Source organism: Vibrio jasicida CAIM 1864 = LMG 25398 (assembly GCF_000400365.1).
Classification (GTDB): domain Bacteria; phylum Pseudomonadota; class Gammaproteobacteria; order Enterobacterales; family Vibrionaceae; genus Vibrio; species Vibrio jasicida.
In genome coordinates this window covers 57,672-173,014 of record NZ_BAOG01000039.1, presented here as the reverse complement: position 1 = coordinate 173,014, position 115,343 = coordinate 57,672, and the positions used below count along the sequence as shown (strand labels likewise).

Below are 115,343 nucleotides of genomic sequence, written 5' to 3'. Positions count from 1 at the left end.
AGGTTTGTTATTTAGCCGAAGAATGATCCTCGAAATTAGCTTGCTCGATATGAGTAAATTCTTAGCGTAAGAGACAAGCGAATAAAGCTCCAGAGACAGCACAGTATGGCTCTGGAGCTTTTTACTATTTGGAAGGATTCACTTTCAGCTCGGTATAGCCAGTCGAGTCGTCCATCGTTCTGGTAAACTCAAGTTCTGAGTAAGAATGGATGATCAATTCTGCGGTGGTATCAATAACCGTGCCTTCCATTAAATGCCCGCCCCAGACTCGTCCTTCACGATCAGACACCGAGATATGAACGTGTTGATGTTCAGGCGTTAGGGTTCCCATCACAGAGACGATTTCAAATGGCTCTTGCTTGGTTAACGTACTCTCTGCACTTGCCAAACGAAGGTTGAGGTCAGAGACACAGCCAACGCATGAGGCAATCGAGCCAGCTTTGATACCATGCTGCTCGACCAATTTCGCAAGGCTGAGCTTTAAGTCCATGCCTTTGGTAAGACGTACCGCTATCACTTCAATCGACATGTCACTTCCTAATCAAAACCAGCAAGCAGGAAAGCGCCGTATCCAAGTCGGCATAACGTTTGGCTTTGCCAAGTACGCGCATGCCTTGCATGTTGTTGAGAACAAAACGAGCAAGCTCTTCTGGTTTCAGCGTTTTCGGCACTAAGGTTTCTTTTTGTGCATTGGTCAGCGCATCCGCAATGATGTCGATAAGATGGTCAAACAAAAAATGCCCTTTGCGCAGTACATCATCGTCTTCCCCAGCGTGCTCAATCAACGCATTTTGGATAAAACACCCACAGTTGCGTTTGCGCTGCAGCTCAGCAAAAGATTTAAGGAACGATTCCAACTCAGGTAAAGACGCGTCGTCTTTTTCCAAATCATTCAGTGATGGTAGCGAGACCTTTTTCAAGTAGGTATCGAGCGCTTCGTAGTAGAGCTGTTGCTTGTCACCATAGGTGTTGTAAAGACTGAAGCGGTTGATGTTCAACTCGTCTGTGAGATCCGAGATAGACGTGTTCGCAAAGCCCTTGCGCCAAAACACATCCATAGCCACGAGAAGCTTTTCATCTCGGTCGAAGTTGGCTTTTCTTGCCATAAATTACCTGCCTGGGTCTGCTTATCGGGTAATTAAATTGCTTTGGAGGGATGGTACAGAGAACCTCTAGCGTTCGAACTGAACCAATATGATGAATACCCATCTATTCTTGGGTATCAGCCCCCAAATTCATGTGAACTCACAAACGGCATCAAAAATCTCGCTCAGCAAACAGACCCACAGCTGTTTGAAAATTTTTGATAGTGAAGTTCTTGACTGATCGTTTATAAACTGGCTACAGTATATCCTAACCAATCGGTTAGAAAAAGATAAAAGGATGTGAAATGAAGCTCTATGAAACCGCAATGACTCCAAGTTGTAAGCGAGTTAGCATTTTTCTAAAGGAAATCGGTGGCGAGGTTGAGCGAATTGCGCTGAACGTTCGTGAGGGTGATAACCTATCTGAACCGTTTAAATCGAAAAGCGTGAACGGCAAAGTGCCTCTGCTGGAACTGGATGATGGCACGACGATCTGTGAAAGCGTGGCAATTTGTCGCTACCTAGATGAAGCGTTTGAAAATGATCTGGCGCTGTTTGGTGCTAACCAGCTCGAACGTGCTCAGGTGGAAATGTGGCATCGCGTTGTCGAATTCCAAGGTTTGTACACGGCTTTTCAGGCGTTTCGCAATATCACAGCAATTTACCAAGATCGTGAAAACTGTGTGGCTGCGTGGGGTGACGAGTCGAAATCTCGCGTATTAGAATTCCTACCAATTCTCGACAAGCGCCTATCAGAAAGCGAGCATATCGCCACGGACAACTTCACCATCGTAGACATTACCGGCTACATTTTTGTTGGTTTTGCCGTAAATGGTTTGAGTATTGAAGTGTTCGAAACCTACCCAAATATTGCTCGTTGGTTTGAACAAGTGTCGGTGCGTGAAGCGTTTCAAGGTTAACTTCTAGCGTGATTTTTCTGAGCAGCAAGGCTTTTGTAGACTTGCTGCTTTTTGTCGTTTTAAGCGCAAAGATCTTCAATTTTATCGGGTTTTCTCTTCTTTTTCTGCCTTTCTCCTATAATTAACTCAATTAATGAAACAACATCAATTGGCTCTCACGGCGTTTTGGAACCTTGAGTTCTTAGTTTGTAGACGTCCCAATCATTATTGGACTTCACCAAGTAATGAAGGACACCAAGCGACAAGGAGAGGTTATGCGTGTTCGAAGTAAAACCATCAATGGCGTGTTGTGTACGCTGCTCGTAGCGTCTGTGTGTGGATTAGTTGCGATGTATCAAAACCACACTCAACAACATCAACAAATTGAATTGCTGCGCGGGCAACTGGTGGAAAAAGAAAACCAAATCGTTGTCTCGAATGAGGCGTTGTCTTATACCCGTTACCAACACCAACTATTATCAGAAGATTACACTCGATTTAGAGACGAACAGTCCACTAACGCCATCCTTCGTTAGGCACTGCGTCATAAGCAGGGAGCATTATGAAATCAATTTTGTTGGTCGATGACAGTAAAACGGTGTTGCTCTATATGACCAGCGCATTGCAAAAGCAAGGGTACGAGGTCATTGCCGTTGAAGATGGTGAGTCTGCGTTAGAAGTGCTGACTCACCGAACTGACATTCAGTTTGTCCTCAGTGATTTGATGATGCCGGGCATCAGTGGTATTGAGCTTTGCCGTGAGCTTAAATCGTCGGCGTTTTCTCGTTATATCTTCTTTGTGCTTCTCTCTTCCCGTAACGATCAAGAATCCATCATCAAAGGCATGGATGCAGGCGCCGATGACTTTGTCGACAAGAAGACATCTGTAGAGGAACTACAAGCGCGCATCCGAGCGGGTTTTCGTACCTTAGAACTGCACAATACGCTCACGACAAAAAACCAAGAGCTCGATTTAGCCTATCAAACTATTCAACAAGATCTCGACGCTGCGAGTGATTTGATGACTCAGTTATTACCAGTGGAAGAACAAATTCACACGGCAAAATTCAGCTTTACTTATGTGCCTTGTTCCAAGATCGGTGGCGACATGTTTGGTTATGTCGAGCTTGATGAGCAACATGTTGCTTTCTACGTATTTGATGTATCGGGCCATGGTATTTCTTCAGCACTGATGGCATTTTCAGTCCAGCAAACTTTGTCACAACGTCACCAATCGGAGTCCATAACGTTAGACTGGAGCGACAATGAATACCGCATCAGTGAGCCTGCCGCTGTGATTGAAAGGCTTAATCGGCGCTACCAACAAGCGCAAAACAGCAAGCTTTACTTCACTATCGAATACGCCGTGTTGAACACCGAAACCGGTGAGCTGAATTATTGCACTGCAGGACACCCTAAATTCGTTTGGCAACAGACGGAACAAAACCGCTTGGAACTTGTTGGCGACAACAACTTCATTGTTGGGGCATTAGAGCCGATGATGTACCAAGGTGGAAGTATCCAACTTAAGCCTAATGACGCCCTTTGGTTTTTCTCCGATGGCCTAACAGAGGCCAAGCAAGGTGAGGAGCTTTACGGCATTGACCGACTGCTATCCAACATTGAAGGGAGTCAAGCGATGCCAGAAAAGGCACAAACCAATGCCGTTTTGGAGCAAGTGCAAAACTGGCAAGGAAAACCGGAACTCGACGATGATGTGAGCGTGTTGAAAGTGCAATGGTTGGGTTCTAGGCAGTCGCAAGCCGTCAATTCGCCGAGTGCGGTATTCCAGAAATCCTATCAAGCGTCTTTAGAAGTTTCACGCCAAGCGAGTCTCGAATTGGTTGAGTTCCTTCAACAACATTCGGTTTCTTCTCATGCCATGCAAACCCTAGAGTTGTGTGTGGTTGAGTTGATGAACAATGCTTTCATCCATGCCTATCAAGAACAAACCGGAAAAACGGTCGAGTTAGAATGCGAACTAATACAAGGCAAGCAGCACAACATAGAAGTGCGTGTATTTGATTATGGTAATCGCATTACTGATGAAACCTTCCAAAGCTACACCTCAAAGCAAATAGAGGCGCCAAATCTATTTGATGAACAGAGTTGGATGCCTTCAGGACGAGGCTTGATGCTCATTGCCCAAATGACGGATGCGTTTTCTGTATCACATCAAGTGGAGCGTAATTGTTTTACGGTGGCAATAGTGTCTAAATCGTAACTTTTGCTTTGTGATGTTGCTAAGATCTTCCTCTTACACGCATTAACACGCATCAGTTTTGTCCGCGCTAATCGATTGCCTAAACTTTATTTTTTCTGCCCGTTTTGAGTTAACCCTGCGTTAACTTTCCCCGTCGTATATTCTCCGTCAGCCGATGGAGAGTCAGGGCTTCTGCCTCTTGTCATCGTGATTTTTCTCTCGTTTGTAGTTGGGAAATAAAAAATGAAGGCGAAAGGTTTTACCTTAATTGAATTGGTCGTGGTCATTGTCATCTTAGGTATTTTATCTGTGACAGCAGCGCCTCGATTCTTGAATTTGCAAGATGATGCAAGAAACGCGGCAATTGCTGGGTTTAGAGGGGCGATGAACGGTGCGATGGGCATTGTTTACGGCAAAGCGGCGTTGATGGGTGTCGAACGCGCAGAAGAGGCTAACTTGGATACTGATGGTACAGGTACGCTTGATTTGGCTATCGCTTACGGGTACCCAAAAGCAACCTTGAATGACCTATCTATTGTGGTGCAAGGCTTGAGAGAAGACTGGGCACACAAAGAAATCCCTGGTGGCGATTCAATCTACTTCGGCATTGCGGGTTATGACAAAACTTGTATCAAATACACACAAGCCGGTGCGACTAGTGCAGCCGCAACCGTGGTCGTCAAAGACCCTGTAGAGTGTAGTGGGCTAACAAAATGATTCTTAGAGCCACTTTTTAAAGTGGCTTTTTTTGTGCTCAAAAGCTGTGCGTATTCCCTTAAAAAGTTCCCTTAAAAGTCGCTTAAAACATACCGTTATGGTGACGATAAAAACAAATCATCAAAACAAGTTCGGGCGTTAACTTAGCGTTAACCATGAGAAATTTAAGATATGACTCATATCACACACTATGCCTCTTAAAGCGTTGGCTTTGAGATGGAATTTAACCTTGTTAATGATTAACAGGAAGTAGAGGCGAGTGTCATTAAACGTGTTGGTCAGCGAACTACGTGAATACCAACTCAATAAAAACACTTATAAAGGTCTCTTAATGTCAGATTTCAACTTGTTGTACCAACCAAAACTAAAAGATGGCGTGATCGTTGGTCTTGAAGCTTTGCTACGACCAGTCGACGTTGAAAAAACACTGCCTGAATTTTTCGCCGAAGTGAAAGACAACATGGCGCTTGATCTATCAGTGATGAAGCGTTGTTTGGAAGACATCGCGAAGTTTGACATTCAAATTCCGGTATCCATCAACATCTACCCAACCAGTGTTTTGAATGATTACTTTGTCTTCAGTGCGATCAAGCAGCTAAAAGGAAAGAACGTTTCTTTAGAGTTGGTTGAGCATCAAGGTGTTGAGCTCAACGACGAATTTCTTAATCATGTTGCGCTGCTAAAAGACAACGGCATCAAGCTGTCTATTGATGATTTCGGTAAAGATTTCGCGAGAGCGGATTTGGCGCTCACTATCGGCGCGGATGAAGTCAAATTTGACCGTTCGTTGGTTCATGACATTGAGAAAAACTACAGCAAATTTAAGCATCTGTCGTTTTTGTACTCAAAGATCAAAACGCTATGTACACACAAAGTTGTTTTTGAAGGTGTTGAGAACAAGCGTCAAAAAGAACTGATCGAATTGTTTGCCGAAAAGCCAACGATTCAAGGTTTCTATTTCTATCCAGCAATGCCGTTAGAGGAGATTGTTGAGCTAGATTGCTTTTCCAACCTTGAGCAAGATGCACCTGTAGAAGCACTGCTACGAATGAGCTTGGATTTAGATTACAAGCTTTATAACTTTCTGATTGAAAACAATATTGAAGATGTACAGAGCGAAGAAGTGAATCGCTTTATTGAAGACCATGACATCTTGGGCGTTGTGCACAACGAAGACGTAAATACGACTCTGAGCAACCTAAGAGACATCTATTTCAATAATACATCGATTATTGCGAATGGCGTTGTGTCGATGCTCGATTCAGCTGAAAAGCTGGTCATCATGAGAAACGAGCAAGGTGTGGTGATTTTTGATAACGCGGCACACCGAGAGTTGGTCGGAACCAGTATTGTTGGTGTGAAACCGCAAGAGATCATTCACGAAAACGAAAGCTACCGTTTGTGCTTAGAGAAAGATAGGAACTTGCTGCAAGACGAACATCTTATGTTCCACAAAGACAAAGAGTTTTTCGAGGGTATTGAGTACGACACGATTCGCGAAAAAATGGTCTACAACGGCAAGAAATTCATCATTGCGACCGTTTGCCCCTCAAACGTTGGTTTGGTGGATGTGAGTAAAGATGAGCTAACCAAGTGTTATACCCGCTCGTTTTTGAAGTACCACTTAGGAGCGTATGAAAACCGGATCGTTGCCTTTTTGGATATGAATGGCTTTAAAGCCATTAACGACGCGTTTGGTCATAGAGTCGGAGACAGCTGCCTTGTCGATTTTGCGTGTTTATTGAAATCATCACTTCGAGATAAAGACGTGGTGATTCGTTATGGCGGTGATGAGTTTGTAATCATTTTTGATACCTCTACTTACGACGATATCGAAAACAGACTCAATTCGTTAAACGTGAAAATGACGCGTTACTTTTCAGAAAAAGGGTACGACTTGTCCTTTGCGTACGGCCTATCAAAAGTGAACAACCACGATGTCAATACTGCCATCGAAATTGCCGACAGAAACATGTACACAGCCAAACGTCATATTAAACGTCAGCGCAGCGTTGACTACGTTATTTAAATCTATAGACAAGGATGTCTCAACGGTTTGGAGATTTTATGAAGAATAAAGGTTTTACTCTGATCGAACTGGTCGTTGTCATCGTTATTTTAGGTATCTTGGCCGTTATTGCTGCGCCTAAATTCTTGGGAATACAATCAGAGGCGAGAGTTGCCACTCTAAAGGCTACTCAAGGGGCGATCGAGTCTGCATTTGCGTTGGCATCTGCCAAATCACAACTTCCTTCGGCTAATATCCAACCTTGTGATTACCACAAGCAAATGCGTTGTTTGGTGCTAAATGGGCAACAAATTCGTTTAACCAATGAAGACAACTATCCTTGGTTTGATGTCTTCCAGCGCCAAGCATACGAACAATTTAATGAGTTGGTTGATGCCGATGTCTCACCTCTTAATCAAGATTATCATGGTGAAGATACGCTGAATTTTGAAACTGATTACGATGGCGGATTTTGGATTTTTCCCCAGTTTTATGGTGATTGGGACGACTTAACCTCGTTTCGTTGCCGCATTCATTACGTGCCAGCGACGGCAAGCCGCACTGGGAAAAGCATGACAACGTTAGAGACCGAAGATTGTTAGTGATGGAATGTAGGTAAATGGATGTAATGCACAAGCACCTTTTGTTGGTCGACGACAATATTGAATTAGCAAAGACCATCATGGAATACTTAGAGATGAATGGGATTCATTGTGACCATGCATCCAATGGTATGATGGCGTTAAAGTTAGCTCGTTCAGATGACTATGATCTGGTCATTCTGGACGTTAACTTACCCCAATTGTCAGGTTTAAAAGTCTGTGAAGAGTTGCGTTTAGATGGTATTGACTTACCTATTTTGATTCTGAGCGCGAGAAGCGATCTGAGCGATAAATTAGCAGGCTTTCAGGTTGGTGCTGATGACTACATGGTCAAGCCTTTTGCCCTTGAAGAACTGCTCGCTCGTGTACAGGTGTTGTTAAAACGTAGAAGTGGCGCGCCAGAGCGGCTCGTTGTGGGTGACTTGGTACTCGATATCAGCAGTAGGGAGGTCTTTCGAGGGGAAGATTCTCTCAATTTATCACCGACTTGCTACAATATTTTGAAAGTGATGATGAGCGCTAGTCCTTCACCAGTAAGTCGAAGTAAGATAATGCGATTGGTCTGGGGCGATGCGTCACCAGAAAGTAACAGCTTGAAAGTTCACATGTTTAAGCTGCGTCAGGCGGTGGATAAGGGACAAAACATCAAGCTTATTCATACGCTTCCTAACTTTGGCTATGTGCTCAAGTCCAAGTCACGGCATCAATAGGAAACTCATCAGTGAAGATCAAAGACAGCCTTAGAGTGTACGTAATCACCGTATCTGCGGTGTTAGGGTTAATCCTTGCCGTTGTTGCGGGCTCTTATAGCACCTATAACCTCTATACTGGTATCGATCTTATGACCAAAGGTGTCATGCTGGTGAAAGCGGAAACGGAAGAGCCGCAAGTAGGCAAACCCATCATTAACCCGCCATTTATCATTACCGCCAATTGGGATGACTTACCTTTGGCATTTCAACTCAAGTTTGTTGAAAAGGATCTCGCGGTAGGGAAGTTATTTAAAGCGACAGAGACTGAGTATCGCGCAGGGAGAAACGCCAACCGCTTCATCTATTTGTTGATAAAAAGCGAAGTGGATGCTCAAACCAAATTTGTCGCAGTCAAAATCAACAAAAACGCATTCGATGATTTCACCGATACACTTAACATAAATTTGTTACCGCAACTCAATTATATCGTGTTGTTTGTCGCGGTATTGTTAACCCTGTTTTTAATCGGTGTGTTCTTTATTCTTCGCAAAATCACAAAACCAGTCGAAGAACTAAAAACATGGGCGATGAATATTCGTGAAAAAGATGATCGTTCCAACATACCTGACTTTAAGTTTTCTGAATTGAACATGATGGCCCGAGTGATCAATTCGTCTTTATCTGCAGTTCAAAGAAGTGTGAAGAAAGAGCAAGAGTTCATACGTTATGCGAGCCACGAGTTACGGACGCCAATTGCAGTAATTCGTTCCAATTCTGAGTTAATGAAAAAAATGATCGCCAGCGATATGCCAAAAGAGCGATTACTTAAAAATATTCAGAGAATCGAAAATAACAGCCTGGCGATGTCTGACCTATGTGAAAGCTTGTTATGGCTCAATCATGAAAACTCAACCGAGCTTAAAGAAACGATGACAAGCCTAGGCGTATTGGCGGAGCTGGTGGTGAATGAACAACGCTACTTATTAGATGGGAAGGCCGTTGAAGTTGAGGTCAACGTCGACAGTTTCGAATGCTTGCACTTATCAGGCATGTGCAAAATCGTCATTACTAACCTAATTCGTAATGCGTTTCAGCACACCATAGAAGGTAAAGTGATAATTAAGCAAACTGGTTTAGAGGTCGAAGTCATCAACACTGATGCAAAAACAAACCTGACCCACGAAACAACCGGTTTTGGTTTGGGTCTATTACTGATTAAAAAGATTTGTGACAAGTACTACTGGCAATATGATGAACAAGTATTAGCCAACGGTAGAGTCGTGAAAGTGACATTTGCATAAGAGAATTAAGACGATAGCAAAGGGTTTACCTTAAACGAGTTTGTTGTCGCGATTGTGATTCTTCATATTTTTCGGTGGCTGTTACCCTCGATTTTTGAATTCACAGAAAGACGCCATAGAGTTGAATAATGGAAACCGATGTGGTTTCTGTGACGACGTTTCAGAAAGATCGACACGCAGCCGATCTGTTTACTGACAAAGCACGCCAAACAACCAAATCTATATTTTCTTCACTTCTGATTTGGATAAGAAAAGCATCAACTTCCAATGCCAAGTGATGTACCAAAACATCAGTACTCCGGAAGTAAGATTACTGACTGATGCTTGCTAAGTGTCTGAGAGGTTACTTTAAGACGAACCCAAAGTTTTTGATGGTTTGGAGTAGCTTCTCTTCGTAATTATCATCGAGTGCATGCCTTAATTTGAACATGTGCACTTTTAAGCTGTTGGTGTCCGGTTGTTCATCTCCCCATACCTTCTGGATTAAGTCTTCACGACTGATTGGATTGGGTGTCGCTCTAAGGAGTACTTCCAAAATACGATAACCCGTAGGTGAGAGTTTAATTTCATCATTGGCACGCTTTACGTTGCGCTCTTTGACGTTCATTTGTAGATCTTTTAGCTGGAGCAGATTTACCTCGCCACTGCGTCGACGAGACAGTACCTTGACGCGCATAAACAATTCTTCGAATGCGAACGGTTTAGTTAAATAATCGTCTGCGCCAGTCTCAAAACCGATGATTTTATCGTTCAGCGTATCTCTTGCTGTCAGCATAATAACGGGGACATCGTTACCTTGTTCCCGTAACTTTTGACATACCTCCAAACCAGAGAGTCGAGGCAAGTTGAGGTCAAGAATCACCACGTGGTAATGTGTTTTAGCAATCAAATCGAGAGCAGCAATACCGTTAGGTACGTGATCACATTCAACACCTTCTAGTTCAAAGTGTTCAACGGTTGTTTCTGCTAGCTCTAGATTGTCTTCGACTAATAGCAGTTGAAGCGTATTTGGTGGCGTCACGATTCTTTCCAATCCAATTCTGTAAGGCATAATTGATTATTGAGCCTGAGTGGATGAAAAACAAATACTTAATTTCAAATCTTTATTGACGACTTGAACCACTTCCTATCATTAAAAGTTCACTCCGTGCGGCATAAGAAAGATAACGTTTCGACGAGCTATACTTCATTCAGCCACGTTGATTGGAGCTGGGGACATGCCCAAGATTTGAGATAAAAAAGAGCCTCCACGTGTTGAATTACTGTTAAGCACTGACCTCTTTTTGCATGATCTGCTGATTAAAGGCGAGGGGATCTTTCAATATGGCACGACCGACGGCAGCCAAATCGAGCCAACCGTTGTTGACCGCTTGGTCGAGGTATTCGGCACTCTCGATACCACCCACACCAATGATTGGGATACCCAAGTCAGCTTGTTTTAGAAAAGCGGATTCTGAGACTAAAAAGCCTTCGCCGCGGCGGTCTTTAGGACGGTTCCAACCACCAATACCCGATGAGACGTTAATCAAATCCAAGCCAGCGTTAATGAATAACTTACACACTTTCGCCATGTCTTCTTGCGTTAATCCTTCTGGGTAAAGGTCCTGACCTGGAATGCGCACCATCATGCCAATATTGCTCTTGGCTTTGATTGCTTCGATGATCTCGACCACTAAACGAGAGCGGTTCTCTAATGAACCACCGTATAGGTCATCACGTTGGTTCGTGACTGGGGAGAGAACTTGGTTTAATCCATAGCCGTGTGCGCAGTGCAGTTCAACAAAATCAAAACCGGCTTTGTCGGCACGAAGCGCTGCATCGATGAACTGCTTACGCCAAAAAAGCATGTCTTCCAACGTCATCGCTTTCGGCTGCGGTAACACACGGTCGTAAGCGGGTACGGTTATTCCGGAAGGCCCCATTAAATTTGGACAGATTTCTAACGTTGCTTTGCCACCGCAATGCGTGATTTTAAAGCCTGCTTTTGCGCCGTGATCGTGGATAACTTGGGCGATCGCTTTCATTCCTTCCACGCAGTCATCACTGTGCGCGCCCAATTGGTTCGGTTCACTTCGTCCAGAAAAATCGACAAAACTGTATTCAACCATAACAAGACCTGCACCGGATTGTGCCAGTTTGCCGTAGTGTTTTATGGTGCTTGAAGTTGCGAGACCTTCGGTAGTGGAGGTTTGAGATGCCATTGGTGGCACAACAACGCGGTTTTTCAAGTGGTGGTGCGCAACTGTCAATGAAGAGAAGCGGGTCATACGGTCCCTCGTAATATCTGTAATTCCGTCGTCATTTTAAGCCAGAGAGTGTTATTCATTAAGTGAAACTTAAGAACTAAAGGCTTAGCGTTATTACCCAAGAATTTTGAGGTTACTTGAGTATAATCAAAAAGCAGCCAATATTGACTGCTTTTCAGAGGCTTGTTTACGTAATCAGCGTTTCATGAGATCACCAGTTAGTCGTTGAGCTATCAAAGATTGAAAGGGTGTTGTTAAAACGCCGCTAGATCAGCGGCGTGTCTATTATGGTCGTTATTTGTAGCTGAGCTCTGTCGCTTTGCCCTTGAAAATTCGGTACACCATGAAGGTGTAAAGCAATATCATCGGCATAACAATCATCACACCGTAACCCACAATGATTAGTGTCGCAGGCGATGACGCAGCTTCTTGTGCAGTCATCAACCCCGGCACAACTTCTGGGAAGAAGCTGTACGCAAGACCGAGAAAGCTCAAGGCGAAAATGACGGTGACACCAAAGAAAGGCCAGCGCACACCCAGATCATTCACCATTGGAACCTGACGCAAATAGCGATCAACGAGGAAGATGGTCGCCAGCACAATCAACGGAATGGGTGCAAGCAACAAGACTTCTGGGAAGCTGAACCAACGCAGGGCGACTTGTTGATTTACTATCGGGTTTACAACGCTCACGACTAAGATTCCCAAAGCTGCCAACCAACCAGCACGACGAGACCAACGTGCCGAGCGTATTTGCAAATCACCTTCCGTTTTTAGTACCAACCATGCGCCGCCAATGTAAACATACGCCGCCGTTACACAAAGTGCGCTTAACCATGCAAAGCCAAATGCTTCGGTTGATTGCTCAAATCCCATGATGTAACGGCCCACCATGTAACCTTGGGTTAGCGCGGTGACTAACGAGCCAATTCTGAAGCACCAATCCCAATGAGGTTTATGATCCGAGTTCGCTTTGGCGCGAAAGTCGAACGCTACGCCTCGCATGATCAGTGCGATAAGCATGATGGCGGTCGGCATATAAAGCTCCGTCAAAATCAAGCTATGAGCGGTAGGAAAGGCAATCAGCAGAATACCGACGGCTAACACCAACCACGTTTCATTTGCGTCCCAGAACGGGCCAATAGACGCTATCATTCGGTCACGCTGAGCTTCATTATCACTTGGCAATAGGATGCCGACGCCAAGGTCGTAGCCGTCGAGCACGGCATACATAAAGACCGAGAAGCCAAGCAGCAGAAGGTAAATTTCTGGTAGATAGTCGAGCATGATTAGGCCTCTTGTTGTGTCAGTGGGACTTCATGGGCTGCAACGTCTTTGCGCGCCAAATAGAACAGGGTATGGATGTACGCAACCAGCAATGCAGCGTAAATGGCTAAGTACATAATGAGCGAAGTCATCACACTGCTGCTCGCAACCGTGGTTACGGCTTCTGATGTACGCAATACACCGCTGACCAACCAAGGTTGTCGACCAATCTCAGTAACATACCAACCCGCCAGTGTGGCTATCCAACCAGAGAACGTCATGACTAATACTGTGTACAGGTAAGGTTTAGGTAGCGATTTTTTGCGTGCTAGCTTCACCGCGCCATACCAGCTAACCAGCAGCATAAGAACACCCACACCAACCATCACACGGAAACCAAAGAACAAGGGCTTCACTGGCGGGTGGTCAGGCGCAAACTCGTTAAGTCCTTGGATTTCTCCGTCTAAGTCATGAGTAAGAATCAAACTCGCTAACTTCGGGATGCCAACTTCAAAATCATTGCTGCGAGTTTCTTCATTTGGCATCGCAAACAGAAGAAGGGGCGCGCCTTGCTCGGTCTCCCACACGCCTTCCATTGCTGCTATTTTTGCAGGTTGATGTTCAAGCGTGTTTAACCCGTGCAGGTCACCGACAAAGATTTGTATCGGGATAAATCCAGCCGCCGCGAACAACGCGACTTTTAGGCCAAGTCTGGCTGAGCGGTGATCTGGCTTTTTCATTATTTGATAAGCCGAGATACCCGCAATCAAGAAGCTGGCAGTCAGCGCCGATGCTAATAGCGTGTGCAGAAGACGGTAAGGTAAAGAAGGATTGAAAATGACTTCCTTCCAACTGGTTACATGCACAATACCGTCAATCATTTCATATCCGCTTGGTGTGTGCATCCAGCTGTTAAGCACCAGAATCCAAAATGCGGACATACTTGTCCCAACAGCAACCAGAACAGTAGCGAGAGTATGAACCCATTCCGGTACTCGTCCTCGCCCAAAAAGCATCACGCCAAGGAAGGTGGCTTCCATAAAGAAGGCGGTCATCACTTCGTATCCGAGCAATGGTCCTGCTACGTTTCCGACTCGTTCCATAAAGCCTGGCCAGTTGGTACCAAACTGGAAACTCATCGTAATGCCGGATACCACACCCAAGGCGAAAGTGAGAGCGAATATCTTGACCCAAAAGTAATAAACATCGAGCCATACGGGGGCTTGTGTGCGGTTATATCGCCACTTGAAAAACACCAACATCCACGCCAACGCGATGGTGATGGTCGGGAAGAGAATATGAAAGCTGATATTGGTCGCGAACTGGATCCGCGACAGCATGAGGGTATCTAACATCTTGGTTCCTCAAAAACGTGCCGTGCTAAAAATCGTGTCTATCTGTAATTTAGTTACGAAAAATCGGGCAGTTTGGATTCATGTATCGAGAAATACAGGTGATTCTGTTTTCTTCTAACCATGATTTATATCAACTAAGACAAAGAAAGGAGTGTGGGAAATTGTCTCAAAATGCCGCTAATAGTCGCGAGAAGTGAGTAAAAGAAAGTAAATGTAACTGAAGTTGCATGAATTAAGATTAGTTCGAATTATCCTTATGATGGTTTCGATAATTCTGAAATAAAATTACAGAAACAGTGTTTTTAGTAAGGATATTTGCGCTTGTTGCTTTGGATGTCCGATTTTGGTTTATCAGAAAAAAACGGCGCGGACTTGGAGTCATCCGCGCGAGTCAATGACTGCTAGATACATAAGAGTGCTTGGCTAATCACTCGGAGATCTTGAAAAACACAACAATCGAGTAGAACGTTGGCGTTTTCGCCAACCATTCCATTCTTTTTTGACTGCGTTTAATTCTCCATTAATTAATGGCTAAATAATGCACATAAGTGCATATTTTAGTTCCAACGTGAAAGTGCTTAGTGATTGACCCCATTATTTGTCTTGCCCTAAAAAACAAGGGACAAGAAACAAGAGAGGACAAACAACAAAAAAGGACAAGCGTTAACTTGTCCTTAAAAACTATTAATCGAAATTGTCTAGAGCGTTTTCACTACAGCTTTTCGAGTTTTGGTAACTGGTAGTGTTTCATCTTCTCCACATCTGGCACGTAAGCTCGAAGCTGAGCACGCCATCCATCTAATGGTGTTTTCGCGTAGTTCACGCCTTTTTCGTCAGCGATGGCATGACATTGTTCCCCACCAAAAATGATCGTAAAGCTGCCGTCTTCGTTAATCTTAAAGTCTTTACGGTTTGTGCTCACAATATTGTGGTCGTTTGTCATCAAGTAGTTATCTGAGTTGTACATGGTTAGCGAGCTGAAGGCTTTCGCCGGAACATGATCAAACGTTGCGGTGTAACATTCATTCGCCTTGGTGTTTTCAGGCGCCCAAGAAGCATACATTGCCGTCGATTCTGGGCTCAAACCCCAAGAGCCAGCAATGGTGTAGGTCCATTTCTCCCAATTAGAAACATCATGAATATCGAATTGCACAGTGTCGTACATGTCAGGCAACTTACCCCATTCTTTAAGTAGGGCAGAACGCAACTCAGCGATGTCTTCCTCTTTGGTGTCAGTGGCGTATGGAACGGCTGAGTTTGACTCGATCTTCATCTTGGGTTGAATTTCGTTCTTGATGTACGCCAAGTCATCGGCTGTTGCGTCTGTTCCTACACGAACGCCAATAAACACGTAGTTGGTCTCAATATCACCCGCTTTGTATTCATACACACCCGGTGTCCAAGTGTACTGAACAAAAGTATGGTTTTGGTCTTGGATGTGAAGCGAGACAAAACGATCACCCATGTCTGGGATTTCAATCTTGAAGCCTTTACGCGCATCAATAACCGCAAGGGAATAGACGTTGTCGACATTCGGCGTGACTACCCAAGTATCACCCGCTTGAGATAGGCCAGGGAAGTGGATGAACTGGTTCAACTCACCACGACTTAGCATCTTTTGTGCGAACAAATCGGCTTCTTTGCGCTGGTACTCCATTGCTGTCATGCCGTAATCAAGCGGATTTACTGCCCAGTTAGAGGAATCGATGCTGTCGATCACTTGTTGTGTCGTTGGTAAATCAGCAGCAAAAGCAGCCGAAGAGATCAGAGCCATGGTCAGTGCTAATGACGTCTTTTTCATAATAGGACCTTTCAGGGTTAAGGAAGCGTTGACCCCATATTAGGCAGAACAAGATATGTTCAGAAGTGAAGCTGTTGAATGTTAGAAATTAACTGTATTAATATCTAATGCAATGAGTGATGAAAGAGATGGCGTATGTTTGATTACAACCTACTCAAAGTATTACGAGTGCTGCTCGAAACCAGAAATACTAAGCAAGCGGCAGAACGTTTGAACCTTAGTCAATCGGCGGTAAGCCACGCGCTTAGTCGATTAAGGGAAACCTTTGATGACGCATTGTTCGTGCGTGAGCGTTACGGATTAGTGCCGACAGAACGTTGTTACGAACTAGAGCGCCGTCTTCCTGAATTGGTAGAGCAGATTGATGGACTGTTAGCCTTTGAAGCAGCATTTGATCCTTCTAAATATCAAGGAAAAGTCTCCATCAGTTTGACCAATGCACTGACGAATGCAATTGGTGTGGATCTGTTCTCCACCTTGCGAGAGAAGGCTCCAAACGCAAGATTTGAGATTATGGATTGGCGTTCACAAGTAGAATCGGCTTTGTTGTCTCGAAAAATCCACGTCGCTTTGGATTATGGCCCAGAAGGGTATTCCAAACAGATCAAACAAGAGTTGATGCCCAAGAACCACTTTATGTTTTGTGTCAGGCAAGGGCATCCGCTCACTCAACTTGATGTTGTTACCATTCATGATTTAGCTAAGTATCCAATGGTGTTGATTCGTACCCCGGATTGGCAAACAAGACACGAAACAGCAGAGCAGACCATGTTAAAAGCTGGTCATGTTCCGGATATTTTGTTGAAATCGGATTCGCCGGAGGTTAACTTTAATGCCATCCGACATTCTGATGCCTTCTTCCCAGTCGCCAGTGTCATGACGACACTTCCAGACGATATCGTCGCTATTCATCCTAACGTTACTTCCAGCACAGGCTTACCCAAGCAAAATATGGATGTGTACGCCTATTACCTCTATCAAACTCAAGATACCCCATTGATTAACTGGCTTCTTTCAGAGATCAAACTTCTTCTACAACACCGATTCGAGAATAACCAACGACCGACATAAAAGGGCGGAAGGCGATCATTACGCTTCAACAATCGAGGTCTACATGAACAACCTAATCGTATTTACAGGTGGCCCAGGTGCGGGCAAAACCTCTGTAATAGAAAAGCTGATTGAGCTTGGTTACAATTGCGCGCCAGAAGTGGGGCGCAAAGTGATCAAACAGCAAGTTGCTCTGGATGGTGGTGCTTTACCGTGGAAAGACAAAATTTCTTTTCGTGATGAGATGGTACGTGAAGAGAAAAAACACCATCAAGCCTTCGAACAACTCAATGAGCTTGTCTTCTTTGACCGCTGTATTGTGGATTCATACGGTTATAGCCAATTAGAAAACTTACCCATTCCACACGCATTAATGGATGCGTGTCAGCATATACGCTACGCCAACTCTGTCTTTGTCTTTCCACCTTGGGAAGCCATTTTTGCTAATGATGAAGAACGAAAACAAGACTTTGCTGAAGCCGTAAGGACTTATCAAGCCATGGTAGCGGCATATCATCAATATGGTTATGAGTTGATAGAAGTGCCGACGATGAGTGTCGAACAACGTGTGGATTTTATTCTCGAACGCTTAAAAGATCGGCAGTTGCTATAGAATTTATAGAATTTATAGAAGTTGCGAGTAGTAGAGTGAACTAAACTGGGATCACGCAATCATAGAGAGGGTAAAAGGAATTTACCCTTTTTTACAGTAAGGTTTATTTAAGCAAAATAGGCGCTTAGCGAGACTAGAAAAGCTTAGAAACAAAGTTCTCAAATACGCAATGTTTAAATTTTGAGATTCAGATGTTATAACATAACAATTACTGTTTCCGATTATCCCAAGTACTATGAAGTTTGTTCGTTATTCACTCATTGCTGTCGCTGCTACCGCATTCTCTCTTGCAGCCTATCTCACCTATCAAGCAGAAACGAAACCAGAAGAAATCACCATTAAGGTCACGCCTTATTCCGAGCTAGAGAGCGCTCACGTACATGAGGCTCAGACAGACGACACGACACCAAACGCCGAACTGGCAACACAAGATCACGACAACATTGCACGTATTCACTACTTCGTTAAAGTAGGTGACACACTTAGCACGATTTTCTCCTCGTGGGGTGTCCCATACGAAACCACGCAAAAGCTTCTTGAAGCCGATTTAACCTCCTTGAAACTGGATACCATCAAACCAGGTGACCACCTTGAGTTTGTGGTAGATAGAGACACCAAGACGCTGCAACAAGTAATCTTCCACGAAAGCCTTGTCGAACGTTCGATTTACACGCAGAACGACGATGGCACATTCGCTTATGACTTTGTTGAAGAGCCGGGTGAATGGCGCGAGGAAATGTACTCCGGTGAAATCAACGGCAGTTTCTCATCTTCTGCGCACCGACAAGGATTAACTACTACCCAGATTGCCAACATTACGCGTGTACTTCGTGACAAAGTGAATTTTGCCCGCGAGTTGCGTGCTGGCGATAGCTTTCATGTGCTGGTGCGTCGTCAGTACGTTGATGACCACTTAACAGGCAATACAGAAGTGCAGGGCATTGCTATCAAGATGCGTGGTAAAGACGTAGAAGCGTTTTTGGCTGAAGATGGTCGCTTCTATGACCGTGATGGAAACAGCCTAGAGCAAGCCTTTAACCGCTATCCAATCGACAAACAATTCCGACGTATTACGTCTCCGTTTAACCCGAACCGAAGACACCCAGTAACAGGCCGCATTCAACCGCATAATGGTACCGATTTCGCGACGCCAGTGGGTTCGCCAGTTTACTCAACGGGTGATGGCAAAGTGATTGCTGTTCGTAACCACCCTTACGCAGGCAAATACTTGGTGATTGAGCACAACAGTGTGTACAAAACTCGTTATCTGCACTTGAGCCGTTTCTTAGTCAAGAAAGGCGATCATGTTAAGCGTGGACAAAAGATTGCGCTTTCGGGGGCGACAGGCCGTCTAACAGGCCCACACTTGCACTTCGAAGTACTGGTGCGCAACCGTGCAGTGGATTCGATGACCGCCGATTTGCCTTTGGCTAGCTCGATTCCAAACAAAGACAAACCTGCGTTCCTAGCACGAGTTTCTGAGTTTGATGACATGGTTGCTACCGAGCAAAACGCAAGCAACGCAAAAGCGAACGAGGGTAAAAAGACGTCTTAGACTCTTTGCATAGATCAATGAACAAAGGCAGGCTTCGGCTTGCCTTTGTGTTTTGAGAGCCATGTTTTTTATGGACCATGTTGTTTTATGAACTGGCTTATTTTAAGCAGCATGTTGGTTTAGGGAGATTAGACAGACATTCACCACCTCAAACGCTACCTTGGTTGCACGATGTGATACAGTTCGATTCGCATTCCTGCTGAAATTGACCAAAATACAAGTAGTAACGAGTGGAGGGTGAATGCAAATACCAACCGTAGGCTTTGACCATAAAAAATCGAATCAAGCAGAGATTGAAATCTTCGATCTAGAAAGCTTGTATGGCCAAGAGTACGAAAGCCATTCACCTCAAAAACCGCATCGCATTACCTTCTTCATGATGGTTTACATCGAAAAAGGCAGTGGCGTACACATGGTGGATTTTAAGCAGTATCCGTTTGAATCTGGCAGCATCCTCTTTGTTCGTCGCGAGCAGGTGCAAGCTTTCGATTTGTCCAACAAACCCTCCGGCAAAGTGATCATTTTCACCCAAGCGTTTTTAGACCAAGTGCATGCCAACATGCGTTTACCTAACTACACTCCAACGCATTTAAACCAAGCTCGTTCGCCACTATTGAGCTTAGACGAAGCCACCTGCCAGAGTGCCAAACTGCTTATTGGCGAGGTTATCAAGGAAATTGAAAGTCAGCATTCCGACCCATTGATCGTCATGTATCTTTTCTCTTCTTTCGCTCTAATGCTGCATCGTCTTCGACCTGAAGAAAGGCACGATAAGTTAACCAAAGAGCAGAGCTACAAACTTGCACGTTTCTTTGATTTGCTCCAGGCGAATTATGAACATATCCGTGATGCGAACTGGTATGCGGGGCAGATGGGGTCAACGTATAAAACGTTAAATGTTATCTGCAAGCTGGCAACGAACTTAACCGCGAAACAAATGATCGACGCGTTTGTCACAATAGAGATTAAGCGCCGCTTGGTGGTGAGTAACGTTACGACGCAACAGTTAGCTTTTGACTTTGGTTTTGAAGATGCGAGTAATTTTGTTCGATACTTTAAAAATCAAACCGATATGACACCAAGCCAATTCCAGAAGCAGTACGCCGAACCACAGTTATGATGTTGAGTATGAACGCCTTTTTGTGTTCATGTTCGATATTGACCATTTTCCGACGCACATCCACACAGACGAGTCTTTGATTCATTCCTATTATTGTTCTCAAGCCAACAAGAGGAAAATAATATGAACAAATTGACTCGCTTTTTCGCTAGCTCTGTTATCGCATCCACCGTTTTTGCTAGTGCTTCTTTCGCTGTAAATGCCGATGAATTGTCGAATCGTGATAAAGCCGTCGCGGTTATCTCAAGCATTGAAACGGGCGACCAAAACGCGATTTCATACATCAACCCAAACAAGTACATTCAGCATAATCTTGCGGTTGCAGATGGTTTAGCGGGCTTTGGCGAAGTAATGAAGATGCTGCCAGAAGGCAGTGCTAAAGCGAAAGTGATTCGTACCATTCAAGATGGCGAATACGTGGCATTGCACACGGAATACGACTTTTTCGGACCGAAAGCGGGCTTTGATATTTTCCGTTTTGAAGAGGGTTTGATCGTCGAGCACTGGGATAACTTACAAGACGTAGCGAAACCTAATCCAAGTGGTCGCACTCAATTTGACGGTGCAACAGAAATTACAGATGTAAACAAAACGGATGAGAACAAAGCGATCGTTTCTGATTTTGTACAAACCATACTGATGAAAGGGGATATGTCTCAGATCAGTAAGTTTATCGGTGATAAAGACAGTGACTACATCCAACACAACGTTGCGGTGGCCGACGGTTTGAGTGGTTTGGGTGTTGCACTTAAGCAATTAGCGGAAGCGGGCATGCCGATGGTATATAGCAAGAACCATTTGATTATCGGTGAAGGGAACTTCGTGTTATCAGTGAGCGAAGGTCAGTTCATGAACCAACACGTCGCGTTCTATGACTTATTCCGTGTCGACAATGGCAAAATTGTAGAGCATTGGGACACGATTGAAGCGATTCCATCGAAGTCAGAGTGGAAGAACGGCAATGGTAAGTTCGGCTTTAAATAGCATCTAAAGACAATATGCACGAAAAAGAGAGTCACATTGTGGGCTCTCTTTTTTCGTTTAAGCGAGTTACATACCCAATAATAGTTCGAAAATAAATCAATGTAATACAGATGTAAAATAAAAATAGCTTAACTTTGGTTTTTATTTGTACAGAAATTAACGACATTAAGTGATAACTGGATTATTAAGGCCTTTACGAAATATGAATAGAATTAAGGCTCTAATTTTTCTCTTTCGTATTTTTGTTTGTGGCGCATGAAAAATGTGTGACTTTAATTCCAAATAATATTCTTAAAATCGATTTATTTGATTTTCTTCACTTTTACACCCCTGTCATTTGTGCTGATTATTAAATTGATTTAATCATATTCCCTACTTATTTATTGTGCGAAAAATACTACAACAAAAACAGTTAAGTTAATGTTTTTACGGTTTTATTTAACTCGGCGTGAGTTCTTTGTGTTGAATGTGAAACGAGGCTTTTGTTGCTAACTTGCTGTTAGAACTATAAAAGTTGCTGTCTATTTTCTCAAAATAACGCCTTTCTTTTGATTGTGACAAAGCTACTATGAATTAAATTAAAATAAGCTAATTAAGTTTATTCTTTAACATGAATTTAAACCTGATTGATATAATAATTAGCTTTATAAAATGGGATGGTTATTCGCGATCAAAGATAAAGTTTGATATTTATCCCAGAAGTAAGAACGAATTTTTGCCTTGGTTATTTTTATTTATAAATTAAGTGTGCTTGCAAAAAATAATTGAACCGTTAATTGCAGGTCTTTTGTGCAGTACCTAAATAATTAATATAAGACTAAGGACTTAATTATGTATCTAAGAAAGAGCAGTGCTACGCAGACAAACTCCATTGGTTATCGCACGTTAGGGTTAACAATGCTTTGTTCTGGTTTATTGTTGAATCCGATCTCCCAAGCCATGGCGGCGGAATTCAGCACCGATGCGGTTGCACAATCAGAAAGCGAATACTGGAGCACCTATAAGTTAGACATCAAAAACACTGGCTCAGACAGCGCAGACATGCGTGAGGCGGTGATTGAGTTCGTACTGCCTGTCGCAATTAACGACATTGGTTGGGCATCAAATCACCTTTCATACCCATCATGGGAGATCGCTCATACAACACAAGCTGACGGCGTGTTTAACGCTGTAACACTCAAATTCCCAGCTGGCTCTTGGGTAGACAGTGAGTTGGCATCTGGTGAGTCGGCGGCGTTAACCATCTCTTTTGGCGGCGAACTGAAGGATCTCAATGCGTTTGAAGACTCCGTGGTGGTGAAAGTCGATGGTGAAGTCGTTCCTCCACCAGAGTTCTCATTGGATATCTTAGCACCGGCACAAAACTCTGTAGTTTACATTGGCTCGAATGTAGACATCATCACGAGCGTAGAGGGTGTAGGTGCAAGCAAGCTAGAGTTCTGGGTCAACAATACCAAGCTGGCAGAGCAACCTGTAGTAGACGGTACGACTGAGTATCAACAAGCTTGGCTACCAGCGGAAATTGGCGCCGCTTCAATTGCTGTCATGGCGTTCAACGAGAGTGGCGAAAAGCTGACTGAACAATCGGTACAAGTCACGGTTGAATCAGAATCTACCGCGCCGAATCCTCCTGTGATTGAGTTTATCTCGCCAGATGCAGGCTCTTCTCACCAAAAAGGTGACACGATTTCGATCTCAGCCAATGTCACCGATGTGGATGATGACTTAGCGACGGTAAAATTCTTTGCTAACGATGCTGAAGTATGTCAGTTAGACGCGAAAACGACACAAGGTTTCTCTTGTGATTGGACTGCACAAACAGCGGGTTCAGCAACGCTTCGCGCAGAAGCCCAAGATGACGAACAACATGTTACTCGCAAGAGCCTAACCATTACTGTGACAGACACGGGCACCAGCTGTGGCGATGTTCCTCAATACGAAGATGGCGTGCCATACAAGGTGGGTGATGAAGTTACCAATATCGGCAACATCTATTCATGTACCGTAGCAGGTTGGTGTGGAAACCCAGTTTGGACACCGGGGACAGGCCACCCAGATTATCCAGATGCGTGGAAAGACGCGTGGGACGAAGTAGGGCAATGTGATCCTAACCCAGTTCCAGTGGTGGATGTTCAATCTCCTCAAGATGGACAAAAAATTGCACCAAACCAAGCGTTCGATGTGATTGTCGATGCGACTGACGATACTGAAGTTGCTCGCGTTGACGTTCAGTTGAATGGTCAAGTGGTGGCAACATCAAGCACTCCATCACAAGGCGATACCTACACCATTACAGTTCCTGCACAAGACGAAGGTCAATACACGCTAACCGTCGTCGCTTACGATGACCAAGGGGCAAGTGCAGAAGCCGCACCAATTTCTCTAGCGATCACCGATAAAGACTTGGTGGTTTCGCTATCCTCTCCTGTTGATGGTTCGAGCTACTTTGAAGGCCGTGCAATTTCAATCAAAGCAGACGCGAAGAGCTACGAAGGTGATATTACTTCAGTAAGCTTTATTGCAAATGGTAATGAGCTATTCAAAGACACTGAAGCGCCATACGAATACGAATGGCTAGGTGCACAGAAGGGCGCTTACGCGATCACAGCCAAAGCAGTAAACACAGCAAGCCAAGAACAAACTTCGGCAACGTCTAACATTACGGTGAAAGAAAGCACTGGCGGCGGTGGTTTAGTCGATAACCCAGATCGCTCTATCAGTTACCTAACATCTTGGGGCTTGAATGACTACGAGCAGTTGTTCAATTCAGAGGGTGACGGTTACCTATTGTCATTTGGTAAGTGGGACGCGAGCGGTAACATTACGATCTCCGATGGCATGCTAACGCCACCAGATTACAATCCGGATTGGATGCCAACGCAGTACCTAGCTTGGTCAACACTTAAGCATGACAATGAAAACGTAACTATGATGGTGGCGTTTGGTGGTCAAACGTACGAAAGCATTTGGTCAGCGATCAGCACGCCACAAAGCCGTGAAGCGGTCGCAACTGGATTGGTTGATTTGGTACATACTCCATTCCCTGTGTACAAAAAGAATCTGACACCAGAAGAGATGGAAGGTGAATGTCTTGCATCAAAACCTGATGGCAGCTGTGATTACAGTAAATACCAGCTAGCAGGCTATGTGCACATTGACGGTCTAGATTTCGACTTCGAGAAAGCCGCTCGAATCACGGACAAAGAGAACCAAGATCTGACTGCTCTGATCAAACTGATCCGTGAGAAAGTAGGCAATACGAAAGTGCTGTCTCTGACGACTTACCACGTAGGTGCAGACCCAGTTGAGTGTATGGATGCGAGTGTGTTCGAAAATTGTTCTTACATTGAACCATCAGGCCGTTCATCTCACCACGGTGAAGTTATCGATTTGCTGAAAGCAACCAAGAACGACTTCGATTTCTTCAACGTAATGACGTATGACGCAGGTCGAAACTTCCTCTACGATGTCGCGATGGCGAACTATGCTGAATATATTGGAGACAAGTCGAAGATTGTTTTAGGTAACACGATCAACAGCCAATGGGCGCCAGGTGGCAACTTTGTTGAAACGCGTCAAAACAACCTAGACCGTGCTAAATGGCAGAAAGATAACGGTTATGGTGGTTTCTTCATGTGGACGCTAGGTTCAAACAACCAAGGTTTGAGCATGGCAGAGCAAGTTGACTACTTTAACGACATGATCAGTGTAAGCAAGTAGTACTCACCTCATCTTGTAATCTACTTGAACGACGGAAGGCTCTCATGCCTTCCGTTATTTCTTCAATCTTCATCATGGGAACGCCTCTCGCTCGCCGTATTCCCATGCAAATTCCAATTGAAATTCAGTGGTGACAATATGTCAAAACTAGATTCTGGTCAGCACCAGAAAGCGATTCCGCACGCCCAAAATAAGGCATTCAAACCTAAAAAAGACTCACCCCAACACCAAAGCAATACGTCACAACACTATGACGCGTTCAGTAAATGGTTACATTGGATAATGGCGGTGATCATCATCTACGCCACCATTGCGGGTTATGGCATGTTGTTTGTGATGGATATGCCGCAACTGTTTCATGTGTTGTCGACGCTCAACATGTCATTCGCGACCATTGCATCTGTGTTGTTAATTGTACGTTGGGGTTGGTCATTCTTTCGAAAGACACCGGAGTTGCCAAGCACGATACCTAGCACGCAGAAAAGCATCGCTAAATTGGCTCATGGCACCATCTATCTTGTGATGTTTGTTGTCTTTGTCAGTGGCTTTTTGATGCTTAAGCACGAGTACCCATTCTTTTGGCTGTTTACCATTCCAAACCCAATTTCTAATGCCGAAGTGAATGAGTTTTTCTTTATGGTTCATCGAGTTGGTTGTGCCACATTAGCGATGCTGGTGGCGTTGCACGTTGCGGCGGCATTGAAACACCACTTCGTGAGTAAGAATGATGTGTTAAGAAGCATGGCGTTGAGTACATCCAAGCAAAATTGATAGCAGGGAAACGGGCGCTTTAAAGCACATGGAACAAAGCGCGTAAACCAAAAGAAAAAAGGCTTGGTGAGCCTCCAAGCCTTTGTTTCGCGTTATCAAGCCGCTTTGGGCTAAATAACTACTTTTTAAAGGTGAGATTCAGAGTGAGCGGAACTCGGTCTGAAATCTTAATACCACCAACCGTTGCTGCTAGGTTTGTTAAGTTTTCAGTTGGGATACCAAAATCTGACGCGCCAATAATGACAGGCGCACTTGAGCTAACCATCACAGTATCGCCAGCATTGAGTACCACAACAGGGAATTCTACCGACTTGGTCTTACCAAACAGCGTCACTTCAGCAGGTACTTTAAGCTTGTGAGAGCCTTCGCCTAGTGCCGACCAATCTACTTTTCCGACAACTTTCACAGGGGCATGTTTTGCCGATTCGAAGAAGATTTCGTTGAGTCGCGTATTACGGATTGGAATGCCTGTCTCGATGTTGTTTAGGTCGACAGACACATCAAATTGTCCTTCGCTGTTAAGCGTGCCTTTGAGGGCATCGATGGTCGCGGGTTCAACAACAAACTGATTTTTGATGGTAGCAAAGCTGACTGAGGAGAATTTTGAATCTAGCGTGTAGTTATCAGCAGCGAACGATGCACCTGAAAATAGCGCAAGCGCGATGCTTAGGGTGGATAAAGTCTTTCTCATTATTATTAACCTTATATACGTTGAACAACGGTTCTACTTGATAGTAGTTCGGATTTATAAAAGTTAATAAGGAATTAAATCGATTGATTTCGATGATTTTTTCGATGTGATTGTGCGCTCAATAATGAGGATTTGATATCAATGTAACTGATGCCATTTACGCTTTTTATGTCAAAAATGTGCTAATTAGCAATGACTTAATAAGCAGGTGCGAATGTGCGAATTTATTTCAAATTGATGATTCGCGACTTGCTTAGGTTGCCGTTACACTGTTCGCACATTTTATCATTCGTTAGGTTGGTTGGCTTATGTATACCGTTGGGATTGTGTTGTTTGATGATTTCACAGACGTAGACTTTTTCTTGATGTATGACCTGTTAGGAAGGACGCAAGACAGTTGGACAGTCAAAGTGCTAGGGACCAAGCCAGAGCATGTTTCTCATCTCGGTATGACGGTAAAGACGGACGGTCATATCTCTGAAGTTGCAACGCAAGACGTTGTGCTTATCGCGAGTGGCAAGAAAGGCATACCAGCAGCGCTTCAAAATAATGAGTTCATGTCCGCGATGAAGCTCAACCCAGACAGGCAGCTAATTGGCTCTATCTGCGCGGGTTCTTTTATCTTGCATGAATTGGGCTTGCTTGACGGTAAAAAGCTCACAACCAACCCAGATGCTAAAGCGATGTTAAAGGGCATGGGAGGAGACGTTCGAGATGTTCCTTTGGTTATTGAGGGTAATATTGCAACGGCGGGAGGTTGTTTATCATTGATGTACCTCATTGGTTGGTTAGCAGAGCGCCTGTTTGATTCTGATAAGCGACGCGAAATCCAAAACCAGTTGATACCAGCAGGGCAGTTGGAGATATTCGAGTCTCTTATCGCGAACACAATCATGGAAGCAGAAATGCTTAACCAAGTGCCTTGCGCAGCGGAATAAGCAATAACTCTGATTTTCCCTTTGTGACTGAACACAAACTTGTTCACTAAACCGTTGAATGTACGGGGAAGTGTACTAGGTTTTATATAAGCGCTTGTTTTAAGACCGCGGCTATCTAAGCCATCGGTCTTTCATTAGGTGCGGATAAATACTGTGTTGGGTCCATTCACGCGTCATCGATTATCGGATTACCGATAAATAAGAATATGGCGCGAAACCAAAGGGAAAAACAGTTGAGCAATCCAAATGAAAATTTAGAGAAAGTACTTGCCAAAGCGTTTACCACGTCTTTGATTCGATTCTCAGTCACGACGCTGATCGTTATTGTCTGTTGGTGGGCGTTTTTACCATTTCTTCCTATCTTACTTTGGGCGCTGGTGCTTGCCATTGCGCTCTATCCAGTCAAACTCGTCATTGAAAGAAAGCTTGGATTAAGCTCGGCTCGTGCTGCAACACTAATTGCCATCATTGGTGTCTTGATTCTTGGCACGCCAACGGCCATGGTGGGTAATTCTTTTGCATCGAAAACACTCGGTGCATTTGAATCTTATCGAGATGGCACTTTGGTCATCGCTAAGCCTGCAGACAGCGTCAAAACTTGGCCTTTAGTTGGTGAAAAAGTTCATGCCGTTTGGTTTGAGGCCGCAGACGATCTGCCAACGTTTGTCGAAAAGCGTCAGCCTCAAATAAAAGGCTTCTTTAGTTGGTTTGTCGATAGTGCAACGGGGGCCGCTAAAAGTGTATTCATGCTCATCGGTGCTATTATCATTGCGGGTGTCATGCTCGCTTGGGCACAACCTGCTGCAACGTCGATACGTAAGATCTTCATTAGTTTTACGGATGAGGTGAGAGGGCCAGATTTACATCAACTCACCACCGCCACCATCCGGCAAGTTGCCGTGGGCATCATCGGTATCGCTTTCTTAACGGCAATGGCATTCGGTGGTGTCGTGGCGTTATCCGGCGTACCTGCCGCAGCATTGTTTACGCTTATTGCGTTGATCTTTGCGATTGTGCAACTGCCAGTCACCATTATCGCGTTAGTTGCCGTCGGTATTTTGTGGGCAGGAGATAGCGGCACGGTTCATAATGTTGTCTTCACGGTTTTGCTCCTTGCTGCAAGTTTAATAGATAACTTCTTAAAGCCGTTAATTCTTGGCCGCGGCCTCGAAGTTCCTATGCCTATTGTTCTTATTGGTGCAGTGGGCGGCATGATGTCGGGTGGTATTCTTGGCATGTTCATTGGTGCTGCGTTCTTAGCGGCGGGTTACCAAGTATTTATGAAGTGGGTAGACACAGAAACCCAAGACGTTGCTGATGTGATTAAGGATGCAGGAACACAAGGACAAGAATCTAGGAAGTAGAAAGACGAACGAGATACTCAATTGAGCAAAAGACGGTACTGATGGCCGTCTTTTTTGTTGTCTGTGAATTGAACCGTTCCACACAAAAATTTACCGTTTGGATCAATCTTTTTAATCAACACAATCGATCGTGTCGATCAATGACATCGATCGATAGAAAATTAATCAATTTTGATAAAAAAGTTTTGTCTTAACGATACTCATTGGGCATCGACGGTTATTCTATTATGCGTATAATCCCTGTTTCTTGATTATCGTAATCATAATAATTGTGATAAGAAAAGAAATAACTGAAATATAGATGGAATTTTGAGAATCAAATAAAGGATATGGAGAACGACACGAACTGGGAAGGTTACAGTGAACAAAAGCATCAAAGTAGTATTAGTCATGTCGATACTAATATTAACCGAATTCCTTGCGACTGAGTTGAGTCGAATTAATAACCAAAAAGAATCTGCAAATGTAATCAGTACGATAAACAAAGAGATGAAGAAGGTTTTTAATGACGCGTTAATCACGGCTGAAGTCTTGAAAGAAGTCGTGGTGCTTTCTGAAGACAGCAGCATCTCACTTGAAGCGTTTAACAAACTGAGCCGAACTCTGTTGTTTTCCTATAGCAACGTTGATTCTTTGCTCTATTTGCCACAAGGCGTCGTGACGCTTGTCTACCCATACGAAGAAAACAAACGAGCGATTGGTCACAATGTGCTTCAAGATCAAAGCAGAAGGCTAGGAGCAGAGCAGTCGATTAATTGTCGTAAAAATACGGTAATTGGTCCGGTTAAGCTTGTTCAGAATGGTAAGCAAGCCTTTATCCTTCGTAAAGCAATTACTAATGAATCTGGATTTATTGGTTTTTCGTCTTCCATTATTTATTTAGAAACCATTCTAAATTCATTAGAAAGTATTCTGGAAGATAAAAATATATCTAATTATTCGATTGTTGGGTTCGATCCGGATAATCGTAATTTTCATGAAAAAGTGATCAGTAGTAAAGGTCATATTGATTGTGATGTTGATATCAGCATAGTGACAATATTTAATACCAACTGGCAGGTCTCAATTTCACAAAGCGACTCGGGATTACTGGCTAGAGCCGCTATATTCTCGACGTTGTTTATTACATTGCTTTTAATTATGTCTCCCGTGAAGTTTTTCAATCAGTATCGACGGTCTGAAAAACAGCGTTTCGATCTACAAAACGAAGCATACACAGACTTCCTTACTGGCTTGTTGAATCGCCGTGGCTTAGAAAATCGATTTTATGCGTTAAAAGAGCAAGAGGTTTCCGGTTCTATTGCCGTTTTTGATATCGACTTCTTTAAAGCCATCAATGATACCTACGGCCACGAAATTGGCGATGTGGTTCTGGTTCAGTTTGCTTTACTGTGTGGGGCGAAGACCGATTTGAATTTTACTTTGTCACGTACTGGTGGCGAGGAATTTGTTCTTCTTATGCCTGGTGTTAAGAGCTCAGAAGCAATGTTGTTCTGTGAGGAGCTTCGACAGGAGGTCGCTGCTACTCCAATTCTTATTAATGATTTGAAGATAGAAATTACCGTGAGTATTGGTGTTGCTCATTTTGATTCTGCTGATGGTATAAGAATCGCTTTAGCTGAAGCGGATGAAGCGCTATACAAAGCTAAGCAATCTGGCAGAAATCGGGTTTACGTGAAAGCTTGATAAAGCCCCCCGGATATTGGTAGTAAAGCTGGTCTGATGAGTTCTTGTGTCCTAGATGTGCGGTAGCCATTTCTACTACAATGCTCGGCCTTTTAAGCAAGACCTCTCGGGCAAAGTAAAGTGAGTAAGCAGTACACTTGTGACGATTTGGTATTCGACATCGAAAAGATGAGCGTCAGAACAGATCGTTTAGAACGTTCATTAAATTACAGCGAATGTCTTTTATTTAAAGCGTTTCTGGACAATGCAAGTCAAGTTCTTGATAAAGAAACGCTCAAACAAGCAGGGTGGCCGGATACCATTGTAACGGACTCTTCCCTGCAAAAGTCGGTGCAAAAGCTGAGGCTTGCCATTGCCATCTCTGATTGCGTAGAGCTACGAACCATTGCGGGTGTCGGATACATGCTCTATTGCAGCTGTGCGGGAGCCAATGAATCAACGTCAACTCGTCGTGCTTTCAATTCACTTACGTTAGCGAAAGCCTTGCTGGCGTCTGTTTCTCTAGTTCTCATAGTGTTGTCTTTCTTCAATTTCTCTAGGGTCACCAACACGCATTTGGTTTCTTATCGCCATGATGGTTATGAGATCATGGAACTCAACCACCATAGGGTACTTAAGCCAAAAGGGATGGTATTACCATTGAAGATAGAATCTTTAATTGAACATTCCAAATGTGATTGTTTCTATTCTGTGGCACAAACAGAAGGACTTTACACCCTATCGGTTTACGACAACGTGCACCGACGTAGCGAGAACTATCTGTTTGAAGTGGAGACACTCCCTAAGGTAATTAAGGAGCTCGGATGATACGCAGTTTGAGACCTTGGATTGGTTTGTTTTTACTCGCTTCTATGCTTTACAGTGTTTCGTTGTACGTGAGTGGTAAGAAGCTTCTACTTAGTGGAAGATACACCACCACCGTACAACAATACTCAGCGGACAACGGTGTTTGGAAAGAACGCATAGAAGTTGATTTAAATAACGAAAACCTAGAGTCAACGATATCCATAGAGGGAGATGGTCTAGAGGGCGTTGCGCTCTTTGCGGTCACAGGTAAAATCACCAAGTCATTTAATGGCGAATTTGAGTTTTTCTATAAGACTGAGCCGATTCAAACGACTAAGGTATTGGATGGTTACCAAGCGGCGAGCTACAGCTCCCTGTTTCTTTCTGGTACGTCTAAGAACCAACTCATCTATCACGATGAAAATCTTGATGTGATAGCGCGAGAACGAAATCACTTAATGCTGAGCCGAGTTTGGTAATTATTTACTTTTTAAAACGAAAAAACTCCCGGTTTCCCGGGAGAAGAAGCCAACTAAGGTTGTTGTTATTAGAAGTGGTATTTCACATTTGCTGTTAGCAGTACTTCGTCACCAATCTTATATGATGAAGTATGTTTTTGGCCGTTGTAGGTCTCTGAATATTCGACCTCATTTGTGTGGTGCAGGTAGCTTACTTCAGTACCCACGCTCCAAGCTTTAAAGCGGTAGTTTAGTCCTGTTTGCGCGCCCAGAACGACGCCATTTAGCTCGTCCGCACCATCAGAATCTGAGTTATACATCTCGTAGCCAAGCTTGCCACCAATGGTCCATGCCAGTTTTTGCGTGATAGGTACAAGGTAATCGTATTGTGCGTATAGCGTGCCAACTTCAAGGTCATCGTCGCTGTAGTCAAGACTTACTCCGCGGTAGTCGTAACCGATGCTGAACTGATGCGCTTGGTTAAGGATTACACCACCTTCCACGCCAAATACCATTGATGATTTTAGGTCTAGGTGCTCTTCTTTTCCGTCATATTTCGATTCAGCTTGACCACTTAAGCGTGCGCCAGCATCAATACCAACAAACGGTTCGTATTTTACTGCTGCGTTAACGTTGAACGTTGTTGCTGCTGTTAATGCTGCTAGAGCGAAAAGTGCTGCTGTCTTATTTTGCATCATGTATTTCCTAGTGTAATAGCTGCTAATTGATAACTCGTTGTTACCTTTGTGCTCTTTCACATCGTGGTGAAAGTGGTGGCTAAGCTAGATACTGATGAACAAAAAGAGAAACGAATTGCGCAGAATGTTGCGGAAAAAAGGTCAAAGTTCGTTTTTATAATAATTTATGGTTTTTTGCGCTTTGGTAAGCGGCTGAAAATTCGTACTTTTAATGCTTCCTACGCAAACCTATCGTTGTAATACGGGAAATTCCGTTGCCTGTTTTTAACTTGGCATTTAATGCCAGATTCACAGATATGCGCTTAGAACCTTGTAAATGGCGTGTGCATGCGGTTTAAATTCAAGCACATAACAAAAACAATGTGAGTGATTATGAAGTTAAAAGTGTATTTGTCGGGTGAGATCCACACCGACTGGCGTGAGCAAATCATCAAAGGCTGCGAAGCAAAAGATCTGAATGTGTCGTTTATCTCTGCCAACACGCATCATGAATCCAGCGATGCAGCGGGCGATGGTTTGGGCTCGGAAGACAATCCTTTTTGGCGCGATCATAAATCAGCGAAAGTAAATGCGATTCGAATTCAGACCGCCATTAAGTCTTGCGACCTTGCCGTGATTCGATTTGGTGACAAATACAAGCAGTGGAATGCGGCTTTTGATGCAGGTTTCTGTGCCGCTTTAGGTAAGCCTTACATCACTTTGCATGATGAAAACATTGTCCATGCACTTAAAGAAGTTGATGCTTCAGCGCAAGCATGGGCAACAACGCCAGAACAGATCGTCGAGTTAATTGCGTACACCGTGACTCCATAACTGAAAAAAAGACCTCCATCACGGAGGTCTTTTTGAATTGTGCTGTTAATGTCACTAAGACAAAACTTAGATATTCACGACGACTTTACCAATCGCTTGACCACTGGCTAGACGATCATGCGCAGCGCCAGCTTGCTCAAGGGTAAACTCGTGTTCATCGAGAACCGGTTTTAGTGCGCCTGATTCTGCAATCTTGGCTAATTCTTTTAGGATGATGGCATGTTCGCGTCGACCAACATTGTGGATCATCGGAATTAGCATAAATACAACGTGCAATGACAAGCCTTTCATGTGAACGGTACTTAAATCTTGCTCATGCAAAGACACGGTTGTTGCAACTTGACCGTTGAGTTTTGCTGCATCAAATGAGTTAGTTAGGTTTGCACCGCCAACTGAATCGAAGACTACATCAAAACCAGCACCAGAGGTGTGTTTAGCAACGTAATCGGCTACTGACTCAGTACGGTAATCAATCGCGGTTGCACCAAGCTCAGTAATCAGGTCATTCTTCACACCCGTAGAGCCAGTTGCGAAGACTTGAGCACCCATGTGACGAGCAAGCTGCAGTGCGATGTGGCCAACACCACCTGCGCCGCCATGAACCAGTACTTTTTGGCCTTGGCGAACACCAGCACGAATCAAACCTTCATAAGCCGTAATACCAACCAATGGGATTGCCGCCGCTTCACGCATAGAAAGGTTTCTTGGTTTGTGAGCGATAAGGTCCGCGTCTGCCACCATGTATTCCGCTAGAGAACCTTGAAGGTCTCCAAGGCCACCCGCACAACCATAAACCTCATCGCCAATCGCGTACTCGGTAACACCTTCACCTACGGCTTCAACCGTACCTGCGAAGTCCATCCCTAAAATGCCCGGAAGTTGTGGATGGAAGGGTAAACCTTCGCCCATTTCACGCAGCATCATGTCAACAGTATTAACACTTGATGCAGCGACTTTAACTAAGACGTGGCCCGCTTTAACTTCCGGTTTTTGTACGTCTGCTGTTTCAAATACTTCTGAACTACCAAACTGACGAATTACGGCTGCTTTCATTATGATTTCCTCGGTTGTGCGTTTGTATGGATTCAGTATAGGCGCGATTTCAAAATTGATAATTGGGCTGAAAAAGAAATCAGTTTTAAGTTTTTGTTGATAATAATACGAGTAGTAAACCGCAGAGTTACTTACTCACCAGTTGAGAGCAAAGATCAGATTTGCGTGATTTGTTGCTAGCCGTTATTGAGGAAATCACCTTTTAGTTTTCGTAGATACTGTTTCTTTTTATGCGTCATTGTTTGATGTTTTTTAGAGGCGTAACGTTAATTGCGTTGCTTTGAAAAATAGCAACCTAATGATTTTATTGGAAAAAGGAAATGGATATGGCTTACGAAGGCTACAAAACGTTTACTGCAAAGCAAGAAGACGCAATTCTTTATGTCACGTTTGATTTTGGTACGGTAAACGTGCAAGGGCAGGAAATGTTGGCGGATTTGAATGGGTTAGCACTGCGATTAGAACGTGATCGTAGTGTCAAAGTGGTTGTATTCCAATCAGCCAACCCGGAGATTTGGGTTTGTCATTACGATACCGAATTGCTTAAAGAGATGTCCACAGAGGCTGTTTCTCGCGAAGAAGCGAAGTTACTCGATCTTCAAGCGGTTCTTGAAAGAATCAGCAAGCTACCACAAGCCACAATTGCAAAACTAGAAGGCTTTGCCCGTGGTGGCGGTCATGAATTTGCATTGGCCTGTGATATGCGTTTTGCCGCTCGCGGTAAATACAAATTCATGCAGATGGAAGTGGGTATGGGCATCTTGCCTTGTGGTGGTGGTGCATCTCGTATGGCGCGTCAGGTGGGTTTAGGTCGTGCCCTAGAGATCATCTTGAGCGCTCGTGACTTCGATGCGGATGAAGCAGAAGCGTACGGCACCATCAACAAAGCGTTAGAACCCGATGAAATTGGCCCTTATGTTGATGCATTGGCGCAGCGAATTTCTAAGTTCCCGGCTGAATCTATCAATGCATGTAAACAGATGGTGTACGAGTCAATCGACAAGCCAATTGATGAAGCATTGAAAGCCGAAGCCTACTGGCTTTACCAAGCAACGAGCAAGACGCCTGCAGTTAAGCGTTTCCAAATTGCCGATGATCAAGGCTTAGAGCATGACATCGAGAACCAACGCAATTGGGAAGACTTGGTGATGAAGGTACAAGACATCAACTAAGCTGCTGCGTTAGTTTCTTATTAAGCACTAGAAAGGCGAGCCAAGTGGTTCGCCTTTTTGTGTTCAACTGCTGACGTGTTTATCGTTCTTAAGTTCGCAAGCCAATTGAGCTTGTTTATGGGAATGAACTTTCGAATTAAATCACAGACTCGATAAACGTTTTTGATAGACTGCAAAGCGATAGTTTTAGTGAGGAACACGTTTAATGCCGACCATACTTTGTTTTGGCGATTCAAATACCTGGGGCGCAGTACCGAATGAAGACCGCCGTTACGGACCAAACGAGCGATGGCCATCCTTGTTACGAATGTCTCTACCGGATGGTTATGAGGTCATAGAGGAAGGGCAACCAGGGCGAACAACTGTGCACGATGATCCTTTTGAAGGTGAGAAAAATGGCCTTCGCTATTTACGCCCTTGCTTGGAATCTCATCTGCCTGACTTGGTCATCATTATGCTCGGCACGAACGACATGAAAAACTGCTTGGGTTTATCCGCTTTCGATATCTCTCGTGGGGCAGCTCGCTTAGCGCAAGAGGTTCTTAACTTTGATAACTGGGCAAAGCGGGAAGCGCCGCAAGTTCTTTTAGTCGCGCCGCCACCCGTGTATGAGATTGGTTTCTTCGGCAGTATGTTTATTGGCGGAGCGGAGAAGTCCAAAGAGTTTGGCTTTCATTATCGAAACCGAGCGGAAGAGCTGGGATGTGCATTTTTTGATGCCGGAACCGTGGTGGAATCTTGTCCGAACGAAGGAATTCATTGGCAACAAGACCAGCATGAAAAATTGGCTAAAGCACTGCAACCCATGGTGTTAGCGGCTTTTCAAAAATCATAGATGTTAAGAGATTACAGAGTAAACAGGCTTTTCGTCTAAGGAAAAGCCTGTATTGAAAGGGTTGAGAAGCAGGGCGAGTATGCCTGCGCCCTAAAGGCGGTGACGTAAGCAGCTTGGTGCTTTATCCATGCGAAGAGTGTTTACGCCAAGGCTAAACCGCTGTCTGGGCTCTCGTGTGCGGGAATTCTATGTATCCTTGCGGGACTGCCTTTTACGTGCGCCCACATCCGCAACATCGGACGCTTTGCAACAACCTCCGCCTTTGATCGGCCTACGTGAAAACATCACACCAATTGCGAGCATCGCAATACAACTTAGGAAAATAAGAACGGTAAGAACTAAAGTCATAACACCACCTCCTATAAATCGTTGTATTGTCATCTTTCTCCAATTTTATAAACAAAGCAATGGTCGCTTTGTAACCACTTATTATTTTTATCAATAGTTAGACCTTTGCTGGTGATGAAACGTGATGAGAAACGAAGGCGAGTTCTGAGAAATCAGCCCCTGTGATCTTTACCGATTCTTAAGTTTTGCGTCTAAGACAGCAATTGGATTCCTTCTATAACTCACTAAGTTGTTATGTTATAACATGCGCTCATCCAGAGTTTGTAGGTCAAAGGTATGCCATCAATTCCAGTCACCATTTTGCATGGGTTTCTCGGGTCCGGGAAAACCACGTTTTTACGCAACATTCTTCAACAAGCCGATTCTTCTGGTATTGATCTTTCCGTTATTGTGAATGACATGAGTGAGTTAGACGTCGATGGCGTGCTTATCTTAAATACCGATGCGGTGAGTGAAGAGCAGGGCAATTTTGTCACGATCAGTGGAGACAGCATCAGCAGCCCGAGTGGTGTAAAGCAGCTCGATAAAGCCCTTAAAAAGCTCTGCGCAGAAAAATTGCCAGAATGGATTGTGATTGAAACGTCGGGCAGTAGTCATCCTTTGCCTTTGGTTGAGTATTTTAAAAACAACGCACCATTCGCACTCAAAGACGTGATTACGTTGGTGGATGCGACTTGGTTGCGAGATGACTATCGACAAGGCTCTGCTTTAATTCCGAAGTGGCAAGAGAACGTACAGCAGGGTGTTCGCGGCGTTGAAAACTTGTTGGTAGAGCAAATCATGTTCTCAAACCGTGTCATGCTCACCAAGACGGACAAAGTGGATGACAATACCGTTCGCAACATCGCGCAGGCGATTCATCCGCTTAATGTTTACACCGAGATAATCAAAACGTCATGGGGAAACTTGGATATCCGCATGTTGAAAGGTGAGCAAGACTACAATTTCTTCCTCGTTGAGCAGTTAATCGCAGAACTTCGTGAGACGGTGAATGAGCCGTTGAATCTCTCTGATAAAGACGAACAAAGCCTTGTCGCCAAAGTGATCAAAGATGATCGACCTTTTCATCCTGCGCGTTTGTGGAATACCTGCCACCAGTATTTAACTAAAGGCGTGTTCCGCAGTAAAGGGTTCTTTTGGTTCCCAACTCGAGACGATGTTTCACTGCTTTGGAGCCAAGCAAACGGAAATGTGGGGCTTGAAATCACAGGCTTTTGGCGCGCTTCGGTAATCCATGACGAATCGCAAAACTTCACTGAGGAACATCGTCAAATCCTCCAAGAGAAGATAGACAGTGTTGAAAGCCGCTTTGGTGATCGTCGTTGTCGCTTAACGGTGATTGGTCAAGAAAACGAAGTCGATGTGTTTATTGATGCGCTGGAAAACTGCTTTTTAACGGATGCGGAATTGGAGCAATGGCAACAAGGGGCAACATTTGAAGATCCTTGGCCAAAGAAAATAGCTAAGTTGAGTCAGAAGAAAACGTTTTGATTGCGCTGGTGAAGATTCCCTCGCTGCATGTTTGCTCGGGTTGTTTCGAGAACGGACTTACTGAATTGGCTCGGTATACCAAAATTGGCTCTGTGTAACGAGAAAGCCTCCCGAATGGTGGGAGGCTTTTTGTCTCTCAGTCGTTTACTGTTCCCATTCAGGGAAAGGGTCTTCCAGAGATAACCAATAGTCGAGCCCTTGCTCCATCTCACCTTCTGCTAACAAGCATTCGTTGAGACGAGCAATCAATTTTTCTTGCTCTAATCCCTGACCAATAAACACCAATTCTTGTCGCATATCGCCGTATGGTTCTTGCCAAATGTCGTTTATAGCGTCGAGGTAATCTTGATCCGTCGGCCATTCCTCCTTCGGAATCGCTTTCCAAAACATACCCGCAACACCATAACGTGCGATGCCTCCCGCTTGGCTCCATTGACCGACAAATTCTGGTCTTGTTGCTAACCAAAAGTAACCCTTGGAACGAATCAGTTTGCCGTAATCTTTCGCATTGTGGAGGAAGTCGTAAAACTTCTCTGGATGGAAAGGGCGTCTCGCATGATAGGCAAAGCTAGAAATGCCGTATTCTTCGGTTTCCGGTATGTGCTCGCCTCGCATTTCCTTCAACCAACCTGGGGCTTGTTGTGCCTTTTCAAAACTGAAGCTTTGGGTGTCGAGTACCGCATCAAGTTCTACTTCACCATTCGAGATAGGAAGAATAGTGGCGGATGTATTAAGAGTTTTAAGAATCGCAAGAAGCCTTTCGATTTCTGATTTCTCAGCAAGGTCGGTTTTACTTATCAAGATAACGTCAGCGAACTCTACTTGATCAACGAGTAAGTCGGCGACGCTGCGTTCATCGTCTTCACCTAGGGATTCAGCGGTCTCTGTTAAGAACTTAGCTTCATCGTAATCACGCAGAAAGTTAATCGCATCAACCACCGTAACCATGGTGTCTAAACGTGCAACGTCTGAAAGTGAAAGCCCGTTTTCATCGGCAAACGTAAAAGTCTCTGCAACGGGGAGTGGCTCGGCGATGCCAGTGGACTCGATAACTAAGTAATCGAATCTGCCTTCTTGCGCGAGCTTAGTGACTTCTTCAAGCAGATCCTCACGCAAGGTACAACAGATGCAGCCGTTACTCATTTCAACCAATTTTTCTTCACTGTGATTGAGAGAAACTTCATTCTGAACGGTCGCCGCATCGATGTTGACTTCGCTCATGTCGTTGACGATGACCGCGACTTTTCTGCCTTGTCTATTGTTAAGAATATGACTTAAAACGGTTGTTTTTCCTGCGCCTAGAAAGCCGGATAAAACCGTAACAGGGAGTTTCTGGGTGTTCATGCTCATGCTCTTTATAGTGTAATGTTATAATATAACAATTAATATAGTCGGTGATCTTAACTCTGGCATCAAGCAGTTTGTGACTGTGTCGAGTACTGCACCTTATTGGCGCATTCATTCGTCGTTAAGTTATACAGATTCAGATGTACGGAATTTAGAGAGCGAACTCTTATCTCGGTGTGGAGGTTCTATGAACGAAGAGAAAAAGCATGTCATGACAGAAGAAGAAATTCTTGCAGCGCCCGAGGCGGATTATATGAATGAAGCTCAGCTCGCGTTTTTTGAAAACCGATTATTTGAGCTTTATGAATCGACGTTAGCGCATATTGAACGAGCGAAAGAAGAGATGATTGCGCCAATGGAATTCAGTGACGAAAGCGATAGGGCATCCAGTGAGGAGCAATCTGCAATCGCATTAAGAATCATAGACAGAGAGCAAAAGCTGTTACCTAAGATTCAACAGTCGTTGGCTCGCTTGCGCGCAGGGGAGTATGGCTACTGTTTAGAGTCCGGAGAACCTATCGGCATTCCAAGGTTATTGGCGCGACCTACCGCTGAATATAGTGCAGAAGTAAAAGCGCAAATGGAGTCAAAAGAGCACTGGTACAGAGAGTAAAATGTTACCCAAGTAAATAGGGGGAAAGTGGGTTTTAAATCTCCCTGCGTCGCATAATAACTTGCAAGGTATTGCTTGTTTTCACTCAACATGAATCTTCTTCATGTTGAGTGTGAGGAAATGTAACTTTTACTTACGTCATATTGTGATTGAATAGCCAAATAGATTTTAGCGGTATGGATGTCTAAATGGTAAATCTTACAATATTGGATGGTGGTATGGGGCGCGAGCTAAAACGCATCGGTGCTCCTTTTTCTCAACCTCTCTGGAGTGCCCAGGCACTTATCGAATCCCCACAGCATGTTACGCAAGCGCACCAAGGTTTTATTGATGCAGGTGCACAAATCATTACCGTCAACAGTTATGCCTGTGTTCCGTTTCATCTAGGTGAAGATTTGTATGTACAGCAGGGACGCGAGCTGGCAGAGAAGGCAGCGAAAATTGCTCGTGATGTCGTGACCGTGTCACAAAAAGAAGTGCTTGTTGCCGGCGCGATACCTCCTGCCTTTGGCTCTTATCGACCTGATTTATTTGAAGAAAAGCGTGCTTACGACATCAGTGTAACTCTATTTGAAGCGCAAGAGCCACATGTAGATATTTGGTTGGCGGAAACCGTTGCAAGCCTTGGTGAAGCGCGAGTGATCACCAAAGTTCTGTCTAAAACCGACAAGCCAGTTTATATCTCGTTCACGTTAGAAGATGAAGTCAGCGAAGTCTCGCGTCTGCGTTCTGGTGAACTTGTCATAGACGCAGTTGAAGCGCTTCTTGATACTAATGCGACCGGTATTTTCTTCAACTGCTCAATTCCTGAAGTGATTGAACAAGCGATCAAAGATGTGAATCAGGTATTGGAACGAACAGGTAAGACGTTAACTATTGGTGTCTACGCAAACAGCTTTGCGCCCATTAAAGCGAATCACCAAGCGAATGAGTCATACCAAGGGCTTAGAAACTTCTCTCCAACAGAATATTTGGAATACGCGAAAACGTGGCATCGCTTAGGGGCGAGTATCATTGGCGGCTGTTGTGGTATTGAGCCTAGCCATATTGCTGAACTAACGGCATGGAGAGACAGCCTTGAAGAATCTTAATCTCGGACTCACCATTCCTGCGATTGGCACTGTCCTGCTCATTTTACTTGTCTCTTCGATGTTCCCTGAGCAGTCTCAAGCTATGGCGAACAATGCAATGACGTTTGTAACCGATTGGTTTGGCTGGTTGGTGCAAATCTGCAGTCTTGCTCTTGTTGGCTTTCTACTTTGGTTGGCGTTTTCCAAGTACGGCGACATTCGATTAGGTGAAGGAAAACCTGAATATTCGAACTTCTCTTTTGGCGGCATGATCTTTACGGCTGGTGTTGGTGCATCACTTATTTATTGGGGGATTGGGGAGCCAATGTACTACCTGCAATCTCCACCACTATTTGCCGAAGCGAACAGCTACACTGCAGCGGCGTGGTCAGTCACTTATTCAATGTTCCACTGGGGAATAACAGGGTGGGCGATTTACTGTTTTCCTGCAATTCCTTTTGCTTACGCTTTCTATGTACAAAAACGCCGTACATTGAAGCTCTCCACGCTATGTGAACCCGTGCTGGGTAAGAATCCAATCGTGGGTAAATGCGTCGACCTCTTGGCTATCTTCGGAACACTCGCGGCTTTTGCGAGTTCATTGGCGTTAACCGTTACCCTGCTGAGTACAGGAGCGGCAGAGTTATTTGGTATAGAGAACAACTTGTTGCTTCAAGGCGGGATCATCTTCTTGTTCGTATTGGTTTTATTCGCAGTGACGCTGGTGGGTTTCAACAAAGGCATCAGTAAGGTATCCGATTACACCGTCATCGCTGCAATTATCTTCGCCTTGTTTGTGTTGTTTTCATCAAATGCCCAATTTGTACTGAACAACGTAACGGATTCACTCGGAGTCATGTTAGATAACTTCTTCCGCATGTCTCTTTGGACAGATCCAGTGCAGAAGAGTGGCTTCCCTCAAGCATGGACTCAATATTATTGGTTTTGGTACTACGCGTACTTAATCATGATGGGGCTGTTCATTACTCGTATATCGAGAGGCCGCACTATCCGTGAAGTCATCTTGTATACCATCTCGATGGGGGCTCTGGGATGCGCATTCTTTATCTCAATCTTTGGAGGCTATGCGGTTTGGGCGCAGCTATTAGGTGGTTATCCCGTTCAAGAATGGATGAGCAATGGTGGATTGACGTTTGCTGTTGTTTCGTTGATCAAAACTTTGCCAGCAAACAATGTGGTTCTTGCGGTCTTTTTGGTGATTCAGTTCTTTTTGATGTTGACTACGATGTCGAGTGCTAGTGTGGCCACCTCGATGTTGACCACGAATCAACTGTCCCTAAACGGAGACCCAGACAACAAGGTCAAACTGATGTGGGCAGGCGCGATTGCACTTATCAGCTTTAGCGTCTTCCTTACGGGTGGTGGCATCAATACCATTAAGTCTTTGTGCGTGGTGGCAGGACTACCGATGATGTTTATCTACGGAATTTTGGTTAAGCAACTCATGATGGAACTGAAAGGCAAGACAGCTTCGCAACCAGAATCGGAAGCATCTGTAGAAGCACGAGAACTGATTGCTTAGCCTCAAAACACAAACCCTCTTCACTTTAAACTTGAAGAGGGTTTTTATCGCTTCATCCACCAACTTTGGCTTTTATCTCTTCCCTGATCGCTAACTTGATGCGCTGTTCTTCATCAGTAAGAAAAACACAAACACACCCTCTCATTTCCAAACTAAGCCACGGTTATTGCTTTGAAGTGCAAGTAAAAAGTCGGCATGATGTTTAGCAATTCAAAACGAGCTGCATAAAAAAACACTCGCACACCTAATCTGACAGGAATAAACATGTACCAAGTTTTAAACGTGAATGAATATCCACAGGGTGTGGAAGTGTGCATTAAGTACATCCATACAAAGTGGGGTTCGGAAGACAATTACGCGTACTTTGAAAATGCGATTCTGCATTCAAGTAAGGAAGAAGACGCCATCCCTCAGTTTTATGTGTTGGTCACTGAAGGTGAGATTGTTGGCTGCTTTGGCCTGATCATTAATGATTTCGTCAGCCGACATGATTTATATCCTTGGTTGAGCTCTTTGTTTATCGAACCACAACATCGTGGCAAACGATTGAGCGAATTGCTGTTTAATCATGCATTGAATGCTGCTAAAAGTATGGGCTTCCAAAGCCTTTATCTAACGACTGACCACGATGGTCTTTATGAAAAATTTGGTTGGGATAGAATAGAGGACGCTTACGATCCGTCTGGTTATGTGACAAAGGTGTACCGTAAGTCTTTAGAAAACATCTAGAATCAACTGGAGTAGGTTTCTAGAATGTCGATTAATTAGTGTCCGAAGTAAGCAAGGAAGCGAAAATGCTATGGATTGTGACAAAGTACTTAACCACCGCCGCGATTGTGGTTCTCATTTCTGAAGTTGCGAAGCGAAGTGATAGGTTAGGGGCGCTCGTGGCTGCATTGCCAACCGTGACCATATTGGCGTTGGTATGGATGTATATCGAAGGGCAAGGCACAGAGAAGCTGTCTAACCACGCGTTTTATACCTTTTGGTTTGTTGTACCAACATTGCCAATGTTTCTTCTTTTCCCTTATCTACTGAGCAAGTATTCCTTTTGGATTACCTTGCTGATTAGTTGTGTTGTATCCGTAATTTGTTTTGCGATAACGAATTTGATCGCAAAACAATTTGGTATCAACTTGCTTTAAGCTCGTCTTCCTTTTGGCTTTGTATCCATTGGCGAGGTGACATACCAGATACACTTTGGAAAGCACGAGAAAAGCCCGAGTAGCTGTTGTATCCCACCTCGTCAGACACCCAGTTGAGCGGTTTATTTTGCAGTAATAAAGACTGGGCGACGGATACACGCCATTTTTGTACATAATCTCCAGGAGTCTCCCCAACGGCTTGTTTGAACGTCTCAATAAACTGAGTACGAGACATGGCCGCCAATGATGCCAATTCATTAAGATGAAAATGACGGGCAGGGAGCTGATGAATGGCGGTCATAACGGGAGCTAGACGTGGGTGGGCGAGCGCAGCAAACAAGCCGTGTTCAATTTGCTTTTCCTCGATAAGATAACGAAAGATCAATGCCATTAAGGTATCGCTCAGCTTATCCAATAAAAACTCTTGTCCGATGCCATTTCCCCTTGCTTCCGAAGACAGCATATCCAAGACCGGAGTTAGGCTCGGCACCGCATTAAAAGGGATAACGACGACATCCGGCAAGACAGACAATAGAGGGTTGATCTGCCCACCTCGATAATCCACATTGGCGCAAACCAATTCTGTTTCTTCGTTTCCTTCAATTCTATGCGGCGTATTGTTTGGCAAATAAATGATGCAAGGCTCTGTTAGCTTTTTAGCCTTCTCATTTGCGCTTGTCAGTATCAATTCGCCAGCATTCAAAACATGCAAATGGCCTCGGTTACTGTGCTCTGCTTGGAACGAGGAGATGCCACACAAGTGTCCAGAATAGAAAACACCTGTGCGTATTGAGAAATGCTTCATCAGCTGTGACAACAGATCCATGTTACCTCCGAACGATTCGCGTACTTTTTTGGTCTTTTGTCCGTTTATAGACCGGAAGAGTTAGCTAATTTATTCACACACGGCAAACAAACACAGACAAGGAGCTTACTATGTCACGCATTAAATCAACTGGTCGAAAACTCACTTTAATGACCGCTTTACTCGGAACCAGTTTTTCACTGATGGCTGCGGATGTAGGCATGAGCGTTGATGTAAATGATCTCGCTATCAAGGGCTACGATCCGGTGGCTTACTTCACGGATAATGGCCCGACTCAAGGAAAGGCCGAGTATTCAGCTACGTACAACAATGCGATTTATCACTTTGTGAATGCTGCAAACCGAGACCAGTTTAAAGCTGATCCTCGAGCGTATGCGCCGCAATACGGTGGTTACTGTGCATTTGGTGTTGCGATGGGCAAAAAGTTTGAAACTGACCCAGAGGCATGGAAGATTGAAGGTGGCAAACTGTACTTAAACTTGGATAAATCGGTACAGAAGCGCTGGCTAGAAGATACGCAAAGCTTTATTCAAGATGCCAACACCAACTGGACAACGATTAAAGTTGTTGATGCAGATAAGCTGTAACGGGCGTAGTTTTTATCCTTTCCTCACATATTCAAGGCGAGCCAATTGGTTCGCCTTTGTGTATTGGCTCGAGGGAATGGACGTTTATAAGTTGTTATTTACCCAAGGTAGAAGCGATACATTTGTCACGAAAATTGATTTATTCTCAATCAAATTAGTTAGATGGCTTGTTTTATAAATGCAGGTAGGATTACTGTTGTCGAATAATAATTTATATCAATAACAATCAGTTGGAATCTATCGGACATGAAAAACAATCTTCTCAAAAAACTTCAAGTACTCACCGTTATTGCAATGGCTTCTTTGACGGTAGGATGTTCATCTATGGATGCACATGCTAGGGGTGGTTACGGTAAACCATTTTCCGGTACGGCGTTGTCGGTTGCGCGCCAGCCGTGCTTCTTGGATGGTTCAGCCGTGTCTTACGCTCTATATCCTATTTCTTTTGTGGATATGCCTTTGTCATTGGTTACTGATGTTGTATTCCTGCCTGCTGATTTAATCATGTTATTTACTCCAACGACCAGCTACGGCAGTGTTTTGTCACAAGGTTGCCCAAGTGGCAGTATGATTTAGTTGCTTTGCTTCATTCCATTATTAACTTTTAGGAATAATCGTTATAACTTCCAGCACTAAAGGGCTGCGGATAATATTGGATTCAGTTGTTAAGAATATTCCTACAAACCTTTAATTCTGGAGGGAAAGCAAATGAAGAAAGCTCTAATTTGCGTAGCGCTAACTTTGCCTGCATTTCACGTGTTCTCTGCACCAACAGACATCAATTCGCTTGAACGTATCGACTACGGAAACTATCAGTTTTACCAACCATACATTGAAACGGTACACACGGTAGATTTGATTGCACCGCCACCAGCAGAAGGCAACAAACAAGATCTCGAAGACAAGCGTGTGGGTGCTATCGACTTTTCAGTTGATGACCCAACGAGAATGGCTCAAGCGACACAAGACGCGCGTATTACTCCAGAATACTTTGCCAAGATTTATGGTGATGTATTGGGCGTGAAGATTACTAAGGAAGACACCCCAGCGATGTATACCGCTTTAGGACGTAGCATTGCTTCTTTTGGTCTTGCGACATCTGACTCTAAAAAGCACTACAACAAAGCGCGTCCATTTGCGGTAAACGGCTTACCTTCTTGTACACCTTATGCCGAAGACTACCTATCTAAAGACGGATCGTACCCTTCTGGTCATACAGCATCAGGCTACGGGGTTTCACTCGTTGCGGCAGCAATTGCGCCGAACAGTGCAAAAGCACTGACAGAGAGAGGTGCGGATTACGGCTACAGTCGAGTCGTTTGTAACGCTCACTGGATGAGTGATGTAGAAGCAGGGCAAAAAGTAGCGCACATCGTGTTTGATAAGCTAAAGGCAGATAAACAATTTGCTGAGGACTTACAAGCTGCGCAACAAGAGTACATTGCGCTAACCCAATAACGATAAATCGATACAGGTACAGGCGGCCACAGTGCCGCCTTTTTCATTTTGAGCGCTTTACTTATCTACATCACCGAGAACGCCTTCATGGGATAGGTCGCCAGATAACTCTACTTTGCCAATTTGCAGGTTTTTATAAAACAGACCTTTTGTTGCAGGGTGAATTCGTTATGATGAATCCTAGTTCAGTAGTCGAAACGCGAGGGTTGTGTGTTAGTAGAACAGTGGATAGACATCGAAGGCGACAAGTTGTATTGCTTGTCCACGCCAATCATAGAATCTCAAGAAACATTAGTGCTTATCCATGGTTTGGGGGAATCACATTTGTGCTTCGCCGATGCACTGGATTGGCTACCCAACTACAACCTAGTCATGTTTGATTTATGTGGTTATGGTTATTCTCCAGCTTCCGACATATCACATGCAACGGATGTTCAAGCCAAACGAATTTTAAAAGCTTTAGAGCAGTTAGATATAAAACAATGCTTCCTTCTGGGGCATTCTTGGGGTGGTGATACATCAACTCTAGTGTGTCACTTCGACAGCAAAGGCGTCATACGCGGTTTCATTAATGCTGAAGGTGGATTGCATGAGGAGAGTATTATCCTATCCCAAATCATCGCTGAGCATTACGTGAAACTGAATAAGCCTGAATTCCAAGCGTGGGTCAAAGGGGAAGGTTTTGCCAAGCGCTTTGCGATGTCTTGGAAGCATGGAGCAGGTATAAAATACCTTTCGTCATTGAGACGATGTGAACCAATAGTATTAGGTGAAACGGCCAGTGAGATTTACGCACAACACAGTACAAAGGATGAAAGAGGTGTTGTGGAGTGGGGGCAAATCTATGAGAACTTATCGATTCCAAAAGTTTATTTTTGGGGAACACAGAGTTTAGCGGGATGCCATCGCGCTATCGATTTTATCTCTTCGATTAACAATGTTGCATTTGAAGGTGCCAACCATTGGGTTCAAAACGATCCTAAGACTTTTTATGTCGAGGTCGATAAGTTTATTACTGCGACAGTGCGCTAGTATTATTTACTGGGTCGTGAAGCCTTGAAAGAGGCTTCTCTTCATCCGTTTTGTTCGAATTTAATACGCCATACTTGTGATCGACGTTCACATTTATCTATCTTGTAGCACGAAGATGGTGGTGTCAGTTTTAAGTCGATCATACGCTGCGTCAGTTGTAAGAATTTGTAACGGTGGATGTAAGTATGGATGCGTTTTTCTTGTCACAGGTACTCGTAGCAATTGCCATTTGCTTCGATTTGTTGTCGTTTCAATTTAAAGAGAGAAAGAAGATTGTTGCCAGCTTATTCTGTGCGGGCGTTTTAATATCAAGTCACTTTGCATTATTAGAACAATGGACAGGGGCTTCTTTAATGGGTATCGCTACTTTGCGTTATCTGACCAGCATCTTCTCTACATCTTCAAAGTTAAAATACTTCTTCTGCGGAGCGTCTGTCATTGCAACGGCGATGACGTTTACCGGTGTGACGAGCATCGTGAGTTGTTTTGGTTCTGTCTTTCAAACAGTGGCGGCATTTCAAGAGGATGATCGTCGCTTGCGTCAGCTGATGATTGTCGGCACATCCTTCTGGTTGCTTCACAACTACCTTATTGGCTCACCAACAGCCGTACTAATGGAAGTCTTGTTTATCTCCAGTAATCTTGTCGGTTATTACCGCTACTATGTTAAGAAACCTGAACTGGCATGATGATGTGATTTAATGTATCTATGTCATAAACACACGATATATAAACGCCGAGGGAGAAGGTGATGGAATCGATCATCAAGCAGGCAATCGAGTTGCGTAAAGCATCAAAGTTTCAGGAATCTAGAGCGTTACTCACTCCGTTATTAAGTGATGAAAACTACGCTGCAAAAGCACACCTGCATATTGCTTGGTCATACGACAATGAAGGCAAAGAGCAAGAGGCTATTGAGCACTATACGGCGTCTGTTGCGGGGATACTTACTGTAGATGAAAGGTTTGATGCCTTATTTGGTTTAGCGAGTACCTACCGTAGCCTTGGAAAATACCAAGAAGCACGGAGTTACTTTGAGCAAACCATAAACGAATACCCAAATTCGCTCGAAGTTCAGCCGTTTTACGCGATGTGCTTATATAACCTCGGTCGCCATAAAGAAGCCACGTCGTTGCTACTAGAGTTGCTGCTTTCAACCACGAACAGTGAGGCAATTAAAGAGTATCAGCGTGCGATATCTCTGTATGCAAAAGACTTAGACAGAACGTGGTAGAAGTAGATAGTTAGTGGAACAGTAAACAGACAATGGAACAGGCGATCTAGAAGATCGCCTGTTTTTTATCTTTGATATAGAAATAGACGCTGATAGCGATGAACAAGAATGTGAAATAGTAGAAGAACGAAGACAGCGATGCGATAAAGTCGATGTGTTGTTCTATTTGTGCCTCGGTGTAGTTTTGCGAGAGCAGTTTGTAGTAGTAGGCATAGAGCATACCTATCAAGCCGTAGCCCAAGTTGAACATCAAACCTTTGAAGCTTAATACCGTCGCTCGGTTGTGAGATTCTGTTTTCTTGTTTAAGTGATAGCTGATGAAAATGTTCATCGTCATGATAATAAAGATCAGAATCAGCGCAGGAATTACTCCGTATATTGACCAGCCTAAGCTTATCCAATAGTAGGTTGCCATCGTTGCGATGCCCATGACTAAAATGAACGTCTTCGGTGCCATACTCTCTGCCAAACGACGGCTTTGGCCAGCGAAGATAATCTGCAAGAGACTAATACCAGCGCCGATTAAACCAAAGTAGATAATTGGAATATCAATCGCACGGTAGTACTGACTGTTCATGGTCAAAAACATTCGTGAAGTGTGCTCGAACAAACTGTAGTAGAGCAGAATGAATAGTACGTAAGGCGTAGATAATACCCACTTGGCGGTGTTGAGTGTGAGCTTCATGCTGGCCATGGTAGAAGCCAACTTGCTTTCGCTGCTTGGTATTACCTTTTTCTCTTCTCTCATGCTGAATGCGGCGTAGATGGCGATCAACGCAACAAACAAAGTCGCGTAAACAGGGATGCGCATGATGTCTTGCGTGGTTTCTGGCTTGTCGAATCCAAGGAACTGATACACGTTGGCCATAAAGTTCACGTCGTACATGGCAGCGCCTACAAGTGTGACCACAATCCCCACGCTAGAGGCAATACGAAGTTGAATCTGCAACACTCTCGGCCACAATTCCTCTTTGCCTTGCTCCTTTAATGTGTCGTAAGCCAATGCCTCATCTGCGCCACTTGCTAACGCCATTGCTAAGCCGCTCAGCACTCGGTTAATCAAAAACACAACGAAAACAAAAGTGGGATTCCCAGTAGGGACAAAGGCGATCATTGCGATTTCGATGAACATGACGATGGACGACAGCACCACCAGTCGTTTTCGCCCTAAGGTATCGGCAAAAGCGCCAGAAGGGACTTCCGCAAGTACAATCGTCGCAGCCCAAACAACATTGAGCATGGCGAATTGAGACAGCGTTAATCCGTAATCCAAATAGAGCAGCGTGAATACGGGGTAATAGAAGCGCGCAAAGTAACTACTTCGGAACATGAGGAAGCAGCGAACGTTACGGATTTTGAGGATTTCTTTCAGCGTCATGAAACATTCAGCAATATGAATAACATAACGTTATGTATAAACCTTTTTTAGATTGATGGGAAAGGTTTGTGCTTTGAAATCGCGAGATTTTCTGAATAGTCGCTATTCCTTAGCTAACGACTCAACGCATCACCCAGTGGACGAAAGTACGCTTGAAGCGCTTCATATATAGCGTTTCTGTGTGCGATATCTGGGTAAAGAGGCAGGGTGTCAGGCTTCGTTGTGCCAGAAACTAGGTATGCGTTTTCAATGCCAGAACAAGACTCCACAACGGCTTCAAATGCTCGTGCCATCATCTCGGTGGGTTGTGAAAAGTAGCTTGAACCCATCGCTTGGTCTGCTTTTACACTTCGGGATACATAGTCATGTCGATCTTGGCCATCTGGCGTGAGCAATGTGGCGTCAAATATCTTCAGTAATCGCTCGTTGAGTGGGTGCGGGAAATGATCGGCATTTTTCAGCCAGCAATCACTCGCAAATAAGATTTGGCGTTGTGGCCCTGAACGATCCCCAATGTCGAAAGCTTTCTCGGCAATGTAATGGTCGAACGCGTGCCAAAACTCATGAGCAAGCGCTCCTGCACCTGCGTTCTTTGCCAAGGCTAATTCACGTTGATTCGGAGCGTAATGCGCTTGAACGCCTTTGCGGCCGCCAGTACCAAAAGCAAGGCTCAAATTACCACGAAGTCCAATCGCCGAAGGCGGTAGCGCAAGGATGTACGCTAAGTCTGCGAGAGAATCGAATATTAAGTTTGCTGCGAGGTCTTTTTCTTCTTTGTTCACCCACTTACCAATACGAATTCCGCCGATGCCAAATGTTTCTTTGATGTCGACAAACGACACTTGGTCGCCATGGCGATAATCAGGGCCTTTACGCGTTTTGTATTTAAAACTGGTTAACTGCAAGACATGCCTCGAAGTGGTGCTGAAGGAGTGGAAACTTATACTCAAAACATAAGACGACAGATTATACCGCAATAGAAGGCAGAGTCAGAGATTTCGTCATATCTCGTTTTACGCAGGCTCGCGAACTTGTCCAATCCATCTACACTAAAACTAACACTCGTTTTATTCGCTTTGATTTTCAATAGCTTTGATGTGATTCCACCCAATGGGTTTGAGTCATCGAAATACGGATATTTTATGTGGCAAACATTTCTGGTTTTCAAGCATGATTGGGAGATTTCGCCGTGGACCCGTTAACGCAAGGGTTGGTTGGGGCGTCATTGTCTCTATCAGTAAGCAAAAAACAGCACTTGGTGGCGGCAGGTGTCCTTGGAATGCTTGCTGGTATGGCTCCAGATTTGGACATATTGATTCGCTCTTCCAATGATCCGCTGTTGTTTTTGCAATATCACCGACAGTTCACCCACTCGTTGCTGTTTATTCCTATTGGCAGCTTACTCTGCGCTTTTGTTTTCTATCCGCTTTTTGCTAAAAGGCTTGGTTTATCGTTCACACAAAGCTGGTGGTATTGTGCGCTCGGCTGTGCCACACACGGTTTATTGGATGCGTGTACCAGTTACGGCACTCAGCTTTTGTGGCCGTTTACCAACGAGCGGTATGCGTGGAATACCGTTTCTGTTATTGATCCTGCCTTCACGCTTCCTGTTTTAGTAGGCGTCGTGTTTGTTCTGTTGAAACGTAACCCTTGGTATGCACGAATCTCGATAGTTTGGGCGTTTGCTTACCTTACGTTAGGTATGATTCAAAGAGAAAGAGCGGAAGAAGCAGGATGGGAGCTTGCACAAGCAAGGCAACATGCTCCAGTGCGCTTAGAGGCCAAACCTACGTTCGCGAATAGTTTGGTTTGGAAAGTCATCTACGAAGCCGAGGGCCAGTATTACGTAGACGCCATAAGAGTAGGGACTGCGACCAAAATCTATACTGGAGAATCGGTTGCCAAACTGGACATCGGGAAAGACTTCCCTTGGTTAAGCTCAACATCGCAGCAGGCCTTAGATATTGAGCGATTTCGTTGGTTCTCTGATGGCTTTGTCGCGCGTGATCCGGACGATGAAAAGCGCATTATAGACGTGCGTTACTCAATGGTTCCAAACCAAATAAAAGCCTTGTGGGGCATTGAGCTTTCGCAATCTGCTGATGAAAACACCCATGCCGCCTACACAACACATCGAGACACTTCCCAAGAATCAAGACAAGCATTTATCGATATGCTGAAAGGCAATGACTGAGGGTGACTCTGCGTCATTAAGCGCACTGAAAGTCTTTAATCAATGTTGGCTTTTTGGAGAAGAAAAGTTTGCTAAACAAGGATTTGTATTCCCATCCAAGAGACAGCAGTCTTTTCGCTAGGTTCTTGTTTTCAATGATGGCAACTTCAACACCTTGATAGTGATACGGGTTGTTTCTTACGTAGTTGATAAACGCGGTTAAAACCCCTTGGCCACGTACCGAAGGATCAAAGTTGATCGACACAATGGAAAAGCGCTGACTCCCGATAGGACAACGGACAAAGCAGTAACCCAACGGGTGAGTAATGGTTTCTGAAAACTCAGGGAAAGGGCGAGATTCAAAGTCCTTAGATAACTCATCGTATTGGTTACAGAGGTAATGAAAAAGTTGTTTCGCTTCGTTGTTCATAATGGTGTTGCTTTGTATTGCTGGATTTCACGGTAATTTTAACCACAGCCCGCATCACAAAATGCGGTGAACTTTTTTCAAATTGATTTCCTCTTTTTGAAAGTAATGTTATTTCAAATGAAGATTCATGGTTTCTATATGGAATAGAAAAAGCAGAACTTGCTACTCTGAAATTGAAATGGTTAGAAAGTAAAATAGTTAGAAGAGACAGTAATAGATAGAAGCAAAGGCCACGGCTTGATGGAACTAAATATGACGAACGGTACGGCACCCATTCTTTATTCTTTGCACAATTGCCCCTACGCGATTCGTGCAAGATTTGCGTTGCTCAAAGCCCAGCAATGCGTGCTTATTCGTTCTATCAAGCTCGATAACAAGCCATCAGAAATGCTAGAGGTATCGCCGAAGGGCAGTGTGCCTGTACTAGTCATTCCCAAGCGTTCTCAAATGGACACTACACCTCAAAAACAGATACTTGAAGAAAGCTTAGACATTATGGTTTGGGCGCTTTCTGAATGTGACCCGAATGATCTTTTGGATAGCGATCATCCAGAAGCATTGCCTAAAATGCTCGAAGTGATTGGAGAGTTTGAATCGCACTTTGTACCCGCGATGAACGCTTTTGGCTGTGCGAAGCGTTACCATGAAGATAATGCAGATGAACTGCGTAAAAAGTGTGAAAGGGAACTCATCACGCTTGAGTCTCTTTTAACGCAGCACTCCTTTTTGTTTACGGAACGAGAAAGCTTGGTCGATATCGCAATTCTGCCTTTCATCCGTAAGTACGCACGTATCGATAAACAATGGTTTAGACAAAGCCCTTACCCAAAACTAAAAGCATGGCTGAATGGTTATATTCAAAGTCCTCAGTTCTCCAAAGTGATGAAAAACTATGACTTGTGGTTGGACACTCGGGAGGATCAATACTTAGGCAATTAAGCGCTGTTCTTAAGGCTATTTGGGCGGAATCGTCGAGCGCATCTTCACTTTTGCAATATTAGCTTACTGCCTCATCCATTGACGATCACACCTACGACGCGCATCCTTTTACGTTCACTCAGGGCCAAGGCTCTTATTTCGCAAACAACTCGATAGCTGCGTTTAGTACGCAGTGCTTGAATTTAAAAGGTAGCGCGTATGAACAAGATTGTTATGTTGGTGATGGGGCTGCTTTTTACCAGTCGGTTGTTTGCAAGTATTGTCCCTCACGCAACCCAACTTGAACACGATGCGCCTATTCTCCTTCGTTCTGTGCTGCTCGTCGGTGTCGCAGGCTTCCTGATCTGGAAAGTGGTTCAGTACTTCCAGAAAAGCAAATCCTCAGAGTAACGCGCTGCTACTAGACTTTATCTGCACATCCAAACAAATAAAAAGTGGTAATTGAAATCACAGCCCTTAGAATGCGCAAACTAAAAGTTAATAACAGATGTAGAGTGATTTTATGCTTCGTGATTACACATTCGATTGTCTTGTGACTATGCCGCGCCATGAATTGGAAGAGTTTAGCGCTCGCATGATCAGTAAAATGGTGCCAGAAGATGTGATGAACGAACTGTTTACCTTCGACCAAGAAGAAGTAGACAGTGAAGACCGCATGTTGTCAGCGCGCCTAGATGCGATGTTACGCATGACCGCAATCGCACTAAGTGAAATTCAGCAAGCGTTTGATGATTCTGACAACGCGAAGCAAAACAGCGAACGTATGACGCGTCTTGTGCTTTGGCACTTCTACGCAATTTCATTCCGTCTAGAAGAAGCAATCACACTTGAAACGCACTGTGAGCAAGTAGAAAAGCTTCTACAAAACACGCCGACAGACGTGTTCGCATGGGTGAAGACGCTAACAGAGCTTCTACACACGTACGCGGAAATCAACGCGAAGGAAAACCCAGAAGGTTAAGTCTTACTGGGGATAAAAGATATAGCATGAAAGGCGAGCCAACTGGTTCGCCTTTTTCGTTTGTATTTTTAAGTGGCTTAAAGCTGCATGTTGGATTTGTTTCCTTGGAGTTATAAATAACGTCATTACTCTTTCTCCCGCGTCCCACCCAAATAACCACATATACTAGGGGGTAGTATTATATACTGGAGGGGAGTATAGTTTTTAAAAACATAACTCACTGGGAAGTGTCACTGTATGAAAGACGTAAAGGGTGTTTTTCGTAACCTAGAAAAAATGCTGCAAAATGCGAATTGGTTTGAAGATGGTTGGGAAATTTATAATCGAGGAGAGTACCTGCAGCTGTATAAGCAAAACTGGTTCAACGAAAACCAAGGTGGTGTGCATTTCGAAACGTATATCGAAGGGCCTCAAGTTAAGCAAAAAGCCTTTCCGATTTGTATGCATGCGGAAGAAGACTGTCCATCCCAAGCTGAATTTGTACGTCAATTCAAAGAGCTAGAAGGGAGCCGTATTGCTGGTTGGAAAGGGTATAAAACACTGGATAACAGCTATGGTATTTGCCAGCGAACGCTGCCGCTCAACTTTAAAAACCTAGAACAACGTTTGTTTGAAGAGTTCAACCGACTGCGTGCGCTAGAAGCAAGCATCGACAAGGTGCTGGATAGGTTATAAATGAAAAAGCAGAAAAGCCCTTGTATTGATGTATGTGATTTCTCCCATAACAAAGGGTGGTGCGCTGGGTGTGGAAGAACGCGAGAAGAATGTAAGGCTTGGAAGTCGATGAAGCCTTACGCCATCAATGCTCTCAAAAAAGATCTGCAAAAGAGAATGTCTCAAATGAAAGCTCAGTAAAACTGGGCTTTATTTAATGTATGAGTCGATAACTTTAATCACCACGTCCATATCCGCTTCTCGTTGTTCTTTGTCTTCCTCTAGAACAAGGTGCTCATGTAGATGGCCTTTGATGACCTCTTTCATCAAACCGTTTACCGCGCCTCGAATCGCGGCGATCTGCTGCAACACGTCCTGGCACTCTTGCTCTTCATCTAACATCTTTTTAAGACCGTTGACCTGACCTTGTATCTTGCTGACTCGGGCCGTTAGCTTTTTCTTATCTTTGGCTGTATGTGACATAGCATCTGTACTCAATGTAATTGGCAGGAGAGAGGAGTTAGTCGGTAATGTAGCACCGAATTTATACTGGGGGGTAGTGTTTATACTAACGGGGGTATATTTGCGATGAATTGTTTAAAAATAAAACCCGCTAAATTCAGCGGGCTTTATGGAAGGTTACTCTAGGTGCTTAAACTGCAACGCGACAAGGCGCTGATAGAGTTCGCAGCTTTGCATTAACGACTGATGGTTGCCAAGGTCAATCAACTCGCCGCCGTCTAACACCGCAATTTTATCGGCGTGTTGGATTTTCGACAGACAACACTATTCCAAAGATCTATGTAGTCCAAAAATTAAGAATTATTCAAATGAAGATGCCTCTAAAGTACATCTGCATTGATAGTACAGAATGTAGTATATAGTATCATCTCAAGTGCAACTGATTGGTTATGTGGTGTGATGCGTATAATTGAGAGTCCCTCATCGCAAGTGCTTGTTATTTTCCTCTTATCTTTTGCATTTGAAGCCTATGGATTGGAGAGAGAAATGTTTAAAAAGGAAACCGTCGAGCTATTTCCAGCAGTAAGTGGACGGATCACTGACAATGGCAAACCGTTGGTTGGTATTAAGCTGAAACGAAGTTATGAGTTTATCGATATAACGGATGGTGAGATTCACGACTATACAACAACCGATAGTGAGGGGCACTTTAGCTTTCCAGAGCTAACTATACAATCACTTCATGCTAACAACCCATTGAGAACCAATGTTATTTGGCAAGGTATTCGTATTGACGCTAATCGAAACAATACGAATAAGGATGAAACTTACCTTTGGGATGCAAACTCTCGTGGTGTAACACATAACTCTTATTTTTCTGAAATGCTCTCGGAATTAAACTGTGACTTAGCTAACGAGGAAGAAATTGTTGATATTTACAACTCTGATTTTCCAAGTGGGGTAGTTAATTACACGATCGTAAGCATCTGCAGGTGGCCTGTTCGCTCAGAAATAGAGAAAAAGAAAGCTGCTGATATTGAAGCGTTTGGTGAACTTCAAGATCTAGAAAAATACGGCAACATTAATGGACTAATTTAAGGGATTAAAATGGGAACCCTTTCTCCAAAGCTAGCCTCGGAACTTGCTTTTTTCGCATATTCTATACGAGAGCAACAGCTTAGTGTCACCCCTCCACCTTCTGTTCGTAGGTATTTTAAAAGTAAAGATAATCTGACTAGTAAAACGGGAGGCTATCTTTTCAATAAAGAGACGGGGTTTGCAGCGTTAGGTTACGGTGATGGTCCATATAGTGGAGACGCTATTATCGCTATTCGCGGAACTAAAATGACATCAGGTCATGATTGGGGAACTAACTTACAAATTGGTTTGAAAGGGAGTGCCAATGGACAAGCAGTTCATGCTGGCTTTCAGCGTACATTTTCATTGTTACGCCCACAATTACAAAAGTTTTTAGATGAATGGCGAAAAAATTCAAAGATAGGAACTGTGCATTGCATTGGACATAGTTTAGGCGGGGCTTTGGCTACGTTGACTGCCGACTGGGTCGCAACTAGCTCTTATAGCAATAACGTGAAACTGTACACGTTTGGTGCACCTAGGGTGGGCTTGTCAGGTTTTGCTAGTGCAAATACAAACAGAATCAATGATATTTATCGCTGTACGCATGGCGCGGATGTGGTGCCCAAAGTACCACTCTGGCCCTTTTTTCATTCGCCGTATAAAGGCTTTGAGTTTCGTCTCGACAGTGGGCAAGGCATTTGCACTAGCGCTCATGGCATGGATCCTGATCAAGGAGCTGTTCCAGGATATCTAGCGACAGCAAAGGGCGAAGATTGGCAGGAGTTACAAAGGGCGGCTAGTGATTTTTTTCTCCCAGTACGGCTGGATTATAATAAACGTAATCAGGCTAACTATAGTAATTTTTGGACTGACCGTTTAAGCGCTGCTTTAATCACCTTACTTAAGGATACTGGGTACTATTCGCTAGTTGCTGCTCAAGGAGCGATTAGCTCAGGTGCGACGCTGTACGACTTTATTGCACAAACGTTGGTAAAAATAGCTGAAGCAGGAAAAACAGCAGCATCCCAAGTAAAAGGATTACTTGGTCATATGTTGGTATTTTCAGGTGCGGCTAGCTCAATTGTTATAGATTTGACTTATAAAACAATTAGGCAGATTTTCAATAAGATGCTTAGACGTCTATATGGAGGTGTAAATGAGGCGATTAAGCGTTTTAATGGTTGAGCGGATTAATTTGAGATAGGGCAAACGCCTTAACAGTAACTTTTAGGACGTGCTCTTGCGATAGCGTACTTACTTTGTTTTCTAAATTAGAAGGTGCATAGATCGAGGAAGTTACGGGAGGCGATCCTCACAATAATGTTCGAAGTACTTAATTCCTTCAGCTTCCTGATTGCCGCAGGACTATACGTATTAACTTCGCACATTTGGTATTGTGAGGATTCGCTCTGTTGTTGTGGAGTGGCTTAGCAGTATTGTTTTACTTCTTAACTAATAAAAAGCCGCTGTTACTCCAAATGCTTAAACTGCAACGCGACAAGGCGCTGATAGAGTTCGCAGCTTTGCATTAACGACTGGTGGTTGCCAAGGTCAATCAACTCGCCGCCGTCTAACACCGCAATTTTATCGGCGTGTTGGATGGTTGAAAGTCGGTGAGCAATGATCAGAGTCGTGCGGTCTTTCATCAATGCTTCAAGTGCTTGTTGAACATGGTGCTCACTCTCACTGTCCAGTGCGCTGGTGGCCTCATCAAGCAAAAGGATTTTTGGATCTTTCAGAATTGCACGAGCAATCGCGATACGTTGTTTTTGACCGCCAGATAATCTCACGCCGCGCTCACCCAAAAAGCTATGGTAACCGTCCGGTAGCTTCTCAATAAACTCATGCGCGTGTGCTTTCTTCGCCGCTTCAATCACTTGCTCGTCAGTAGCGTCTGGATTGCCGTAACGAATGTTGTGGAATACATCGTGACTAAACAAAGCGGGTTGCTGTGGAACCAATGCCATTTGACGGCGAAGATCATTCGGTTCGAACTGTCGAATGTCTTCTCCACCAAACAATACTTGGCCTTGTTGCGTGTCGTAGAAGCGTTGCAGCAATTCGAATAAGGTCGTTTTACCAGCGCCAGAAGGGCCAACTAAAGCCAACACCTTACCTTTCTCTGCAGTCAGGTTTAACCCTTTGATAGCGGGTTGGTCGGGGCGAGAAGGGTAGTTGAAGTTCACTGAATCAAACGTCACTTCCGCTGGCATATCATCGGTAATAGGAAGGTGATTGTTTGGTGCGCTGATGTCGCTTTCCACTTGAAGGATCTCAATCAGCCTTTCTGTTGCACCAGCGGCTCTTTGCAGTTCCCCCATGACTTCGGAAATCGTTGCCATGGAAGACGCAACCATGATGGCGTAGAACACAAATGCCGCTAGATCGCCGGCAGACATCTTGCCGTGAATCACATCACTTCCGCCGACCCAAAGCATGCCAGCAATGGCGCTAAATACAATTACGATAACGCCAGAAATCAGAATCGCGCGCTGTTTTACTCGCTGTCTACCCACCTCGTAAGCTTTTTCTACTTCGACTGCAAACGCCGCACGTTCATGTTGCTCTGAGCTAAAGCTTTGAACCGTTTTGATGTGCTCAATCGCTTCGCCTGCGTAGCTGCCGACATCGGCCATGGTGTCTTGGCTTTGGCGTGATAGGGCACGTACTCGTCTTCCATAAACCAAAATCGGAACCAATACGAATGGAACAGAAGCCAGCACAATCAAAGTGAGTTTAAAGTTTGTTGCGAACAACATGATGATCGCACCAATACACATAAGCGCGCTGCGCATCGCCATAGAAAACGACGATCCAATAATGCTTTGCAGCAGCGTCGTATCTGTGGTGAGACGAGACATAATATCGCCGCTACTATTGGTCTCAAAATAACTAGGATGCAGCGTAATCACATGGTTAAACACCGCAAGACGAATGTCCGCGCTGACGCGTTCGCCCACAGAAGAAACCAGATAGAAACGGAAGAACGTTCCCACCGCGATACACAGCGTCACACCGACGATAAATTGAATCGCATTGGTGAGCTCTTGCAACGACTGTTGAGCAAAGCCTTGGTCTATAAGAATGCGCACGCCGTAGCCGACAGATAATGTCAGGCTGGCTGTTGCGATGAGGGCAACTAAGGCAGCAGCAACGCGCCATTTATAAGGTGAAACGAAGGTGTTGAGTTTAAGAAGAATGCCGAGATTTTTATTATTTTTACTGCTCATGAGTGGCTCACAAAGCGTTATAGGTACTTGGCATAGTAAGCGACTTTGGTACGTGAAACCAGTGGTGAGTCAGATTCGATAAGAGAGAAATTCTTTGACGGAGGCATTCAACCGATGAAACCTAATTTCTCACTTTTTATTATTGGCATATGCTAATTACAGGGCATAAAGTGACAGCCTAAGTAGATAAAGGAATTCACCAAGTCAGTCGCTCGTCAAGCCTAACGCTTCTTTTCTTTGTTCTCTTTACTCATTCTGTTTTGTTCCACAGACAATCTCAAACTCAGAGGTACTTATGTCTATTTACGCTCCTAAAAACCACCAACATTGCGCAGTCTGCTGCCAGCCATTTTTCAACGCGCACGATACGATTCAATTTACGGTAATGCCGAGTGGTGGCGTGCAGGGGCAAATCGTGCCGACAGAAAAGGTTCAAGGCTATCAAGGCGTAATGCAAGGCGGTGCCATCAGTGCGCTGCACGATACTGCTATGACAAACTGCCTTTTCGCCCAAGATATCTGCGCAATGACGGCTAAGCTGGAGGTGCGCTTTATCAAACCGATCCCTCTCAATAGTCCTATCCGAGTGGAGGCGCATTGCATCAAGAGTAAGCGAGGCATGTATTTGCTAGAAAGCGGAATCTACGTTGGTGAGCAGTGTTACTCAAAGGCAGAAGCCAAGTTTATGCAGCAGAGTGTTGGCGTCTAATATTGATAACTTTTTGAGTAGAACAGTCAACGACGAGATGAGTTTAAAAGGTGCAGCGGTAAAGAAGGGATAGGGAAGTGAGTCAACCTATTTGGTCAACTCACATTCTTTACTTGTGTGGCAGTGAGTGAAGAACCTAAACAGCGATGAAGTTAATCCACGTAAGCCACAGAGCTTGGTTCTTTATAAATGCAGTCTACTTTTGTCACACTGCCACTCGAGTCTTGATATTGAGCATAGACGACCCATAGGCCGTTGGTTCGCGCGCCCATAACCGTAACCCGAGTATTTTCACCATAAGTTGAATTGTCCGTGCCAGACCCTCTGCCAAAAGAGACTTGAAACTCCTTCTGGACAGCACGTTGTACTTCCATGCCGTTAAAGTCCCCCTTTGGTTGAACATGCAAAAACTCAAGCCCGCCTCCTTTTGCTTTACGGATTGCAAAGGTACAGCCGGTCAATTGAGTGGTTACCAAATAGTCAGCAGCATCATAGTGGGTGACTTTAGAAATGGAGTCGGGTTTAAGTTGTTCAAACGGAGAAACGGGGATATGAATACATTGAAGTGCTTTCGCGTTTTTAACTAACGATTTTGGGCCAAGGCGAAAACGCATCTCCTTCATCTTAACCCCCTGATTTATCCCGAAAGCGGTATCGCCATGGCTATACAAGTAAAACTTCATAGCACCTTTCGATTGGCCCGCGCTAGTAATGGATAGTGGGAAGCGAAGTAAAAACTCCTCTAAATCTCGGTCTAAAACCTGAACAGCCTGATCTAACGTTTGTGGCATAACACAGTCCTTTGTTGTTATTTATAGATTGCGTGAAATCTTATTGATTATAGTTCACAGGCATAAGCATATATGAACATATCGAATCCAATGAAATTTCTTCTTCTTTCATCGGTAGAACATGATATTGCTCGTAAGCTGGCACTGGTTATGTTGATGAAGTCGTCCGCTAGCAAAAAGATAATGTCGTTTCGCCATTTAAAAACAGAAAGGTGAACCAAACCGTTCACCTTCATACTTTTATTGGTTGCTGATCCAACCTTAATCGATCATCGAGCTTAGCGTAGGACTCAACTCTGGGGCTTGTGAGCGGTTTTTATTTGCTCGAAAAGCTCTTCGGCCTCCGCCGTCAACAATGAGTAGGTACGTATGTCGCCTCGTCTTTGCGCTTGCATCGCTTGTTCAAGCAGCATTGAGTGGCGCTTTTTGAGTTTCTTGACGGAATTGTTTTTGAAGAAAGAAAACATAAATAAATCCTTTACTTAGAACCTTCCTTTATTACGCGTTTTGTCTGCGTTTGGTTCAAACCATCAAAGCGCATTGTTGTTCTGTTGAGCCTTTTTTTGAATTAAACCTCCTAGTTATTGAGAAAAATACGGCACAGCACAAACCATGCTACATACTCATTATCACTCAGAGAGAATAGTTAAAGGCCTACGCAGAAAATACATCGCGAAAATGCAGTTTACGCCTCCGTATTAACAAGTTACATTGTTGAAGCTTTTATTCAAAGGACAGAACAATGAGTGCCCACCTAAAACAGCTTTGTCATACCCATCTCCCTGGTAATAAAGAAGACTCTCCAGCTGAACACTTTGCGAAAATGGCAAAGTGGTGCGAGGAAAACAACGTCAATCACGATGTCTACGGCGAGGGAGAGACGATTCAAGCGTTCGAGCAAAAGGTTGCCGATCTGCTGGGTTACGAGGCAGGGCTTTTTGTTGTAACAGGGACGATGACACAGCCAACAGTGCTCGAAATTGTCACAAGACAAAAGCGTAATCCTATTGTCGCCATGCACGCATCTAGCCATATTCCAGTGCATGAAAAACAAGGTTATCAGCTTCAACATCGCTTTAATATTCTGCCAGTAGGGAACCCTTACCAAACATGGAAGCTTGAAGATCTCACTGCGTGGCCGGATGAAATCGCAGCCGTTCTTTATGAACTCCCGATGCGTGAAATTGGTGGTCAGCTACCTTCATGGCAAGAACTGGAAGAAATCAAAGCGTACTGCGCCGAAAATGACATTCATCTCCACATGGATGGAGCAAGACTATGGGAAACCGCAGCGTACTATCAGAAAGAATACCGTGAGATCGCCGCTGGTTTTGATACGACCTATGTTTCACTCTACAAAGGCATCAACGGCATGGGCGGATCTATGCTGCTTGGCTCAAAGGCGTTTATTGAACTGGCTTCAATGTGGATGAAGCGGCAAGGTGGCAACCTGTATCACAGAACACCTTATGTGGTGTCTGCGGCAATGCAATTTGATGAAAGGTTGTCACAAATGCCGGCTCTGTTTGAGCGAACAAAACAGCTCTACAAAATCATTGAAGAGTTCCCGTCTTTAGCGGTAAGACCAACTCAGCCTCAAGCAAACATGTTGCACCTTATCCTGCCATTTAGCTGCGAAGAGCTGAAAGAACTCCAACACACGTTTGCCACGGAAAAGGGCATTTGGTTTGGTAACCCGCAAGTCACGGCACATCCAAATCAATCCATTGTTGAATGGTATGTTGGCGACTACCTGCTCAACCTTGATGATGACGAATTAAGGTCATTTTTCAATCAGTTACTCGGTAATAAGGCATAAACTTATCAATATGCGAGCTTATTAACACGTCACTGGCGTTACTTCATGTATTCTGAGGTCAAGCGAACAAGAGGATTTTATCAATGTCAAAAAGCTCCAAGCTTCACAATGAAGATAAACTGGTTAAAAAGGCACTAGAGATTGCCGGAAAGATGGCAAAGATGCAGGGCTTTGACCTTCCTCAGTCACCACAACCAGTAAGAGTAAAAGCGATTTACCTGTTCTTGGTTGATGCTAAACAGATCACGCCACTACCGGATAGCAAATTAGATGGCGCAAACATTAAACACAGACTGGCACTTTGGATTCACAGTGCGTTGCCAGACAACGACCCTCTAAAATAGAAAACCTGAAGAAATAACAACGATTATTCATTAACAAGGCGAGCCAAATGGTTCGCCTTGTTTGATCTAGGCGTCAATAGCCGTTGGGATTGTCAATCACATAGACCCAACCACCATCCACATAGTGCATCACCTCTAATGCTGTTCCTTGAATGTTGTTACCTTGCGAAGCGTTCAATATTTCCCAATCAGATCGCACCATGGCAATGTCGTCATTAATGTGGATAGAAACGTTTTTGGTGAACATGTCTACATCGCCATTCATGTAGCCTTTCAATACCTGCTTAATTTCTTCTCTACCTATGGCTTGATTACCTTTTTTATCTAAAACAAATACGGCGTCTGGGTGAAAAAGCGTACCTAATCCATCCAAATCTTTCTTTGCAAAATACTGCCCAAATAACGCATGTAACTCTGAGGGTGTTTGTGGTTTTGAATAAAGAGCCTCAGCGTGTAAGCCAAGGGAGAGAAAAGAGATAAACAGTAAAACGTAACGCATAACTTCATCCTTTTGATATTGGCTTAGGCCGCAGTTGTGCCTCCGCCTTGTAGTGTTTTCACAATAGATAAGTCGGTTACAATTTAAAATTAGCTTCCTAAAGGTAACTAGTTACGCCTAGGTAACTATTGGTCTGCTAGGTCGCGTTTGATTACACTTACTTAGCAAAGAATGAATTGGGAAATGACGATGCCGACGAAAGTAAACCATCGAGTACAGCCAGATGGCTATTGCAGTGTCGATAAATATTTAACTTTGATATCGACAAAGTGGACAGCGCACATCGTATGGTTGCTAGGACAACAAGAAGAGATGCGATTCGGTCAAATTCGCAAACAATTAGCGCTGGTCTCAAGCAAAGTGCTTACAGAGCGTTTGAAGCTGTTGTCTGAGCATGGATTTGTGTGGCGGAAACAACAAGACACCATTCCTGTTACTGTGAATTATGGGCTAACCCAAAAAGGTAAAGAGCTTGCTGGCGTCGTTGAACTCATTGTCCAAAAAGCCGATGACTGGGACGCCTAGTAGGCGGTTTATCGTACCGTCGTCGTCTTTCGGTATCATTGATTTACAAAACAGAATCAAAAGGACTAAAGATAAGTCCCGAGAAGCGCTACAATGCACGCGTTGCGAGAGTGCAACCAAGATTACTCATTTACAGAAGCATTGAAGTAACCATACATGTCTAAAGATTTCGAATTCACTACAGAATACACACTCGACAAACCTTTCTTTGCCGAGTGTTATGATCAAACTAGCCAGCCAACGAAGTTCCCACAGGCGTACCTAAAAGGGATACTGTTTCTTATCTTTGGTGTGGTCTTATTGGAGTTTGAACTGCTACCTAACGGTTATGTGGGTTGGTTCTTTATCGTATTGAGTGTGATTGAAGCGTTCAGCGTGTACTGCAAGCGAACGTGGTGGCTATGGCGCCAAACCATCAGCTCAAGCCGTGGCAGCAAAGTGGTGTTTGAAGTGAATGCAGACGGAGTGCGCTACAAAAGCGGTAAAATCGATCGCAGCCTTGCTTGGAATGAAATCGACCAGCTCGAACAAACTGATTTGGGCTTTATCCTTCATCTTGGTAAACAACGCCAATACATCAGCAAATCTTGCTTAAACGAAGAAGTCATTGCGTTTATGCTAGAACAGCACGCCGCATCAAAAGCGAGCTAACTAATCCTTAATGACAAGAGAGGCGAGCCAATGGGTTCGCCTTTTTTGATCTTGGAGTCTGATGTTTATGGGTTAACTCTAATTCAGAGTCAAGGGCTGAATTACTACACTCGGCGTTTCCAATGGGGTCACTCCAGCGGTCCTGGTTGAGACTAGGAACCCCCCTAAGCGTGCTGTGGGAATCAAACCCGCATCGTCAGCTTGGAAGGAGGCGTAGTACGGTGTTTGTAAGAGCAATTGGTCATTCAATCTATTTAATATCAACTATTACGTGTCCTTGTTTAGTAGTACTCTTTCAGAAAATCCTTTCAAATCGCACCTACTAATAACTTCAAGATCGAGACCATTCTCAACAAATCTATTTTTAAAAAAGTAATGATATTCGTCCGAATTAATCTCACAACTTAAATCAAGAAGGTTATCTGAAATAAATTCATAGGGTTTCACATCAGAAAATCGAGCTTCTAGTAAGTAGTGTTTTTTGCCATCTATAAAAATGTAAATGCCAATGTAGTTAGAGGACTCATGAAGGGCAGGTTCTTTAAACGTCTGATAGTGGTATGTGGGTTCGAAATGAAAATAACCCTTTTTTGACGTCATTGTCTCGGTGATATAACGGTTGTTAGAAAAAGCCGTGTGTAGATAAACTACCTCGCTAGTAAACGCTTTTCCGTCTATGTATAAGCTACCAGTGATCTCTGAGCTAAGTGTGTATTGAAACTTTTTTGAATTGAAGAAATTAAACATATCTGCGTTACAATCTGTTGAGAGCAATAATATTATGGCACTCATAAGGACAACCAATATTTTAGTCATTCACGTGCCAATATCGTACATAGGTCAACCCATCCCCATGCGCGAGGCGATACTATGTCCTAATGATCTCAAGTGCTAGCCTATAACCGTCCCAGCTTTTAAATCAAGTCATGCTAAATCTTATATCGAGGCACACTTTAAAAAATAATGTAAATAATATTTCCATTACTTTCATGGTTGGCTTTGTTGTGCAATTCGTTTTCGAAGCGAGCAGCCTTATTTAGGTTGATACTAACCCAATACGGCAAGTTTTAGGCATACCAAGCCCATTTTCGCTTAAAAACTCACATCAACGTCCTTGGCTCGATGGCTGATACAACTGCAATGTGAGCAGCGAAGTTCGTCTTCAAACTAAAGCATCCTTTAAAATGAACTTATGGAATGACACCATTGGATACATGACTTATTGTTGTCTGACGACCACGATATCGAGAGTATTGAGGTCTCTTACCTTGGCGAAGGTAAGTATGCCGCTGAGTTTGATGTCCGTTGGCGTGGCGACTTTAAGGATGGATCGCTTACTGATCTCACCGTAGCCCAACGTTGGGTGATGTACGAATCAGAACAGTTTGATCACCCAGTGATTGAAAACTACGTTGCGGTGGTTAAGAGCAATAACCTGACTGGTAACTAAGGAAGATAGGAACAACCTATTCGTGATTAGCTTTGGTTTGACACCCTAAATGTCTCCGTCCCAAGTCAGTTAACTTATTCAATAATGAAAAGGCGAACCAAGCGGTTCGCCTTTTTCGATCTTGAAGCTCGGTGTTTAGTGGGATACTCAAATTCAGATGCAAAAGCTGAATCACCACACTCGGCGTTTTCAGTCGGGTCATTCCAGCGAGCCTAGGCGAGACTAGGAATCTCAAGCTGCATGTCGTGAGCTATAAAAGTGGTAAATTCATTCACTGCTTACGCATTCAATCTTAAACGATAGACGCAACGTATAGTGAAAATACCATACGTTGCAGGTCCTTAAACCGTTTGTTTAGTGTATTTAACCTTTAGGTGGAAAAGGATCATTGCCATGACTATCCTTAGCAGCAATCCGCCCGTCCTTGTTATGAATGACTAATTCTGTTTGTTGATTCTGGTTAATCGTCCTAGCTCGTTCAATTGCCTCTTGCTTAGTATTAAAGTGACCTGAAGATCTTTGACCACCACTTTGCTTTATGTCCCAACCACCATTTGAATTTGGAACTACATGCGTACTCTTTACCATATTGGTTAACCTTTACGATATTCAGTATGGGAGCATCTAGGGCAAGGAGGTAACGTATCTGTGTAGTCATCTAGAACAACTCGTTGACCACATTTCTTGCAAGTGTATGGACCTTTTCCCGGTTTCTCACCTGTTGTTGGCATAATTGTATCTCCGTTAGCAATTTATAAAACAGACAAACATAACTAAATACAATCAATTAGTTACGAACTAATTATGCAACCATACTGATATTGAATGTGTGAAGTTACTCTGAGATTTCGCTAACACTTAAAAAGTTGTTATCAAGAGGAAGGTGAGCTTGTGTACTCATTTTTTTGCTCTTGAGGTGTGGTGTTTGTTTAAGTTTCAACTCAGACTCTAGTATTATTGAACGACTACACGCGACGTTTCCGAACCGTCATTCCAACGAGCCTAAGCGAGATTAGGAATCTCAGAAAGCGTACACCGAAAGTTAATGAGCAAGTTAAACGATGCGAAATATTGTTAGCTGATTATGAATCATTGTCGTTCATTGTGTTTTAGGTGATAACGTAAATGGAATTTCTCATTCATTTCCCCAAAAAACTCTGGATCGAAAGCTTTTTACCATATAAAAATAGTGGATATATCACTGAGTGCGTATGCTCCCGATGTTTTCGATATTGCATTCTGTTAGATTCCAAAAATTTAGGTAGGGCAATGATTTATGAGAGAAGATACTGTCGTTACAACTATCGAGGCTGACGTGCCTCAAGAGAATCCAATCGAAACATTGCGTATATACGATTTGGAACATGGGGTTGGTTATAAGAAAAGCAATATTGATTTGTCTGAGAACAGTGAATTGCTATCGTTTCTTATAAAACTGTCACAGGAGACAATGAATAGTAACTCTTCTAGAGCTTATATTTTTGATGAAGGGGCTTATGTAGAGTCTGAGCTCAAGTCACTTTTAGGTGATCCTGACTTGCATTCGACAAACATTGCAGATCACTTGTATGAAGCTGAAGATAAGTCGCGTTTCAAAACTTCTGAAGGGTCGTTCATTATAGCAAAGCTAAAAACAGAACAACGACATTGTTATCTACTTACAAAGCTTGATTTCAAGAAATATTTCGAAGAAAAAACGTACAGATTAAAATCAGGCTTACCTGAAGACAAAGCAATTTTAAAGTCTTGTCTCGTAAATATTAATCAGGACGAAACTTTCCAAGACTCTATCTATTTAACGGATAAAAATGGCTCTATTTCATACTTCTGGCATACTGATTTTTTGGGTGCGACACCTCAGCGAAACAATGAAACCAACACTAAAGAAGTTTTCGATCTAGTTGGGCGCCTACTAAGAAGCAAAGTGAAAAAGGTATCTGAAGCAGACTTTTTTGGTTTGAAAGATTGTGTGAACTCGTACTTTAACACGAAAGAGGTCTTCAATTTTGATGAGTTCATTGAAGAAACGTTAAATTCATACAGCCCATTAAACGAAGATTTTACAGTCGACGATTTTGTTTCTAACCTACGAGAAGCTAAAAGAACTCGTGAGTTTGACGGTTCTTTCGAAATTGATAAAACGTACATCAAGAAAAAGATTAAAGAAACTATTACCGTCAACGATGGAGTGACGTTGGTCATTCAAGGGAGTACTAACGATATTATTTATGAGGTTACTCATGATGATAAAGACTACATAATGATCGAAAATAACTCCCCACGTGGGCGATTCAACAGAAAAGAACTCGATTAAAATATGTCTGTTCAGTTTTTTGAAGATGAAAACACCTATGCATGTACGCTGACTTTAGATACTGAGGGATGGGAAGTTCATTTTGATAACTTTATTAATGTCACATTGAGTGCTAACAGTCACTCAGCTACATACACTGTCTCAATCTTTCATGCAGGGGATGAGGAAGAGTCTTTCGAGCTTAATGAACACTCATTATGTGAGACAAAGAAATGCACCAATGACATTTTGATGTACGAGACTGATCCTTCGAATGTATCCATAAAGCTCTTGGCAACTAAAGAGAATGTAGAACGTGTCTTGCAAATTTACTCAAGCGAGCACTTCATAACATATCTAGAGTCAAAGAAGGTCTCACTTCAATTAAAGTTCATGCTGTCTACTTTGAAAGACAGATATGACAGGATTTTGCATACTAACTTTGATGCTGACATTTCGGATATTCCGTTTACATGTGGTGATAGCCATATTCTTTCAAAAAAAACTCGAGCGCTGCAAGATGTAATTGATATTGAAAATTGCTATGTCGAGTACTTGAGTGATCTAAACGCTCGGCTATTCAATGACACATTATTATTTGATTACATCCTTAAGCTTCGAACTTTAGCATCGTTAGCTGTGCTATGTCGAAAATGCTCTTTAGATCGACTTAATTTCCTATTTGATGGAGATAAATCTTTAGAGTTAGCCAATGAAGAAATTGAGTTCTATCATGGCTTTGGACAAGTCATATATGAGATGTATTTGTGGGGGTATTGCGATGAAAGACACCCTACGCGAGTTAGTATCATTAATCACGTTATTGCCCAACACCAGCATGTACGTGACTCTTTTAAGCGCTATGTTTTTGATATCTTGGAATCTAACTACAAGGTCTACATAACCGATAATTTTGAACAATATGTAGAAGTAACCTCAAAGCTATCAGACTTTCTTTACGAAACTACTTCAAAAATTGGTGATAAAGTTTCTGACAGCATTTCTTCAGCAAGAAATGTTTTGATACTCACATTGTCTTACTTTTTTACGATCATCGTCTTCACTGGAATAGACAAAGGAAAAGTTGAAAATGTCTTCAGCTTTGAAATCGCCGTATTATCAACAGTTTTCATCTTTGGAGGACTGCTAAACCTCTTTTGGATACGAAAAGAAATAGTATCTAATACAGAACTCGCTAGAACTCAATTGAATGAGATGGTTGATAGGTATACCTATTACATAGGCGATGGCGAACTGGATGAAATAAGACAATGCAATTCTCTCTCTTTGGTCGAGACCAAAGCGAAGCAGTTACGAGTCTATATATCTACGGCGCTAGTCTTATTTGTACTATTAGTGACCGTATGGTGGATGTATAGTTTAAAGAGTCCACTATCATTCTGGAGCTCTATCGTTGCCGATACACAGAAGACAAAAGAAGCAATCACAACTAAGAATTCAGAAAAGAAGGATAGAGCTTTTGATGTCATAGAGGTAAAGCGAGATGAGTGAAGCTAACAAGTTAGCTTGCAACGGTGGTTTACCATCATGGCCAAAACAAAAAGGCGAACCAATCGGTTCGCCTTTGTCTATTTAGATTCTACAAAAATTAATCTTCGTAGTTATCGATGCTTGGGCACGAGCAGATTAGGTTACGGTCGCCGTATACGTTATCTACGCGGTTTACTGTTGGCCAGTACTTCCAAGATTTGGTTGCTTTAGAAGGGAAGCAGCCAAGCTCGCGAGAGTAAGGGCGATCCCATTCTTCTTTCGCTAGGTCAACTTGAGTGTGTGGCGCGTTAACAAGTGGGTTGTTATCTAGCGGCCATTCACCGTTCTTAACCTTCGTCATCTCTTCACGGATTGCGATCATCGCATCACAGAAGCGGTCTAGCTCTTCTAGGTCTTCCGATTCTGTTGGCTCAACCATTAGCGTGCCAGCTACAGGGAACGACATGGTTGGTGCGTGGAAACCGTAGTCCATTAGACGCTTCGCGATATCTTCTTCGCTGATGCCTGTTTCTTCTTTTAGTGGACGAATGTCGATAATACATTCGTGCGCTACACGGCCGTTAGAGCCACGGTAAAGAACAGGGTAGTGAGGGCGCAATTGCTCCATCACGTAGTTTGCGTTCAGAATCGCTACTTTCGTTGCGTCTGTTAGGCCAGCTTCGCCCATCATTGCGATGTAAGCCCAAGAGATAGGCAGGATAGACGCGCTACCCATATCTGCTGCGGATACTGCGAAGTTTTCGCCGTCTGCACCGTTTTCAATGTGACCCGGTAAGAAAGGCGCTAGGTGAGATTTCACACCGATAGGACCCATGCCCGGACCGCCACCACCGTGTGGGATACAGAAGGTTTTGTGTAGGTTTAGGTGAGAAACGTCAGAGCCGATGAAGCCCGGCGTTGTTAGACCAACCTGTGCGTTCATGTTTGCGCCGTCTAGGTAAACCTGACCGCCCGCTGCATGAACCATTTCACACACTTCTTTCACTTGCTCTTCGTATACGCCGTGCGTAGAAGGGTAAGTGATCATGATGCTTGATAGGTTGTCTTTGTGTTTCTCGATTTTCGCTGCTAGGTCAGTGACGTCGATGTTGCCTTCTTCATCACACTTAACCACAACCACTTTCATTGACACCATAGACGCTGTCGCAGGGTTAGTACCGTGCGCAGAGCTTGGGATCAAACATACGTTACGGTGACCTTCGCCACGGCTTTCGTGGTAGCGTTGAATCGCGATAAGACCTGCGTACTCACCAGATGCACCAGAGTTTGGTTGCAGTGAGAATGCGTCGTAGCCTGTGATTTCACATAGCTTCTCTTTCAAATCTTTTGCTAGTGCTGCGTAACCGGCTGCTTGTTCTGCTGGTGCGAACGGGTGGATCGAACCAAACTCAGGCCAAGTTACTGGAATCATCTCTGCTGCTGCGTTCAGCTTCATCGTACAGCTGCCCAATGGGATCATGCCGTGCGTTAACGAGAAGTCTTTGTTCTCTAGCTGTTTTAGGTAGCGCATCATCTGTGTTTCGCTGTGGTGCGTGTTAAACACAGGGTGCGTTAGGTATTCTGTTGTGCGGCGCAGTGCTTCTGGAATCGCAGCAAACTCGTTGCCTGCAATTTCCGTTGATAGTGCTGCCACTTCTTCTTTCACACCGAATACTGCGAATAGGGCTTCTACGTCTGCCACGGTTGTGGTTTCGTCGAAGCTTACACCTAGCTGAGTACCCAACTTACGTAGGTTGATGTCTGCCGCTAGTGCTTTCGCGTATAGATCTTCGGTTTGTGCACCAGTGTTGATGGTGATGGTGTCGAAGAAGCTGTTGTGAGCAAGCTCGAAGCCGCCTTTCGTTAGGCCAGCAGCTAGGATAGCGGTCATGTGGTGCGTACGACGAGCAATTGTGCGTAGACCTTCTGCGCCGTGGTAAACCGCGTAGAAAGACGCCATGTTCGCTAGTAGAGCTTGAGCGGTACAGATGTTTGATGTCGCTTTTTCACGACGGATGTGCTGCTCACGGGTTTGCATTGCCATGCGCAGTGCTTGGTTACCGTTAGTATCGATAGAAACACCGATAACACGACCTGGCATTGTACGCTTGTGCTTGTCACGTGTTGCCATGAAGGCTGCGTGTGGACCGCCGTAACCCATAGGAACGCCGAAACGTTGCGCCGAGCCGATTGCTACGTCTGCGCCCATTTCACCCGCAGGTTTCAGTAGGGCAGAAGCCAATAGGTCAGTCGCTACGGTTACTAGCGTTTTGTTTGCTTGTGCTTTTGCGATGATGTCCGTTAAGTCACGAACTTCACCCGTTGTACTTGGATATTGAACTAGCGCGCCGAATACGTCTTGCTCTGGTAGTGATTCTAGAGAACCGACTAGGACTTCAAAGCCGATGAATTTCGCACGAGTTTTTACCACTTCGATGGTTTGTGGGTGAACGTCGTCGGCAACGAAGAATACGTTGCTCTTGCTCTTACCCGCACGCTTACAAAGTGTCATCGCTTCACCGGCCGCCGTTGCTTCATCAAGCAATGACGCGTTCGCGATTTCCATACCAGTAAGATCCATCACCATTTGTTGGTAGTTTAGAAGCGCTTCTAGACGACCTTGTGAGATCTCTGGTTGGTAAGGGGTGTAAGCGGTGTACCAGCCCGGGTTTTCCATCACGTTACGTAGGATTACGTTTGGCGTGAAGGTGTTGTAGTAACCCTGACCAATGAATGTACGTTTAACTTGGTTCTGATCGGCGAACTCACGCATTGCTGCCAGCATGCCTGCTTCGCTTTTCGCTTCTGCCAAGCTCATTGGCTGCTCTAGGCGAATTTGCGCTGGTACGGTTTCGTCGATGAGCGAATCTAGGCTAACTGCGTTGATCGCTTCCAACATTTTCTGTTGGTCAGATTTGTTTGGTCCGTTGTGGCGAGCAACGAACTCGTTTTGTGTGCTGAGGCTTTGAAGTAATTCAGTCATTGTCCTTTACCTACTCCTTGGTTCGGGTAACGGATGAACGCTACTGATAATCTAAATTATACGTCCGAACCTAGAAAAAAAGCTGCCCACTTGGTGTTAAGGGGACAGCTTTCGTCTCATCCTAATTACTCTTCTTCGATAGAGCTTAGGTATTCTTCCGCATCTTTTAAGTCTTCCAACTCAGATGGGTTTGAAAGCTTCACTTTCACAATCCAACCACCTTCGTATGGTTCTTCGTTGATTAGCTCTGGGCTGTCTTCTAGCTCTTCGTTGATTTCAACTACTTCGCCCGTGATTGGTGAGTAGATGTCTGAAGCCGCTTTTACAGATTCCACCAAAGAAAAGCTTTCGCCTGCTTCGACTTCATCTTCCACGTCTGGTAGGTCAACGAATACCACGTCACCCAGCATCTCTTGAGCGTGCTCTGAAATACCGATAGTTACTGTGCCGTCACCGTTGTCACGTACCCACTCGTGGCTATCTGTAAACTTCAGTGTTTTGTCCATTGCTTAATCTCCAAATAACTTGTCAGGATAGTTTCTGATTTAATAAATCTTTTATTGGTAAAGAGGGTAGCGACTGCAAAGCTCTTTTACTTGCTTGCATACGCGTTTTTCTACTTCTGCGTCACCTTCAGGGTTGTTCACCAAACCGTCCAGTACGTCACCAATCCAATTACCGATGAGTTTGAATTCTTCAGCGCCAAAGCCGCGGCTTGTACCCGCAGGCGTTCCTAAACGGATGCCCGATGTAATCATAGGCTTCTCTGTGTCGAATGGGATGCCATTTTTGTTACATGTGATGCCTGCACGCTCTAGTGCTTCTTCTGCTTTGTTACCTTTCAAGCCTTTAGGGCGAAGGTCAACCAGCATCAAGTGCGTGTCTGTACCACCAGTTACGATATCGCAACCGCGAGTTTGCAATACTTCTGCCATGACTTTTGCGTTGTTGATCACTGAATCAATATAAGTTTTGAATTCAGGACCGAGCGCCTCACCGAACGCCACTGCTTTAGACGCTATCACGTGCATCAGTGGGCCGCCTTGTAGGCCTGGGAATACCGCTGAGTTGATTTTCTTAATGATGTCTTCGTGGTTGGTCAGAATCATACCGCCACGTGGGCCACGCAATGTTTTGTGCGTTGTAGTCGTAACAACGTGTGCGTAAGGAAGCGGGCTAGGGTGCGCGCCTGTTGCGATAAGACCGGCGATGTGAGCCATGTCGACCATAAGAATCGCGTTTACTTCGTCTGCGATTTCACGGAATTTTGCAAAGTCGATAGTACGTGGAATAGCACTACCACCTGCGATGATCATTTTAGGTTGGTGCTCAAGTGCAAGTTGGCGAACTACTTCGTAGTTGATTTCTAGTGTTTCGCGGTCAACGCCATATTGAACTGCATTAAACCACTTACCAGAAAGTGCAGGGCGCGCACCGTGCGTTAGGTGGCCGCCTGCGTCTAGAGACATACCAAGAATGGTGTCGCCAGGTTGAAGTAGTGCCAATTTTACTGCGCCGTTTGCTTGGGCGCCTGAGTGTGGTTGAACGTTTGCGTATTCACAATTGAAAAGTTTTTTCGCGCGTTCGATAGCAATGGCTTCCACTGTATCTACGTGCTCACAACCACCATAGTAACGGCGACCTGGGTAACCTTCAGCGTATTTGTTTGTTAGGCATGTGCCTTGAGCTTGCATTACCGCTTTAGACACGATGTTCTCAGAAGCGATAAGTTCGATTTGTTCGTTTTGGCGAGCGAATTCTGCCTGAATTCCAGCAAAGACAGCGTCATCTGTCGCAGAGAGGTTGGTAGAGAAAAAGTTTTCCAAGCTGTGGTTAGGGTAACTCTTGTTCATGGTAGTTGACCTTCCAAATCTGAAAATGAACCCGCAGTAGAAATAGTTGTTTGATTGCGATGGTGGCTCATTTGTCCTCAAAACAGCTGAACTGCATAGCAGAACAGAGTGAACTTTCGGCCCGAATAAGTGGGCAAAACTCCGTCGGATTGTGGTTTCTCTTGTCCAATCTCTTACGGAAATGTGCATCTCTACATCTAACAAGTTGGTAACATAGCGCTTGCGGCACGAACAATCAACCAAAAATTTCCTATAGGAAACGAGATTTCTGGTTTTGTTAACAAGAGCACGCTTTAATTAACTCGGTGGACTTTTATCCACTATAGGCTTCATGCACAATGCTAATAGGAAGGAATAAAGGATATTTACAGAGGGATTTATGGCAGAAAGTATTTACGATGAATACCCGTCAATGACGTTGGCGAAAGAGCAGCAAGACCAGAATATTGAACCGCTTAAGCTCGGTCAGCGCATTAAAGATATCCGCTCTAAACTTGGTATTACGTTAGAAGAGGCGAGCCAACGAACTGGCCTTGCGCGTTCTACGCTAAGTAAGATCGAGAATGAACAGATTTCTCCAACGTTCCAAGCGATGCAAAAATTAGCGCATGGGTTACAAATTGACATGCCACAACTATTTGAACCGCCTAGAAAAAAGGTCGCGACAGGGCGCAGGGATGTAACCAAGAAAAAAGAGGGTAAACCACACCCAACCCAAACCTACGAACACGAGCTGTTGGCGACTCAACTTTCCAATAAGAAAATGATGCCTTTTAAGAGCCAAATTCGTGCCCGTAGTTTTGACGAATACAAAGACTGGGTTCGTCATGATGGGGAAGAGTTTTTACTCATCTTATCAGGTGAGGTGATGTTTTATTCTGAGTTCTATGAGCCTGTTGTATTAAGCGAAGGCGACAGTGTGTATTACGATGCGAACATGGGTCATATGTTGACCAGTGTGAGTGAGGAAGACGCGCACATTTTGTGGGTGACTGCCAAATAGTGATAAATAGTTGTAAATTTCCTATAGTGAAGGCAAACGTTTGCTATCGGTTTTGAATGCGTTATGATGGCGCTCTGTTGATGATATCTCACTCAACAGAGCGCCTTTTTTGTGCGTTCTGTTGTGATTAAAATGTTAAAAGTCACACTTTTGAAAGTCGAGTGATGTCTTGTTCGTGCAAAATTGAATCAAGCGTGTTTATTATTGGAAACACAACGAATGCCGACAGCATCATCGGGTCTATCTAAATGGAGACGAAAATGACTCAAGAACTTCTGAAAACACCACTGCATGCACTTCACGTAGAAGTAGGCGCAAAGATGGTCCCGTTCGCGGGTTACGACATGCCAGTTCAATACCCACTAGGCGTAAAGAAAGAACACTTACACACTCGTGATGCAGCAGGTCTGTTCGATGTTTCTCACATGGGTCAACTTCGTTTGATTGGTGATGGTGCAGCAGCGTTCTTAGAGACACTGGTTCCGGTTGATATTGTTGACCTAGGTGCGGGCAAGCAGCGTTATGCTTTCTTTACTAATGAGCAGGGCGGCATCATGGACGACTTGATGGTGGCTAACCTTGGCGATCATCTGTTTGTTGTCGTGAACGCAGCATGTAAAGAACAAGACATTGCACACCTTCAGGCGCATCTTCCTTCTGGCATTGAGCTTGAGATCATTGATGATCGCGCACTGCTTGCGATTCAAGGTCCTAAAGCTGCAGAAGTACTAGCGCGTTTCGCACCAGAAGTAGCAGAGATGCTGTTTATGGATGTTCGCAAAGTTGAACTACTAGGCGTTGAGTGCATTGTTTCTCGTAGTGGTTACACAGGTGAAGACGGTTACGAAATCTCTGTTCCTGCGGACAAAGCAGAAGAGCTTGCTCGTAAACTCACAGGTGAAGAAGAAGTTGAGTGGATTGGCCTTGGTGCTCGTGACTCACTTCGTCTTGAATGTGGTCTGTGTCTGTACGGTCATGACTTAGACACAACAACAACGCCTGTTGAAGCAAGCCTATTATGGGGCATCCAAAAAGTACGTCGCGCTGATGGCGAACGTGCAGGTGGCTTCCCTGGTGCTGACATCATTCTTAAGCAGATCGAAACGAAAGACGTTGCACGTAAGCGTATTGGCTTGGTTGGTCAAACCAAGGCGCCAGTTCGTGAAGGCGCTGAGCTGTACGATGCAGATGGCAACAAGATTGGCGTAGTAACCAGTGGTACAGCAGGCCCTAATGCAGGTAAGCCAGTATCAATGGGTTACGTACGTGCCGATCTAGCGGCTATCGGTACAGAGCTGTTTGCAGAAGTACGTGGCAAGATGCTACCAATGACGGTAGAAAAAATGCCGTTCGTACCACAACGCTACTACCGTGGTTAATTAAGCTAATTCATTGATTTAGAGAGTTAAATAAGGCTCGTTATTCCAGCGAGCCTAAGCGAAACTAGGAATCTATCTCCCACGCGCTGTATAGCTACAGTGTCGCGGTTAGGAATAAGCAACTATGAAGTAGGTTCCATTCCGTTTCCTCTCTGAAATGATAAGCACAAACAAAAATGCCGAGCTCAGTGCTCGGCATTTTTTATGTTCTTTTGAAAGCTCAACTTATGCGGTGAGTTCTTCGATAGGGCAACACATCTCAATCACAACTTCACTCAGTTTGCTTGGGTGAATCATGTCTTCTTTGTTCACGCTAAACTGACTTGCCATGATGGTGTTGAACAATTCCCAGTGGTTAATCAGCATTTTCTCGCGATTGTCTGCATCTTCTGGCCACGTCTCTTGCATCATAGGTGCTAGGCTAATCGCACCATGTGCAAACACCAGCATTTGCCACTTTGATTCCCATTGATCAATACGATGCTCTGGGTATTCCACGTTGTAGTCAGCAAATAGGTCGGTAAAGATTGCCGCGAACTCATCTTTTGATCGTAAGAAGTATTGCAGCAATGCATCGTCGCCTTGGCGAATCGCATCGGCAATCATTTGAACTGGGTGAGGGTTAACGAGTGCAAACGCTAGCATTCTTACCATGAACAGGTAGATTTTTTGATTCGATGGCGTATTCGCTGGCATTTCGCTTACCAACTGCGCCATGTAGCTTTGCATGAATTCGTCCATGCCATCACTAACGGCTTGCCAGATTTTCTCTTTGCTGCCGAAGTGGTGGCGAATCAAACTATGGGACACACCAGCTTTCTCACTGATGTTTCGAAGCGAGACACGTTCGTACCCTAACTCACAGAACATATCTGCCGCGACTCTTAGAATCAGGCACTTAGTTTGCTCAGCGGCTTCAGCACTTCTACGGCCTTGCTTTCTTTCTGTCATAGTTCGAATTTTCCCGAATATTAATCAACGCGCCTATTTTTACCAGAAACCGGACAGTTTGCCTAATTATTTTATTATCCACGTGGAAAATATGTTGATCATTTTTTCGTTACACATATACTGCACACCTGTGTAGTAAATATAAAGTCGATGGAGAAAGCCAGTGCGAAAACAATACTTAAAGCGCACATTTGTCGGAGCAGCGGTGGCATTGAGCCTCGCCACGATGCTGACAGGGTGTAACAAAGCCGTATCAGAACCGTCTGAGCCATTAGTCAAACCTGTAAAATTACTTGCTGTTAATGATCTGACTGTTGCCGATTCCGATGCATTCCTTGCACGAATAGATGCAACGTACAGAGCCCAACTTTCATTTCAGGTAGGTGGCGAAATTGAGAAGTTGATCGTGAGAATGGGTGAAGAGGTGAAGCAGGGCGATGTACTTGCAACGCTAGACCCAAAAGACTTGCAGTTAGCTCTTGATGCATCACAAGCGCAGTACGCATTAGCGAAAACCCAATGGGAACGCTCGAAAAGTTTGTACAACAAGAAGCTGATCAGTACAGACAGTTACGACCAACAAGAAACGCAATACAAAGCGGCACTGGCAAACTTAGAGCAAGCGAAAACCGATTTGAGCTACACAGAGATTCACGCGCCGTTTGATGGTGTGGTGTCTTATACCTACGTGAAGCCATACCAAGTGGTTGCTGCTAAGCAAGAAATCCTAAACCTAATCGACAACACCACTTTGGATGTGTCGTTTACTTTGCCTGTGACTTACGCCGAAGCGGTGTCATTGAACTCACTTAAAGACGCAGAGATGTGGGTGACGATGGACAGCGAACCAAACAACCGCATCCAGGGCCAATTCAAAGAAATATCTACCCAACCCAATGCTGACACCAACAGCTACGAAGCGATCGTGACGATTACTCGTCCTTCTGATCGCAACTTGCTAACGGGCATGACAGGCCAAGTACACATTGCGAAGCAAAACGTATCGAACGCGATGATGCTGCCAAATGCGGCTTGGGTGTCGAAAGACGCCGCTCATGGTGAAGTTTGGGTAATGGACAGCGATACACAGCAAGTCAATAAAGTGACCTTGTCACTAAGTGCGAATGGTGCTGTGGAGTCGGGTCTGGACAAGAATGATTACGTTGTTATTGCAGGTGTTGAACGCCTAGTAGAAGGCCAAGTGGTGAAAGCTTGGGTTCGTGAGGAAGGTATCTAATGAAACGTTCATTATTCACAGTATCGGCTATCGCATTGGCCGTACTAACCGGTTGTAACAGCACAGACGAAGTCACCGCAGAGCAGCCTTTGTATGTTTCTACGGTTGCTGTCGACGTTCCAGTAAAAAGCCAATACCGCACATTCAAAGGCCAAGTCGTGCCAGCGGAACAGACGCCAATTGCATTCCGTCGCGCAGGTGAAGTTCAGCATGTGCTCGTTAAAGCGGGTGACACGGTTAAAGAAGGCCAGATGATCGCTAAGTTAGACGACAGCAAAGAAAAGCAAGCGGTAAACGATGCAGAAGCACAATACACACTCGCGATTCGTCAGCTGAAACGTGGTGAAGAACTGCATCACCGCCAAATGATTTCTAAAGCGGAGTTGGATGAGCTAACGGCAAATAAAGAGCTGGCGGAAGCAAACTTCTACAACGCGACAAACCAACTGAACTACACACGTTTATTTGCCCCGTTTGCGGGCAAGGTTTCGGATGTATTCAAAGAGCGTTTTGAGCGTGTTGCGATTGGTGAGCCGGTTCTAAACCTTTATCAAAGCGAAAAAGTGTACGTTCGCATCGAGCTGTCAGACAACGTGCTTGCGATGGTAAACCCAAATACACAAAGCATGAGCTACCAACCTCAAGCAACGTTCTCGGGTGACGCGAAATCTTATGCGTTGGATTACTTGGAGCACACCAGTGAGCCAAACGCGCAGACACAAACATACCAAATGTATTTAACCATGCCACAACCTGATGAAGAGATTTTGCCGGGTACTAGTGTAAGCGTTGCAGTAGACATGGTGGCAGCGGGTATAACGTCGATTGATGGCTACAACATTCCAATGACTGCGCTTCAAGCGGGTAACAAGGATGGTGAGTTCTTTGTGTGGAAATTAAACAGTGACGCGGTCACAAAAGTGGCGGTGACGATTGATCAAATTAACGGTGAAGGCGCGATTGTGTCATCAGGCGTTGCACAAGGCGATGTATTAGTGAATTCCAGCTTACGTAAGTTACGCGAAGGTAAGTCAGTGGATGTGGTGGAGAAACAACAATAATGAGCATTGCTGAATACTCAATTAAGAACAAAGTCATCAGCTGGCTGTTCATCGTTATTCTCGCGGTTGGCGGGGTAATGTCATTCCTAGAGTTGGGCCGATTGGAAGATCCGGCATTTACTATCAAAGATGCGATGGTGGTGGCGACTTATCCTGGCGCGACTTCTAAAGAAGTAGAAGAAGAGCTGACGTATCCGCTTGAGAAAGAGATTCGTAAGCTGCCTTATATCGATAAGATCACGTCGACGTCCTCAAGTGGTATGTCACAGATTATGGTGAGCATGAAGATGGACTACGGTCCGGATGAATTGCCGCAAATCTGGGATGAAATGCGCCGTAAAATCAACGATCTGCAACCAACTTTGCCGCAAGGCGTTCAATCTCTGCAAATCATTGATGACTTTGGTGACGTGTACGGCGTAATGCTGATGTTAACGGGTGACGACTACGATTACGTAGAACTGAAACGTTACGCAGACCAGCTCACGCGTGAACTCGAACTGATCGATGGCGTGGGTAAAGTCGACATTGCAGGCGACCAACAAGAAATGCTGTTTGTTGAGATTTCATTGGATCGCTTAGCGGCTCTGAACCTCGACATGAACGTGATTTCTGGCTTGCTGAACCAACAGAACAATGTGGTTTCTGCGGGCGAGGTGATGGTAAACGGCGAGAGCCTTATTATTCGCCCAAGCGGTACATTAAACACCGTAGAAGCACTAGAAAACCTGATCATTCACGGTCGTGACACCGGTAATCTGATTCGCTTGAAAGACGTTGCAACCATCAGCCGTGGCATTCAAGAAAAGCCGGGCAATGTGCTGCTATATAACGGTAAGAAAGCAATCAACATTGGTATTTCGTTTGCGTCTGGCGTAAACGTAGTAGAAGTCGGTCAACGTATTGAAGCTGAACTGGCGAATCTTGAGACCATCAAGCCGGCTGGTTTGGATATGAACTACTTCTACAACCAATCGCAAGAAGTAGACGATTCAGTAAAAGCGTTTGTTATTAGTTTGGCAGAAGCGGTTGCTATCGTAATCATCGTACTGCTGTTCACTATGGGCTTACGCAGTGGCGTGATAATCGGTTTGGTGCTGTTGTTGACGGTATTCGGTACCTTCATTTTGATGAACTACAACAATATCGAACTGCACCGTATCTCGCTTGGTGCGTTGATCATTGCGCTCGGTATGCTGGTGGATAACGCCATCGTGGTGGTCGAGGGGATATTGGTTGGCCTTAAGAAAGGGCGAACCAAAGTTCAAGCGGCAACAGATATCGTAAAACAAACTCAGTGGCCGCTGCTTGGTGCGACAGTCATTGCTATTACCGCGTTTGCGCCTATCGGTCTGTCTCAAGATGCGACTGGTGAGTTCATGGGCTCTCTGTTCTGGGTATTGTGTTTCTCACTATTTCTAAGCTGGGTAACTGCGATTACTTTGACGCCATTCCTTGCAGACCTTCTGCTAAAAGAAGAAGACAAAAATACACAAGCAGAAGACGAAGATCCGTACAAAGGTTGGTTGTTTGTCGCGTTTGGTGCGTCTCTTAAATTTGCGTTGCGTTTCCGTTGGTTAACGGTAGCAGGCATGGTGGCATTGCTCGTTGGTGCTGTGGTTGCGTTTGGTAGTGTGAAGCAACAGTTCTTCCCGCCATCAAACACGCCGATGTTCTACGTTGATATGTGGATGCCAGAAGGCACAGACATTCGCGAGACCATCAAGAAAGCGGAAGAAGTAGAAAGCTACATTCGTACACAAGATGATGTCGATTTTGTTTCAGCTTCGATTGGTCAAGGCTTGCAGCGTTTCGCTCTGACTTACCAACCAGAGAAAAGTTACGAAGCTTACGCGCAGTTCCAAGTTCGTACGACAGATCGTGAGAACATGTTTGAACTGCTGCATAAGTTGGATGACAACCTAGCGAAGACGTTTGATAAACCCACGTTCCAGTTCAAGTTGATGGAATTCGGCCCGTCGCCGGCGTCTAAGATTGAAGCGCGTATTACTGGCCCAGATCCACAAGTGCTTCGTGATCTCGCGGTGCAAGTAGAAGACATTCTTCATACTGACCCAGGTGCTCGTAACATTCGTCACGACTGGCGTGAGCGCACTAAAGAGCTCGTACCGGTATTCAACGAATCAAAAGCGCGTCGCTTGGGCATCTCGAAAGAAGATCTTTCAAGCACGTTACAAATGGCGTTTGGGGGTAGCACGCTTGGTTTCCTTCGTGATGGTACAGATACACTACCTATCATGACGCGTTTACCAGAAGAAGAGCGTGTAGATTTCGAATCACTGCAAAACGTGAATATTTGGAGTCCATCGTTACAATCTTATATCCCAGTTGATCAAGTGATCGATGGTGTGAAGCTGGCTTGGGATGAGCCGTTAATTCAGCGTCGTGACCGTAAGCGTACTCTAACGGTATTGGCTGACCATGATGTGCTTAGTGACGATACACCCGCAAGTTTATTCTCTCGCATTGAGCCTAAAGTGATGGCTTTGCACCTTCCTGAAGGCTATGAAATCACGTGGGGCGGCGAATACGAATCATCGAAAGATGCACAAGAAGGTCTGTTTGGCTCATTGCCAATGGGTTATTTGTTGATGTTCATCATTACGATGCTTCTGTTTAACTCACTGAAGAAGCCATTGGTTATTTGGTTCACTGTACCGCTGTCTATCATTGGTGTGGCATTTGGTCTTCTGACGACAAACATGCCTTTTAGCTTTACTGCGTTCCTAGGCTTATTGAGCTTGAGCGGTATGATTCTGAAAAACGGTATCGTACTTCTTGACCAGATTAACCTAGAGCTAGCATCAGGTAAGGATCCTTACTTAGCGATTGTCGACAGTGCGATCAGCCGTGTTCGTCCAGTGAGTATGGCGGCATTGACGACGATTCTGGGAATGATTCCTCTGGTATCAGATGCGTTCTTCGGCTCAATGGCGATTACGATTATGGCAGGCCTTGGTTTTGCTACAGTTTTGACTCTGATTGTTGTACCAGTCATGTTTGCAATTCTGTTTAAGATCAAACCAACCACTGCATAAGGGACTTCCTGGCTTTTATTATTGTCAGATTCCTGCCTAGCCCTGGGGACTTTCCTCAGGGCTTTTTTGATCGGGGAGAGTCAAGATACGAGAGGGAAAAGAGAATAGAAGTGAGAAGCAAAAGAGAGAAGAAGAGAGGCTGGAGAAAAAGATAAGGGCGAAAAGGAAGGCTGGTGGTTTGGTGTACACCTTACTGATTTTTATGATTTTCTTACAAGCGATTGATAAATCTTGCGTATACTAAAGAAACATCATCAATAAAAGAGCGAACGCAAATGAACAATCGCGGATTACATGGACTCTTCCTTTTAGGTTCACTAACGCTAATTGGCTGTTCTTCCACAGACGGCATTTCTACTGATAATACAGATTCTCAAGTTCCTGTAGAGCTAAAAAGTGCAGATGCAGCGACCATCGCAACGTGGATTGACCAAAGTATTCTGATGCCACAGGGTCTTTCTTTAGAAACGGACAAAATTCGTTATGTTACGGGATCTGCTGATTTGAACAGTGATGGTACAGCAGAACATTTGGTGTTGTTCCAAGACCGTTTCTTCTGCGGCAGTGGTGGCTGCACGGCATATATGTTCGATAACAACGGTAAAGTGCTGAACCGCATGTCGGTAACAAGAACACCGATTGCACTAATAGACAGCTACAGCAACGGTTGGCAAGACTTTGTTGTGTGGAGTAATGGTGCTTATCGTCAGATGAGTTACAACGGTGAATCTTACCCAAGTAACCCGTCAGTAGAACCTAAAATCGACCACAACACTCAAGTTCAGACAGCGACAGCGTATGTGATGGCGACAGAGTTATACCAGCAAGATGGTTACGATATTATGCCCGTCGATGACAAAGAGATTTGGACGCCGGCCAACGTCTATCACTTCACCTTTAAACACCATGGTGATCCGCAAAATGTTTACAACGCGATGGTGAACTTGAACAGCGGTGACGTGGATATCGAATCTGAACCGATGCAATAAATCGGCACGTTATACAAGAAAGGGCGAACGCTTATCGTAAGCGTTCGCCCTTTGTACTTTCTATGTGTCCGCGTTTGTTTTTTTATTAAAACTTATAAGTTGCACCCGCATAGAAAGAGCCGACCTGAATGTTGGTGTCCCAGTTCGAGCCTTTCGAGCCGACATTGAAGTGGTCCATCTCATACGCTGCTCGGAAAGTGATGTTGTTAAACTGATGCGGCGTGTATTCAAGACCGGCCCCTACGCGAAGTAGCAGCTCGTTTTCGTCTTCACCGAGAAATTCAGGCACATCCACCGAAATGTAGCCCAAACCTAGCGTCGCGAATGGTCGTAACCCATTGTCGAATGTGTAGCCAATGTTTGCAGCAACAGACGCACTATTTACGTTGAGATCAAAAGGCGTGTTCTTTACTTTGATATCACCGTAGTCAGTGTATTGAGCTTCTATACCGACGATACGATTGAATTGATAACCGCCAATAATTTTAAAAGTTGTGCCATCAGCATCCAAATGTGTAAACGGACTATAATCACTGTATGTGGTGTTACCCATACCCCCGCCCAGATAAAACCCTGATACATCCTGTGAGCTATTTGCATGAGCCTGAATGCTAACAAGTACGGCGATAAGGGTGGCTGCTTTTTTCATTGTTATTTACCTCTGTATTACTGTCTGTATTGTTGTGTTTAAAACAGTGTTCATTATCTAAATGAGGCGCTGAAAAACTAAACAAAAAGTAAACAAAAACCAAATAATTCCTATTGATTTAGTGACTTAGGCAATTGTGTGTTTTTTGTGTGCTCGGAAGGTATGCAGAGTTAAAAATTGATGTTTGAATCCTTCATTACTAAAAACTGAGTGCTGCATTGTGGTGTGATGAAGATGACTTGGTTTTTAGAATGGTTCAGCAAACCTGACCTATAATTCAAGGAGTTGAGAAAGCAGTGAGCCTGTATGCATAGAATCTATTTCGCCAATTTGGTCCTCGATCCGACGACAAGGACATTGTCCAATTCACGCGGTAATGATGTTCCTCTAAGGCCACTTCCATACCAAGTGCTGAACTTGATGCTTGAAAAGCAGGGCGTACATGTAACTCGCGAAGAGTTATTCGAAACCTGTTGGGATGGTTCAGTTGTTACCGATCAAGCATTGACCAATGTCATTTCCGGTTTAAGAAAGAAACTTGTTCAGTTGAAGGCGCAAGGTGTACAGATAAAAACGGTAAGTAAAATTGGCTATTTACTGGAAGTTGATGCGGATGTGAAACCCATCAAACAAAAAGTTGAGATACCGGAACTCCAAACGCTCGAAATTGATGATGTTGAGCATCAAGTCAAAGCAGCGCCCAAGCAAGAAGCTGAATCGCGAGACAAGGCATTTAGCTTAACCCCAATACTGATGACGGCTTTCTTGCTTTTTGCGATTGTCTTTGTGCTTTATTTTCGTCCGTTTGTGCCACATCCTGATTTTCTTGATGATTCGGATTACCAACACTTTTCTGTGTCAGAAACGGACTTCTACTTTTACGATCAAAATCATGACGAGTTAGATCTTTCGGCTTTGGCAAAGAGCCTCAACGATGAGGTATTTCCGGTGTGTCCGGCCATCGTATATTTGCGTGTGTCTGAATCGGCTTATCAAGAAGGGGCGCATACTTTACGTGCGTTTGCTTTCGCCAAAAACAGTAATAAGAACGTCAACTACATTAAGTTTTCTCTCGATATCGACACCTTGAAAGAAACGGTCTTAGAGAGCATGAGCAGGGCGGATGCAATATGCAGATAAACAAACTACTCGTACTCAATATTGCATTGGCAACGGGACTCGTGGGTGTGGTTGTTCACCAAAAGTATTTCCAATCCGATGAAATCACTGGTTCGCGTTGGGCGTGTGCAACGTTTGAAGAAGACTTTATTACTAGAGGTTACCGACGTTATGAAAACATCAGTGACCGTTCTGTCGTGGTGTTTAGCTCGGATAGGGACATGTACATTTTCCAGAAAGGAACGTTGCTGACGAAAAAGGGCGAAAGAAAAGAATATGAACTGGTTTACAACGGTAAGTATCAAGTGGAGGGACATGCGCTGACGGTGGATTATCAGAAAGTCAGTTGGAATGAACAGCCAACGGAGAGTGAGGTTTTCGTCAGAGACATGAACTCTTACGTAGGCACCAAAACGGACTTCATTTACAAAGTGGAAGACGAACGCTTGTTCTTTTTCAATCAGAGCGAAACAGAAGAGAGTAACTTTATCTGCTATCGGATTTAGCGCCCGTTAGACTCCGATTATCGCTCAATAAAAAACACCTCCCAATGCCGAGGCTAGAGGGAGGTGTCGAATGCCAAATCGAGGGAGGCATTGTTAATCGTTGCTTAGAACCGTCTAAGCGAGTTAGTCACGATTAAGCAGCTGCTTCTTGTTTCGCTTCTGCTTTGTTCTTTAGGAACGCGTAAGTGAAACCTGTTACCGCTGTACCTGCTGCGATTGCTACCAAGTACATTAGCACTGGTGAGATTGCGTTAGGGATAAGCAGTACGAACAAACCACCGTGTGGTGCCATCAGTTTTGCACCGAACAGCATCGATAGAGCACCAGTTAGTGCGCCACCCGCCATACATGATGGGATAACACGCATTGGATCTTTCGCTGCGAATGGGATTGCACCTTCAGAGATAAAGCACAGACCAAGCACGAATGAGGCTTTACCTGCTTCACGCTCGCTTTGCTCGAACTTGTTCTTAGCAATGAACGTCGCAAGACCCATACCTAGTGCAGGAACCATACCCGCGGCCATGATTGCAGCCATTGGTGCGTAAGTTTGCGAAGCCAATAGACCTACACCGAATGCGTAAGCAGCTTTGTTTACTGGACCACCTAAGTCGAAACACATCATCGCGCCAAGGATAATACCCAGTAGAACTGCACTGTCTGAACCCATGTTGTTTAGGAAATCAGTTAGGCCGTTCATGATGCCAGATACTGGGCCACCCACGATGTAAATCATCACAAGACCCGTGAACAATGTCGCCACGAACGGGATGATAAGGATAGGTTTAAGTGCTTCCATTGATTGTGGAAGTTTTACTTTGTCGGCAAGGAACTTAGCAGCGTAACCGGCAATGAAACCTGCTGCGATACCACCAAGGAAACCTGCACCTGTTGAACTAGCAAGCATACCGCCAACTAGACCTGGAGCCAGACCCGGACGGTCAGCAATAGAGAAGGCGATGTAACCAGCAAGAACTGGGATCATCAAGGCGAATGCAGAGCCACCACCAATGTTCATTAGCGCTGCTGCTAGCGTACCTTCTTCTTTAAATGCTTCGATACCAAATACGAAGGATAGGGCGATGATCAAACCACCGGCTACCACAACTGGAAGCATGTGAGATACGCCGGTCATTAGGTGCTTGTATGCGCCTTTCTTCTCTTCTGTCGCTGATGATGCGCTAGAAGAACCAGAGTGTTGGTATACGCTTGCTTGTTCAAACGCTTTGTCCATTTCTTCCGCTGTTTTCTTCAGCGCTGGACCTGTTTTAGTGCGGTACATCTTCTTGCCGTTAAAGCGGTCAAGAGGTACTTCGATATCTGCTGCGATGATGACCAAATCTGCGTCTGCGATTTCTTGGTCAGTCAGTTGGTTTTTCGCACCTACTGAGCCACGCGTTTCCACTTTGATTTGGTGACCGCGACGTTTGCCTTCTTCTTCTAGTGCTTCTGCTGCCATGAAGGTGTGTGCAACGCCGGTTGGACATGCAGTGATTGCAACAATTTTCTTAGTTGCAGAGGCACTTTCTGCTGGTGCTGCTACTTGTGCCGTAACTGTGGTTACTTGCTCTAGTGTCACTGCACCTTCAACAGCCGTTTGTAGGAAAGCGGATGCGTCTTTCGCTACAGTGCTGATATCTGCTTGGTAGACTTTTTTACCTACGAAACGAGAAGTATCAACTGGAGTGTTAGCCGCAATTACGATCGCTTCTGCTTGTTCAATGTCAGCGTCTGTCAGCAGTGTTGGTTCAACCACGCTTGATTGGCATTCAATCTTTGCGTTCCAACCCAGCTTCGCCGCTGCTTGTTCTAGTAGACCTGCCGCAATGATGCTGTTCGCAACACCACTTGGACAAGCTGTAATAATGGCAATATTCATACTGATAACCTTCTGTTCCTTAGTTTTTGTCTAAGTTCGTATTAGGGTAAAGCTCGGTTACTTGCGTTTGGAGCTTGATGTTCTCCAGTTCTTCCTGACTGGTTAGGCCAACGCCAACTTGGCTTACTGCTAGGGCAGAAAGCGCGGTAGCGAAGCGCAGTAAATCGTTTTTCGGCATCGCTTGCATGTGACCCCAGCACAAGCCAGCAACAAGCGTATCGCCAGCGCCAACAGTGCTTACTACATTCATTCTTGGTGGTTGAGCACGTAACCATTCGCCTTGGTTAAGCCACATCACGCCGTCTGCTCCCATAGAAACTACGATGTTCTCAATGCCTTTATCGCTTAGCGTTTGCGCTGCTTCTTGGCATTGTTCTGGCGTTGAAAGGTGCTCGCCGACAAAGTCACTTAGCTCTTCATCGTTTGGTTTGATCAACCAAGGGTGAGCGTCGATGCCTGCACGTAGTGCCACTTTGCTGCTATCGAACAAGACTTTCTTGCCTTGCTGATGCAGCTTCTCAATCCATGCCGCGCATTGCTCTGCAGTAACACCGCCCGGTAGGCTGCCTGCCAATACAAAGTAATCGTGTGTTTCTGCAAGGCGGAATAGGTTTTCTTCAAAGCGCGCGATTTCTTCTGCTGTGACTTGAACGCCAGGGAAGTTGATGTCGCTCACTTGGCCATCTGCTTCAACCAATTTCACGTTGATGCGAGTTGCGCCTTCTACTTCAACGAATTCGTTTTCAACCTTGATATCGCTGAATAGCTGGTGGAAGAGCTCTGGGTTGTCTTTGCCAAGAAAGCCCGTCACTGTTACGTCTGCACCTAGGTCACTAAGCACTTTCGCTACGTTTACGCCTTTACCAGCCGCGTGTAGGTTGCTCTTTTCAACTAGGGTGACAGAACCCACTTTAATTGAGTCCAGCGAACCTGTTAGGTCAAGGGCAGGGTTAAGCGTGATGGTAACGACTTTGTTTGTTTTCAATGCTGTCATTCTCTCGCCCCTTAACCTTCGCCAAGACCAGATGCGATTGCTTTGCCGATTGACTCAAGTGCTTGTGCAGCATCTGGACCTTCAGCAGAGAATTGAAGCTGGTGACCGTGTTTCACACCCAGCGCGATAACTTTCATTAGGCTCTTCGCGTTCACTGCTTTGCCGTCGCCATCTAGGTTTGCCACACGAATGGTAGATTCGAACTTCTTCGCTTCAGCAACTAGCATTGCGCCAGGACGAGCGTGTAGGCCGTGGGCGTTTTTGATCTTAAAGATTGCCGTGTTGCCATCTTCAGCCGCTTCTGTTGCCATTTCTTCGCCTTTGAACAGTGCAAGGATCTGTTCAGCAGAAGCATCAAGTAATTTGCTGTGTTCGTTGTTAAACACAAGCTTTGAAATCGTGCTTAGGATAGATTGGTGAGCGTTGTTGCAAGCTGCAAATGCAACTAGAGCACGCACTTTCTCACCTTCGAATTCACAATCATTTGCTGTTGATACAAAAGAAACACCAGTGCGAGTTACTTGCTTATCACTACCTACTAGCCATAGACCTTGACCAAGGTGCGTTGGTGTTTTTGTTACTAGGTCTGCAACGAACTCTGTACCTGCACAACCTGTGTTTTTAAGTAGGCCGCCAGCAACCGCGCTCATTTGAATCATGTCGCTTGCTGGGAATAGCAGTTGAATGAGAGAAGCATCGAAATCCGCCTCTAGCTGAACGTCGCCATGAAGCAGGGCAATAATGTCGTCTTCGTTTTTCGCATCACGCAGACGCTCTTCAACGCCATCCGCACCCAGTACCTTTGTTAGCTGCTTAAGAATGCCTAAGTGCTCGTCTGATTTCGCAGCAATACCAATAGCAACGTAAACTGTGTTGCCATCACCCCATTCAACGCCTTCTGGGAAGTGGTGAACAGCAACGCCGGTGGTTTTCACCATTGAGCGCGTGTCAGTCGTGCCGTGTGGAATCGCGATACCGTTACCTAGAAACGTAGAGTTCTGGTTTTCACGGTTTAGCATGCCTTCTACATAGCCTTGTTCAACCAGACCTTTGTCTGTCAGGCTTTTCGCGATGCTTTTGATCGCTTCAAACTTATCTGTAGCGGATTGAGATAGGGTAATGTCGTTCTTACTTAGCTTAAGCATGGTGCTTCTCCAGCCTTAAGGTATCTATTTCTAATTCATCTTGGCTACGCAGTACTTTGTTTGCGTAACGCCGTTTATCTATGGTTGCTGAACGTGTCTTTGTTCGTCATTTCTCTATGTGAGACGGTTTTGCTTAACAACAATTTACTGAACAAAAGAAACTGAATCGATTCAGCTTTTGGTCAAATTTTTTAAAACACTCAGCGAAACTGTTTCTAAAATCGAAACTTAACCACTCATGGCTTTATGCTTTTAAAGCCTAGCAAAGGGAGCCTGTATTGCGTGATTTTGGTGACTCTCGTCAATTTTTGAGTTTTGCTGAATCCTTTCAGCTTTTATACTGAATCGGTTCAGCATATAATTCAACTTATCGAAGGATCGTTGATGTATTAATATGATCCCGCGCACAGAACAGGGCTTAGAATATGACACTGGATGAAATAGCAAAATTAGCTGGGGTTTCGAAGACCACGGCAAGCTATGTGATTAACGGAAAAGCGCAGAAATACCGCATCAGCGAAAAGACTCAAAAGAAAGTCATGGCGGTGGTTGAGCAGTACAATTACAAACCGGATCACGCCGCATCTTCTTTAAGAGCGGGCAACTCCCGTTCGTTCGGTTTGATCATTCCAGATTTAGAGAACACCAGTTACGCGCGTTTAGCAAAACTGATTGAACAGAACTCGCGTAAAGCGGGCTACCAAATTTTGATCGGCTGTTCTGATGATGATCCGCAAACGGAGCAAAAGGTTGCGGAGGCGCTCGTGAGTCGTCGTATTGATGCGCTATTCGTCGCGAGCAGTATGCCAGCAGCGAGCGAGTATTATCTCAAACTACAAAACTCCGGTACGCCCGTTATCGCACTTGACCGTCCTATGGATGATGAACACTTTTGTTGTGTGATCAGTGAAGATTTTGATGCGGCGTTTGAGCTTACAGAATCAGTATTGTCGCCTGAGATTGAGTCCATCGGCCTGATTGGCGCATTAGAAGAACTGCAAGTCTCTAAAGAGCGTGAACTGGGTTTCCGTTCTGCATGCCAGCAAAAAGGTAACGAGGCATTAGTAGGTTATGGTCAGCACTTCTCTCGTGAAGAAGGCAAGAAGGTGTTAGAAGGGTGGATCGAAAAGGGCAAGCTGCCAGATGCTATGGTGACCATGTCTTACACCTTATTAGAAGGCGTGTTGGATGTGATGTTGGAAAAGCCAGAGTTGATGGGCAAAGTACGTTTGGCCACCTTTGGTGATAACCGTTTGCTCGATTTTCTTCCAATCAAAATCAACTCGCTCCCACAGCAGTTTGAGCTGATCGCCGACAGCGCAATGGAGTTGGCGCTTAATGCTTCAGCTAAGCGCTATAAAGCAGGAGTGGAGTTGATTCCGCGTAAGATTGTAAAGCGCCACACCGACGCTAAAGCTTAATTTCTACCGTCAGCGCCACAAATGCGTGGTCGCTGGCGTTTTTATCTCTCTCAAAAGACGGATTGATTAGGTGCGCATCGTGCACTTGGTAGCTCGTGACTTCCGCGATTGATACATCTTCATGAGAATCGAACTCTTGCGACAACAGTATGTAATCCAACACGTTTCCTTTCGCAAAGTGATAATGCGTTGCTGGTCGTGACTCCAATGAGGGCGTTACTTGCAATTCCCATCCGTCATTGAGTCGCAAATCAGTGACGCTGTCACCATATTGTTCAACCAACGCCTTGTTCACACTGGCATCAGTGATGGGTTGGTTCATGTCGCCCATTAATACCGTTGGCATCGGGCTACTCGCATAGTGCTTTTGCATGGCATCACGCAACATTGCCGCTTCCCAGCCACGTTGTTGAGTTGAGAGCCAACGGGCTATTGGTCTGCTTGCCTGTTCGGGGGCTTCTGTGTCCGCAGGGCGTTGAGATTTTAAATGCGTCACATAAACCGTAATGTGGCCGATAACGGGATGCACAATGCTCGCTCTAACCGGTTTTCGACTGAAAGGGGGCGCGGTGAGGTCGCCAAAGGCAGCGAGTGTTTCTTTGTCGAACGTAACTGCTTCATAATGTTCAATCGGAAAACGCGAAGCGACGGCGACAACAGGACGCGAGTAGATATAATCGCCTTCGACATGTGGCGTATCGACACAGGCAAAGTGTTCGTAACCGATCTCAGCAAAGAAGTTTTTGGTTTCTTCAATGCTGAACACTTCTTGCAAGCCGATGATGTCAGGATTGAGCTGTTCGATTTGTGATTTTGTCCAAGCGAGCTTGTCTTGCCATTGTTCTGTCGAGTAGATGTTCTCGAAATCATAATAGGCATTGGGTGGGGCGATAAAGTTAAATAGATTCGCGGTTGCGAAGGTGATTTGGCTCGTTTTAGACAAAATGACGCTCGTTCAAGGAGTTATTGGGTGAGTATATACCCAAATAGCAGAGATGAGTGAAGATCACGTTTCTATTTGTACGCATTCCGTTTAAACTCCGTTCATCAAGATTAATGAGTACCGAACATGACCCAAGATTACGAAAACGAAGAGTATTTAGAAGGCGAAGAAATTGAAATCGAAGCGATTGGCATCGACGTCGACGCGCACCCAATTGAACTGTATAAGCTTTTTAAAATCGCAAACTTGGTGAGTGGCGGTGGTGAAGCAAAACACATCATCGAAGAAGGTTACGTTGCGGTAAATGGTGAATTAGAAACGCGCAAGCGTCGCAAAATGTACGATGGTGATTTTTTCGAGTTCAACCAAGAATATTATGTTGTTGTCTGTGACGCGCCAGTAACTGAACCTGAATCTGCTGAAGAAAAAGCAGAGAAAAAGGCGAAGAAAGAAGCACAAGCGGCTCGCAAAGAAAAGTCTCGTTCGAAAAAGAACGACAAAGCGAACGTTAAAGGGCCTAAATCAACAGGCCGTAAAGCCGCGCACAAAGAGCGTAAAGCACAGAAAGAAGCCTTATCTCAATCGGCTAAGAAAGGCAAAAAAGAAGATAAGCCTAAAGCGACTCGCGATCCGAACAGCGGCCGTAACTCAATCGACTTCTTTTAATTGATGTTGGTTTGATTCGATAGATTCGAATAACTAAAAAGCGCCGACTTAGTGTGACTAAGTCGGCGCTTTTTATTTGTAGAGTGGGCGAGGATGCTCGTATGAGCTCAATGCAGAAGCTTATTACTATTAACCTGATTCGTCCAATGGTGGATTGCGTTAGGCTTGCCGAGGTAAAAACCTTGGTAATAATCTAAGTCTAATCGTTGCATGGCGGAAAGCTGAATGTTTTCCTCTACACCTTCTATCACGACTTTCGCATTCATCTCTTCAGCCAGTTCTACTGCGTTTGCAATCGCCAGCGTATCACCTGAACAATAATCGAGAAGGTAAGAACGGTCTATCTTGATGATGTCGGGGCAAAGATGTTTAACGCGAGACATGTTTGAATGGTGAGAGCCAAAGTCGTCAATAGCGAACAAGAAGCCATTCGTCCTCATCAATTGGACGGCTTCTATCAAAAGCTCAGTGTCACCACAAGATTCTTCAACTACTTCAAATACGACGTCAGAGGGGTGCATTCCAAGCTCCTCTAAGCGTTTGTAGAGAAGGCCGTTATCTTTGAAACCCATATCTTTAGTTAGGGTAAGCAGCGTTTGAGGCATGACATTAAGAAATAACTTAATTGTTGAACCTGCGAAGTGCTTGGCAAAGTTACGAATATGAATAGCACGAGATAAAAACTCGATACATAGACGAAAGTAGGTATTAATACTTGCATCAGCAAAGAACAGGTCTGGCCGAATGTTAGTGCCGTCTACACCACGAATGCGGAGTAGGGCTTCCATACCGATTATGTTTCTATGCTTATCGAAGATAGGTTGATAAACACTGTAAAACGTATATTGGTTGAGCACGACATAGTATTCACCAAGACTGTCCTGTCTTATGTACTGCTCGTAGTCGGACTGCTGCTTTAACTCCATGAAAAACGCCAAAAAACTAGCATGGCAATGACTGTAACAGGATGGAGTTCCGATTTGAAGGCTTACAAAGTCTTAAATATGAGGGCTTTTAAGTTAATTTGAAATAGATTCCGATTTTTTCTCTATGTATCTAAAAATCATTGATAGACCGAAACAAATCAGAAAGTAAACGAAGCCGACGATTAACCAAATTTCGAAAATGTAGCCTGATGAATTGGCCATCTCTGTGCCGACAAAGGTCATTTCTTGAATCGAGATCAGCGAAACGATAGAAGTGTCTTTAACCAGTGAAATGGTTTGTCCGGCGAGGGCAGGTGTAATTGCTTTGAGTACTTGTGGGGCAATTACAAAACGGTATTTGACCCAGCGAGATAAGCCGAGTGAATCTGCAGCTTCCCACTGGCCTTTATCCACGCTTTGCAAACCAGCGCGAACCACTTCAGCAATATAAGCCGAAGACAGTAAGCCGACACAAAGCACACCAGAGGCCAAGTTTTCCCATAGGTTTGGTGGACCAAATAAGAAGTTCTGCAGTGCATTTGTATCTCCGCGATAGTTGCGCAGAAGATCTTCTAACCCAAGTAATGGGATTAACTGGTTCGAGATGAAAAAATAGAAGATGAATACGAATACCAAAGGTGGAATGTTTCGTACCAATTGAATAAAAGCGTTGGCAGGTGTGCGTAGCCAAGCTGAGGCTGAGAATCGAGCTAAACCAAGTAGAGTGCCCAATACGAGAGCAAAGGTTATGCCCCAAAGGCTTAAGCGCAGCGTTGAGATTAGGCCTTGGAAGAAATACGGCAAGCCGCCGTCAGCTCTTGGGGTGAATATGAGGTCAATGGCTTCTTTCCAATGCCAGATGTAGTTTACGCCAACGGTAGAACGATGATAGAGCCAAACCCCAGCCAACGCGCAGATGGCAAGCAGTACCCAATCGAGTAGGTTAAAACGACTTAAGAAAAAGCCTGATTTTGCTTTGGTTGGTGCAACGCGAGTGGTGGTTTGTCCGCTCAAAGTTTGACTCCGATAGTAGAGAAGAAAACTGACCCGAAGTACGAGTCGGTGTTGTTAATTCGTGCGATGATTAAGGTTATTGACCTTGTGCCACCTGGTCTTGCCAATCTAGCGTTGAGAACCAGTATTCGTAGCGCTCATCTAACCAACCATCCTGTGTGCGAGCTTCAATCCACTTGTTAAAGAAGGCTTTTTTGTCTTCTTCTCCTAGGCGAACCGCAAAGGCTTCGTTACCTTTTGATAAGCGCTCAGTAAATGGAATAAACAGCTTATCTGCGTGTTTGATCGCTTCATGCTCCGGTTTCGGGCTTGATGCAATGACTGCGTGTGCGTTGCCGTTTAGTACTTCTTGGAATGCTTGAGCATCGTCATCAAACTGAAGGATCTTCGCTTTAGGGAACGTCTCACGCGCTACTTGCACTGTGAACGCGCCACGACGAGCGGCAATTTTTATACGGCGAGAGTCAAAGTCTGAAAACTCACTAAAGCCAGCAGCTAGCTCTTTGCTTGCTGCTACTTGAACGCCTGAGTGAGAATACGGTTCTGTGAACAATACGCTCTTTGAACGTTCTGGCGTAATCGACATGCCACCAATGATTACATCAAACTTCTTAGCAAGAAGAGCTGGGATGATGCCGTCCCACGCTGTCGGTACGAATTCAACTTGTAAGCCTGAATCTGCGGCTAGGCGTTTCGCTACATCGATTTCAAAACCAATTAACTCACCTTGTTTGTTACGCATTGCCCAAGGCACAAATGTCGACATACCAACGCGAAGCGTGCCGCGGTCTTTGATTTGATCAACATTTGGGGTCGCGGCTTCTTCTTTTGCAAGCGAAGGCAAAGCAATCGCAAGCCCCAATAATGCAGTAATGGTCGCTTTGAATAACTTCATGTTATCTCCTTATAATTTGCGCCAACTGGCTCCTAGTTTGTGTTCTAGCCAAGCGGATAGGCCAGAAAGTGATAGTGTAAGAGCAAGGTAGATTGCTGCTACGCTAAACCAGATTTCAAACGGCATGGCCGTTTCCGATACGATGTTTCTCGCTTCGGTCGTTAAGTCAAAGATTGCCATGACGCTGACAATTGAAGAGTTTTTAATAAGAGAAACCACTTCATTCGTCAAAGGTGGCAAGGTGCGTTGCAACACTTGCGGAAGTATGACGTCTTTGTAGGCGAAGAAAGGCGATAAACCTAATGTCTTCGCAGCTTCAAACTGACCTTTTGGAATGCTGTTTAAGCCAGCACGGAAGATCTCGGCGGTATAGGCTCCTTGGAATAAAGACAATGCGAGGACTGCGGTGCTGAATCTATCCAAACCAATGACAGGACCAAAGACGAAGTAGAGTAGATAAATCTGTACCAGTAGCGGCGTATTACGAATAAGTTCGACATACGTCGTTCCAATCGCATTACCAACTTTGGAATCGCTAAGCCTTAAAAGCGCAGTCACCAATCCAATCACTAAAGTGAAGAATAGACTAATCGCAGAAATCTTTAGCGTGACGATAAGTCCTTCGATTAATTCTGCCGGCCACCACTCACCATCTTCGTAGAAGGCGATATAGTCAGGTACACGTTCCCACTGCCATTGATACCCCATTGCTTGAGCACCAGAATCTAATACCCATGCGATAGCGATGAGAAGGACAGTGATTTGTAGTAACGCTTGAAGGACAGGTTTGAAGATTCTATAGACCATGTGTTTAGTAACTCAGAATCTGATTTAAGAATGCCTGCGTCCGAGGGTGCTGCGGTGTCTCAAAAAGTGCCACAGGGGAGTTCATCTCGATGATTTCACCTTCATCCATAAAGACCACTCGATTGGCGACCTTTTTGGCGAATCCCATTTCGTGCGTTACACAAATCATGGTCATGCCACTTTGTGCTAACTCCACCATCACGTCCAACACTTCGTTGATCATTTCAGGATCGAGCGCCGAAGTCGGCTCGTCAAACAGCAGTAAATCTGGTTCCATACAGAGCGAGCGTGCGATAGCCACACGCTGCTGTTGACCACCGGACAGTTGGATTGGGTATTTGTTGGCTTGTTCTTCGATGTTAACGCGCTTGAGATAATGAATTGCACGTTTTTCCGCTTCTTGCTTAGAAAGCTTTAGCGTGCGGATAGGGGCAAGAGTGAGGTTTTCTAACACCGTGAGATGTGGAAACAGGTGAAAGTGCTGAAATACCATGCCGACTTTACCCGGTTTTTGTGCTTTAGAATTGGCAGGGTGTTCGAAGACGCTGAGCTCACCTTCTTGGATGGATTCTAAGTGGTTGATGCAACGGATTAGCGTGGATTTTCCTGAGCCAGAAGGGCCGCAAACAACAACGATTTCACCGGTATGTACTGAAAAATTAATGTCTTTGAGGGCGTGATATTCACCATACCACTTGTTTACGCCGCTGAACTCAACAACGATATTTTTCTCTTTCAAGGCTGCCAACTTTTAGAATAAATTTCTTTCTACAATAACAAGTTATTAACCGTATTGCACCTGTTAATCAAGCATAAACTGTCCAACTGGTGAGCAAATAACTCGTGATAAAACTAATCAACAATATAGTCAGTTTTAGAGAAAACGGATCACAATTGCGAAGACAGACATCGTGATAAGAAACTGTGCAGAGTAGTAGGTTGTCATCACCACTTGGCGCGAAAATACCGATGTACTGCCAAATCGTTCGAAGGCAAGGACAACTCCGGACATAGTGAAGATGAAACTGCCGAGAACCGCGAAGGCCGATGATTGGGTCTTTCCACTGGCGTAGTACTCCATCGCCATCCATAGCATTGTCATCAAAACAAAGATATAGCTAGCTACCGACCACTTTTCTTTCCCCAAATCGGGTTTAAAGAAGAAATAGGCACAGACGCCTACGCCAAATACGGCAAATGGCAACCAAGGTGTGAAGTGCCATGCTGCCATATTGATGAAGCCCAAAGCGTAACTAATTTGGGCAAGACAAAACAGTTTAATGCCCGCAACAAATTTGTCTTTTGGGTGCATTAAGATTAGGTCACCCATGAGTGACAATGAGAGACCGCCAATGATCCACTGGGTGTAGGGGAGGTGGCTTGCCGGAGACAGCATTAGCATCCCAATCATTGCTGTGATGGGTAGCGGTTTGGTCAAAAAGAATAACCACTTAGGGCCAGTCTTGATACTGATGATATGTATGAGCGCGCAAGCTACGACAATCAGCCACATACGAATAACTCTTGAATAGACGACTAAACGCTCATCTTTTTATGAGCAAGCTAAAAAATGACACTTCGAATAGTAAGCACTTGGTTTGTTTTGGTCATCGGCTTACATAACAACATCGAACCATCGCTTATTTGTTAGTTTTCTAGCAGAAAAGTTCAATATTTATCGAGTTGTCAATGTTGCGCTAAATTAACATAAAAAAACGGCATTGTGTCCGTGTAGACACAATGCCGTCAAAAAAGGCAGTAATTTAATAGATCGAGTCGTTATGCAACGGCAAGTTCTAGAATTTTACGGCTGTTTTCTAGGTCGATTGCTTGGTTTTCGCCAAGAACCGTCATGCCGTGTTTGTTCAGTTGATCAATCACAGCATCGATAGCTGCTTGACGGTCATCACCGTAACCTTCAAGTTGAGTCGCGACTTCTAGCTGGTGGTAGAAAGCTTCAATCGATTGGATTGTGCGTTCTGCCAAATCTTCACCTTCTGCTAAGCCAAATACGTTACGACCCATTTGCTCAAGCTTAGGACGTTTGAATTCCATTTGGTTACGAAGTAGAGATGGTTGAATGATCGCTAGTGAACGAGCGTGGTCTACGTGCCATAGTGCAGTCAGCTCGTGGCCAATCATATGCGTTGCCCAATCTTGAGGAACGCCGCTACCGATTAGACCGTTCAATGCTTGGTTTGCTGTCCACATTAGGTTCGCACGCCATTGGTCGTTATCACGTTCTGCGAATTGATCACCCAATACTTTTAGGTTTTTAAGTAGCGCTTCTGCGTAACCGTCTTGAACCATTGCGCCAGTTGGCAGCGTTAGGTATTGCTCACATACGTGTACCCATGCATCAACTAGGCCGTTGATAAGCTGACGCTCTGGTAGAGTTTTCATTACGTCTGGGTCAAGCACAGCAAATTTTGGCTGAACAGCAGGCGCTAGAAATGCCAATTTGTCTTGGGTTTCTTTCTTAGTGATTACTGCGCCCATGTTTGACTCAGAACCTGTTGCAGGCAAAGTAAGAATCGCAGCAAGCGGCGTTGCTTCTGTTACTTGATGTTTGCCTACCATGATGTCCCAACCGTCACCGTCGTACTTAGCCGCTGCTGCAACATATTTAGAACCATCAATTACGGAGCCACCACCAACAGCAAGAATAAAATCAACATTCTGCTCTTTAACGGTCGCTACCGCTTTATCCAAGGTTTCTTTCGTTGGGTTTGGCTCTACGCCAGAGAATTCAAGCCACTCGCGACCTTCAAGTGCTTGTGCAACTTGGTCGTACACGCCGTTCTTTTTAATAGAACCGCCACCGTAGATAACCAGTACTTTTTGGTCTGCAGGGATTGCATCTTTGATTGCGGCAATTTGGCCTTGGCCAAAGAAGATTTTAGTAGGGTTGACGTATGAAAAGTTCATTATTAGACCTCTTGCTTCCAATGTGAGGATGGTTAATACATGCATATTAGTATGCGTTAATGGCGCTGAGTAGACCGATTTCTGCAAATTTATTGCCTATTTCTACAAATATACCGTTCTTGTGCTGGAACTGTAATCGGAACTCCAAGTATAGTGCGTGCATAACTATTGGAGTGACAAGATGAAGACACTTGCTGAGATCATGCAGCAGTACGCCACTAAATATGGTTTAGATGATTTAGAAGGCATTAAAGAAACCGCCATTGATGGTGTGTGGTTTTATCGCAGTAGCAAAGGCAATAATCGTCAACCTTTTGTTTATCAATCAGGGATTATTGTTTTAGGGCAAGGTTACAAGAATATTCATATTGGCCAAACGCCAGTACGTTATGGCCCTGACGATTATTTGGTTGTAGGGGTGCCTATGCCACTTGAGTGCGAAGCAATTTCTGTTAACGACGAGCCTTTGTTGGGTATTTCCATTGATATTTCTCCCGCCATGCTTCAAAAGTTGGTCAAAAAACTGGAGTCGCAACACTTTAGTAATACTTGTGAGGACGCTGCTCGTTGTGGGTTGAAATCGGTTCGTATGAACGATCTAATGCTGGATGCGTGCAAACGTCTAATGACGGCATTGTGCAACGATCTTGAAGTCGCAATGCTTGGCGACATGCTTCTAGAAGAGATCGTCTACCGTACTTTGGTGAGTGAATCCGGCCATGTTCTTTTTGAGCTCGCACATCAAGAGGGGTCGTATGCGAGGGTTGCAAAAGCATTAAACCGCGTTCATCAGGAATACCATGAACAACTCAATGTACAAACGTTGGCTGAAGAGGCGAACATGAGTGTATCCGCGTTTCACCAAGCGTTCAGGAGTGTGACTTTGGAGTCACCGTTGCAATACATCAAAAAGGTGCGTTTGAATAAAGCTCGTGAATTGATTCAGCTTGAAGGAAGAAGAGTGAATGACGCCGCGAGACAAGTGGGCTATAGCAGTCCTTCTCAGTTTAGTCGTGAGTACAAGCGGCACTTTAACGAAACGCCAAGATCAACAAAGGCTTAGTGATCTATATTTCAAAATTAGGACTTTTTTTGTGTTTTTTAATTATTTGCGATCGATATATTTATTTGAGTAATAAAATTAGTTATCGGTGCAAAATAAGATGTCATTCGTTGCAAGGTTTTAGTGGATTCTTGAGAGGTGTTGCTGAAAATCTATAAATTCTTAGTGTGAAACTCTGTACTTGTACTTAAGTTATTTTACGTCGAAACAAAAGTAATGATGCGCAGTATTTAAAGCGTATTTTGTATTGTACTAACAATAACTTAAGGAAGAGCAATATGCACCTTAGAAACGGGAAAGCAGTAAAGAGTGTATTTACACTCAGTACGTTAACTGCATCTTGTCTAATGGCCTTCAACAGCTATGCAGCCGTTGATTGTACGCCGTTAGCGGCTTGGGATTCGTCAAAGGTTTACAACGGCGGTGACCAAGTTCAACACGAAAACAGCGCATACAAAGCGCGCTACTGGACGCAAAACAACAACCCTGCACAGTCCGGTCAATGGGGGGAGTGGGAAAACCTTGGCGCTTGTGATGGTGGCCCAATTGACCCACCAGTGAATGAAGTTCCGACAGTTTCATTAACTTCACCTTCTGCGTCGGCTTCAATTACAGCAGGTGATGTTGTTACTCTTGCTGCGGATGCGGCAGATACGGATGGAACCATCAGTAAAGTTGAATTCTTTGTTGATGGCGCTCTAGTGGGTACGTCAACTGCAGCACCTTTCACAGCATCATGGACGGCGACTGAAGGCGCGCATGAATTCTCAACGAAAGCTTACGATGATAAAAACGCAGTGAGTGCTGCAAGTGCTGTAACCCTCACTGTTAATGCCGGTCAGCCTGGTAATGAAGCACCAACCGTTGACGTAGCGCTCTCTGCAACGACTGTGGATCTTGGTGGTACGGTAACGGTGACTGCAAATGCAGCTGATGCTGACGGTGCGGTTGCGAAAGTGGAATTCTTCGCAGCAGGTACGCTGATTGGTACAGCAACTGCTGCTCCTTATTCGGTTGACTTTACTGCAGCAACGGCAGGCAACATCTCAATTTACGCGAAAGCGACAGACGATGCTGGTGCGACTACAGACTCTTCTCTTGTATCGTTAGTGGTTAATGGCGGTGCGGTTACTTCAAACTGTCGTCCAGATGGTCTGTATCAAACGGCAGGTGTCGACGTTCCTTACTGTACTATTTACGATGAAGATGGTCGTGAATTAATGGGTACAGATCACCCGCGTCGTGTTATCGGTTACTTCACAAGCTGGCGTAGTGGGGATGACCCGCAAGCTGCATACTTAGTGAAAGACATTCCTTGGGATCAGCTAACACACATTAATTACGCGTTCGTGAGCATTGGCTCAGACGGTAAAGTGAATGTGGGCGATGTAACAGATCCAACTAACCCAGCAACAGGTAAAACATGGCCAGGTGTTGAAGTTGACCCAGAACTGGGCTTTAAAGGTCACTTCGGTGCACTTGCAACTTATAAGCAAAAACACGATGTTAAGACGCTAATTTCAATTGGTGGTTGGGCTGAAACCGGCGGTCACTTCGGTGCTGATGGTAATCGTGTTGCTGACGGTGGTTTCTACACCATGACGACCAATGCTGATGGCTCTATCAACCATGCTGGTATCGAGAAGTTTGCAACGTCTGCCGTTGAAATGATGCGTACCTACAAGTTTGACGGTCTAGATATCGACTACGAGTACCCAACGTCAATGGCGGGTGCTGGTAACCCTTACGATAAAGACTTCATGGAACCACGTCGTGCTTACTTATGGGCATCTTACCAAGAGCTGATGAAAGTTCTACGTGAGAAACTAGATGCGGCTTCTTCGCAAGACGGCATCCACTACATGCTAACAATCGCGGCGCCTTCTTCTGGTTACTTACTGCGCGGTATGGAAACGTTCGACGTTACTAAGTACCTCGATTACGTAAACATCATGACCTACGACTTGCACGGTGCTTGGAATGATCACGTTGGTCACAACGCTGCCTTGTACGACACTGGTAAAGATTCTGAGTTGGCACAGTGGAACGTATACGGCACGGCGGCATACGGTGGTATCGGTTACTTGAATACTGACTGGGCGTATCACTACTTCCGTGGTTCTATGCCAGCAGGTCGAATTAACATCGGTGTTCCTTACTACACTCGTGGTTGGCAAGGTGTAACAGGTGGTGATAATGGCCTATGGGGCCGAGCAGCACTTCCTAACCAATCTGAATGTGCTCCTGGCACTGGTGAAGGTGAGAAGAACAATTGTGGTCACGGCGCTATCGGTATCGATAACATGTGGCATGACACTGACCCTAAAGGCAACGAAATGGGTGCAGGTTCTAACCCAATGTGGCATGCGAAGAACCTAGAGAAAGGTATTTGGGGTTCTTACGCTCAAGCTTACGGCCTAGACCCTGTGAACGATCCAACGGACAAGTTTGTTGGTTCTTACACTCGTCACTATGATGATGTTGCGGTTGCACCATGGCTATGGAATGCTGAGAAGAGCGTTTTCCTATCGACAGAAGATAAAGCGTCTGTACAAGTGAAAGCGGACTACGTTATCGACAAAGAAATCGGTGGCATTATGTTCTGGGAACTGGCAGGTGACTACAACTGTTATGTACTAGACGCAAATGGCAACCGTACTGCAATCGACGCTACAGAACAGGCTTGTGCGGCGGGCAATGGTGAGTACCACATGGGTAACACTATGACTAAAGCGATTTACGACAAGTTTAAGTCTGCAACGCCTTACGGTAACAAGATCGCAACTGGTGCAATCCCAACCGAAGCAGTAGACATTGCAGTGAGTGTTGGTGGTTTCAAAGTTGGTGACCAAAACTACCCAATCAACCCTAAGATCACGTTCACCAACAACACGGGTCAAGCTATCCCTGGTGGTACGGAATTCCAATTCGATATTCCTGTATCTGCTCCGGATAACGCGAAAGATCAGTCTGGCGGCGGTCTAAGTGTGATTGCTTCTGGCCATACTCGTGCGAACAACATTGGTGGTTTGGATGGTGTAATGCACCGCGTATCTTTCTCGCTACCAGCATGGAAAGACCTACCTGCGGGCGGCACTTACGAGCTTGATATGGTTTACTACTTACCAATCTCTGGCCCAGCTAACTATACGGTGATTTCTGGCGGTAAAGAGTTTGCGTTTAAGTTTGAGCAACCAGACCTACCAATTGGTGACCTAAACTCTGGTACTGGCGGCGGCGGTGGTACTGAGCCGGGTACTTGTGACACTGCGGGTCTAGTTACTTACCCTGATCTTCCACAAACAGATTGGCAAGGTAACCCAAGCCACGCTAACCAAGGTGATAAAGTGATTCACAATGGTGTGGTGTACCAAGCAAATTGGTGGACAGCATCTGAGCCGGGTAGCGATGGTAGCTGGGCGACAGTATGTAACATCTAATCCGTTTTAATCGGTTATGGAAAAGCGCGCGATGTAAATCGCGCGCTTTTTATTATGGGAGATAAATAGTGTTACCAATGGCGAGTCAGTTAGAATTCATACCCCTCAGGGATAACCACGATGCCTTTTTCCGATACGTGGAATCGCTTTGCATCCTCGATCTTGTTCATACCGATTTGAGTGTGTGGTGGGATGCAAACATGTTTATCGATGATACAACTTACCAGCTGACAACCTTCACCAACTTCGACATCGTCAAAGATAATACTGTCGACTACGGTCGCGCTATCATGGATACGCACATTCGATGCAATAACCGAGTGCTGAACTGAACCGCCTGAGTTGATTACGCCGTTTGCAATGATGGAGTTAATGAAAATACCTTCATTGCCAGTAGCAGAAGAAACGGTTCGTGCTGGTGGAAATTGAGCTTCATAGGTTCGAATGGCCCAATTGGGTTGGTACAAGTTCATCGGTGGAACGGGTTCTAACAAATCCATATTTGCTTCATAGAAAGAGTCAATCGTACCCACGTCGCGCCAATAGCAGTCTTTGTCAACCCGGCCTTTGCTGCCACAAAATTTGTACGCGTAAACCGACTCGGTATCAATGAGCTTAGGAATGATATCTTTACCAAAATCGTGGTTCGACTCTTCGAGTTGCGAGTCTTGTTCGAGAGCGTCTTGCAATGCATCCATATTGAAGATGTAAATTCCCATCGATGCGAGACTCTGTGTCGGATCATCAGGCAGAGTAGGTGGGCTCTCTGGTTTCTCGATGAAAGACTGCACCAAACCACTTTCATTTGTTCCCATCACACCAAAAGCGGTTGCTTCTTCTACAGGAACATCCATACAAGCTACAGTTAGTTTTGCTCCGTTCGATTTATGCTCTTCGAGCATTGCCGCGTAGTCCATTCGATAGATATGGTCACCGGATAGAACGACAACGTACTTGGCATCATTACGGTCGAGAAGCCACATGTTGTGGTAAATAGCGTCCGCAGTGCCTTCGTACCATGCACCACCTTTGCGCATTTGGGGTGGGACAGCGGTAATGTACTCACCAAGTTCGGGATTAAAAACGGACCATCCATCTCTTAAGTGTTTTTGTAATGAATGGGATTTGTATTGAGTGAGAACTAATATCTTTCTTAAACCTGAATGAAGACAATTAGTTAGCGTAAAGTCGATGATTCGGTATTTTCCTCCAAAGGGGACCGCAGGTTTTGCCCTATCATCGGTCAATGGACTGAGTCGAGAACCCATTCCTCCAGCTAAAATTACGGCGAGTGCATCTTGCATAATATTCCCTTTCCCTTGTTCTTCGTGTCCTGAAGCAGCGATAAGCCTGAGGAGTTAGCCAACTGCTTGCGTGCTTATATTTGACGTTATGTAATGCTACATAACGCATTACAAGATTCGAGCCACAGAATTTTTCTAATAGAATCAATGCGCTTTGAACAAAATGGAAGATTGGTTGCACTACATTAGGGAGTTAAGGAATATACCGTGCACTATATTGGTGAAAGGGAGGTGTGGAAGTAGGACCTTGGTGTTGGTTTACACTGTAAAGCTATTTAAAAACAGAGGGTTAAGAGGAATAAATGGAAAAATAGGAGTGTTGAACACTCCCATTCTATTTTTAAATTCGCATACCTTAAGACAGGCCGATAATATTGCCTTGATCATCAAGGTCCAAATTCATAAATGCTGGTTTATCTGGTAAGCCTGGCATGGTCATAACATTACCTGAAAGCGCATAAACAAAGCCAGCGCCTGCGCACAAACGCAGTTCTCGAATTGGTACGCTAAAGCCATTTGGTGCCCCTTTAATGGCAGAGTCGGTTGTGATCGACAATGGTGTCTTAGCAATACAGACCGCTAGGTTATCAAAGCCGAGCGCTTCAAAGTGTGCTAATTGTTTTTTCGCTTGCTCGCTCATGTCGATAGTTGACGCCCCATAACCCGCTTCACACACTGCCATCAATTTTTCTTTTAGAGGCTGCTCTGGCGTGTAAAGGGGACGGAATGATGAGGGCTGCTCACAGGCTTCGACAACATGTTGTGCCAACTCAATCGTGCCTTCACCCCCTTGGCCAAATGCCGTGCTCACGGCCACTTTTACATCCGGATTGAAACGTTTAACCAATGATTTCAACTCATTAAGTTCTTCTAACGAATCTTGAGGGAATTGGTTAATAGCGACGACCGCAGGAATACCATATTTATGGACATTGTTAATATGCCATTTTAGGTTTTCAAATCCTGCTTCTAATGCGGCTTGGTCAGGGTTAAAGATTGAATCCGGAATCGCCATACCTGGGCGAAGATCATAATGACCCGAATTGGCTTTTAGGCCCCGGAGTGTTGCTACGATTACCACACAGTCCGGGGCTCGATTCGCTGCCGAAGCTTTAATATTGCACGCTTTCTCGAAACCCATATCAGAACCAAAACCCGCCTCAGTGACAACGTAACTAGAAAGTTTTAATGCAATTTGATCGGCAATGATAGAGGAGTTGCCATGGGCTATGTTGGCAAAAGGGCCTGCGTGAATCAACGTAGGTACACCTTCCAACGTTTGCATGAGTGTTGGGGCAATGGTGTCTTTTAGTGTGACAGCCATAGCTCCTGCGACTTGTAGATCTTCCGTCGTAATCGGTTTGCCTTCTAAGTTGTAAGCGACAACAATCCGACCTATACGCTGGCGTAAGTCGTTTAAATCTTTTGCAAGCGCGAGTATCGCCATCAGCTCTGAAGCGGCAGAGATATCAAACCCTTCATCACGCTCAAAGCCGTTAATGGTTTTACCTTCTTCGTTCAGACCAATTTTCACCATACGCAGTGCGCGATCGTTATGGTCCATAACACGTTTCCACGTGATACGCTCAACGTCGATTTTAAGCGCAGTTAAACCCGTTCGTGCTTCAAATGCCTCATAGCCTTCTCGTTGTTCATGGTAAAGACGTGCATCCAATGCTGCAGAAGCAAGGTTGTGTGCTGCGGTAACAGCATGAATATCGCCTGTGAGATGAAGATTTAGTTCGTCCATAGGGGCGACTTGAGAGTAACCACCGCCAGCTGCACCACCTTTGACTCCAAAGACTGGCCCCATTGAAGGTTGGCGAATGCATGCCATGACCGATTGGTTAATCTTGGAAAGGCCTTGTGATAAACCAATAGTGGTAACGGTTTTACCTTCACCAAGAGGGGTGGGCGTGATTGCAGTAACCAATACCAATTTACCGTCTTGATTTGTATGAAGGCGTTGAAGGCACTGAGGGTAAACTTTGGCTTTATATTTTCCGTGTGTATCAAATTCGTGCGGTAAAAGGCCTGCGTTTGCGGCAACGGTAGCGATGGAAGATAACGGTGTGTTTCGGCAAATTTCAATATCAGACTGCATGGATACTCCAAAAAAATGGCTAACACGTAGCGAGCAACATTAGCCATCTGAGCTGCGGCCTTGTTGTTGCGCAAACGTTTGCGCGAGAATAATACTGGTAAAAAATAAGGTGTAAAGCAGTTCGTGCGCCTTAGCGTGCTACATCATAACAAAAACCACTAATTACTGCGCTAGATCAAAACAAAAAGGCCACCAAATGGTGACCTTCGCATATTTATTGCTCTAAGTACTTGGTTCTTATCGATCCCAGTAGGTCTCTTCTAGACTATCTTCGCGTTCTGGTAGCGCACGTGATAGACGAGGTGAGTGTTGTGTCAGTACTTCGTAGCTTACGCGGTTTGCGTATTTACAAATTTGCGACAGAGAAGAGTAGGTTAGGCAACGTACTTCGTGTTTCTCTGAGTTTGGCACTTCTTTATTGTGGAATGAGTTAGCTGCCATGTCGTGCAACAGTGCAGAGAGCGCAGCGTCGCCAGCTCCATTCGTGTTTTTAATCTCAAGCGGGCCGCCAAGGTATGGACCAATGTGAGAGTACACTTTCATTGGATTCTGGCAGTCGTCTTTACGCATTGCACGGCTAAACTCAAACCTGTTGAAGTCTTCAATTGAGCCTTCGAGAATATCGTGAGTGGTTTCACGCTTCACTTTTTCATCCGTGTAGCCAGCCATGTAAAGGCCATCTGGACCAGCAGTGCAAAGAACAAGGTCCACCCATTCCAGAGCTTTGTTTGCAGCAGCAAGCGGATCATTCTCACCTGTTAACGCTGCTCCTTCTTCTTCATTCATTGCGACAACTGATACGTTCTCGCGAATGTACTCTTGCCACCATTTAGCATTACCTTCGATAACGTATTTAGTGCCTAAAGTCAGTACCACAGGGACTTCGTGTTTCTTTGCAAACTCGATAGCGCGTTGAACGGCTTGCGGCATCTGGTCTTCTTCTTTACCACGCATTAGGTAAGAAGAAACCACAAGAGCAGAAGCTTTGGTAAATACTTCTTCCGGGATGCTCTCTGGAGAGAGCTTGTTCATATGACCTTCATTGATTGCGAACGTACGTTCACCATCTTGAGTGATCAGTGTGTAACAGCGACCAATCGGACCATCTACGGTTTGTAGGTGGTTCAAGTTCATACGAGAAGAGGTACGGCATAAGTAGCGGTATGCGAATGAACCTACTTGGATGTTTTTAGACATCACACCAAGAAGTACGGATTTACTGTCTGCAAGTACCGAGTAGTTGTGAAGCGTGTTGCCGATTGTGTCACCAGGGTATTGGTGCGTAATCAGGCCTTGTTCAACGAGCTCTTCGTACAGTGCATCAGCTTTACTCTCTTCAAGAACGAGAGAGTGACCTTTACTTAGGTTATATTTTTCTAAAAACGCATCATCTACACGCGCTTCGATATCTACGATGGTTTGACCAACACCGACAACCGTTGGACGGTACAATTTAGGTGCTTGTCGAATTTGGTTTACTAATGGATCTCGAGCGTGAGTTGGGAAGTAGTGTTTAGATTTTCGCTGACCAGGAAACTTCATGCTTGTTCTTGAGTGAGAAAAAAAGAGGCGGGATTGTATCACAAAATTTTGAAAATCGTTCCGTTTTATTGCAAAGAAATTTGCCCGCTGAAAAATTCAACGGGCTGCTGTTTTTACAAACAATTTAGACTTAATTTGTCGGATTTACCGTCGGTTCTACATACGCTTTTGTTCCATAAAGAGGGACAGTAGACAGGCTGTGTTTGAAGCTGCCTTCTGTTTCTTTGGTCGTGTAAGACAAGTAAAGCAATGTTTGGTTTTCTGGATCGTAGATACGACGTACTTTCATGGTTTTGAAGAAGATACTCTTTGACTTTTTAAAGACCACCTCACCCGATTTGCTCTTGTCAATTTTTGCAATCATCTCTGGTGTGATATCGCCTGTTTGACGACATGAGATGGAGCTGTCACTTGGATCAGACAAGCTTAGGTTTGCTTCAATAGAGGCAATATGACAAGTCACACCGGTAACGACCTCATCTTGAAGATGACCGATCTTGATATCTTTCATTGTGAACATGCCCAGTGAAACATCCCCAACTTCGTTATCGCTACATCCAGCTAATACCGTCACCAAACCCAAAGCAAGCAAGCTCTTTTTCATTTTTTCATCCCTTAAATAGGCAAATTTATCGAATCAATTTATCAGACGTACGCAGTTAAAACAAAATTTGGCGTTACCTCAGGAGTTTAGCTAGGTTTGTAAGAGGCTTCATGCTAATGTACCGTTCCATAACGGGTGACGCCTATATTTCTAATCAAAGTCCCGTCTTTACTCGCTGCCAATGTATAGCGTGTAGCTCTGAAGGTAATAAAATGAACGAACAACAGTTAGAAAGTATTCAACGTAAAAATGCATGGCTACATGACTTGGTCGAGGTCGAGTTTCCAACTAAGGAAAGCTTAGAAGGACGAGCGACTTACTTTCGTGCTCTTGAGACGCAAGAATACCAAGTTATGGGTAAATCAGAGTTACTCGATAGTGATAACGCGTTAGGCAAAGACGATATTTTCCTTGTTGATTTTCATCGACTTACTGTGATGTTTTCTATTCTTCAGTCACAACGTTGGGCGGATAAGCACGACCAAGAAATGATCATTGAGTACCTGACTCAAATCATTCTGACCCCGGATTTTGAACTGTATGTTGGCTTCAAAGAGGGTGAAGCTGTGGGAGCGGCGATTGTTAGCCAACATGAGGAAAATACCCTCATCTCTGATATCGCTGTTTCTCAAAAGTTAGATAAATCAGACTTTATCGCGGATTTAGCAAAAAAATTGAACGACGATCAAAAGTTGTATGAAACAATAATAGTAGAAAATTGATCAATGTCGTGCTCAGTTAAGAGTTCGACATTTAGTATGTGCAACATCATTTCTTCTCGGCTGGGTATCACATGGTTAAGCGTTTGACGCGTTTATTGGCTCTTTTATTGTGCCTAGGGACGGCTGCAGTCAATGCTGACGAAACTGATTGGGAAATCAAACGAGTACTGGTTTTACATTCTTATGAACCGTCCTATCAATGGACGAGTGATATTCAAAATGGCATCGAAGAAGGTTTCGAACAGACCAACAGCGAAGTTAAACTGTCTATTGAATATCTTGATGCTAAACGTATTCACTCCGATGGCTATTTTCAAAGGATGGCCAACTACCTACAGCTGAAATATCAAGACTACGAATTTGATGGTGTCATCATCTCTGATGACGCTGCCTTGCAATTCGCCAAGAAATATTTACCTAACGCTGAACGTTCAACGCCTTTAGTGGCGGTCGGTATCAACGATACTTCGGCAAACTTAGATACCTTGAGTTCTGCCGGAAGTGTGCTCTATGAGCAAGACCGTGTTGTCGAGAACATTAAGTTAATCAATCAAGTACGCCCACAAATCAAAAACTTGTATTACTTAGCTGATCGAAGCATGACCTCTGAATTAATTCACCAACGTGTTGTTGAAGAAATGCAGAAGTACCCACAGATAAATCTGATTGAGCTGCGTGATGAAACACTCGCTGAAGCTTCAAGCATGTTGGCAAAGGTAAGCCCAAATGATGCAGTTTTATTGACGCACTATAATACCGAAGCTGAGCACGGACATTACCACTCATATCAAGAAGTCGCGCATGTTATTGGCTCAAAAAGTGGAGCGCCAGTATTTGTGTTGTGGGAAATGTACTTGGAAGAACCCGGAATATTAGGTGGCTTTGTCAATCGCTCTAAGCAATATGGATATGAAGCCGCAGAATTGATGTCAGGTAAACTTGGTTTGTCGATAACAAAGGTGGATGATGAGCTTATCTCTGAAGCAGTGCTCGATTTCGTTGCTATTCAAAAATACGGCATCAGCCGCTTCGATATACCGAAAACGGCCCACATCATTAACGCGCCACCACCAGCAATTCAAGTCAACGTAAAGCTATTGCTGTTCGCCTGCGCCCTCATTATTTTGTTGTTTATGGTGATTGTCAGTCAGTTTATGACGATACGCCAACGTAAAGAAATTGATCGCAAAAATCGTAAGATAGTGACGTTGCAAAAACGTACCTTAAGCGTTCAAAAAGAAATGATTCACGTGCTTGGTGAAGCGATTGAATCCCGCTCGGGTGAGACCGGGCAGCATGTTAAACGTGTCGCGAGGTTATCCGCGACATTGGCTGAGTTCTGCGGTTTGAGTCATCGTGAAGTCGAGATGATTGAAATTATAAGCCCAATGCACGATGTGGGTAAGATTGCGGTGCCTGAATCTATTTTAGATAAACAGGGCAAATTATCCCCCCAAGAATGGGAGGTGATGAAGCGACATACTGTGAAAGGTTATGAGCTGCTAAATAACCGCGAAGGTGAACTGACTAAACTTGCCGCTATCATCGCCTATGAGCACCATGAACGGTGGGATGGTACTGGCTACCCAAATGGATTGAAAGGTGAGGACATCCATCTATTTGCACGTATCGTTGCTATCGCAGATGTGTTTGATGCATTGCTGAGTGAACGTTGTTACAAGCGCGCTTGGACAATCGATGAGGTGGTAGAGTTATTTAAACGTGAGCAAGGTAAGCATTTTGACCCCGCGTTGTGTCAGTTAGTTCTCGATAATCTTGACGACTTTATAGAGGTTCGTTACTTATTCCCAGATAACGAGGTGTAAGCAAGCCATACCTACCGAGTGAAGTTTCATATTTCTTCAATTTGGATCTTCATTCGGTGATCTTGCTTAGAAAATCGTTAATTCCTCTTTCTCATTTCCACGAAATGCCAACTCAGTCGTTTAAACATTTTTAAACTTATCTATCATGAAGAAACATATTTAGTACCAATAAATAAGTCAATAAGATCAAATAAATTGGTTATTAGTGTTTTTTATTATTTAGCGTCGGGGGAAGTCATGGCTATTAACAATATTAAGTGTGTCATTTTTGATTGCGATGGCACGCTCGTGGATAGTGAGCGTCTGTGTTGCCAAGCCTTGGTTAATGTTTTTAGCCAGTATGGGGCAGAGATGACTTTTGATGAGTGTGTTGAACATTTTAAGGGCGGTAAACTGGCCGATATTCTACGCGATGCTAAGGTTCTGATGAATATTAACGTATCGATTGATGTGCTAGAGCCACAATATCGTACTGAGTTGCAAAAACTGTTTGTTCGTCACCTACAACCAATGGATGGCGCTAAAAAACTGATTCAGTTTCTCGATGAGCACAATATTGAGTATTGCGTTGCTTCAAATGGCCCGAAAGATAAGATTGAGTACGCCTTAGAGCTCACAGGGTTGTTGGGGGCATTTAAGGGGAAAGTCTTTTCCGCTTTTGATGCAAACAGTTGGAAGCCAGAACCTGATTTGATCATGTACAGCGCAATGAGCATGGGATTTTTACCAAGTGATTGCCTGTACATCGACGACACACCAAAAGGCGTTGAAGCCGGATTGAATGCGGGTATCAAGACCGTTCAGCTGTATAACGGTGCTGCTGTAAATCTCGTCGACGATGAGCGAGTCATTCGTATTCAGCACCTTGATGAACTAAAAGAGCAGCTCTTAGGCTGCTCCGTTTAGTGACATACGTTACTCAAACTGTGGATATGCTTGAATTTAGTTTGTAATAGTGGTGTTTGATGTAAGCATTGGATGGAAGAGAAGTTTTTAGTGTGAAACCCGCAAGAAGCACATGTGAATTTCTCACCATCTGATGAAATCATATATTCATCGCATTGGCAGAGCGGACACTGAAGATCTTCAGCGTTGTGAGCTTTGTTGTAATTATTCATATTATTCACCAGCAGCAAAATTGATTGGCAAGATCTAGAATAGCTGAACGCCTATCCTTTGAACATTCTTTCATCAAATACAGAAGATTATTTCGATTCACTTCAAACTAAATTATATCGGTGCTTTCTTTAAACTCAATTTAATTAAGTTCTCCCAC

At 44.5% G+C, this 115,343-nt stretch carries 110 protein-coding genes (1 of these 110 only partly in view); 67 read left to right on the top strand and 43 right to left on the bottom strand.

What is annotated here, in order from left to right:
- On the top strand, positions 1–26 hold the end of the coding sequence (nirD, locus tag VJL_RS11750; protein ID WP_038878113.1) for a nitrite reductase small subunit NirD. The gene continues 310 nt to the left of window position 1, outside the view; only the last 26 of its 336 coding nucleotides appear in the window; its start codon lies off the left edge, out of view; its stop codon occupies positions 24–26.
- Positions 27–124: 98 nt separating this feature from the next.
- Here the strand turns inward: nirD and VJL_RS11745 are convergent, their stop codons facing one another.
- Together VJL_RS11745 and VJL_RS11740 are read right to left on the bottom strand one after the other, a co-directional pair.
- On the bottom strand, positions 125–529 hold the full coding sequence (locus tag VJL_RS11745; protein WP_038878110.1) for a PPC domain-containing DNA-binding protein: 405 nt from the start codon (positions 527–529) through the stop codon (positions 125–127).
- Between the two features lies 1 nt (position 530).
- The gene (locus VJL_RS11740; protein WP_005375904.1) at positions 531–1,106 is read right to left on the bottom strand and encodes a TetR/AcrR family transcriptional regulator; all 576 of its coding nucleotides are present in this window, start codon (positions 1,104–1,106) and stop codon (positions 531–533) included.
- 284 nt (positions 1,107–1,390) lie between these two features.
- Between VJL_RS11740 and VJL_RS11735 the strand changes: the two genes are divergently transcribed.
- From VJL_RS11735 to VJL_RS11700, 8 genes are all read left to right on the top strand, one after another.
- The gene (locus VJL_RS11735) at positions 1,391–2,005 is read left to right on the top strand and encodes a glutathione S-transferase (protein ID WP_005450075.1); all 615 of its coding nucleotides are present in this window, start codon (positions 1,391–1,393) and stop codon (positions 2,003–2,005) included.
- Positions 2,006–2,259: 254 nt separating this feature from the next.
- Complete coding sequence (locus VJL_RS11730; protein WP_038878106.1) at positions 2,260–2,520, top strand: hypothetical protein; 261 nt, start codon at positions 2,260–2,262, stop codon at positions 2,518–2,520.
- 26 nt (positions 2,521–2,546) lie between these two features.
- Positions 2,547–4,208 carry an ATP-binding SpoIIE family protein phosphatase gene (locus tag VJL_RS11725; RefSeq protein ID WP_038878103.1) on the top strand — a complete coding sequence of 554 codons (1,662 nt, stop codon included), beginning with the start codon at positions 2,547–2,549 and terminating at the stop codon, positions 4,206–4,208.
- Between the two features lie 222 nt (positions 4,209–4,430).
- Positions 4,431–4,904, top strand: coding sequence for a type II secretion system protein (locus tag VJL_RS11720; RefSeq protein WP_038878100.1), 474 nt, complete (start codon positions 4,431–4,433; stop codon positions 4,902–4,904).
- 331 nt (positions 4,905–5,235) lie between these two features.
- Positions 5,236–6,933 carry a GGDEF domain-containing protein gene (locus tag VJL_RS11715; RefSeq protein WP_227741131.1) on the top strand — a complete coding sequence of 566 codons (1,698 nt, stop codon included), beginning with the start codon at positions 5,236–5,238 and terminating at the stop codon, positions 6,931–6,933.
- Between the two features lie 38 nt (positions 6,934–6,971).
- On the top strand, positions 6,972–7,514 hold the full coding sequence (locus tag VJL_RS11710) for a prepilin-type N-terminal cleavage/methylation domain-containing protein (protein ID WP_038878094.1): 543 nt from the start codon (positions 6,972–6,974) through the stop codon (positions 7,512–7,514).
- A gap of 17 nt (positions 7,515–7,531) precedes the next feature.
- On the top strand, positions 7,532–8,224 hold the full coding sequence (locus VJL_RS11705; protein ID WP_080774363.1) for a response regulator transcription factor: 693 nt from the start codon (positions 7,532–7,534) through the stop codon (positions 8,222–8,224).
- A gap of 11 nt (positions 8,225–8,235) precedes the next feature.
- Positions 8,236–9,507: a sensor histidine kinase gene (locus tag VJL_RS11700; protein WP_038878091.1), complete on the top strand. Its 1,272-nt coding sequence runs from the start codon at positions 8,236–8,238 to the stop codon at positions 9,505–9,507.
- 343 nt (positions 9,508–9,850) lie between these two features.
- Here the strand turns inward: VJL_RS11700 and VJL_RS11695 are convergent, their stop codons facing one another.
- The 5 genes from VJL_RS11695 to VJL_RS11675 all read right to left on the bottom strand — a co-directional run bounded on the left by VJL_RS11695 (position 9,851) and on the right by VJL_RS11675 (position 16,175).
- On the bottom strand, positions 9,851–10,558 hold the full coding sequence (locus tag VJL_RS11695; RefSeq protein WP_042602877.1) for a response regulator transcription factor: 708 nt from the start codon (positions 10,556–10,558) through the stop codon (positions 9,851–9,853).
- A 214-nt stretch (positions 10,559–10,772) separates the two neighbouring features.
- A complete protein-coding gene (locus VJL_RS11690; RefSeq protein ID WP_038878086.1) occupies positions 10,773–11,774 on the bottom strand; it encodes an NADH:flavin oxidoreductase in 1,002 nt (333 codons plus the stop codon).
- 273 nt (positions 11,775–12,047) lie between these two features.
- Positions 12,048–13,040: a cytochrome d ubiquinol oxidase subunit II gene (locus tag VJL_RS11685; protein ID WP_038878084.1), complete on the bottom strand. Its 993-nt coding sequence runs from the start codon at positions 13,038–13,040 to the stop codon at positions 12,048–12,050.
- A gap of 2 nt (positions 13,041–13,042) precedes the next feature.
- Positions 13,043–14,374: a cytochrome ubiquinol oxidase subunit I gene (locus VJL_RS11680; RefSeq protein ID WP_038878081.1), complete on the bottom strand. Its 1,332-nt coding sequence runs from the start codon at positions 14,372–14,374 to the stop codon at positions 13,043–13,045.
- Between the two features lie 712 nt (positions 14,375–15,086).
- Positions 15,087–16,175, bottom strand: a complete 1,089-nt coding sequence (locus VJL_RS11675) for a DUF1254 domain-containing protein (protein ID WP_038878078.1) — start codon at positions 16,173–16,175, stop codon at positions 15,087–15,089.
- Between the two features lie 135 nt (positions 16,176–16,310).
- Between VJL_RS11675 and VJL_RS11670 the strand changes: the two genes are divergently transcribed.
- The 7 genes from VJL_RS11670 to VJL_RS11640 all read left to right on the top strand — a co-directional run bounded on the left by VJL_RS11670 (position 16,311) and on the right by VJL_RS11640 (position 25,988).
- The gene (locus VJL_RS11670; protein ID WP_038878075.1) at positions 16,311–17,246 is read left to right on the top strand and encodes a LysR family transcriptional regulator; all 936 of its coding nucleotides are present in this window, start codon (positions 16,311–16,313) and stop codon (positions 17,244–17,246) included.
- A gap of 43 nt (positions 17,247–17,289) precedes the next feature.
- The gene (locus VJL_RS11665; protein WP_038878072.1) at positions 17,290–17,838 is read left to right on the top strand and encodes an AAA family ATPase; all 549 of its coding nucleotides are present in this window, start codon (positions 17,290–17,292) and stop codon (positions 17,836–17,838) included.
- A gap of 235 nt (positions 17,839–18,073) precedes the next feature.
- Positions 18,074–19,393, top strand: a complete 1,320-nt coding sequence (gene mepM / locus VJL_RS11660) for a murein DD-endopeptidase MepM (RefSeq protein ID WP_038878071.1) — start codon at positions 18,074–18,076, stop codon at positions 19,391–19,393.
- Between the two features lie 241 nt (positions 19,394–19,634).
- Positions 19,635–20,513 carry an AraC family transcriptional regulator gene (locus VJL_RS11655; RefSeq protein WP_038878070.1) on the top strand — a complete coding sequence of 293 codons (879 nt, stop codon included), beginning with the start codon at positions 19,635–19,637 and terminating at the stop codon, positions 20,511–20,513.
- A gap of 123 nt (positions 20,514–20,636) precedes the next feature.
- Entirely contained in the window at positions 20,637–21,497 is an 861-nt protein-coding gene (locus tag VJL_RS11650; protein ID WP_038878064.1) for a nuclear transport factor 2 family protein, read from the top strand.
- Between the two features lie 831 nt (positions 21,498–22,328).
- Positions 22,329–25,217 carry an Ig-like domain-containing protein gene (locus tag VJL_RS11645; protein ID WP_038878061.1) on the top strand — a complete coding sequence of 963 codons (2,889 nt, stop codon included), beginning with the start codon at positions 22,329–22,331 and terminating at the stop codon, positions 25,215–25,217.
- 138 nt (positions 25,218–25,355) lie between these two features.
- A complete protein-coding gene (locus VJL_RS11640) occupies positions 25,356–25,988 on the top strand; it encodes a cytochrome b (protein WP_038878059.1) in 633 nt (210 codons plus the stop codon).
- A gap of 118 nt (positions 25,989–26,106) precedes the next feature.
- On the opposite strand, the gene VJL_RS11635 is transcribed toward VJL_RS11640, so the two are convergent.
- Positions 26,107–26,679 carry a YceI family protein gene (locus VJL_RS11635; protein WP_038878057.1) on the bottom strand — a complete coding sequence of 191 codons (573 nt, stop codon included), beginning with the start codon at positions 26,677–26,679 and terminating at the stop codon, positions 26,107–26,109.
- A 308-nt stretch (positions 26,680–26,987) separates the two neighbouring features.
- Here VJL_RS11635 and VJL_RS11630 point away from each other — a divergent pair, with 308 nt between their 5' ends.
- The 5 genes from VJL_RS11630 to VJL_RS11610 all read left to right on the top strand — a co-directional run bounded on the left by VJL_RS11630 (position 26,988) and on the right by VJL_RS11610 (position 31,932).
- Positions 26,988–27,617: a DJ-1/PfpI family protein gene (locus tag VJL_RS11630; protein WP_038878055.1), complete on the top strand. Its 630-nt coding sequence runs from the start codon at positions 26,988–26,990 to the stop codon at positions 27,615–27,617.
- Between the two features lie 233 nt (positions 27,618–27,850).
- Positions 27,851–28,981 (top strand): AI-2E family transporter, encoded by a 1,131-nt coding sequence (locus tag VJL_RS11625; RefSeq protein WP_038878146.1) that lies wholly within the window; start codon positions 27,851–27,853, stop codon positions 28,979–28,981.
- A 360-nt stretch (positions 28,982–29,341) separates the two neighbouring features.
- A complete protein-coding gene (locus tag VJL_RS11620; protein WP_038878053.1) occupies positions 29,342–30,667 on the top strand; it encodes a sensor domain-containing diguanylate cyclase in 1,326 nt (441 codons plus the stop codon).
- 120 nt (positions 30,668–30,787) lie between these two features.
- Positions 30,788–31,474 (top strand): winged helix-turn-helix domain-containing protein, encoded by a 687-nt coding sequence (locus VJL_RS11615; protein ID WP_038878052.1) that lies wholly within the window; start codon positions 30,788–30,790, stop codon positions 31,472–31,474.
- Entirely contained in the window at positions 31,471–31,932 is a 462-nt protein-coding gene (locus VJL_RS11610; protein WP_038878050.1) for a hypothetical protein, read from the top strand. The genes VJL_RS11615 and VJL_RS11610 overlap by 4 nt, the downstream gene beginning before the upstream one ends.
- A gap of 68 nt (positions 31,933–32,000) precedes the next feature.
- Here VJL_RS11610 and VJL_RS11605 read toward each other — a convergent pair whose 3' ends face one another.
- The gene (locus VJL_RS11605) at positions 32,001–32,606 is read right to left on the bottom strand and encodes a transcriptional regulator (RefSeq protein WP_038878049.1); all 606 of its coding nucleotides are present in this window, start codon (positions 32,604–32,606) and stop codon (positions 32,001–32,003) included.
- A 375-nt stretch (positions 32,607–32,981) separates the two neighbouring features.
- Between VJL_RS11605 and VJL_RS11600 the strand changes: the two genes are divergently transcribed.
- Entirely contained in the window at positions 32,982–33,422 is a 441-nt protein-coding gene (locus VJL_RS11600; protein WP_038871730.1) for a YtoQ family protein, read from the top strand.
- Between the two features lie 66 nt (positions 33,423–33,488).
- Here the strand turns inward: VJL_RS11600 and VJL_RS11595 are convergent, their stop codons facing one another.
- Positions 33,489–34,475, bottom strand: coding sequence for a zinc-dependent alcohol dehydrogenase family protein (locus tag VJL_RS11595; protein WP_038878048.1), 987 nt, complete (start codon positions 34,473–34,475; stop codon positions 33,489–33,491).
- A gap of 326 nt (positions 34,476–34,801) precedes the next feature.
- Here VJL_RS11595 and VJL_RS11590 point away from each other — a divergent pair, with 326 nt between their 5' ends.
- The 3 genes from VJL_RS11590 to VJL_RS11575 all read left to right on the top strand — a co-directional run bounded on the left by VJL_RS11590 (position 34,802) and on the right by VJL_RS11575 (position 38,321).
- Positions 34,802–35,647, top strand: coding sequence for an enoyl-CoA hydratase/isomerase family protein (locus tag VJL_RS11590; RefSeq protein ID WP_033006300.1), 846 nt, complete (start codon positions 34,802–34,804; stop codon positions 35,645–35,647).
- Between the two features lie 205 nt (positions 35,648–35,852).
- Positions 35,853–36,482, top strand: a complete 630-nt coding sequence (locus VJL_RS11585) for an SGNH/GDSL hydrolase family protein (RefSeq protein WP_038878047.1) — start codon at positions 35,853–35,855, stop codon at positions 36,480–36,482.
- 624 nt (positions 36,483–37,106) lie between these two features.
- Positions 37,107–38,321, top strand: a complete 1,215-nt coding sequence (locus VJL_RS11575) for a CobW family GTP-binding protein (protein WP_038878046.1) — start codon at positions 37,107–37,109, stop codon at positions 38,319–38,321.
- 144 nt (positions 38,322–38,465) lie between these two features.
- Here the strand turns inward: VJL_RS11575 and zigA are convergent, their stop codons facing one another.
- Positions 38,466–39,665: a zinc metallochaperone GTPase ZigA gene (zigA, locus tag VJL_RS11570; RefSeq protein ID WP_038878045.1), complete on the bottom strand. Its 1,200-nt coding sequence runs from the start codon at positions 39,663–39,665 to the stop codon at positions 38,466–38,468.
- Between the two features lie 190 nt (positions 39,666–39,855).
- Between zigA and VJL_RS11565 the strand changes: the two genes are divergently transcribed.
- From VJL_RS11565 to VJL_RS11545, 5 genes are all read left to right on the top strand, one after another.
- Positions 39,856–40,281, top strand: coding sequence for a TraR/DksA C4-type zinc finger protein (locus VJL_RS11565; protein WP_020196339.1), 426 nt, complete (start codon positions 39,856–39,858; stop codon positions 40,279–40,281).
- Positions 40,282–40,469: 188 nt separating this feature from the next.
- On the top strand, positions 40,470–41,372 hold the full coding sequence (locus VJL_RS11560; RefSeq protein ID WP_038878044.1) for a homocysteine S-methyltransferase family protein: 903 nt from the start codon (positions 40,470–40,472) through the stop codon (positions 41,370–41,372).
- Positions 41,359–42,894, top strand: a complete 1,536-nt coding sequence (locus tag VJL_RS11555) for a BCCT family transporter (RefSeq protein ID WP_038878042.1) — start codon at positions 41,359–41,361, stop codon at positions 42,892–42,894. The genes VJL_RS11560 and VJL_RS11555 overlap by 14 nt, the downstream gene beginning before the upstream one ends.
- Positions 42,895–43,158: 264 nt before the next feature.
- On the top strand, positions 43,159–43,623 hold the full coding sequence (locus VJL_RS11550; RefSeq protein ID WP_038878040.1) for a GNAT family N-acetyltransferase: 465 nt from the start codon (positions 43,159–43,161) through the stop codon (positions 43,621–43,623).
- A gap of 65 nt (positions 43,624–43,688) precedes the next feature.
- Positions 43,689–44,039: a DUF3147 family protein gene (locus VJL_RS11545; protein ID WP_005440716.1), complete on the top strand. Its 351-nt coding sequence runs from the start codon at positions 43,689–43,691 to the stop codon at positions 44,037–44,039.
- On the opposite strand, the gene VJL_RS11540 is transcribed toward VJL_RS11545, so the two are convergent.
- Positions 44,026–44,865: an AraC family transcriptional regulator gene (locus VJL_RS11540; protein ID WP_038878038.1), complete on the bottom strand. Its 840-nt coding sequence runs from the start codon at positions 44,863–44,865 to the stop codon at positions 44,026–44,028. The genes VJL_RS11545 and VJL_RS11540 overlap by 14 nt on opposite strands.
- A gap of 110 nt (positions 44,866–44,975) precedes the next feature.
- Between VJL_RS11540 and VJL_RS11535 the strand changes: the two genes are divergently transcribed.
- The 6 genes from VJL_RS11535 to VJL_RS11510 all read left to right on the top strand — a co-directional run bounded on the left by VJL_RS11535 (position 44,976) and on the right by VJL_RS11510 (position 49,176).
- Positions 44,976–45,452 carry a YHS domain-containing (seleno)protein gene (locus VJL_RS11535; RefSeq protein WP_038878036.1) on the top strand — a complete coding sequence of 159 codons (477 nt, stop codon included), beginning with the start codon at positions 44,976–44,978 and terminating at the stop codon, positions 45,450–45,452.
- A 324-nt stretch (positions 45,453–45,776) separates the two neighbouring features.
- Positions 45,777–46,028, top strand: coding sequence for a YceK/YidQ family lipoprotein (locus VJL_RS11530; RefSeq protein ID WP_005440710.1), 252 nt, complete (start codon positions 45,777–45,779; stop codon positions 46,026–46,028).
- Between the two features lie 132 nt (positions 46,029–46,160).
- A complete protein-coding gene (locus VJL_RS11525; RefSeq protein ID WP_038878032.1) occupies positions 46,161–46,910 on the top strand; it encodes an acid phosphatase in 750 nt (249 codons plus the stop codon).
- A gap of 210 nt (positions 46,911–47,120) precedes the next feature.
- Positions 47,121–47,942 (top strand): alpha/beta hydrolase, encoded by an 822-nt coding sequence (locus VJL_RS11520; protein WP_038878030.1) that lies wholly within the window; start codon positions 47,121–47,123, stop codon positions 47,940–47,942.
- Positions 47,943–48,127: 185 nt separating this feature from the next.
- On the top strand, positions 48,128–48,631 hold the full coding sequence (locus VJL_RS11515) for a YgjV family protein (RefSeq protein WP_038878028.1): 504 nt from the start codon (positions 48,128–48,130) through the stop codon (positions 48,629–48,631).
- 62 nt (positions 48,632–48,693) lie between these two features.
- A complete protein-coding gene (locus VJL_RS11510) occupies positions 48,694–49,176 on the top strand; it encodes a tetratricopeptide repeat protein (protein ID WP_038878025.1) in 483 nt (160 codons plus the stop codon).
- A gap of 46 nt (positions 49,177–49,222) precedes the next feature.
- On the opposite strand, the gene VJL_RS11505 is transcribed toward VJL_RS11510, so the two are convergent.
- Both VJL_RS11505 and VJL_RS11500 read right to left on the bottom strand, forming a co-directional pair.
- On the bottom strand, positions 49,223–50,554 hold the full coding sequence (locus tag VJL_RS11505; RefSeq protein WP_038878023.1) for an MFS transporter: 1,332 nt from the start codon (positions 50,552–50,554) through the stop codon (positions 49,223–49,225).
- Between the two features lie 113 nt (positions 50,555–50,667).
- Entirely contained in the window at positions 50,668–51,459 is a 792-nt protein-coding gene (locus VJL_RS11500; RefSeq protein ID WP_038878020.1) for a CLCA_X family protein, read from the bottom strand.
- A gap of 284 nt (positions 51,460–51,743) precedes the next feature.
- Between VJL_RS11500 and VJL_RS11495 the strand changes: the two genes are divergently transcribed.
- The gene (locus VJL_RS11495) at positions 51,744–52,748 is read left to right on the top strand and encodes a metal-dependent hydrolase (protein ID WP_038878019.1); all 1,005 of its coding nucleotides are present in this window, start codon (positions 51,744–51,746) and stop codon (positions 52,746–52,748) included.
- Positions 52,749–52,764: 16 nt separating this feature from the next.
- On the opposite strand, the gene VJL_RS11490 is transcribed toward VJL_RS11495, so the two are convergent.
- On the bottom strand, positions 52,765–53,157 hold the full coding sequence (locus VJL_RS11490; protein ID WP_038878017.1) for a hypothetical protein: 393 nt from the start codon (positions 53,155–53,157) through the stop codon (positions 52,765–52,767).
- A 252-nt stretch (positions 53,158–53,409) separates the two neighbouring features.
- Between VJL_RS11490 and VJL_RS11485 the strand changes: the two genes are divergently transcribed.
- From VJL_RS11485 to VJL_RS11465, 5 genes are all read left to right on the top strand, one after another.
- A complete protein-coding gene (locus tag VJL_RS11485) occupies positions 53,410–54,096 on the top strand; it encodes a glutathione S-transferase (RefSeq protein ID WP_038878015.1) in 687 nt (228 codons plus the stop codon).
- 198 nt (positions 54,097–54,294) lie between these two features.
- Positions 54,295–54,486, top strand: coding sequence for a hypothetical protein (locus VJL_RS11480; RefSeq protein WP_038878013.1), 192 nt, complete (start codon positions 54,295–54,297; stop codon positions 54,484–54,486).
- A gap of 112 nt (positions 54,487–54,598) precedes the next feature.
- Entirely contained in the window at positions 54,599–55,057 is a 459-nt protein-coding gene (locus tag VJL_RS11475) for a hypothetical protein (RefSeq protein ID WP_009704523.1), read from the top strand.
- Between the two features lie 237 nt (positions 55,058–55,294).
- Positions 55,295–55,732 (top strand): hypothetical protein, encoded by a 438-nt coding sequence (locus VJL_RS11470; protein WP_005440697.1) that lies wholly within the window; start codon positions 55,295–55,297, stop codon positions 55,730–55,732.
- Entirely contained in the window at positions 55,733–55,912 is a 180-nt protein-coding gene (locus VJL_RS11465) for a DUF1289 domain-containing protein (protein WP_038878011.1), read from the top strand. It abuts the gene before it with no gap.
- Between the two features lie 9 nt (positions 55,913–55,921).
- On the opposite strand, the gene rcnR is transcribed toward VJL_RS11465, so the two are convergent.
- Complete coding sequence (rcnR, locus tag VJL_RS11460) at positions 55,922–56,194, bottom strand: Ni(II)/Co(II)-binding transcriptional repressor RcnR (protein ID WP_038878009.1); 273 nt, start codon at positions 56,192–56,194, stop codon at positions 55,922–55,924.
- A 525-nt stretch (positions 56,195–56,719) separates the two neighbouring features.
- On the opposite strand from rcnR, the gene VJL_RS11455 reads away from it, so the two are divergent.
- Both VJL_RS11455 and VJL_RS11450 read left to right on the top strand, forming a co-directional pair.
- Positions 56,720–57,271, top strand: a complete 552-nt coding sequence (locus VJL_RS11455; protein ID WP_038878007.1) for a DUF6795 domain-containing protein — start codon at positions 56,720–56,722, stop codon at positions 57,269–57,271.
- Between the two features lie 9 nt (positions 57,272–57,280).
- A complete protein-coding gene (locus VJL_RS11450; protein ID WP_038878006.1) occupies positions 57,281–58,438 on the top strand; it encodes a lipase family protein in 1,158 nt (385 codons plus the stop codon).
- A gap of 284 nt (positions 58,439–58,722) precedes the next feature.
- Here VJL_RS11450 and VJL_RS11445 read toward each other — a convergent pair whose 3' ends face one another.
- The gene (locus tag VJL_RS11445; RefSeq protein ID WP_038878004.1) at positions 58,723–60,483 is read right to left on the bottom strand and encodes an ABC transporter ATP-binding protein/permease; all 1,761 of its coding nucleotides are present in this window, start codon (positions 60,481–60,483) and stop codon (positions 58,723–58,725) included.
- A gap of 295 nt (positions 60,484–60,778) precedes the next feature.
- On the opposite strand from VJL_RS11445, the gene VJL_RS11440 reads away from it, so the two are divergent.
- A complete protein-coding gene (locus tag VJL_RS11440) occupies positions 60,779–61,192 on the top strand; it encodes a PaaI family thioesterase (RefSeq protein ID WP_038878003.1) in 414 nt (137 codons plus the stop codon).
- Between the two features lie 152 nt (positions 61,193–61,344).
- Here the strand turns inward: VJL_RS11440 and VJL_RS11435 are convergent, their stop codons facing one another.
- Both VJL_RS11435 and VJL_RS29000 read right to left on the bottom strand, forming a co-directional pair.
- Positions 61,345–61,983, bottom strand: a complete 639-nt coding sequence (locus tag VJL_RS11435; RefSeq protein WP_038878001.1) for a hypothetical protein — start codon at positions 61,981–61,983, stop codon at positions 61,345–61,347.
- 290 nt (positions 61,984–62,273) lie between these two features.
- Positions 62,274–62,450: a DUF6435 family protein gene (locus VJL_RS29000; RefSeq protein WP_009704518.1), complete on the bottom strand. Its 177-nt coding sequence runs from the start codon at positions 62,448–62,450 to the stop codon at positions 62,274–62,276.
- Between the two features lie 275 nt (positions 62,451–62,725).
- Between VJL_RS29000 and VJL_RS11430 the strand changes: the two genes are divergently transcribed.
- Together VJL_RS11430 and VJL_RS11425 are read left to right on the top strand one after the other, a co-directional pair.
- Positions 62,726–63,802 carry a threonine aldolase family protein gene (locus tag VJL_RS11430; protein ID WP_038877999.1) on the top strand — a complete coding sequence of 359 codons (1,077 nt, stop codon included), beginning with the start codon at positions 62,726–62,728 and terminating at the stop codon, positions 63,800–63,802.
- 83 nt (positions 63,803–63,885) lie between these two features.
- Positions 63,886–64,146, top strand: a complete 261-nt coding sequence (locus VJL_RS11425) for a DUF5062 family protein (protein WP_038870892.1) — start codon at positions 63,886–63,888, stop codon at positions 64,144–64,146.
- Between the two features lie 73 nt (positions 64,147–64,219).
- Here the strand turns inward: VJL_RS11425 and VJL_RS11420 are convergent, their stop codons facing one another.
- The gene (locus VJL_RS11420) at positions 64,220–64,645 is read right to left on the bottom strand and encodes a YybH family protein (RefSeq protein ID WP_038877997.1); all 426 of its coding nucleotides are present in this window, start codon (positions 64,643–64,645) and stop codon (positions 64,220–64,222) included.
- Positions 64,646–64,834: 189 nt separating this feature from the next.
- On the opposite strand from VJL_RS11420, the gene VJL_RS11415 reads away from it, so the two are divergent.
- Together VJL_RS11415 and VJL_RS11410 are read left to right on the top strand one after the other, a co-directional pair.
- Positions 64,835–65,170, top strand: coding sequence for a winged helix-turn-helix transcriptional regulator (locus tag VJL_RS11415; RefSeq protein WP_038878143.1), 336 nt, complete (start codon positions 64,835–64,837; stop codon positions 65,168–65,170).
- 156 nt (positions 65,171–65,326) lie between these two features.
- Positions 65,327–65,821, top strand: coding sequence for a YcxB family protein (locus VJL_RS11410; protein WP_038877996.1), 495 nt, complete (start codon positions 65,327–65,329; stop codon positions 65,819–65,821).
- 267 nt (positions 65,822–66,088) lie between these two features.
- Here the strand turns inward: VJL_RS11410 and VJL_RS30345 are convergent, their stop codons facing one another.
- Positions 66,089–66,568: a DUF6795 domain-containing protein gene (locus VJL_RS30345; protein WP_307718619.1), complete on the bottom strand. Its 480-nt coding sequence runs from the start codon at positions 66,566–66,568 to the stop codon at positions 66,089–66,091.
- A 478-nt stretch (positions 66,569–67,046) separates the two neighbouring features.
- Between VJL_RS30345 and VJL_RS11400 the strand changes: the two genes are divergently transcribed.
- A complete protein-coding gene (locus tag VJL_RS11400) occupies positions 67,047–67,271 on the top strand; it encodes a hypothetical protein (protein WP_227741130.1) in 225 nt (74 codons plus the stop codon).
- A 363-nt stretch (positions 67,272–67,634) separates the two neighbouring features.
- Here VJL_RS11400 and VJL_RS11395 read toward each other — a convergent pair whose 3' ends face one another.
- Both VJL_RS11395 and VJL_RS30480 read right to left on the bottom strand, forming a co-directional pair.
- On the bottom strand, positions 67,635–67,859 hold the full coding sequence (locus VJL_RS11395; protein WP_038877992.1) for a DUF2188 domain-containing protein: 225 nt from the start codon (positions 67,857–67,859) through the stop codon (positions 67,635–67,637).
- A gap of 5 nt (positions 67,860–67,864) precedes the next feature.
- The gene (locus tag VJL_RS30480; RefSeq protein ID WP_081096608.1) at positions 67,865–68,002 is read right to left on the bottom strand and encodes a zinc ribbon-containing protein; all 138 of its coding nucleotides are present in this window, start codon (positions 68,000–68,002) and stop codon (positions 67,865–67,867) included.
- Between the two features lie 545 nt (positions 68,003–68,547).
- Between VJL_RS30480 and VJL_RS11390 the strand changes: the two genes are divergently transcribed.
- Together VJL_RS11390 and VJL_RS11385 are read left to right on the top strand one after the other, a co-directional pair.
- Positions 68,548–69,585 (top strand): nucleoid-associated protein, encoded by a 1,038-nt coding sequence (locus tag VJL_RS11390; protein ID WP_038877990.1) that lies wholly within the window; start codon positions 68,548–68,550, stop codon positions 69,583–69,585.
- Positions 69,586–69,588: 3 nt separating this feature from the next.
- Positions 69,589–71,076, top strand: coding sequence for a hypothetical protein (locus tag VJL_RS11385; RefSeq protein WP_038877988.1), 1,488 nt, complete (start codon positions 69,589–69,591; stop codon positions 71,074–71,076).
- A gap of 97 nt (positions 71,077–71,173) precedes the next feature.
- On the opposite strand, the gene gcvP is transcribed toward VJL_RS11385, so the two are convergent.
- The 3 genes from gcvP to VJL_RS11370 form a co-directional block, all read right to left on the bottom strand.
- Complete coding sequence (gene gcvP / locus VJL_RS11380; protein WP_038877986.1) at positions 71,174–74,038, bottom strand: aminomethyl-transferring glycine dehydrogenase; 2,865 nt, start codon at positions 74,036–74,038, stop codon at positions 71,174–71,176.
- 125 nt (positions 74,039–74,163) lie between these two features.
- A complete protein-coding gene (gcvH, locus tag VJL_RS11375; protein WP_038870875.1) occupies positions 74,164–74,544 on the bottom strand; it encodes a glycine cleavage system protein GcvH in 381 nt (126 codons plus the stop codon).
- Positions 74,545–74,595: 51 nt separating this feature from the next.
- Positions 74,596–75,891 carry a serine hydroxymethyltransferase gene (locus VJL_RS11370; RefSeq protein WP_038877984.1) on the bottom strand — a complete coding sequence of 432 codons (1,296 nt, stop codon included), beginning with the start codon at positions 75,889–75,891 and terminating at the stop codon, positions 74,596–74,598.
- Between the two features lie 379 nt (positions 75,892–76,270).
- Here VJL_RS11370 and VJL_RS11365 point away from each other — a divergent pair, with 379 nt between their 5' ends.
- Both VJL_RS11365 and gcvT read left to right on the top strand, forming a co-directional pair.
- The gene (locus tag VJL_RS11365) at positions 76,271–76,894 is read left to right on the top strand and encodes a helix-turn-helix domain-containing protein (RefSeq protein ID WP_005431308.1); all 624 of its coding nucleotides are present in this window, start codon (positions 76,271–76,273) and stop codon (positions 76,892–76,894) included.
- Between the two features lie 260 nt (positions 76,895–77,154).
- On the top strand, positions 77,155–78,273 hold the full coding sequence (gene gcvT / locus VJL_RS11360) for a glycine cleavage system aminomethyltransferase GcvT (RefSeq protein ID WP_038870869.1): 1,119 nt from the start codon (positions 77,155–77,157) through the stop codon (positions 78,271–78,273).
- A 225-nt stretch (positions 78,274–78,498) separates the two neighbouring features.
- Here gcvT and VJL_RS11355 read toward each other — a convergent pair whose 3' ends face one another.
- A complete protein-coding gene (locus tag VJL_RS11355; RefSeq protein ID WP_005441953.1) occupies positions 78,499–79,224 on the bottom strand; it encodes a TetR/AcrR family transcriptional regulator in 726 nt (241 codons plus the stop codon).
- Between the two features lie 163 nt (positions 79,225–79,387).
- Between VJL_RS11355 and VJL_RS11350 the strand changes: the two genes are divergently transcribed.
- The 4 genes from VJL_RS11350 to VJL_RS11335 all read left to right on the top strand — a co-directional run bounded on the left by VJL_RS11350 (position 79,388) and on the right by VJL_RS11335 (position 85,570).
- The gene (locus tag VJL_RS11350) at positions 79,388–80,461 is read left to right on the top strand and encodes an efflux RND transporter periplasmic adaptor subunit (protein ID WP_038877982.1); all 1,074 of its coding nucleotides are present in this window, start codon (positions 79,388–79,390) and stop codon (positions 80,459–80,461) included.
- Positions 80,461–81,522 carry an efflux RND transporter periplasmic adaptor subunit gene (locus VJL_RS11345; protein WP_038877980.1) on the top strand — a complete coding sequence of 354 codons (1,062 nt, stop codon included), beginning with the start codon at positions 80,461–80,463 and terminating at the stop codon, positions 81,520–81,522. The genes VJL_RS11350 and VJL_RS11345 overlap by 1 nt, the downstream gene beginning before the upstream one ends.
- The gene (locus VJL_RS11340) at positions 81,522–84,581 is read left to right on the top strand and encodes an efflux RND transporter permease subunit (protein WP_038877978.1); all 3,060 of its coding nucleotides are present in this window, start codon (positions 81,522–81,524) and stop codon (positions 84,579–84,581) included. Before VJL_RS11345 ends, VJL_RS11340 begins: the two co-directional genes overlap by 1 nt.
- 275 nt (positions 84,582–84,856) lie before the next feature.
- A complete protein-coding gene (locus tag VJL_RS11335; protein ID WP_038870862.1) occupies positions 84,857–85,570 on the top strand; it encodes a COG3650 family protein in 714 nt (237 codons plus the stop codon).
- Positions 85,571–85,655: 85 nt separating this feature from the next.
- Here VJL_RS11335 and VJL_RS11330 read toward each other — a convergent pair whose 3' ends face one another.
- A complete protein-coding gene (locus tag VJL_RS11330) occupies positions 85,656–86,219 on the bottom strand; it encodes a porin family protein (RefSeq protein ID WP_038877976.1) in 564 nt (187 codons plus the stop codon).
- A gap of 420 nt (positions 86,220–86,639) precedes the next feature.
- Between VJL_RS11330 and VJL_RS11325 the strand changes: the two genes are divergently transcribed.
- Positions 86,640–87,359, top strand: coding sequence for a winged helix-turn-helix domain-containing protein (locus VJL_RS11325; RefSeq protein WP_439654169.1), 720 nt, complete (start codon positions 86,640–86,642; stop codon positions 87,357–87,359).
- On the top strand, positions 87,350–87,844 hold the full coding sequence (locus VJL_RS11320) for a hypothetical protein (protein ID WP_038877972.1): 495 nt from the start codon (positions 87,350–87,352) through the stop codon (positions 87,842–87,844). The genes VJL_RS11325 and VJL_RS11320 overlap by 10 nt, the downstream gene beginning before the upstream one ends.
- Positions 87,845–87,977: 133 nt before the next feature.
- On the opposite strand, the gene fruA is transcribed toward VJL_RS11320, so the two are convergent.
- Genes fruA through fruB form a run of 3 tightly spaced genes read right to left on the bottom strand, consistent with a single transcriptional unit; the run spans position 87,978 to position 91,862 of the window.
- The gene (gene fruA / locus VJL_RS11315; protein WP_038877970.1) at positions 87,978–89,723 is read right to left on the bottom strand and encodes a PTS fructose transporter subunit IIBC; all 1,746 of its coding nucleotides are present in this window, start codon (positions 89,721–89,723) and stop codon (positions 87,978–87,980) included.
- 19 nt (positions 89,724–89,742) lie between these two features.
- Positions 89,743–90,717, bottom strand: coding sequence for a 1-phosphofructokinase (gene pfkB, locus VJL_RS11310; protein WP_038877968.1), 975 nt, complete (start codon positions 90,715–90,717; stop codon positions 89,743–89,745).
- Between the two features lie 11 nt (positions 90,718–90,728).
- Positions 90,729–91,862 carry a fused PTS fructose transporter subunit IIA/HPr protein gene (gene fruB / locus VJL_RS11305; protein WP_038877966.1) on the bottom strand — a complete coding sequence of 378 codons (1,134 nt, stop codon included), beginning with the start codon at positions 91,860–91,862 and terminating at the stop codon, positions 90,729–90,731.
- A gap of 425 nt (positions 91,863–92,287) precedes the next feature.
- Here fruB and cra point away from each other — a divergent pair, with 425 nt between their 5' ends.
- Positions 92,288–93,283 carry a catabolite repressor/activator gene (gene cra / locus VJL_RS11300; protein WP_038877964.1) on the top strand — a complete coding sequence of 332 codons (996 nt, stop codon included), beginning with the start codon at positions 92,288–92,290 and terminating at the stop codon, positions 93,281–93,283.
- Here the strand turns inward: cra and VJL_RS11295 are convergent.
- Positions 93,273–94,226, bottom strand: coding sequence for an endonuclease/exonuclease/phosphatase family protein (locus VJL_RS11295; RefSeq protein ID WP_038877962.1), 954 nt, complete (start codon positions 94,224–94,226; stop codon positions 93,273–93,275). The two genes, cra and VJL_RS11295, sit on opposite strands and share 11 nt — an antisense overlap.
- Positions 94,227–94,352: 126 nt before the next feature.
- On the opposite strand from VJL_RS11295, the gene VJL_RS11290 reads away from it, so the two are divergent.
- Entirely contained in the window at positions 94,353–94,892 is a 540-nt protein-coding gene (locus tag VJL_RS11290) for an RNA-binding S4 domain-containing protein (protein ID WP_038870841.1), read from the top strand.
- Between the two features lie 107 nt (positions 94,893–94,999).
- Here VJL_RS11290 and VJL_RS11285 read toward each other — a convergent pair whose 3' ends face one another.
- From VJL_RS11285 to VJL_RS11255, 7 genes are all read right to left on the bottom strand, one after another.
- On the bottom strand, positions 95,000–95,818 hold the full coding sequence (locus VJL_RS11285) for an EAL domain-containing protein (protein ID WP_038877960.1): 819 nt from the start codon (positions 95,816–95,818) through the stop codon (positions 95,000–95,002).
- Between the two features lie 93 nt (positions 95,819–95,911).
- Complete coding sequence (locus tag VJL_RS11280) at positions 95,912–96,832, bottom strand: amino acid ABC transporter permease (RefSeq protein WP_038877958.1); 921 nt, start codon at positions 96,830–96,832, stop codon at positions 95,912–95,914.
- A gap of 76 nt (positions 96,833–96,908) precedes the next feature.
- The gene (locus VJL_RS11275; protein ID WP_038877956.1) at positions 96,909–97,727 is read right to left on the bottom strand and encodes a transporter substrate-binding domain-containing protein; all 819 of its coding nucleotides are present in this window, start codon (positions 97,725–97,727) and stop codon (positions 96,909–96,911) included.
- Between the two features lie 9 nt (positions 97,728–97,736).
- Entirely contained in the window at positions 97,737–98,534 is a 798-nt protein-coding gene (locus VJL_RS11270) for an amino acid ABC transporter permease (protein WP_038877954.1), read from the bottom strand.
- Positions 98,535–98,538: 4 nt separating this feature from the next.
- On the bottom strand, positions 98,539–99,273 hold the full coding sequence (locus VJL_RS11265; RefSeq protein WP_038870914.1) for an amino acid ABC transporter ATP-binding protein: 735 nt from the start codon (positions 99,271–99,273) through the stop codon (positions 98,539–98,541).
- Between the two features lie 135 nt (positions 99,274–99,408).
- Positions 99,409–100,047 carry a lysoplasmalogenase gene (locus VJL_RS11260; protein ID WP_038877952.1) on the bottom strand — a complete coding sequence of 213 codons (639 nt, stop codon included), beginning with the start codon at positions 100,045–100,047 and terminating at the stop codon, positions 99,409–99,411.
- A gap of 266 nt (positions 100,048–100,313) precedes the next feature.
- Positions 100,314–101,462, bottom strand: a complete 1,149-nt coding sequence (locus VJL_RS11255; RefSeq protein WP_038877950.1) for an iron-containing alcohol dehydrogenase — start codon at positions 101,460–101,462, stop codon at positions 100,314–100,316.
- Positions 101,463–101,643: 181 nt separating this feature from the next.
- Here VJL_RS11255 and VJL_RS11250 point away from each other — a divergent pair, with 181 nt between their 5' ends.
- Together VJL_RS11250 and VJL_RS11245 are read left to right on the top strand one after the other, a co-directional pair.
- Entirely contained in the window at positions 101,644–102,525 is an 882-nt protein-coding gene (locus VJL_RS11250; protein WP_038877948.1) for an AraC family transcriptional regulator, read from the top strand.
- 278 nt (positions 102,526–102,803) lie between these two features.
- On the top strand, positions 102,804–105,965 hold the full coding sequence (locus VJL_RS11245) for a chitinase C-terminal domain-containing protein (RefSeq protein ID WP_038877947.1): 3,162 nt from the start codon (positions 102,804–102,806) through the stop codon (positions 105,963–105,965).
- 89 nt (positions 105,966–106,054) lie between these two features.
- Here the strand turns inward: VJL_RS11245 and glgC are convergent, their stop codons facing one another.
- From glgC to VJL_RS11225, 4 genes are all read right to left on the bottom strand, one after another.
- Entirely contained in the window at positions 106,055–107,311 is a 1,257-nt protein-coding gene (gene glgC / locus VJL_RS11240) for a glucose-1-phosphate adenylyltransferase (protein ID WP_152436642.1), read from the bottom strand.
- Between the two features lie 313 nt (positions 107,312–107,624).
- Entirely contained in the window at positions 107,625–109,373 is a 1,749-nt protein-coding gene (locus VJL_RS11235; protein ID WP_038877944.1) for a formate--tetrahydrofolate ligase, read from the bottom strand.
- 237 nt (positions 109,374–109,610) lie between these two features.
- Positions 109,611–110,915: an inosine/guanosine kinase gene (locus VJL_RS11230; protein ID WP_038877942.1), complete on the bottom strand. Its 1,305-nt coding sequence runs from the start codon at positions 110,913–110,915 to the stop codon at positions 109,611–109,613.
- 130 nt (positions 110,916–111,045) lie between these two features.
- On the bottom strand, positions 111,046–111,519 hold the full coding sequence (locus VJL_RS11225) for a CreA family protein (RefSeq protein WP_038870808.1): 474 nt from the start codon (positions 111,517–111,519) through the stop codon (positions 111,046–111,048).
- 212 nt (positions 111,520–111,731) lie between these two features.
- On the opposite strand from VJL_RS11225, the gene VJL_RS11220 reads away from it, so the two are divergent.
- The 3 genes from VJL_RS11220 to VJL_RS11210 all read left to right on the top strand — a co-directional run bounded on the left by VJL_RS11220 (position 111,732) and on the right by VJL_RS11210 (position 114,973).
- Complete coding sequence (locus VJL_RS11220; RefSeq protein ID WP_038870806.1) at positions 111,732–112,241, top strand: hypothetical protein; 510 nt, start codon at positions 111,732–111,734, stop codon at positions 112,239–112,241.
- A gap of 71 nt (positions 112,242–112,312) precedes the next feature.
- Positions 112,313–114,067 (top strand): HD domain-containing phosphohydrolase, encoded by a 1,755-nt coding sequence (locus VJL_RS11215; protein WP_038877940.1) that lies wholly within the window; start codon positions 112,313–112,315, stop codon positions 114,065–114,067.
- 237 nt (positions 114,068–114,304) lie between these two features.
- The gene (locus tag VJL_RS11210) at positions 114,305–114,973 is read left to right on the top strand and encodes an HAD-IA family hydrolase (RefSeq protein WP_038877938.1); all 669 of its coding nucleotides are present in this window, start codon (positions 114,305–114,307) and stop codon (positions 114,971–114,973) included.
- The last annotated feature ends 370 nt before the right edge of the window (positions 114,974–115,343 follow it).

What these genes read in the sequence shown, in the direction of transcription:
- VJL_RS11715 (WP_227741131.1), top strand. Translation starts at nt 5,236, where the DNA reads ATGTCAGATTTCAACTTGTTGTACCAACCAAAACTAAAAGATGGCGTG.
- VJL_RS11250 (WP_038877948.1), top strand. Translation starts at nt 101,644, where the DNA reads ATGAAGACACTTGCTGAGATCATGCAGCAGTACGCCACTAAATATGGT.
- VJL_RS11230 (WP_038877942.1), bottom strand. Translation starts at nt 110,915, where the DNA reads ATGAAGTTTCCTGGTCAGCGAAAATCTAAACACTACTTCCCAACTCAC.
- VJL_RS11505 (WP_038878023.1), bottom strand. Translation starts at nt 50,554, where the DNA reads ATGACGCTGAAAGAAATCCTCAAAATCCGTAACGTTCGCTGCTTCCTC.
- VJL_RS11655 (WP_038878070.1), top strand. Translation starts at nt 19,635, where the DNA reads ATGCAAATACCAACCGTAGGCTTTGACCATAAAAAATCGAATCAAGCA.
- VJL_RS11470 (WP_005440697.1), top strand. Translation starts at nt 55,295, where the DNA reads ATGAAAGACGTAAAGGGTGTTTTTCGTAACCTAGAAAAAATGCTGCAA.
- VJL_RS30480 (WP_081096608.1), bottom strand. Translation starts at nt 68,002, where the DNA reads ATGCCAACAACAGGTGAGAAACCGGGAAAAGGTCCATACACTTGCAAG.
- VJL_RS11585 (WP_038878047.1), top strand. Translation starts at nt 35,853, where the DNA reads ATGCCGACCATACTTTGTTTTGGCGATTCAAATACCTGGGGCGCAGTA.
- VJL_RS11210 (WP_038877938.1), top strand. Translation starts at nt 114,305, where the DNA reads ATGGCTATTAACAATATTAAGTGTGTCATTTTTGATTGCGATGGCACG.
- VJL_RS11735 (WP_005450075.1), top strand. Translation starts at nt 1,391, where the DNA reads ATGAAGCTCTATGAAACCGCAATGACTCCAAGTTGTAAGCGAGTTAGC.
- VJL_RS11680 (WP_038878081.1), bottom strand. Translation starts at nt 14,374, where the DNA reads ATGTTAGATACCCTCATGCTGTCGCGGATCCAGTTCGCGACCAATATC.
- VJL_RS11390 (WP_038877990.1), top strand. Translation starts at nt 68,548, where the DNA reads ATGAGAGAAGATACTGTCGTTACAACTATCGAGGCTGACGTGCCTCAA.
- VJL_RS11320 (WP_038877972.1), top strand. Translation starts at nt 87,350, where the DNA reads ATGCAGATAAACAAACTACTCGTACTCAATATTGCATTGGCAACGGGA.
- VJL_RS11740 (WP_005375904.1), bottom strand. Translation starts at nt 1,106, where the DNA reads ATGGCAAGAAAAGCCAACTTCGACCGAGATGAAAAGCTTCTCGTGGCT.
- VJL_RS11325 (WP_439654169.1), top strand. Translation starts at nt 86,640, where the DNA reads ATGCTTGAAAAGCAGGGCGTACATGTAACTCGCGAAGAGTTATTCGAA.
- VJL_RS11440 (WP_038878003.1), top strand. Translation starts at nt 60,779, where the DNA reads ATGTCTATTTACGCTCCTAAAAACCACCAACATTGCGCAGTCTGCTGC.
- rcnR (WP_038878009.1), bottom strand. Translation starts at nt 56,194, where the DNA reads ATGTCACATACAGCCAAAGATAAGAAAAAGCTAACGGCCCGAGTCAGC.
- VJL_RS11450 (WP_038878006.1), top strand. Translation starts at nt 57,281, where the DNA reads ATGGGAACCCTTTCTCCAAAGCTAGCCTCGGAACTTGCTTTTTTCGCA.
- VJL_RS11275 (WP_038877956.1), bottom strand. Translation starts at nt 97,727, where the DNA reads ATGAAGTTATTCAAAGCGACCATTACTGCATTATTGGGGCTTGCGATT.
- VJL_RS11425 (WP_038870892.1), top strand. Translation starts at nt 63,886, where the DNA reads ATGTCAAAAAGCTCCAAGCTTCACAATGAAGATAAACTGGTTAAAAAG.
- VJL_RS11685 (WP_038878084.1), bottom strand. Translation starts at nt 13,040, where the DNA reads ATGCTCGACTATCTACCAGAAATTTACCTTCTGCTGCTTGGCTTCTCG.
- VJL_RS11695 (WP_042602877.1), bottom strand. Translation starts at nt 10,558, where the DNA reads ATGCCTTACAGAATTGGATTGGAAAGAATCGTGACGCCACCAAATACG.
- VJL_RS11605 (WP_038878049.1), bottom strand. Translation starts at nt 32,606, where the DNA reads ATGCAAAATAAGACAGCAGCACTTTTCGCTCTAGCAGCATTAACAGCA.
- fruA (WP_038877970.1), bottom strand. Translation starts at nt 89,723, where the DNA reads ATGAATATTGCCATTATTACAGCTTGTCCAAGTGGTGTTGCGAACAGC.
- gcvP (WP_038877986.1), bottom strand. Translation starts at nt 74,038, where the DNA reads ATGACTGAATTACTTCAAAGCCTCAGCACACAAAACGAGTTCGTTGCT.
- fruB (WP_038877966.1), bottom strand. Translation starts at nt 91,862, where the DNA reads ATGCTTAAGCTAAGTAAGAACGACATTACCCTATCTCAATCCGCTACA.
- VJL_RS11530 (WP_005440710.1), top strand. Translation starts at nt 45,777, where the DNA reads ATGGATGCACATGCTAGGGGTGGTTACGGTAAACCATTTTCCGGTACG.
- VJL_RS11465 (WP_038878011.1), top strand. Translation starts at nt 55,733, where the DNA reads ATGAAAAAGCAGAAAAGCCCTTGTATTGATGTATGTGATTTCTCCCAT.
- VJL_RS11610 (WP_038878050.1), top strand. Translation starts at nt 31,471, where the DNA reads ATGATACGCAGTTTGAGACCTTGGATTGGTTTGTTTTTACTCGCTTCT.
- VJL_RS11235 (WP_038877944.1), bottom strand. Translation starts at nt 109,373, where the DNA reads ATGCAGTCTGATATTGAAATTTGCCGAAACACACCGTTATCTTCCATC.
- VJL_RS11595 (WP_038878048.1), bottom strand. Translation starts at nt 34,475, where the DNA reads ATGAAAGCAGCCGTAATTCGTCAGTTTGGTAGTTCAGAAGTATTTGAA.
- VJL_RS11435 (WP_038878001.1), bottom strand. Translation starts at nt 61,983, where the DNA reads ATGCCACAAACGTTAGATCAGGCTGTTCAGGTTTTAGACCGAGATTTA.
- VJL_RS11260 (WP_038877952.1), bottom strand. Translation starts at nt 100,047, where the DNA reads ATGTGGCTGATTGTCGTAGCTTGCGCGCTCATACATATCATCAGTATC.
- VJL_RS29000 (WP_009704518.1), bottom strand. Translation starts at nt 62,450, where the DNA reads ATGTTTTCTTTCTTCAAAAACAATTCCGTCAAGAAACTCAAAAAGCGC.
- VJL_RS11345 (WP_038877980.1), top strand. Translation starts at nt 80,461, where the DNA reads ATGAAACGTTCATTATTCACAGTATCGGCTATCGCATTGGCCGTACTA.
- pfkB (WP_038877968.1), bottom strand. Translation starts at nt 90,717, where the DNA reads ATGACAGCATTGAAAACAAACAAAGTCGTTACCATCACGCTTAACCCT.
- VJL_RS11725 (WP_038878103.1), top strand. Translation starts at nt 2,547, where the DNA reads ATGAAATCAATTTTGTTGGTCGATGACAGTAAAACGGTGTTGCTCTAT.
- VJL_RS11370 (WP_038877984.1), bottom strand. Translation starts at nt 75,891, where the DNA reads ATGAACAAGAGTTACCCTAACCACAGCTTGGAAAACTTTTTCTCTACC.
- gcvH (WP_038870875.1), bottom strand. Translation starts at nt 74,544, where the DNA reads ATGGACAAAACACTGAAGTTTACAGATAGCCACGAGTGGGTACGTGAC.
- VJL_RS11600 (WP_038871730.1), top strand. Translation starts at nt 32,982, where the DNA reads ATGAAGTTAAAAGTGTATTTGTCGGGTGAGATCCACACCGACTGGCGT.
- VJL_RS11690 (WP_038878086.1), bottom strand. Translation starts at nt 11,774, where the DNA reads ATGACCCGCTTCTCTTCATTGACAGTTGCGCACCACCACTTGAAAAAC.
- VJL_RS11535 (WP_038878036.1), top strand. Translation starts at nt 44,976, where the DNA reads ATGTCACGCATTAAATCAACTGGTCGAAAACTCACTTTAATGACCGCT.
- VJL_RS11640 (WP_038878059.1), top strand. Translation starts at nt 25,356, where the DNA reads ATGTCAAAACTAGATTCTGGTCAGCACCAGAAAGCGATTCCGCACGCC.
- VJL_RS11720 (WP_038878100.1), top strand. Translation starts at nt 4,431, where the DNA reads ATGAAGGCGAAAGGTTTTACCTTAATTGAATTGGTCGTGGTCATTGTC.
- VJL_RS11550 (WP_038878040.1), top strand. Translation starts at nt 43,159, where the DNA reads ATGTACCAAGTTTTAAACGTGAATGAATATCCACAGGGTGTGGAAGTG.
- VJL_RS30345 (WP_307718619.1), bottom strand. Translation starts at nt 66,568, where the DNA reads ATGTTTAATTTCTTCAATTCAAAAAAGTTTCAATACACACTTAGCTCA.
- VJL_RS11215 (WP_038877940.1), top strand. Translation starts at nt 112,313, where the DNA reads ATGGTTAAGCGTTTGACGCGTTTATTGGCTCTTTTATTGTGCCTAGGG.
- VJL_RS11645 (WP_038878061.1), top strand. Translation starts at nt 22,329, where the DNA reads ATGTATCTAAGAAAGAGCAGTGCTACGCAGACAAACTCCATTGGTTAT.
- VJL_RS11410 (WP_038877996.1), top strand. Translation starts at nt 65,327, where the DNA reads ATGTCTAAAGATTTCGAATTCACTACAGAATACACACTCGACAAACCT.
- VJL_RS11445 (WP_038878004.1), bottom strand. Translation starts at nt 60,483, where the DNA reads ATGAGCAGTAAAAATAATAAAAATCTCGGCATTCTTCTTAAACTCAAC.
- VJL_RS11420 (WP_038877997.1), bottom strand. Translation starts at nt 64,645, where the DNA reads ATGCGTTACGTTTTACTGTTTATCTCTTTTCTCTCCCTTGGCTTACAC.
- VJL_RS11545 (WP_005440716.1), top strand. Translation starts at nt 43,689, where the DNA reads ATGCTATGGATTGTGACAAAGTACTTAACCACCGCCGCGATTGTGGTT.
- VJL_RS11635 (WP_038878057.1), bottom strand. Translation starts at nt 26,679, where the DNA reads ATGAGAAAGACTTTATCCACCCTAAGCATCGCGCTTGCGCTATTTTCA.
- VJL_RS11245 (WP_038877947.1), top strand. Translation starts at nt 102,804, where the DNA reads ATGCACCTTAGAAACGGGAAAGCAGTAAAGAGTGTATTTACACTCAGT.
- VJL_RS11430 (WP_038877999.1), top strand. Translation starts at nt 62,726, where the DNA reads ATGAGTGCCCACCTAAAACAGCTTTGTCATACCCATCTCCCTGGTAAT.
- VJL_RS11745 (WP_038878110.1), bottom strand. Translation starts at nt 529, where the DNA reads ATGTCGATTGAAGTGATAGCGGTACGTCTTACCAAAGGCATGGACTTA.
- VJL_RS11705 (WP_080774363.1), top strand. Translation starts at nt 7,532, where the DNA reads ATGGATGTAATGCACAAGCACCTTTTGTTGGTCGACGACAATATTGAA.
- VJL_RS11485 (WP_038878015.1), top strand. Translation starts at nt 53,410, where the DNA reads ATGACGAACGGTACGGCACCCATTCTTTATTCTTTGCACAATTGCCCC.
- VJL_RS11670 (WP_038878075.1), top strand. Translation starts at nt 16,311, where the DNA reads ATGTTTGATTACAACCTACTCAAAGTATTACGAGTGCTGCTCGAAACC.
- VJL_RS11590 (WP_033006300.1), top strand. Translation starts at nt 34,802, where the DNA reads ATGGCTTACGAAGGCTACAAAACGTTTACTGCAAAGCAAGAAGACGCA.
- VJL_RS11515 (WP_038878028.1), top strand. Translation starts at nt 48,128, where the DNA reads ATGGATGCGTTTTTCTTGTCACAGGTACTCGTAGCAATTGCCATTTGC.
- VJL_RS11480 (WP_038878013.1), top strand. Translation starts at nt 54,295, where the DNA reads ATGAACAAGATTGTTATGTTGGTGATGGGGCTGCTTTTTACCAGTCGG.
- VJL_RS11385 (WP_038877988.1), top strand. Translation starts at nt 69,589, where the DNA reads ATGTCTGTTCAGTTTTTTGAAGATGAAAACACCTATGCATGTACGCTG.
- VJL_RS11455 (WP_038878007.1), top strand. Translation starts at nt 56,720, where the DNA reads ATGTTTAAAAAGGAAACCGTCGAGCTATTTCCAGCAGTAAGTGGACGG.
- VJL_RS11290 (WP_038870841.1), top strand. Translation starts at nt 94,353, where the DNA reads ATGACCCAAGATTACGAAAACGAAGAGTATTTAGAAGGCGAAGAAATT.
- VJL_RS11330 (WP_038877976.1), bottom strand. Translation starts at nt 86,219, where the DNA reads ATGAAAAAAGCAGCCACCCTTATCGCCGTACTTGTTAGCATTCAGGCT.
- VJL_RS11575 (WP_038878046.1), top strand. Translation starts at nt 37,107, where the DNA reads ATGCCATCAATTCCAGTCACCATTTTGCATGGGTTTCTCGGGTCCGGG.
- VJL_RS11710 (WP_038878094.1), top strand. Translation starts at nt 6,972, where the DNA reads ATGAAGAATAAAGGTTTTACTCTGATCGAACTGGTCGTTGTCATCGTT.
- VJL_RS11475 (WP_009704523.1), top strand. Translation starts at nt 54,599, where the DNA reads ATGCTTCGTGATTACACATTCGATTGTCTTGTGACTATGCCGCGCCAT.
- VJL_RS11335 (WP_038870862.1), top strand. Translation starts at nt 84,857, where the DNA reads ATGAACAATCGCGGATTACATGGACTCTTCCTTTTAGGTTCACTAACG.
- VJL_RS11630 (WP_038878055.1), top strand. Translation starts at nt 26,988, where the DNA reads ATGTATACCGTTGGGATTGTGTTGTTTGATGATTTCACAGACGTAGAC.
- cra (WP_038877964.1), top strand. Translation starts at nt 92,288, where the DNA reads ATGACACTGGATGAAATAGCAAAATTAGCTGGGGTTTCGAAGACCACG.
- VJL_RS11730 (WP_038878106.1), top strand. Translation starts at nt 2,260, where the DNA reads ATGCGTGTTCGAAGTAAAACCATCAATGGCGTGTTGTGTACGCTGCTC.
- VJL_RS11490 (WP_038878017.1), bottom strand. Translation starts at nt 53,157, where the DNA reads ATGAACAACGAAGCGAAACAACTTTTTCATTACCTCTGTAACCAATAC.
- VJL_RS11340 (WP_038877978.1), top strand. Translation starts at nt 81,522, where the DNA reads ATGAGCATTGCTGAATACTCAATTAAGAACAAAGTCATCAGCTGGCTG.
- VJL_RS11220 (WP_038870806.1), top strand. Translation starts at nt 111,732, where the DNA reads ATGAACGAACAACAGTTAGAAAGTATTCAACGTAAAAATGCATGGCTA.
- VJL_RS11270 (WP_038877954.1), bottom strand. Translation starts at nt 98,534, where the DNA reads ATGGTCTATAGAATCTTCAAACCTGTCCTTCAAGCGTTACTACAAATC.
- VJL_RS11285 (WP_038877960.1), bottom strand. Translation starts at nt 95,818, where the DNA reads ATGGAGTTAAAGCAGCAGTCCGACTACGAGCAGTACATAAGACAGGAC.
- VJL_RS11225 (WP_038870808.1), bottom strand. Translation starts at nt 111,519, where the DNA reads ATGAAAAAGAGCTTGCTTGCTTTGGGTTTGGTGACGGTATTAGCTGGA.
- gcvT (WP_038870869.1), top strand. Translation starts at nt 77,155, where the DNA reads ATGACTCAAGAACTTCTGAAAACACCACTGCATGCACTTCACGTAGAA.
- VJL_RS11565 (WP_020196339.1), top strand. Translation starts at nt 39,856, where the DNA reads ATGAACGAAGAGAAAAAGCATGTCATGACAGAAGAAGAAATTCTTGCA.
- VJL_RS11415 (WP_038878143.1), top strand. Translation starts at nt 64,835, where the DNA reads ATGCCGACGAAAGTAAACCATCGAGTACAGCCAGATGGCTATTGCAGT.
- VJL_RS11395 (WP_038877992.1), bottom strand. Translation starts at nt 67,859, where the DNA reads ATGGTAAAGAGTACGCATGTAGTTCCAAATTCAAATGGTGGTTGGGAC.
- VJL_RS11650 (WP_038878064.1), top strand. Translation starts at nt 20,637, where the DNA reads ATGAACAAATTGACTCGCTTTTTCGCTAGCTCTGTTATCGCATCCACC.
- VJL_RS11675 (WP_038878078.1), bottom strand. Translation starts at nt 16,175, where the DNA reads ATGAAAAAGACGTCATTAGCACTGACCATGGCTCTGATCTCTTCGGCT.
- VJL_RS11525 (WP_038878032.1), top strand. Translation starts at nt 46,161, where the DNA reads ATGAAGAAAGCTCTAATTTGCGTAGCGCTAACTTTGCCTGCATTTCAC.
- VJL_RS11540 (WP_038878038.1), bottom strand. Translation starts at nt 44,865, where the DNA reads ATGGATCTGTTGTCACAGCTGATGAAGCATTTCTCAATACGCACAGGT.
- VJL_RS11255 (WP_038877950.1), bottom strand. Translation starts at nt 101,462, where the DNA reads ATGAACTTTTCATACGTCAACCCTACTAAAATCTTCTTTGGCCAAGGC.
- VJL_RS11510 (WP_038878025.1), top strand. Translation starts at nt 48,694, where the DNA reads ATGGAATCGATCATCAAGCAGGCAATCGAGTTGCGTAAAGCATCAAAG.
- VJL_RS11355 (WP_005441953.1), bottom strand. Translation starts at nt 79,224, where the DNA reads ATGACAGAAAGAAAGCAAGGCCGTAGAAGTGCTGAAGCCGCTGAGCAA.
- zigA (WP_038878045.1), bottom strand. Translation starts at nt 39,665, where the DNA reads ATGAACACCCAGAAACTCCCTGTTACGGTTTTATCCGGCTTTCTAGGC.
- VJL_RS11560 (WP_038878044.1), top strand. Translation starts at nt 40,470, where the DNA reads ATGGTAAATCTTACAATATTGGATGGTGGTATGGGGCGCGAGCTAAAA.
- VJL_RS11665 (WP_038878072.1), top strand. Translation starts at nt 17,290, where the DNA reads ATGAACAACCTAATCGTATTTACAGGTGGCCCAGGTGCGGGCAAAACC.
- mepM (WP_038878071.1), top strand. Translation starts at nt 18,074, where the DNA reads ATGAAGTTTGTTCGTTATTCACTCATTGCTGTCGCTGCTACCGCATTC.
- VJL_RS11365 (WP_005431308.1), top strand. Translation starts at nt 76,271, where the DNA reads ATGGCAGAAAGTATTTACGATGAATACCCGTCAATGACGTTGGCGAAA.